Origin of the sequence: Streptomyces luteolus (genome assembly GCF_029968015.1) — a bacterium.
In the GTDB taxonomy this organism is placed as follows: Bacteria; Actinomycetota; Actinomycetes; order Streptomycetales; family Streptomycetaceae; genus Streptomyces; species Streptomyces luteolus.
In genome coordinates this window covers 1-115,343 of the sequence record NZ_JASCIS010000007.1, presented here as the reverse complement: position 1 = coordinate 115,343, position 115,343 = coordinate 1, and the positions used below count along the sequence as shown (strand labels likewise).

Here is a 115,343-nt window from a genome sequence, read left to right as displayed (position 1 = left end):
CAAGGACCTCGACCTGGCCGCGCGGGCCGAACGCCGGGTTGGTCCTGCGCAACGCGATCAGCCGACGGGTCAGGTGCAACAGCGAGCCCCGTTCGGCGAGTTGAGCCGCCACGGTCGGGCGTTGTGCATCCGGGTCCACCGGCAGGTAGAGGTCCTCGGGATCCCCGGCCGAGAAACCGGCGTTCGGCCCGTCGTCCCACTGCATCGGCGTACGTGACCCGGCCCGGTTGTACGTCTCACCCAGCGTGCTGCCCTCTTTGACCGGCAGGTCGGGCACGTACCGCATCCCGATCTCGTCGCCGTAGTAGATCGAGGGCACCGAGGGCCAGGTGAGCATGAAGACCATGGCGGGATCGAGCTGTGGCCCGCTGCGGGACCCGCAGGCAAGCCGTGGAAAGTCGTGGTTGGACGTCTGCAGGCAGACGTGTCCGATCCCGTCGATCGCGGGTGCGACCTTGTCCCACGCATCGAGGAACTCCGTGGCCGAACCGTTGCCCTGCTCGTCGAAATAGCAGGGACCTGCCTCCCATTCGGGTACTTGGACCCCGGCGGCGTTGTCGACGAGGGAGCGGTACGCGCGGCCCTTGAAGTGCAGGAAGAAATCCAGGTGGAAGCCGGCGGGGACGGCCGCGGCCGGTTCTCCCCACTCGGACACCAGCGCCGCGTCCGGGTAGCGGCGGTCCAGCCAGTCCCGCATCTCGCGCCACAGCTCACCGGTCCACGTGCCGTCCGTGTCGTCCTTGACCAGGGAGGAAGCCATGTCGACCCGGAAGCCGTCGGCGCCACGGTCGAGCCAGTACGCCATGACCTGCCGCAGGGCCTCGCGGTTGGCCCGCGGCCCGGGTGCCTTCGGCGGCTGCCGCCATGGCTCTGCGGGGTTCTCTCTGGCGTACCCGAAGTTCAAGGCGGGCTGCGAGACGAAGAAGTTGCGCAGATACGAGCCGTCGCGCTCGCCCGGTGAGGAGTGGAAGCCGTCCGGCTGTATCTCGCGGCTCGGTGTCCAGATGTAGCGATCGGCGTACTCGCCGTCGGTGCCGGCCGCCGACGCGGTGAACCAGGGATGCTGGTCGGACGTGTGGCCGGCGACCAGGTCGAGCAGCACGCGCATCCCGCGCCGGTGGGCGGCGTCGATGAGCGCGACCAGGTCGTCGTTGCCGCCGTACCGGGGCGCCACCTGCTGATAGTCCGCGACGTCGTAACCGGCGTCGAAGAACGGCGAGGTGAAGCAGGGATTGAGCCACAGCGCGGTCACACCGAGCCACTTGAGGTAGTCGAGCCGCTGGGTGATTCCCGCGAGGTCGCCGATGCCGTCACCGTTGCTGTCGGCGAAACTCTGCGGATAGATCTGGTACAGCACCGCGTCGGTGAGCCACTGGGGCGGCGGAGCCGGGCGCATAGTCATCTCCAGGTGTGTCCGGTCGGTCAGTTGTCGATGTGGAGGGTCGCGCGGCCGCTCGGCGGAACCTCGATCAGCACCGCTCCCGGCTGCGGCAGGTCCAGTTCGAGCACCACAGCACCGCTCTCGGAGGTCGCCTCCGCCTGGTGGGGCACCAGAGCGTCCGCGGCCCGCAGCTCCTCCCACTGCTCGTCGGTCGGCCAGTCGCCCACGCCGAGCCGCCCGGCGAGCACGGAGACGTCACCGTGTTCACGGTCCAGCCTGGTCACCGTGACAGCGGCGCCGCCGTCGGCACCGTCGAGCACCAGCCGGATCCGACGGTCCAGGCCGGCCCCGCCGCAGACCTTCGCCTGGTCAAGCGTGTGAGCCCAGACCAGGAACGCCAGCGAACCGTCGGCACGCCGGCTGGCCCAGCTGTCCACGAGCCCCCCTGCGCCGTCGCCGTCGGCAGCGACCGGGAGTTCGCGGTCCCCGAGACGGGACAGCAGACTCAGGGCGTGGTACCGGGCCTTGGCGATGCCGCCGACCGTGATCAGGCCGAAGCCGCCGTGCAGCAGCTTCGGTGGCCGGCCCAACTCCTCGAAGTGGTCGGATGCGACCCAGTACGAGAGCGCCTCCACGCGACCGGCGGCCGACCGCATGCCGTGCAGCAGGAACATCGCCGCGTAGGCGGAGTCGTTGACGGGGAGGAAGTGCCGGGGCGAGACACCCCACTCCGTCCACAGGATGTCCGCGTCCTCGCGGCCGTAGCGGGCCAGGGTCGGACCGAGGTCCAGGGGTGCGTTGCCGTAGGTGTGCGTGGAGACGAAGTCCAGCGGTGCATCCGATTCCGCGACATGGTCCAGGAGCTCGTCCACCCAGCCGGCGGCCGCCGACGAGGGTCCGCCGACCCGGAGCCGCTGGTCGACGTCCTTGACCGCGAAGGCCGTCACGTCGTAGAGATGCATCCACTCCTCTCGGGTGCCGGACCAGAACACCTCCAGGTTCGCCTCGTTCCACACCTCGAACATCCACGTGCGCACCTCGTCCAGGCCGTACCGGTCGACCAGGTGCTGCGTGAGCGCGCGTACGAGATCGCCCCACCGCTGCCAGTCCTTCGGCGGCGAGATGATCCCGGCGTACTCGAAGACCGTCCTGGCGGGATCGCGGGCCAGGTCGTGCGGCATGAAGCCGATCTCGACCACCGGTCGCAGCCCGATGGCGAGGATCGCGTCGTACACCGCGTCGACTCCGTCGAAGTCGTGGACCGGCCGGCCGTCCACCTCCCGGTAGACGCCGAGGTCGTCGTGGAGGATGGCGTGCGCGCGCACGGAGTCGACTCCGACCTCCTCGCTGACCCGTTGCAGTGCGGCGAGCAGTTCCGTGCCGATCGGCCTGCCGCCGGACGTGTCGGTGCACCGCAGTTGGCTCAGCCGTTCACTGCCGATCATCTGCGCCCACGGCTTGGCCAGTACGGCGCCGGCCGCGGCCGTGTCCACAGTCAGGGTGACGAGTGGCGTGACACCCCCCGGTGGGACCGAGGCCGCCTCGACCGCCGGGCCGAGCTTGCCTTGGGTGGTGACCTCCGGCACGGAGGCGACGGCGTAGAAGTACGTCCGGCCGGGCTCGCCGGTGGTGTCGACGTAGCAGCAGTCCGGTACCGCCAGGACGTCACCGCCGAGGTGGTCGACGGCCTTGAACGGCCCGTCCGATGTGTCCGCCCGGTGGACCAGGTACCCGACGGCCTGATCGACCGGCTCCCACCGCAGCGTCACATGGCCGACACCGGGATCGGCCACCAGACCGGTCGGCGGCGGCGGCAGCTGCGGCGGTTCGCTCCTGCGGCTGGTGTCGGAGCGGCGTGAGATCCGCGCCTCCCAGTCGGTACGGGCGTCCAGCTTCTGTTCGCTCATGGCACTTCCTCTTTCACGTGCTGACCCACCGCGGGCGGGGGGCAGGGACGGGCGGGCTCCGTCGCCGGGTCACAGCCCGGCGCGAGCCTGCAGGTGTGGTCGGTCGACGGCTGGTGGCGGGGCGCTACGCCAGGATCGACAAGCGCTCCTGGACGACGGGGAAGGCGAACTCCTCGCCACGGGCGTACTTCTCGAGCTCGTCGACGGCCAACTCGCCAAGGCGCCGCACCTCGTTGCCGAGCGAGCCGGCGATGTGCGGGGTGAGGACGACGTTGGGCAGGGTGAAGAGCGGCGAGTGAGACGGCAGGGGTTCGGGATCGGTGACGTCGAGCACCGCGCTGAGGCGTCCGGTCGCGAGCTCTTCGGTGAGCGCCTCGGTGTCGACCAGGGCGCCACGGGCGGTGTTGATCAGGGTGGCGCCGTCCCGCATCAGGGCGAGCCGCTCTGCGTTGATCAGGCGGTAGGTCTCCGGGACGTCCGGGGCATGGATGCTCACGACGTCGGACGAGCTGACCAGCTCGTCGAGACCGACCAGTCGCGCACCCAGTTCCTCCGCCTCGGCGGCGCTCAGAGTGGGGTCGGTGAGCAGCAGGTCCATGTCGTAGGAGCCGAGGAGTTCGAGCACCTTGCGTCCGACGTGCGAGGCGCCGACGACCCCGACCGTAATGCGGTAGTTGCCCAGGTCGGCATCCATGCCTGCCCAGAACTGCTCGCTGCCCTGGGCGCGGTAGGCCGCCTGCGCATGGAAGGCGCGCTTCCCGGCCAGTACGGCCATGGCGACGGTGTACTCCGCGACCGGCACCGCGTTGAGGGCCGCCGCGCTGGAGACGCGGATACCCCGCTGCCAACAGGCAGCGGTGGCAAGGTGCTTGACGGACCCGGCCGCGTGCACGATGGCCTTCAGCCTGGGCGCATCGGCCAGCACGGAGGCGTCGACGGAGGGAGCGCCCCAACAGGTCAGCAGGACCTCGGCCGACCGGAGGGCGGTGACCGCTTCCGGGGTGGAGAAGTCCCTGAGTACGAGGCCGAGATCGATCTCGGCCAGCTCGTCGAGGCGGCGCCGCAACGGCTCGTCGAAGAGCCTCGGCAGATGGACGGGGGACATGGCGAGAACGACCGACGGGCGGTGAGGTTCGGACATGGGCAGCACAGTAGCTCAGCTCGGTAAGCGCTTTCCAGGGGTTCGATGCCACCTCTCCGACGCGGTTCGACATCACCTCTCCGAAGCCCTCTCAGGGGTCGGCGCTCCCCTCCTCGGGCCCACGGAGGTTCACTCGTCGCCGCAGGCGGCCGCACCTGGTTGGTGGAGCGTCGGGACAGCTCGGGCAGGGGGTTGAGGAGCGCCTGCTCCTCAACCCCCTTGACGCAGGAACCCGCAGGAACCCGCCGGCAGCCGGCCCTCGCCCCGCGGTCAGCCGACCGGCACCTCGATGCGGACGACCTGACCGCACGCGGTCGGATCGTCCGGCCAACTGTGCAGCGTGCCACCGGGGTTCGCCGTGTCCCGCGGGTCGACGACCAGCGCCGCATCGCCCGTCCCGGTACGGCGCAGGAGGACCAGACCCGCCTCCGTACCGGCGAGTTCACAGGTGGACCAGGCGAGGGTGCCGCCCCCGTCGAGCCGCAGCTCCAGGGGGAGCATCCGGCCGGACCTCGCGGGCAGGTGGACAGAGGTGTCGCCCAGGAGCGGTTCGCCGTCGCGGCGCACGACCAGCGTCTGGTCGAACGGGCTGAGGTTCAGCAGGTGGAGCAGGCGCTGTCCTGCGGCATCCACCGTCGAGGTCACGACGGTGCCGGGTGCCGTCGCATCGTGCGTGTGGCGCGGCCGTACGCCGAGGCGCGCGAGCAGGGCGGTCCAGAAGTCCAGATGGCACGGGTAGTCGGCCGACAGCACCAGCACATGCCCCGTGCCGGGACGGACCTCGACGCCGACCGGTTCGCCGCTCGCGGCGTCGACCGCGAACACGTCGATGTCGGTGTCGCCGACGGCCGACAGGTGCTGCAGCGCTTCCGTGCGGACCTCCGCACGAGCCGGGGCCCATCCGGTCGCCCGAACGGACGGGAACGTATCGCGCGAGTGGTCGCTGCGCAGCCCCGCCCGCAGGCCGAGAGTGTCGGCGAGGATCGTGCAGGCGCTGCCGTCGATGTCTCGCTGCGGCAGGACTCCCGCCAGCAGGAGGCGGCCCCCTCGCAGCACCCAGGAGGCCAGCTTGCGCTGGACGTCCGCGGCGAGCGTCGTCGGACTGCCGAGCACGATCGCGCGATCGGTGTCCCACTCGGACTGAAGGTCGACGGCGGGAAAGGAGAACCCGCCGAGGAGCATGGCCCGGCCCGGGATGTCGCGTGACCCCGTCCCGCGGAACTGCTCCAGGTCGGCCACCACAGCGCGCCGTTCCTTGTCCTCGGGGTGGCAGTACTCGGTGAGGTAGTGGTCCGGTACGAAGGCGAGCGCGACGTCGTCGTACTCCTCGTCCATGTCGGCGAGCAGCGGGCCCGCGCCGCTGACGGCCGCGACGGTCTCCCGCAGTGCCGGATAGCTGGGATTCGGTTCGCCTTCCGGTCCGATCGGTGCGGTGAAGCCGTGGTACTCGCCGGTGAAGGCGATCCGGTCGTTGCCGTCGCCGACCGGCCGGTCAAGGGGTGGGTTGTGGCCGCCGGCGAACAGGTAGTAGTTGATCAGCCGGTTGCCCTGGGCCACGAAGAGGCGGGTCTTCAGCGCCAGCGCGGCCGGCGGCACCATGCGGCTGAGCTCCTCCCCGTAGTCACCCAGGCCCGCCTCGAACTCCACGGAGGTCAGCGGCTGGTCGTCGTCGTGGACGGCTGCCATGTAGGCGTTGCCGGTGTAGAGCTCCGCGACGTTCTCCACCGTCAGGTCACCGACATAGTGGTCCGAGCCCGACGTCATCTGCGGCTGGCCCCGGTAGCTGCGGTAGAGCTGGCTGATCCCGAGCGGGTAGGTGCGGCGGCGAGCCCGGCTCGGGCAGTGGATGTTGATCAGGAACGGGATGTCCTCGACTCCGTGCGACTCGGCCGTCTCGCGCAGGAAGGCGACGTACCGCGCGTAGCGGTCGCGCTGGTAGTCGGACATGTCGTGGTGCAGGGCGAGGGACCCGGGGCCGGACGGCGTGCGGACACCTGTGCGCCAGGCCACCGCGTCGGCGCGGTCCAGGCCGTAGCGGGCCACCGGGTCTTCGACGCCCAGGCTGTCGCGGGACCACGCGGCGAAGTCGTCCAGGACCACGTCCGTCAGGTCGGGGATGCCGGTGACGCACGCCAGCATGCCGATCTCGTTGTCGAGTTGGACCGCGGCGATCGGCCCGCCGCGTGTCACCAGGCGCGATGCGATCAGCGGCATGATCGCTCCGTACCACCGCTCCACCTCGGTCAGGAAGTCGGGCGCGAGGTAGTCCACGGAACGGGTCGGCACCGGCACGGAGTCCCAGCCGACCGGGTGTAGTGCCGGGTGCTCGTCGTGCACGCGATAGGGAATGCCCTCGTTCTTCATCTCGGCCATGACGAACGGGCCGGGCCGGGCGATCACCAGCAGCCCCCGCTCGGCTGCCAGGTCCAGGAATCCCGCCAGGTCCCGGTACTCGCTGGTCCGGCCGTCCAGGTCCACGGACCCGTCGGGCAGTTCGTGCACCAGCCACGGCATGTACGTGGCCACCGCGGTGCAGCCCGCCTCGGCCAGCCGGTCGAGGCGGTCCGCCCAGTCCTTGCGGTGCAGCCGGAAGTAGTGCACCTCCCCCGCGACCACCAGCTCGGGCTTTCCGTCCACCAAGAGCCTGCGCCTGCTCAGCCGGACACTGCGTACGTCAGTCATCGACTTGTCTCCACTGGTTGAAGCCTCGGGCGATGCCAAGGGTCTTGTCACCACTGCACTTCCTCACTTATGTTCCGGAAAGCGCTTTCCGACGCTACAGACGACGCTGTGGGCGGTCAACAGGCATGGGCGCACCGGAGCCTGTCGCCCCGTCAGCCCCGAACGCAAGGAGTCACCTGGATGCGACGTCATCACCTCCACCTGGGGGCCGCCATGGCGGTGGCGGTCACGCTCACCGCGGCAGGCTGTACCGGGACCTCCGGAACGGCCGGCAGCGGCCGCACGGCCGATGGGCTGATCGACTATCTCGACTACGGCGACTTCGGCGGCGGATCCGCTCCGCAGGCGAACTACAACCCGTACAACACCGCGACGGCCCTCGGTCCTACGCACTATGTCTTCGAGACCCTGGCGGTCTACAACACCACGACGTGCAAGGCACACCCCTGGCTGGCGGCGAAGTGGCAGTGGACCGATCCGAAGACACTCGTACTCGACATGCGTGAGGGTGTGAAGTGGAACGACGGTCGGCCCTTCTCCGCCAAGGACGTCGCCTTCAGCTACCAGCTGCTCAAGAAGCATCAGGCGCTGGACAGTTCAGGGGTCTGGCAGCACCTGTCCTCCGTCGAGGCGACGGACGCGGACACCGTGACGATGGATTTCGAGAAGCCGGGCCTGTCGGTCCTCGACCGGGTGCTCAAGGTACCGATCGTGCCGGAGCACATCTGGTCGAAGGTCAAGGACCCGGTGGCCTTCACGAACGCCAAGGACCCGGTCGGCACCGGACCGTTCGGCGTCAAGTCCTTCAACCCGCGTGAGCTCCGCATCGAGCGGAACCCCGACTACTGGCAGGCCGACAGGGTCCGGGTGAGGGAGATCCGCTTCCACAAGAACGACGGCGGCGGCACCGTGGACCAACTCAAGCTGAGCCGTGGCGAGTACGACAACAACGCGATCTTCGTTCCCGACATCAAGAAGTCCTTCGTCGATCGGGACCCGAAGCACAACCGCTACTGGTACCCGCCGGGCGGCTCGATCAGCGTCCAGATGAACCTCACCAAGGCACCCTTCGACGACCAGAAGTTCCGCAGGGCGCTGACCACGGCCTTCGACCGCGAGAAGGTCATCAACAAGGGGCAACTGGGCTATGTGCGGCAGGCCAGCCAGACCGGTCTGGTGGTGCCCGGCCAGGACAAGTGGCTCCCGGACGGGCTGAAGGACAAGGGGCGGATCGGGTACGACCGCTCAGCGGCCGCCGCGGCGTTGACCGCGGCCGGTTACCGCAAGGACAGTGAGGGACGCCGGCTCGGCAAGGACGGCAAGCCGCTCTCCTTCACCTTCATGGTGCCCAGCAACATGACCAGCTGGCTTCCCTCCGGCGAGATCGTCGTGGACGACCTCAAGGCCCTCGGCTTCGACGTCACGTTGGAGACGCCCACTCCGGAGGTGGGGAACAACGACCGCGACACCGGCCACTTCGACATGATGTTCGGCGCGCACGGCGGCACCTGCAACATGTTCCTCAACTTCTCCGACCCACTGAGCAGCAAGCAGACCGCGCCGATCGGCAAGCCGGCGCCGAGCAACTTCGTGCGCTGGAAGGACGGGGAGACGGACCGGCTGCTCGATGACCTCCAGTCGGCCCCCGATGTGGCGGCGCAGAAGAAGGCGATCGCCGGGCTCACGGAGGTGATGACGGAGAAGGTTCCCATGATCCCGCTCTGGTACGGCGCGAAGTGGTTCCAGTACCAGACCGACAAGGCGGTCGGCTGGCCGAACAACGAGAACCCGTACGCCGGACCGGGCGACCACATGCTCATCGTCACCCACCTCAAGCCGGCGGGAGGCTGATCCGTGCGGTACTTCCTGCGCCGCCTCGGCTTCTTCCTCGTCACTCTCTGGGCAGCGGTCACGCTCAACTTCCTGATCCCCCGGCTGCAGCCGGGGGATCCCGCCGAGGCCATCGTGTCCCGGCTCGCCGGACAGAGCCAGGCCGTCGACCCCGCCCAAGTGGAGGCGGTCCGGAAGATGCTCGGCACACCGGACGGCAATCTGCTCCAGCAGTACGGGGATTACCTGTCCGCCGTCGTGGCCGGCGATTTCGGCGTGTCCTACACGTACTTCCCGTACACCGTCACGCACATGATCGGGCAGGGCCTGCTGTGGACGGTGATCCTGGTCGGCGTCACCCAGGTGGTGTCGTTCGCCGTCGGCACCCTGCTCGGCGCGTGGGCGGCCTACCGGCGCAACAGCCGGGTGGACTCGGTCATCACCCTGGGTTCGACGTTCGTCGGCACCCTGCCGTTCTTCTGGCTCGCACTGCTGCTGATCTACGTCTTCGCGATCGGGCTCAAGTGGTTCCCGGAAGGCGGCGGTTACGGCGGCGGCAGCAATCCGGGCTGGAACTGGCTGTTCATCTCCGACGCCTTCCAGCACAGTGTGCTTCCCGCCATGGCGCTGCTGATCGTCGGCCCGATCGGCTCCATCATGGGAATGCGCAACAACATGGTGCAGACCCTGGGTGAGGACTACGCGCGGCTGGCCCGCGCGAAGGGTCTGAGCCGGCGGCGCATCGCGCTCACGTACGGCGCCCGCATCGCCATCCTGCCCAACGTGACCGGCTTCGCCATGGCCCTCGGCGGCCTTCTCGGGGGCACGCTGCTAGTGGAAACGATCTTCAACTATCCGGGCCTGGGCCGGATGATGCTGGAGGCCGTCTCCAGCCATGACTACCCGCTGATGCAGGCGCTGTTCCTGTACATCACCATCGGCACGCTGCTCGCGAACGTCCTCGCCGACATGCTGTACGGCGTCCTCGACCCGCGGGTCCGCAGGGAGGAGGCCGTATGACCATATTGCTGCCCACCAGTTCGGCCGGGGACACCGAGGGCACCGAGGTCCGCGTGATCGAGGCGGCCCGCATGTCCCGGGTGCCGGGCTGGCTCGTCATCCTGTGGCGCAACGGCAAGTGCCGGATCGGCCTGCTGATGCTGCTCGTGTTCGTACTGGTCGCGGTGACGGCGCCGCTGATCGCGCCGTACTCGCCGCGTGAAGACGCCTTCGCAGGGGCCCTCGGTCCCAGCGCGGACCACTGGCTGGGCACCACAGCCCGTGGCGAGGACGTGTTCTCCCAGCTCGTCCACGGCGCCCGGACCTCACTCGTGGTCGGGCTCGTCGCGGGCACCCTGTCCACCGCCATCGCACTGGCCGTCGGGCTGACCGCCGGCTACCTGCGCGGCATCGTCGACGAGGTGCTGTCGTTCTTCACCAACCTGGTCCTTGTGGTGCCGGTGCTGCCGCTTATGGTGACGCTCGCCGCATACGTTCCGGTGAAGGGCCTCGGCCTGATCGTCGTCGTCATCAGCATCACCGGCTGGGCCCATGGCGCGCGGATCAAGCGGTCCCAGATCATCACGCTGCGCACCCGCGACTACATTACGGCGGCCAAGTTCGCCGGCGACTCGACGGCCCGGATCATCGTCCGCGAGATCATGCCGAACATGACCTCGCTGATCGTGGTCGGCTTCATGGGCGCGTGCCTGGGAGCGATCGGCGGCGAGGCCGGGCTCGCGTTCCTCGGCCTCGGCGATCCGCAGACCGTCAGCTGGGGCACGATGCTGAACCAGGCCAACACGGGTGGGGCGATGCTCACCGGCCAGTGGGCCTGGCTGGTCGCACCGGGCGTGGCCTTCGCCTCCTTGATGACGGCACTGACGCTGGTCAACTTCGGGGTCGACGCGCTGAGCAACCCCCACCTGAGGGAGAACTGAGATGGCATTGCTCGAGGTACGCGACCTGTCCGTCACCTACAGCCCCCGCGACGCCGCCGCCGTCCGCGCTGTCGAGGGCGTCAGTCTCACCATCGACGACGGCGAGTTCGTCGGGCTGCTCGGCGAGTCCGGCTGCGGCAAGTCCACCCTCGGCAGTGCGGTGCTGCGGCTGCTTGAGAAGCCGGCGGCGGTGACCGGTGGATCAGTCGTCTTCGACGGAGTCGACATCACCGCAGCCGGGGAGGACGAGATCCGGCCGCTGCGCTGGGCGAAGATCTCCACTGTGTTCCAGAGCAGCATGAACTCGCTCAACCCGGTCATCACCGTGGAGGCACAGTTCGCGGACACGTTCGCTGCCCACCCCGGCTGCCTGCCGCCGGACGTGGATGCCCGTCAACGGGCCGTGGACCTGCTGGAGATGGTGGAACTGGACGCAGGCGTACTGCGCCGCTACCCGCACGAACTCTCCGGCGGGATGAAGCAGCGGGTGGCGTTGGCTCTGGCACTCGCGCTGTCCCCGCGCTTCGTCCTGCTCGACGAGCCGACCACCGGACTCGACGTGGTCGTGCAGCGCGCCATCCTGGACCGGCTGCGGGCGCTGCAGTCCGAGTTCGGCTTCGCCGTGCTGTTCATCAGCCACGACCTCGGCACGGTGATGGAGATGGCCGACCGGGTCATGGTGATGTACGCCGGGGAGATCGTGGAGGACCAGCCGGCCGAGGCGATGATGAGCCGTCAGCTGCACCCGTACACACAGGGGTTGCTCGGCTCGTACGCCGACCCTCGTGACGCGGAGCTCGGCGTCGACTACGTCCCCGGCCGACCGCCCAACCTGGCGGACCCGCCCGCCGGATGCCGGTTCGCGTCCCGCTGCCAGGTCGCCGTCGACGACTGCTCGACGGTCCACCCCGAGCTGCTGCCGGCAACCTCCGGCGCGGCGCGCTGCCTCCTGGTCGAGCGGGCCGGAGGCACACCGGTCGACGCGGAGCTGTCCGGGCGTTTCGTCGCTGCCCGCCCGGCGACACTCGACGAGAAGCCGGTCCTCGCCGTCCGCGACGTGGCCAAGCACTACCGCGTGCGGCGGCGCGGCGGCCACACGGTCAAGCAGGCTGTGGAAGGGGTCTCCTTCGAACTGCGCCCCGGCCGGGTCACCGCGTTGGTCGGACAGTCCGGCTCCGGCAAGACGACACTTGCGCGGCTGATCACCGGGATCGAGCAGCCGACTGCCGGGACGGTGAGCTTCACGCCCTCCGACGGGTCGGCCTTGGACGTCGGCCGACTGCGAGGCCGTCGGCTGCGCGCCTACCACCGTCACGCCCAACTGGTGTTCCAGGACCCCTTCGGGGCACTCAACCCCACTCGCACCCTGGCCTACGCACTGACCCGGCCGCTACGGAACCATCTGGGCCTGAGCCCCGGAGCGGCCCGGCAGCGGGCCGGGGAACTGCTGGAAACCGTCGGTCTGTCGCCCGCCGCCCAGTACCTGGACAAGCTGCCGCATCAGCTGTCCGGGGGGCAGCGGCAGCGCGTAGTGGTCGCACGTGCCCTGGCGCCCGAGCCGACGCTCCTGGTCGCCGACGAACCGATCTCGATGCTCGACGTGTCCATCCGCGCCGAGATCATCCAGCTTCTCGACGGCTTGGTGCGCGACCTGGGCATCGCCATGCTGTACATCACCCACGACCTGCTCAGCGCACGGCTGCTGGCCGACGAGGTACTCGTACTCAAGGAGGGCCGGGTCGTGGAGGAGGGCCCGACCCTGCAGGTGATCCGGCACGCCGAGCACGCGTACACGAAGTTGCTGCTCGACTCGATACCGAACCCTCGGACGGGATCGACCCGGCGGAACAGTCGGGCAGGTGGTACAGCAGGACTGCCTGCCGCTCCCGTGATCCGCGGATGAGGCTTGATTCCCGATCTCTCGGGAATTGCATCGGCCGGGCGCGAAGCCGCAGGTCGAGCTCACGCAGAAGGGCCGGCAGGCCAGGCTCGGCGATCGCCGATCCACGACCGTGGTCCGGACACCGGCCCGGCGGTGATCACCGGCCACCAAGGTCGCCCGGAACCCCGCGCCTCGGCACCGGCCTCTGACGCGACGGAAGATCGCTTGAGTAGTCATGATGCGCTCGCTCGGGTGCGGCAAGTGAGACAGGAAGCCCCGGACCTCGGCCCGCACAGGCTGCGTCGATTCAACTCCGTCACCTGGTGGTTCTCGCGCGCCCGACAGCTGCTCGGCCGACGGAGCCAGGCGGTCGGCTTCGGCGCGCAGTTGCGGTCGAGTTCGGTGTGGCGGCCTGATGGGGGCTGTGTCGGTACGACAGCCCGCGCGACACTTGCGTCGCCTACGTCCGGGAGGTGCGCCGACTCCTCGGACCCGAGGACGACGACGGTGCCGTCCGGTTGCCTGCGCTGCCGCACCCCGGCGTCGAGACCGGGCTCGGCGTGCTGCGCCCGGCGCTCGCGCGCGCCGCCGGTCAGGTCGCGGACGCCGCGATCAGCTGGATGACCCCGCATGGCTACGTCCAGGACACCCTGCTGCCCGCCATGGCCAAAGGCGCCGCCGAGGCGGGCCGCCCCGTGCCGCGCGTGGTCACCGTCGTGCACGCCGCCGTCGACCGCCCGCACCGCAACCCGTACCGGCTCGCCCACACGGCGGCCCGCGCTCACCTCGCCGGACCCCACTACTCCGACATGCTCCGCCGCGCCGGGCTGCGCGTGCACCACAGTCGCCCGAACCTCGGCGCCCGCACCCTCGTCAACGCCGGCGTCTTCCTCCACGGCACAGCCCAGGAGATCGCCGCCGGACTGGCCGAATACGGCCGTGCGGGCGTGGACGAAGTTGTCGTCAACGTCGCGGGCGTGTATTCCGACCATGGCCGAGAGGACGCCGTACGAGACCTCCGGGACATCCTGACGGCGTGCCGCGAGGCGGAGAGCTGATACACGATCGGGTGCGGCGACACGGGCGGACCGCAGGGGCCGCGCTCCGCCGCACGCAGGGAGGAGAGGCACCCCGGTGCCCGACGACATCGCCCGCTGGCTGACCGAGCGCCCCCGCCCCCTGGACACGCTGACCCCAGGTGCGCCCACCGACGACCTGAAGCCGCTGGGGGAGACGCTGCGCGGCGCCCGGATCGTCGGTCTCGGCGAATCCACCCACGGCACCGCCGAGTTCTTCCGGCTGAAGCACCGGATCGTGGAGTTCTTGGTACGCGAGGAGGGGTTCACCGTCCTCGCCATGGAGGCCGGCCAGTCCGCCGCCCTGGCCGTGGACCTATACGTCCGGCACGGCGTCGGTGGCCCCTGGATGATTGAGTCCGATGTTTGTGCCGGCCGCGACCATGGCGAAAGGCGCCCGTTGGCCTGAGTGTGACTTCTGGCTTGGACGCCCTTCTGGCGGGCACTGTACGTGTTCATCGATGACCATGTGGCCCCTCGTCGCCGGATCGGGCGACCCCCGGAACTGACGGACGCCGAACTCCTGTGCCTCGCAGTCGCACAGGTCCTGCTCGGCTTCCCCCTCCGCCCCGGCACTGGATCCGCTTCGCACATGCACGGCTGGGACATCTGTTCCGCTACCTGTCGCGGACGGTGCCGGTCCGGCGCCGAATCATGCGGGCCGGCCTGTTCGAGGGCCCGAAGTGAGGTCGCGACCTAACCGCGGGAGGTGGCGGCGTCCACCAGCCGGGCCAGTGGCTGGTATCCGGCATCAACAACGCGTAAAGACTGCCGGGTTCCGGCAATGCGGTGGGCGTATGAGGCGCGTCAAGATGGCTGTGGGCGGAAACGGGGGAGAGCCCGGGTGCCGGGTTCCCGAAGCGGATCCCGGCACCCGGACACGCTCCCGATGCAACCGAGTACACGGGGGAGGACGGGGCATGGGGGAACTTCTCGGTGCGGCCGTGGGTTTTCCGGGCGTCGTCTTCAGTTCCGCCCTGCTGGTCGTCGTCGCCTTCTGGTTGCTGGTGCTGTTCGGCGGTTTCGATGCTGACGGTTTCGACGGGGACGTCGACCTGGGCGCTCTGGGGCTCGGCGGCGTGCCCGTCACGGTCGCCGCGTCGCTGATGATCGTGGTCGGCTGGCTCACCGGCGTGACCGGGTCGGTGCTCGTCGCGCGGGCCGGACTGGGCGGCTTCGCCCAAATCGCCGCCGCTGCTGTGGTGTTGCTGCTGTCCCTCGCCGTCGCATGGTGCGCGGCCCGGGCCCTCGTGCGGCCGCTGGCCAAGCTGTTCCCCGACGAACCCGGCCCGTCCCGGCAGGACTTCGTCGGGTCCCTCTGCACCATCCGCACGGGGCGGGTGGACGCGGAGTTCGGCCAGGCCGAGGTAGCCGCACGGGACGGGTCCACCGCGATCGTCCAGGTTCGGCAGTACGGGTCCGACGCGCTGTCGGCCGACAGTACGGGTCTGCTGTACGCCTACGACGACGCCGGCGAGTTCTTCTGGGTGGCGGCCCATGACGCGGAGCTCGGTTCCGCGCCGCTGGATTGAGCCCCGCGTATCCGCAGGCCCTGAGCACGCACACCCGCTCCCATACGTCGCTTCACGGCTGCTCGCCGTCTCACCTTCTCACCGCTCCAAAGGACTTCACATGGATGCCATCACCCTGGGCATCGGCGTGTCCGTCGCCGTTGTCCTGCTTGTAGTCGTCGCCGTCCTGCTCGTGGTCACACGGCTCTTCCGCAAGGTCGAGCAGGGCAAGGCGCTGATCGTCTCCAAGATGCGCAAGGTCGATGTGACCTTCACCGGGCAGGTCGTCCTGCCCGTATTGCACAAGGCCGAGATCATGGACATCTCGGTGAAGACCATCGACATCGTCCGCACCGGCCGGGACGGGCTGATCTGCCGGGACAACATCCGCGCAGACATCCGCATCTCGTTCTTCGTACGGGTCAACAAGACCGTGGAGGACGTGATCCGGGTGGCCCAGGCCATCGGCACGGCCCGGGCGAGCGACCAGAACACGCTGCAGGAGCTGTTCAACGCCAAGTTCTCCGAGGCGCTCAAGACGGTCGGCAAGCAGATGGACTTCGCCGACCTCTACACCAAGCGCGACGAACTCCGGGACCGCATCATCCAGTTGATCGGCACCGACCTCAACGGCTACAGCCTGGAGGACGCGGCGATCGACTACCTGGAGCAGACGCCGCTGAGCCAGCTCGACCCGTCGAACATCCTGGACGCTCAGGGCATCCGGAAGATCACCGAGCTGACGGCCGTGGAGCACGTGCGCACCAACGAGTTCACGCGCCACGAGGAGAAGGAGATCACCCGGCAGAACGTCGACGCCCGCGAGGCGATTCTGGAGCTGGAGCGCCGGCAGGCGGACGCCGAGATCAAGCAGAAGCGCGAGGTCGACACCGTACGGGCGCGTGAGGAGGCTGAGACCGCGCGAGTGGTGGAGGAGGAGCGGCTGCGGGCGCAGGGAGCGTTCCTCGCGACCGAGGAGAAGCTCGGCGTGCAGCGCGAGAACCAGGCTCGCGAGGTTGCTGTCGCGCAGAAGAACCGCGAGCGCGTCATCGCCGTCGAGAGCGAGCGCATCGAGAAGGACCGCCTCCTCGAAGTCATCGCCCGCGACCGGGAGACCGAACTGACGCGGATCGCCGCCCAGAAGGAGGTCGAGGCGGAGAAGCGGGAGATCGCCGACGTCATCCGGGAGCGTGTGGCCGTGGACCGTACGGTCGCGGAGCAGGAGGAGTCGATTCTGAAGCTGCGGGCCGTGGAGGAGGCGGAGCGGCAGCGGCAGTCCGTGATCATCGCCGCCGAGGCGCAGGCGCAGGAGGGTCTGGTCAAGAGCATCAAGGCGGCGGAGGCCGCCGAGCAGGCCGCAACGCACCGTGCCGCGGAGGAACTCACCCTGGCCGAGGCCCGGTTGAAGGCGTCCGACCTGGACGCGCGGGCCAAGCTGCGGATGGCCGAAGGCGTCCAGGCAGAGTGCGCAGCCGAGGGCCTCGCGGCCGTGCAGGTCCGCGAGAAGGAGGCCGACGCGATCGAGAAGGCGGGCCGCGCCGAGGCGCAGGCCACCGAGGCGCGGATGCGCGCGGAGGCCGAGGGCGTCGAGGCCAAGCTGAAGGCGGAGGCCGCGGGCCTGACGGAGAAGGCGGCTGCGATGGCCGCGCTCGATGAGGCGTCCCGTACGCACGAGGAGTACCGGCTGCGTCTGGAAGCCGAGAAGGACATCCGGCTCGCCGGCATCGACGTGCAGCGGCAGGTCGCCGAGGCGCAGGCCACGGTGCTGGCCACCGGCCTGGAGAACGCCGACATCAGCATCGTCGGGGGCGAGTCCGTCTTCTTCGACCGGCTCGTGTCGTCGATCGCGCTCGGCAAGGGCGTCGACGCCTTCGTCCAGAACTCCGACACCGCCCAGACCCTCGCGGGACCGTGGCTGGACGGCACCGCGAGCTTCACCGACGACCTGGCCAAGATGCTCGGCTCGGTCTCCACGGCGGACGTGCAGAACCTCACGGTGTCCGCGCTGCTGATGAAGCTCATGAAGGGCGGTCAGTCCGGGCCCCTGCGTGAACTCCTGGACAAGGCAGGCCAGTTGGGTATCGCCGACATGCCGATCGTCGAGCTGAACGGCGCCCGCAAGAGCTCGCCCGCGGGCTGACCCGGACCGGCCGGGGTCGCTGCACGGGGGGCAGCGACCCCGGCCCCGTACGCCCTCCTGATCCCCCCGCAGATGTACGCGCCACTCGGCACCACACGGAAGGACGCCGGACACCATGGAGACCAGGAGCGGAACCACGGCCGGAACCGAGGCCGGGCCTGGACCCGAGGCCGGGCCCGAGGCCGGGACCGAGGCCGGGACCGGGCCTGGAGCCGAGGCCCGCATGGACGCGGGAACGTACGAACTGCTGCGCGCCCGGCTGGCCAGGGAAGCACGGCAGTTGGCCGACCGAGCCACCGCCCTCAACGAGCGCCGCGCCGCGGCCTTCGGCTCGAACGGCCTGACCCTCGCCGACACGAGGAGTCTGCGCACCGACCACCCGTGCACCCTGCGCGACGTCGTCGCCATCGGCGACGTCCTGCTCCTCGGCAGCGACCGCGCTCCCGGAGCGGAGTCGACGTCGAAGACCTCGGTCGCCGACGTCTTCGCCCTCCTCGACCGGGACCTGAACCGGCAGCCCGACGACGCCGTCCCCGGGCTCCTTGACGACCCCGTCTTCGCCCGCGAGTTCGACGCCCTGTTCCGCTACTACCGCCAGGCCCGACTGCTGCGGCTCCGGCACGTCGACGGCAAGCTGCTCGCCGTCTTCCAGACCGGCGAACGGGCCGAGGACATCCGGGTGCTGCGCTGGGCCCTCGCCGCCGACGGGCGCGCCGAGTTCCTGGACGCACGCGGCGACCGGGACCACGCCGCACCTCCGGCCCACGACTTCACGTGGACGGCCGCGACCCGCGACGACCATGTGCAGGGCCGGCACCCGCACGTATCCGTCGGCGGCGAGGTGTTCGTCTCGACGGTCGGCGGACAGCTCACCGTCAGGGTGGAGGACGACACCGAGACCGGCCGAGGTATCCACGCGGAGCCGGTGCAGGAGCCCCTGCAGTCCCTCGCGGACGCCGACGTGGAGCACGCGCGCGTGGGCCCGCTGATCCTGCTCCGCGTCCGCCCCTACAAGGAGACTGCCTGGCGGCACTTGGTTTTCCACACCCTGACCCAGGCCGTGGTCAGCCTGGACGGGATAGGGCAGGCGTGCCGACGGCTGCCAGAGGATCAGGGCATCGTCTTCCCCGGCGGCTACTGCCTTGCGAGCGGCGCGTACAAGACCTTCGACGGTACGGACACCGACGGCCTGGAGTTCGAGCGCACGGTGCGCTCGCCCAACGGCGAGGACGTCCTCTACGCCTTCCGCGCTCGCGAGGACGGCCGCAGCCTGCTCCTGCCGTACAACCTGATCCGCAAGGAGATCGCCAACCCGCTGCCCTGCCAGGGGTACGCGCTCCTCGACGACGGCACGCTGAGCGTGCTGCGGACCGGGGCCGTGGAGCCCGCGCGGGTGCACCCCGTGCAGATCTGGCGATCCCCGTTCGTCGCCGACACCCACGCCCATACCGCGGCCCGGCCGGCCGACGACGGCCCGCTGGCCCGCATCGGCAACGCCGACCTGGTGCGCGGCATCTCCGACTGCCTGTCCGTCGCCCGCGCCGTCACCGGGACCACGCCCACCACGGGCGTCTACGAAGCGCTGCTCGCGTCCTGCGTCCGCACGGCCGACTCCCACCACTGGCTGGGCGAGGACGAAGTCGGCGACCTGCGCACCCCGTTGGAAGCCGTGCGCGCCACCGCCGAGCAGGTCCTCGCCGAGTTCGCGACCGTCCAGGCCCTCACCCGGCAAGCCGCCGACGCACTGGAGGAGTCGGCCGCACGCATCACCGCCCTCGTACGGCGCATCCGCGGCGAGTCCCCGGGCGGGGCCGCCGAATGGGTCGACCGGCTCACCGAACTCCGCCTCGCCCAAGGGCAGTTGCTGACACTGAAGGACCTGCGGTACGCGGACACCGACCGCATCGACGCACTCGCCGCCGACCTCGCGGACGACCTCGCGTCGGCCGGGCGGCGCGCCGTCGCCTTCCTGCAGCGCCCCGACGCGTTCGCCGCCCACCACGCCGACGTGGCACAGCTGGCCGCCGACACGGAGGCGATCACCACCGTCGCCGAGGCCGAAGCCCTCTCCGACCGGCTGCGGCAGCTCACCGAGCGGCTGCAGACCGTCACCGAGGTCGTCGCGGGGCTCGACGTCGGCGATGCGACCGTCCGTACCGCCGTCCTGGAGCGGATCTCCGAGGTCCTCGCGGACGTGAACCGGGCCCGTGCCGGACTGGACGCGCGACGGCGTGAACTCACGGTGCACGAGGACCGGGCCGAATTCGCGGTGGAACTCGCCCTGCTCGGCCAGGCCGTCACGGGCGCGCTCGCCGCCGCGACCACGCCGGAGAGCTGCGACGAACAGCTGGCCCGTCTGCTGCTTCAACTGGAGAACCTGGAGGCCAGGTTCGCGGACTCGGACGCGTTCCTCGGCGAGATCGACACCCGACGCACCGAGGTGTACGAGGCTCTCGCCGCCCGCAAGCAGACCCTCGCCGACACTCGCGCCCGGCACGCCGAACGCCTCGCGACCTCCGCGGGCCGCGTCCTGGACACCGTCACCCGACGCCTCGCCGGCCTCGCCTCCGCCGACGAGATCAACACCTACTTCGCCTCCGACCCGATGGTCGGCAAGGTCCGCCGCACCGTCGACGAACTCCGTGAACTCGGCGAGCAGGCACGGGCTGAGGAGCTGGAGGCCCGCATCGGGGCGGCCCGCCAGGAGGCCGCCCGGTCCCTGCGCGACCGCACCGAGCTGTACGCCGACGGCGGTGACACGCTCCGGCTCGGCCGCCACCGGTTCGCCGTGAACACCCAGCCCCTCGACCTCACCGTCGTCCCGCACGGCGACGGCATGGCCTTCGCCCTGACGGGCACCGACTACCGCGCATCCATCACCGACCCGGCCTTCGCCGAGCTGCGCCCCTACTGGAACCAGACCCTGCCCTCCGAGAACCCGCAGGTCTACCGCGGAGAACACCTCGCCGCCCGCCTCCTGGACGAACATGGCGCCGAGGCACTGCTCGCCGTGGACGACCTGCCCGCCTTCGTGCGGGCGGCTGCCGAGACCGCGTACGACGAGGGGTACGAACGCGGTGTCCACGACCACGACGCGACGCTCGTCCTGCGCGCGCTGCTGCGCCTGCACGGTGACGCCGGACTGCTGCGGTACACCCCGCGCGCCCGAGCCGCGGCCCAGTTCCACTGGGCGCACGACACCACTCAGGAGCAGCGTGCGCTCTGGACCCGCCGTGCCGTGTCACTCGCGCGCGCCCGCGACACCTTCGGGCTCTCTCCCGCCATCGACGACTTCCGCGCCGAACTCACCGCCAGGATCGGAGACGAGGACGCCGCCGCGTACCTCTTCGACGAGCTCACCACCGGACCCGAAGGCTTCGTCACCTCGACGGCGGCCCGCACGCTCCTCGACAAGTTCCGTCACGCCACGGACAGTTCGGCGTATGAGGACGACCTGGACGCCGTCACCGACCGGCACGCCCGACGCCAGCTCGCCGAAGCCTGGCTGAGCTCCTACCTGACGGCCTCGGGGGAGAGCGGAGACCTGGACGAGGCGGTCGCCGTCGAACTCTGCCGCGACCTGCCGCGCTACGACAGCGCCGCACGGCTGACCGCGACAGTCGACGGGCTCCTCGGAGCCCACCCGCGCATCGAGGGCCGCGCCCTCACCGCACGCATCGACGAACTCCTCGACCGCACCCGACGGTTCCGCACCGCCACCGTCCCCGGCTTCCGCGCCTACCAGTCCCTCCGGACGGACCTCGCGGCCGCCGAACGGGCCCGGCTGCGCCTCGACGACTACCGCCCCAAGGTCATGACCACCTTCGTCCGCAACCGGCTCATCGACGAGGTCTACCTGCCCCTGATCGGCGACAGTCTCAGCAAGCAACTGGGGTCCACCGGCGGCCTGTTGCTCCTGGTCTCCCCGCCCGGCTACGGCAAGACGACCCTCATGGAGTACGTCGCCGACCGGCTCGGCATGATCCTGGTGAAGGTCAACGGCCCCTCCCTCGGGCACGACGTCACCTCGCTCGACCCGGCCGAGGCGCCGAACGCCACCGCCCGCCTGGAGATCGACAAGGTCAACTTCGCCCTGGAGGCGGGCAGCAACGTCCTGCTGTACCTCGACGACATCCAGCACACCTCGCCGGAACTCCTGCAGAAGTTCATCGCGCTCTGCGACGCCCAACGCCGCATGGAAGGCGTCTGGAACGGCGCCTCACGCACGTACGATCTGCGCGGCAAACGCTTCGCCGTCTGCATGGCAGGCAACCCCTACACCGAGTCCGGCGCCCGCTTCCGCATCCCCGACATGCTCGCCAACCGCGCCGACGTGTGGAACCTCGGCGAGGTCCTGACGGGCAGGGAGGACGCTTTCGCTTGCAGCTTCGTCGAGAACGCCCTGACCGCCAACCCCGTCCTCGCCCCGCTCGCCGGACGCGACCGCGCCGACCTGGACCTGCTGCTCCGCCTCGCCGATGGCGACCCCACGGCGCGCCGCGACCAGTTGGCCCACCCGTACGCGCACGCCGAGCTTGACCGCATCGTCGCCGTACTGCGTCACCTGCTCACCGCACGGGCGACGGTCCTCGCGGTCAACGCCGCCTACATCGCCTCGGCGGCACAGTCCGACGAGTCCCGGACCGAACCGCCCTTCCGGCTCCAGGGCTCGTACCGCGACATGAACAAGATCGCGGCACGTATCGACCCGGTGATGAACGACGCCGAGCTCGCCGCCCTCATCGACGACCACTACGCGGGCGAAGCCCAGACCCTGACCACCGGCGCAGAGGGCAACCTGCTCAAGCTCGCCGAGCTCCGCTCCACGCTCAGCCCGCAGGGAGCGGCACGCTGGGCCGAGATCAAGGCGGCCCATGTCCGCGCGGCCCGTCTCGGCGGCCGTGGCGACGATCCGGTCACCCACGCGGTGGCCGCCCTCGACCTGGTGGCCGACCGGCTCGCCGCCGTAGAGTCGGCCATCAGCCGCGCCACCGATCCGCGCAACGTCCTGGCCAACCCGTCGGGGCGGCACGCCAAGGGGGCGTGTTGACTGGCGCGGCGGCACACAGGCGGTGCACGGACGGCAAGCGCGGGGGCCTCAGGTGACGAAGCAGAACACTCAGGAGCAGCCCCTCGACGGGTACTCCGGGCTCGTGTCCGAAGTCGCCCGCACCGGGCGTCGGCTGACTCGCGACGAAGTGGACTCCCGCCGCGCGGTGGGAGAGGCCGCCGCCGCGGCAGGGCAGAGCCTGCGCTCCGCCATCCGCGACCACGTCGTGGGGATGCGCGCCGCATGGCCGCGTACGGAGGCGTGGGACTCGGCGGACCGGGCGCTGGCGGCGGTGGAACAGGTCATCGACGCGCTGGCCGAGGGCTACGAACGGGCCCAGCGCCTTGCCGTGCGTGAGGAGGAGTCCTTCCGCCGTGAGTTCATCGACGACCTGCTCCATGGCCGCAGCTCGCTCGGCCGGCTCGCCGAGCGGGCCGAGCGATTCGGCCTCCGCCTGGCCCGCGGACACGCGGTCGCCGTCGCCCAGGGCAGCCGGGCGTACAGCGAGGCCGACCCGGTGGCCCGTCGGGTGGACGAGGCCATGCACGGACGGTTCGGAGAACGCAGCATCCTGCTGACGACCAAGGAAGGCCGCCTCATCTGCATCGCGCCGGGCGACGACAAGGACGTGCTGGTTCACTTCGCCAAGCAGGCACACGCCGCAACCGACGGCGGGCAGGTGGCCATCGGCCGCCAGCACGCGGGCGCGGGAGGCGTCGTGCAGTCCTATGAGGAGGCGCTGAGCACCCTCGATCTGGCCGCCCGCATGGGCCTCGACGCACCGGTCCTGCACTCCGCGGACCAGCTGGTCTACCCCGTGCTCACCCGTGACCGCCAGGCCATGGCCGACCTGGTGACCAGCACCCTGGGACCGCTGCGCGAAGCGCGCGGCGGAGCGGGGCCGCTCCTGGACACGTTGACGGCGTACTTCGACGCCGGCTGCGTGGCGGCCCAGGCGGCGCGCAGCCTCTCGCTGAGCGTGCGCGCGCTGACCTACCGCCTGGAGCGCATCCACCACCTCACCGGAACCAACCCCACCGACCCACTGCACCGCTACACCCTGCAGACCGCGGTCATCGGCGCCCGCCTCCTGGACTGGCCGAGGAGCGAATTGTGAGGGGGACGTGTGACGGCCATCGTGCCGAGATCGGCGGTGCTGAGCGTGTGTGCGCCGGGTCAGGAAGAGTGCCGGCGTGACGTGCTGTCGATGACCGTAGGGTCTGCCCCCGTGCTGCTCATCCTGCGGGACGTGTTCCACACGCTGTGGCATCCGACCCGGCACGGTGGGCCCAGCAGGATGGTGATGATGTCCCTGTGGCGGCTGTCTCTTGTGCCTTGACGGCTTCCACTGGCGCGGCCGACCCAGCGCGCGGCGGACAGCCCCTGTTGCGCTCGGGTTGCAGCTCGGTGTTCCGCTGGATCGGCTGATCACCGTGGGGGTGCTGACCTGCGACTTCTTTCACCTGTTTCTGTTCCACATGTTTCGCGATGACGCATCACTTGGAGTGCGTGGCGATTCTGGAGCCGACCAAAAGAGCTGTCTGACCTCTGATTCTGCGGAGGTCACGCAGGATGAAGGGTTCGTAGGCTCGATCATCCGAGGGGGCGGCGACGCTCCGTGGAGACCTCGTTCTCGACTCGTAGCGCGTCTCCGGGACCGGGGCTGATGCCCAGGGCCGCACGGCGGTGAGGGACACGAGACCCCTCTTCTTCGATGTCAGGAACCGGAGCCAGGGCTTTCCGTGTCCAGTTCCAGGTCCACGCTGTACAGCGGTCGGTCCTCGATCCCCAGGGCGCGCATCAGTTCGTGGGTCGGAATCCGGTACTTGCGCCCGACCCGGAGGACGGGGCAAGGGAACTCGTCCCTGCGGATCAGTCGGTACGCCGTCGTCGAGCCGATTCCGAGCGCTCGGGCCGCCGTCCGCAGGTCCACTGCGACGGGCAGGTCGAACATCTCGGTGAAACTGAGTCGGCCGTCCGCTGAGTCCTTCATGCTCGCCTCCCCGCAGGGCGGGGCGGCCGGGTGCCCGCGCGTCTCCCGGACCGTCGCCTCTTCCGGGGTTGTGGTGTGTCGAACGGCCCTTCGTGCCGTCGTCGGTGCCGGACGGTCGACCCGCACGTCCAGGCCCTCACGGCGTCCGCTTTCCCGTCGGACGCGGCGAGCGCGTGCTCCTGGGCGATGCGCTCGACCTGCGTGGAGGGGAGCTCCCGCAGGCGCTCGCGGGCGTAGCGCCACGCCCTGGTGCGCGCCGCCTGGAGGCGGTGGAGAAGGCCCCAGGGAAAGCCGCAGCGCTGCGCTGGGATGCGTGTCTCACTGTCCCGTCAGCCTCCGGGGGAGTCCCGGATTGTCCGCGCGCCGACCGCGACAGCGACGCCTGTGACCGTCCTTCCGAACCGGAATCGGGGACGCGACCGGAGATCGCAGATATCATTACGGGTCGGAATGACCGCTCAACTCCCTTGCCTGCACAGGGATTTGATGGAGTGACAGAGAGGTTGCCGCGTGTATCTGAGCGTCCCTTTCGAGGACGGTGAGATCTTCGTCGTCGAGTTGAGCGAAGAGCAGGGGTCAGGGGTGATCCGGGCGAGTCGCGGCGACGAGCTCTTCGAGGCGTCCGCCGATACGTTCGAGTCGGGCATGGCAAGGGTGCGGCGGGTGGCCGCGACCATGTTGGAGCGGCTGGCGGATATGCCACGCAGCCCTGATCATGTCCGCGCGGAGTTCGGGCTGCGCGTCACAGCGGAGGCCGGCCTCGTCGTGGCGAAGGGGTCGGGAGACGCGCACATCAAGCTGGAGTTGGAGTGGAGCCGCCCCGAGGGCGGCAGGTGACATCGGCGGGCGAGGCCGACTCGGCCTGGCAACGCGGAACGGCCCGGGTGCTGCTCGACGGCAGGCCGGTAGGGGTCGCCTTCCTGATCCCCGACCGGCTGCTGCTCACGTGTGCCCATGTCGTCGCCTCAACCGCGGGCCTCCCGGAGGACGAACCGCTGCCGGACCTCCTGCCGGTCACCCTCGACTTCCCCCTGCTGCCCGGGCGTCCCGAGGTCGCAGCCCGCGTGCACTTCAGCGTGCCCGTGGCCGGTGACAGCAGCGGGGACGTCGCGGTCCTGCAGCTGAGCGGCGAGCCCCCACCGGGTGCCGAACCCCTGCGGATCGTGGAGGCGGAGGACCTGGCAGGGCACCGCTGGCGGGCGTTCGGTTTCCCGAAGTATCAGGGCAGAGGCGGCAGCAAGGACGCCGGCATCTGGACCCGCGGCGTCGTCGAGGGCCGCGAGGGCACCGGCTGGTGGCAGCTGACCTGCGACGAGGACGTCCCGTTTCCGCTGGCGGGAGGCTTCAGCGGGGCGCCGGTGTGGGACGAGACGTACGGCGGCGTCATCGGCGTCGTCGTCGCAGTCGAGGGGGACCAGCGGCGCAGGACCGGCTACGCACTCACCGTGGACTCCCTCACCCGGGAGTGGCCCCACCTGCGCAGACGGCTGCTGGCGGACAGCCCGTACCGCGAACTGCTGCCGTTCACGGAACACGACCTCTCCGTCTTCCACGGCCGTACGAACGAGACGCAGCAGCTGATCGAGCTGTTCGAGCAGCAACAAGTACCCGTCCTGACCGTCCTCGGGCCGTCCGGCGCCGGCAAGTCGTCTCTGGTCGGCGCCGGCCTCATCGGAAACCTCGACAGCGATCGATACCTGATCGCCCGCTTGCCCATCGGCCTGCGCCTCACCGCCGAGGAGTTGCTGGCCTGGGCCCTCGCCTCGGCGGGAGACGCGGACACCATGCAGACGGGCTGGCACGACCGCTGGTCGGAGCTTGCCCGGCAACTCACCGACGAGCAGGGCATCCGTACCGCCGTGGAGCGGACCCTGGCCCGCCAGGGCGGACAGTCGCGGCTGGTGCTGGTGGCCGACCAGTTCGAAACACTGCTCGCGGACGCGCCCGACACCGCCCTCCGGTTGGACGCCATGCTCGGGGTGCTGACCGCCCGCCGTACGGACGGCAGTCGTCCCGCTCAGGCCGTGGTCGTGGCCAGGATCGACTTCCTCCAGCAGATCGAGCAGCTTCCGCACCTTCGTACGGCATGGGACACGAGCCCCGTGGTGGTGCAACCCATGACGCGTGCGCAGCTGCGCGAGGTGATCACCGGTCCACTGGAGGGGCGTGCCGGGGTCCGGTTCGCCGATGGCCTGGTCGAACAGCTGCTGCGGGACACGCCACCGGGTCCGGCCGCGCTCCCCATGCTGGAGTACGCCCTGAGCCGACTCTGGGAGCGACAGGAACGCGGGTGGCTGACCAGCACCGCGTACCAGGAGATCGGTGGCGTGGAGGGCGCGCTGGCGGGAGAGGCGGAGCGGCGGCTGTGGGCCTGGGCCGACGCGACCGAGCAGCGGAGGCTGGAGCGGATCTTCATCCAGCTCGTGCGCCCCGGCGAACAGCTGGACGCCGGGGAGCCCGGCCCGGACACGCGGCGCGTCGCCGCTCGCGCCCAATTCGACGCGGACGACTGGGCGTTGATCCACCGACTGGCTGGCACGCGCCTGGTCGTGGTGACGCGCCGTCCGACGGAGCGGGACACCGCCGAACTCGCGCACCAGGCAATCGTGGAGAAATGGCCGCGTCTGCAACGCTGGGTCGAGGAGAACCGGGAATTCCGCGGCTGGCAGGAGGGGCTGCGCCGTTCCCTGCGCACCTGGCAGGAACAGGGAAGGCCGCGCAAACCGGCCCTCGGCCGGGAGCAGATCACGGAGGCGCGGCGGTGGATCCGCACCCGCGGCACCGAAATACCCGCTGACGAAGCCGAGTTCGTGTCCGCCAGTGCGCAGGTCCGGCGTCGGCGGCAGCTGGCTCTCGTCGGCCTCGGCCTGCTCACCGCGATCGTCCTCATCGCGGCCGCCCTCGTCGCTCTCGACGCCCGCAGCCGCGGGAGCGAGCAGCAGGCCCTGGCCGCCACGCGAAGCCTGACGGATCAGAGTCGGCAGCAGGCCATCACCGATCCCGCCCTGGCGGCCCGCCTCGCCCTGGCCGCACACGCCATCACGCCGACCCCGCAAGCCCGGGCCCGCCTCGTGGCCGCCGCTTCCTCACCTCAGCGGGGCGTCCTCACGGGACACGGCGCAGAGGTGCGGTCGGTCTCCTTCAGCCCGGACGGCGAGACCCCCGCGACCAGTGGAAGGGACGGCACCGCCCGCCTGTGGGACATGGCCGGGAGCCGTCGCGCGACCGCGCTCGACGGCCACGGCGATCAGGTGCAGTCGGCGGCGTTCAGCCCCGACGGCAGAACTCTCGTCACCAGCCACGACGGTGGGAAGGTACGGCTGTGGGACGCCCGAAAGCGAAAGCCGACCGCCGTCCTGGAAGGCGCTGGGGGGCCGGTGGCCGTGAGCCCGGACGGAACCACGATCGTCACCGGCGGCCCGCAGGGCACGGCCGTGCTCTGGGACGCCCGCACCCACCGGAAGACCGGCGAACTCCGGCTCCACCGCGACGAGAAGAACGTTGCACTCCACGATGTCGCCCTCAGCCCGGATGGCACGACCCTCGCCGTCACGGTCTACGGCGCCGGTGTCGACAAGAGCGACCAATCCGAGGTGCAACTCTGGGACGTACGGAAGAAGCGCCGTACGGCCACGCTGAAGGGGCACACCGGCCAGGTCAATTCGCTGGCCTTCAGCCCGGACGGGGCCACGCTGGCCACGGGGGCAAGCGACGCCACGACCCGTCTGTGGGACATGCGGACGAAGCGCTCGGCGGACCCGCTCACCGGACAGCGTGGCACCGTGTTCGCCCTGGCGTTCAGTCCGGACGGCCGGACCCTGGCGACTGCGGGCGACGCCCGGACCGTGTGGCTGTGGGACGCACAGGCGCGGGTGGCCCTGACCGTGCTCAACGGCCACACCGAACTCGTGAGCGCACTCGCGTTCAGCCCACGGGGAACGACCCTGGCCAGCGGAGCCAAGGACGGCACGGTCCGGCTGTGGGACATGCGGGCAGGCCGGCCGCGCGGCGTGATCGAGCGGCCCGCGGGGTCGGAACCCCGTGCCAAGGCGACGGTACCGCCGGTCGACTACCGGCCGGACGGGAAGGTCCTGGCGGTCGGTGACAACTACGGTGGCGTGCGGCTGTACGACGTCCGCACCCGGGCCCTGCTGGTCCGCCTGACCGGACTCGACGGCATGGTGAGCTCGGTGCGGTTCAGCCCGGACGGCCGGACCATCGCCGCGAGCAGCAACGAGAGTCCGAAGGTCCTGCTGTGGGACGCGCGGAGCCACCGTCGCCTCGCCACCCTCGACCGCCACACCAGACCGGTGTACGCCGTCCGCTTCAGCCCCGACGGCAAGACCCTCGCCACCAGCAGTTACATCGACGACACCACCCGGTTGTGGAACGTACGGACCCACGAGCACCTGGCCTCCCTCGACGGCGGGTCGAGCTGGGCGGACTTCAGCCCGGACGGCCGGACGCTCGTGACCGGCAGCTTCCAGTCCTCGGACGTACGGCTGTGGGACGCGCGAACCCACCGCCGTCTCGGCACCATCGACGCGGTCAGCAAGACGGTCAGCTCCGTGGCCTTCAGCCCGGACGGGAGCACGCTGGCCACGGCCGGCTGGGACGGCGAGTTGAGGCTGTGGGACGTGCAACGCCGCCGCCTTACCGCCGAAATCGCGGGCCACACCGACTTCGCGCAGTCGGTGACCTTCTCACCGGATGGCAAGACCCTTGCCAGCAGCGGCCGGGACGCCACGGCGCGACTGTGGGACGTGCGCAGCCACCGCCGCATCGCCACCCTCACCGGTCACACCGGTCCCGTCTGGTCGGCTGTCGTCAGCCCGGACGGCAAGACCTTGGCAACGACCAGCGACGACCGCACCGTCCGGCTGTGGGACATGGAGACTCACCAGCAGCTGGCCATGCTCACCGGCCACACCACCGTCGTGCACGCGGCAGTCTTCTCGCCAGACGGCAACTCCCTTGCCACCAACGGCAGCGACCAGACCGTCAGACTGTGGGACACCAGCGCCTTCAACGATCTCCCCACGCTGGTCGACCGGGTGTGCGCGATCGCGGGCCGCTCGCTGACGGAACAGGAATGGCGACGCTACGTTTCCGAGGGGGTCGCGTACCGCCGGATCTGTTCCTGAGCCGTTCGTCTCGTACGTCAGTGGTCGGCGGCGTACGAGACGAAGGCGGCCCATTGCTGGGCGTCGAAGGCGAGTTGGGGGCCCTGTATGTGCTTCGAGTCGCGTACGTGAATGGTTCTGGGGGCGAAGGCGACCTCCACACACTCGGGGCCGTCATTCGTGCTGTAGCTGCTCTTGAACCACTCCAGCGCGGAACCGTTCCCCGTAGAGGGGTTGGTGATCATGTCTCTCCCAGCACTCTCTCGATAAAGGCCAGCGACTCACGGGGTGCGAGGGCCTGGGCCCGGATGATGCCATAGCGGATCTCGTGGATCTGGACCTCCTTGGGGTGCGAGATCAGCCGACTGGTGAGCTGAACCTCGTTGTGCCCCACGGTGTCCCCTTTCTTGAGCCGGAGCAGTTGGAGTGACCCCGCAAGGCCGGCATGGTCCTCGCGATCCATCGGCATCACCTGGATCTCCACGTTCCGCCGCCGACCGATCTCCAATAACCGTTCGAGCTGTTCCCGCATCACCATTCTGCCCCCTAGCGGTCGGCGCAGCGTCGCCTCCTCCTGGACGAAGCTGAAGACCGGGGCGGGCTGTCGGTCGAAGATCTCCTGGCGTGCCAAGCGTGCGGCGACGAGACGCTCAACCTCGTCCTCGGCGAAGGGAGGACGCCGCATCCCGTACAACGCCCGCGCGTACTCCGGCGTCTGAAGCAGGCCGTGAACGACAGAGTTGGCGTAGGCACACAGCTCAACCGCCTCCCCCTCCAACTTCGCCAGATCCCGCACCTTCTTCGGATACCGAGCCTGCTCCACATCCCTCGTCAGCCCGACCAGCAGCCCACCGGCATCCAACACCCGATCCGCCGCCTCCAGGAACGTCGCACTCGGCGCGCGCCGCCCCCGCTCGACTGAGGACACCTGCTCCTCGCTGTACCCGATGGCCGTCCCCAACTCGGCCTGTGTGTAGCCCTTTCGCTCCCGGCAGGTCTTGATGACCCTGCCCACCATGCGCAGTACCGCCGCCGACTCCTCGTCGTCGGCGCCGCACGGCTCCATCCCGTCGCCGCCCCGCGAACCCTGCCCCGTCACGCTCACGCCCGGACACCTCCCTGCGCCTGTCGCCCGTACCCAACTCCCCTTTGACGTACGGCGTAACGCCACGCCGCCCGGACAGCCCCGGACAGCGCCCGGACAGTGACGCCACGTACCGTTGTCGTCACTGGTCAGCGTAGAGTCGGCCGACCACGCTGAGTGACATGAACGCCGATATTGACCACGCGGACGCGAGCCACCCCGAGTCCGCCCAACTCGCCACCCCTGCACATCAGTTCGTCATCCTGCTCTCCGCCACCCCGAGGGGCGCGCGTCTCGCCCGGCGTCTCGCGGCCGGGCAACTCCACAGCTGGGGTTGGCCCTACGAGACAGAGGCCAATCACACGGCGACACTCCTCGTGGCCGAACTCGCCGCGAACGCCGCCGTGCACGGACGGGTGCGGGGCCGTGACTTCCGTCTGCGCCTCACCGCCTCCCCGGGGGATCCCGTCCTCCGTATCGAGGTCACGGACGCCCGCCCCGACCGCCGCCCGCCTGCTCCCGGCACGCTCCCGCCGCCGTTCCCCGACCTGGAATCCGGCCGAGGTCTGCTGCTGGTCGAGGCCCTGTCCACCGGCTGGGGAACGAGCGGAGACACCTACACCAAGACCGTGTGGTGCGAAGTCGCCCTGGCCTGACTGTCAGTGGTCTCTGCGAGGCTGCTCTGCATGACGCGGACCGTATTCGTGAACCTCGCCTATGTGTGGGGCCAGTTGACCCTCTTCGAGGGGCTTTGGATCGTCCTGCTCTGGCAGACCCGCTCCCGTGTGCTGGGCAAGGCGGTCTATTGGATACCCGGAGCGCGGCGGATCCGACGTGGTGCGTGTGAGAGGCGGGTCGGCGTGCTGCTCGATGAACTGAAGAGCCGGGGCGTACCGGAGGAGGAAACGCCGGACAAGGACCAACTCGTGGACCGGTGGCACCGTATCGTCCTCGGCCGGTGCGTCTCCCAGCCTCTCCTGGCGGCGCCGTTCCTCCTCGTGATGCTCTCCTTCTCGTGGTCCATGGTGCTCGCCGGGAGTGACGTCATGCCCTTGTGGATGGTCGCCGGCATCGGCGGCTTCGGTGCCGTCTCCATCGCACTCCTCGCCGCCGACGAACGCGCTGTCGCCGTCTCCGACCCAGCCGGGGTCGTCACGGTGGAGGCCATCCACTGCCTGGAGACGCTGCTCGTACCAGCCCGGCGCCGTTCCCAGGACTCTGCTCTGCACGCCCATGGCAGGCTGTTCGGTCGTCTCCGCAACGCCCTGCGCGTGCAGGCCCGGCATGGTCCCCGCACGATGTCGGCCGGCGCGCGTCAGCGGGCACACGGGACGACGGAACGGCTGATCGCGGTGCTCGGGGACGCGGATCGGCGCTACCTGTTCAGTGAGGGCGCCGAGCGCGACACCGCCGAACGTGATCTCTCCAGGCTTATCGCCTCGATACTGGCCCACAGCTGTCCTCCACGAGCGCAGCGGACCAGCCTGCTGATGGTTGACCTCGCACTCCTGCCGGACACGGCGGAATCAGATGCGGCGGACAGCGCACCCGAGCCGTTTCGCAACTGGCTGCTCGCGGGCGCGGGCAAGCTGGCAGTTGCCGTGAGCCTGCTTGCCGGCGCAGCCCTCTTCCCCGGTGGCGGACCGCCCTCGGCCCTGCTGGCTGCCGCGGGCCTGGCTGGCGTCGCCCTGGTGTACGCGCCACTCCGGGACGCCCTGCAACGGGCGAGACCGCTCCTCGTCGGAGGCCCGCCCGCGGAGCACGGGGGAGCGGAGGCAGCCGCCGAAGAGCCGCAGACGCCGCCGGCACGGCCCGTCCACTGCTCCCACTGCTTCGACCACTCACCGGTCACCGCGGGATCACGGCCGGTTGCGTGAGAAGCCAGGACCGACAGACGCCCGGCAGGACACGAGGGCGAGGGCGACGAGAAGCTTGGCCGCGCTTGAGGACAGCAGCCAGGGGCGCACACGGGACCGGCGGTCGGTGTACAAGCGGTACCAGGAGGCGACGGAGACGGCCTCCGACGGCCAGCTCACCGACGTCGAGCGGGAGGACGCCGAAGAGGGCGTCGACCGGATCACCTCCCCCGTCGACCCCGAGCACATCGACATCGAGACGCGTACGACCACGATCGACCTGCGGACCGGCTCCGGCGTGGTCAGCGTAGGACGATCTCGCGTTTGAGGATCTTGCCGGTCGCGCCCTTGGGCAGGGCTTCTGCGATCTGGACGACGCGCGGGTACTTGTATGGGGCCACGCGTTCCCTGACGAAGTCCCGGATGTGGTCCGGGGTGGCCTGGGTGCCGGTGCGGAGCACGACTACCGCCGTGATCTCCTCGCCGAGCGTCGCGTGCGGCACGCCTACGACGGCCGCCTCGCTCACCGCCGGGTGTTCGTACAGGACCTCCTCGATCTCCCGTGGGTAGACGTTGTAGCCGCCGCGGATGATCAGGTCTTTCTTGCGGTCGACGATGAAGAAGTACCCGTCCTCGTCGACGCGCGCCAGGTCGCCGCTGTGAAACCAGCCGGCTCGGACGGCCTCCGCTGTGGCCTCCTGCCGGTTCCAGTAGCCCTTCATGACGTTCTCGCCGCGGATGACCATCTCGCCGACCTCGCCCGGTGCGGTCGGGGTGCCGTCCTCCGTGACGAGGCGGACGTCGACGCCGCGGACGGGGACCCCGATGGAGCCGGGCTTCCGGGGCCGGTCCGGTGGGTTGAACACCGCGACGGGCGAGGTCTCCGAGAGGCCGTAGCCCTCAAGCACGGTGACGCCGAAGGCGCGCTCGAACTCGTGCAGTACCTCCACGGGCAGCGAGGCGCCGCCGGAGACGGCCGTACGAAGCCGCGTCAGATCGGCCTCCGGGTCCACCCCGGCACGGACCAGCGCCGTGTACATGGTGGGGACGCCGAGGAACACGGTCACCCGGTCGCGGTGCAGGATGCGCAGGGCCTCGGCGGGATCGAAGCGGGGCAGCAGGGTGAGCGTGGCGCCCGCGGTGACGGCGGCGTTCAGGGCGCAGGTCTGCCCGAACGCGTGGAACAGCGGGAGTGCGCCGAGCAGGACGTCGTCGGGCCCGATGCGGATCAGCGTTTCCGCCGTCGTCGCAGCGTTGCTCACCAGGTTGCGGTGGGTCAGTTCGGCGCCCTTCGGGGTGCCCGTGGTTCCCGAGGTGTAGAGGATCACGGCGGTGTCTTCCGGCGCTTGCTCGACGCGTGCGGTCATCGGCGGCGTCTCCCGCAGTGCGGCGGGCCACTCCTCCGCGTCCGCGATCAGACACACCGCACCGGCCTCGGCCGCCGCGGGAGCCGCCTCGGGTTCCACCGCGGGCGCCGCCACCACGACCCGCGCCCCGGAGTCCCGGAGCACGAAGGCCATCTCGCGGGCCTTCAGCAACGGATTCATCGGTACGACGACGGCGCCGGCGCGGAGAATCCCGTAGTACGCGACGGGGAAGGTCGCGACGTTGGGCAGGGCGAGCGCGACCCGGTCGCCGGGCCGGACCCCCTGCTTCCACAGCAGCGAGGCCAACCGGGCACTCGCGTCGGCGAGTTGGGTGTACGTGAGGGTGGTCCCGTCCTGGCGTACGGCGATCCGGTGGCCGTGGGTGGCGGCAGACGCCGCCAGAACTGCCGCTAGGTCGGTCATTCGGCTTCCGTACGTGCGGTACAGCCGGTCCGCGAGGTCGGGGCGCTGGGCCAGCACTCCGTTGTACGTGACACGGGCACGCCGAGATGCAGGCCGAGCCCCCAGAACAAGGTGCTCACCGCCTCCGGGCCGTGGGCAAGGGGAAGTCGCGGTGGCCGCATCCGCAGGGCATGTGGTCCGGTCCAGGCTGAGGGGCTGGTGAGAAGGTGTCGCAGCATCGCGGTGTGTCCTCTCGCTCGCGAACGGTTCACACGCTAGGCGAGTGCTCGACGTATCTCTTGACTGCACGGGACATGTGACTTATCAGTTGGGGACACAGTCAGGGAGTGCGCCCATGAAGCCCCTCGTCCGTAATGCCAGCCTGAGCGGCTATGTGGAGCTGAGCCGGTCCCTGGGCATCGACCCGCGTGCCCTCATGAAGCGGGTCGGCCTGGATCCCGTCGGGCTCACGGTGCAGGACCGGTGGATCTCCGGCGCGGCTGTCGTACGGCTGCTCGAACTCTCGGCGGCGGCCGCGCACCGGGAGGACTTCGGGCTCCTGCTCGCCGAGCGCAGGCGCTTCTCCAACCTCGGCCCGATCAGCCTGGTTCTCCGCGAGGAGACCGACGTGCGCAGCGCGATCGCGTTCCTGGTGCGCTACGAGCACATGTACAACGAGATGCTGCACAACCGGCTCACCGAGGCGGACGGCCTGGCGACGCTCAAGGTCGGCTTCTCACCGACCGAGCCGATGTCCGTCCGCCAGGCGATGGAACTCGCCGTGGGCGCCTTCCACCAGGTGCTGCGGGAGTTCCTGGGCGCCCGGTGGCAGCCGCTCTCCGTGTGCTTCACCCATCCCGCGCCCACGGATCCGTCCTCGCACCGGCGGTTCTTCGGGCCCGTGGTGGAGTTCGACCAGGAGTTCAACGGCATCGTCTTCTACAGCAGCGACCTGGACGTACCCAACGCCATGTCCGACCCGCTGCTGCGGACGTACGCGCGGCAGTACTTCGAGTCCATCGCGGTGGCCAGGGACACCTCCGAGCCGGACCGGGTACGGGAGTTGATCGGCGCCCTGCTGCCGACCGGACGGTGCTCCGTCGAGCAGGTCGCGGCCAGCCTCGGCGTCGACCGCCGCACCGTCCACCGGCACCTGGCGGCGTCCGGCGAGACGTTCTCCTCGCTTCTGAACGCGACCCGTGAGGAGCTGGCGCGGCAACTCGTGGCGAACCCGCGCCGTTCCCTGACGGATATCTCCGGACTCCTGGGCTTCTCGGCGCCGAGCGCCTTCTCCCGCTGGTTCCGCGAACGCTTCGGGTGCAGCGCGCGGGACTGGCGCACCCGGCAGGTTACGGAGCAGTACGCGGTGGAGCGGGACGCCGAGGAGCGGGGAGCCGTGGAGCGGGGCGCCACGCAGGGTGATCCTCGGTAGCGACCGGCGACCGGCGACCGGCGACCGGCGACCGGCGACCGGCGACCGGCGCCCGGCCACCACCCGGGCGGGTGTGTCCCCAATAGGTAATTCTCCTGTCCCCTGAGGTGCAGCGCGCCCCTGAAGCGCGGCCTAACGTGGCATTACCGACGGGGCAACGACCGGGGAGACACCCCCTGACCGCCCTGCACATCGCAGCGTCGCGCGACCACCGCCGCGACCGCCAACTCCCCTTCTTTTCCGCTTCTTTCCGCAAGCCGGTCCGCTGTCCAGGAGTGGACGACCGGTGAGCGTTCACCGTCGACAAAGGAGAACGGCCATGCACTTCCTCGACGACTCCCTCTACCCGGAGAACCAGGAGAAGCTGGTCATCCAGGCAGCGCCGTACGGACCGGAATGGCTGCCCGGAGACGCCGACGACCTTCCCGTCACCATGGACGAGCACGTCCAGGCAGCCGTCGACTGCTACGACGCCGGCGCCACCGTGCTGCACATCCACGTGCGTGAGCTGGACGGACACGGCTCCAAGCGCATGTCCATGTTCAACGAGCTGATGGCCCGGCTGCGCGAAGCCGTTCCCGACATGGTCCTGCAGATCGGCGGCTCCATCTCGTTCGCCCCCGAGGACGAGGGCGCGGACGCCAAGTGGCTCAGCTACGACACCCGGCACATGCTGGCCGAGATCGCCCCACGCCCCGACCAGGTGACCATCGCCATCGGCACCAGCCAGATGAACATCGTGGAGCTCTTCGACGACGAGGACATCGAGGGCACCTCCATCGCGAAGCCCGCCATGCACCAGGCGTACCGCGACATGGTCGTCGAAGCGGGGCCGGAGTTCTACCTCGAACACCTCAAGCGGCTCCGCGCGAACGACATCCAGCCGCACTTCCAACTCGCCCACCTGGCACAGCTGGAGACCGTCGAGCGGATGATCCGCCGGGGGATCTACAGCGGGCCGCTCGTGCTCAACTACGTGGCCATCGGCGGCGGCTTCGCCGGACGGCACCCCGCCGACCTGGTGGAGTTCATCCGCCGCGTCCCGGACGGCGCGGTCCTCACCATCGAGGCGTCCATGCGCGCGGTGGCCCCGATGAACACCGTCGGCATCGCCCTCGGCGCGCACGTCCGCGTCGGCAACGAGGACAACCTGTGGCGCCGCAAGGGCGAGCGCATGTCCTCCGTGCAGCAGGTCGAGCAGATGGTGCAGATCGCCGAGGCCGTGGGACGTGACATCGCGTCGGGCCCCGAAGCGCGGGAGATCTACAAGATCGGCGAGTGGTACGCGGACACCGACGCGACCCTGGCCCACCTCGGCATGGTGCCCAACCGCCGCCCTGGCCGCCGCGGCTCCATGCTGCGCGACGTCACGTCCTGACCCACGTCCTGACCCGCGTCATCCCGTACATCCAGCAAATCCCGTACAGCCCGTACAGCCCGTACGACTCCTTCGTACGCCTCACACACCCGGAACCGAGCAGACGGAGCTGAGCCGTGGCACATGCCATTCGATTCGAGGAGACCGGTAAACCCGAGGTCATGCGGTGGCAGGAGGTCGCGGTCGGGGAACCGGGGCCCGGCGAGGTGCGCGTCCGGCACGTCGCCGTCGGACTGAACTTCGCCGACACCTACTTCCGCACCGGCCTGTACCCCGTGCCCCTGCCGAACGGGCTCGGTGTCGAGGGGGCCGGAGTGGTCGAGGCGGTGGGCGAGGGAGTCACGCACGTCGGCGCGGGCGACCGCGTGACCTACACGGGCAGCCCCCTCGGCGCGTACAGCACCGAGCGCGTCATGCCTGCGGATTCGCTGATCAAGCTGCCCGACGCGATCAGCTGTGAGACCGCGGCCGCCATGACGATGCGCGGACTCACCGCCGCGTACCTGCTGCGCCGCATCCACCCGCTGGAGCGCGGCGACACGGTGCTGCTGCACGCGGCCGCCGGCGGCGTGGGCCTCATCTTCGCGCAGTGGGCGAGGCTGCTCGGCATCACCGTCATCGGCACCGTCTCCAGCGAGGAGAAGGCCGCGATCGCCGAGGCCCACGGCTGCGCGCACACCATCCTGTACCGGCACGAGGACGTGGCCCGGCGGGTCCGTGAACTGACCGACGGCAAGGGCGTCCCCGTCGTCTTCGACAGCATCGGCAAGGACACCGTCGCCGCGTCGATGGCCTCGCTGCGGCGCCGCGGCCTGTTGGTCTGCTTCGGCACCGCGTCCGGAGTGCCGCCCCTGGACGCCATGCAACTCGCCGTGCACGGCTCCCTGTTCGCGACCCGCCCCGCGCTCGCCGACTACATCGCCGACCCGGCCGAGCGGGACTCCCTGGCCGCGGAGCTGTTCCAGCACGTCGCCTCGGGCCGCATCGACATCCGGATCAACCAACGGTACGAGCTTCCGGACGCGGTGACCGCCCACCACGACCTGGAGGCGGGCCGCACGACCGGGTCCTCCGTCTTCACCCTCTGAGTACCTCTGAGTACCTCTGAGTACCTCCGAGCAACACGTCAGGAGCGACGACCCATGACCAAGACCGCCTGGACGAAGGAGCCCGCGCCCGCCCTGGTGCGCCCGAGCGCCCTGCGTCCGTCCCTCACCGCCGAGCCGCTGACCTGCACCATCGGCGCCGAACTCCGAGGCGTGCAGCTGGGTGACGCCGCCCGCGACGACGATCTGTTCACCGCGATCGAGCTACTGCTCCTGCGGTACAAGGTCCTGTTCCTGCGCGACCAGGACCTCAGCCGCGCCGAACACGTCGCCTTCGCGTCGCGCTTCGGCGCCCTGGAGGACCACCCCGTGGCCGGCAGCGACCCCGAGCACCCGGGCCTCGTCCGGATCTACAAGGACCTCGACAGCGAGCCGGAGCACTACGAGAACTCCCTGCACTGCGACGGGACCTGGCGCACCAACCCCTCCATGGGCGCCGTCCTGCGCTGCGTCGAGACTCCGGCCGTCGGCGGTGACACGATCTGGATCAACATGGCCGAGGCCCACCGCCGCCTCCCGGACCACGTCAAGGACCAGATCGCGGACCTCCGCGCCCGGCACAGCATCGAGTCGAGCTTCGGTGCCGTACTCCCGGCCGAGGAGCGCCGCGCGCTTGCCGCCAAGTACCCCGACGCCGAGCACCCCGTGGTCCGCACCCACCCGGTGACCGGCGAGCAGATCCTCTTCGTCAACAGCTTCACCACGCACTTCGTCAACTACCACCGACCCGAGCGCGTGCGCTTCGGACAGGACTACGCGCCCGGCGCGAGCAACCTCCTCGACTACCTGCGCAGCCAGGCCGCGGTCCCCGAGTACCAGGTCCGCTGGCGCTGGACGAAGAACAGCGTGGCCATCTGGGACAACCGCTCCACGCAGCACTACGCCGTCCAGGACTACTGGCCCGCCGTCCGCAGGATGGAGCGCGCGGGAATCGTCGGAGACCGGCCCTTCTGAGCAGCAGACGTCCGTGACCAGAGAGGTGGCACCCATGGGAACGCCTACGGCCGACGCGGCCGCACCGGAGACCTCCCGCACCCGCCCGGCCGTACCGCGCGGCTACCCGTGGCTGGTCTTCGCCCTGAGTTTCGGTCTCCTGCTCTCCGACTACATGTCGCGGCAGGTCCTCAATGCGGTCTTCCCGATGCTGAAGGCCGAATGGCTGCTCTCCGACGCCCAGTTGGGCTCGCTCAGCGGCATCGTCGCCCTGATGGTGGGCCTGCTCACCTTCCCCCTCTCCCTCGTCGCGGACCGCTGGGGCCGGGTACGCAGCCTCGTCGCCGCCGCGGTGGTGTGGAGCCTGGCCACGCTGGGCTGCGCGATCTCCGCGAGTTACGGCGAGATGTTCCTGGGACGCTTCATGGTCGGCGTGGGCGAGGCCGCGTACGGCAGTGTCGGGATCGCGGTGGTGCTCAGCGTGTTCCCGGTGCGGCTGCGCGCCACGCTCTCCGGAGCGTTCATCGCGGGCGGCTCCTTCGGGTCGGTGCTCGGCGTCGCCGTCGGCGGCGCCATCGCCCAGGCGCACGGCTGGCGTTGGGCCTTCGGCGCGATGGGCTTCCTCGGACTCGCCCTGGCCGCGGTGTACGCAGTACTGATCACGGAGCGCAGGCTCGCCGCTGCCGCCCGGGTGCACGCGCCGGGTACGGGGCCCTCGGAGCGGGCCGCGCTGCGCACCCTGCTGCCGCGCCTGTTCTCCTCGGTCTCCGTGGCCTGCGCCTACGTCGGCAGCGGACTGCAGATGTTCATCGCCATGGCGCTGCTCGCCTGGACCCCGAGCTTCTTCCACCGCTACTACGGGCTTGAGACAGCCGACGCAGGCATCGCCGCCGGTGCGCTCGCGATGCTCGGCGGCACGGGGATGATCCTGGGCGGCATCGTGGCCGACCGCCTCAGCCGGAACGCCGCGGTCCGCAAGTGGACCGTGGCGGTCACCTGCAGCCTCGCCTCTTTCGTCCTGCTGATGACCGGCTTCCATCTGCCGACGGGACCGGCACAGGTGGTGCTCATCGCCCTGGGCAGCCTCGTCGCCAGCGGCACGGCGGGCCCCGCCGCCGCCATGGTGGCGAACCTGACCCCGCCGGCCGTCGCGGCCACCGCCATGGCCACCCTCACCCTGGCCAACAGCCTGCTCGGCCTTGCACCAGGGCCCGCCGTCACCGGCATGCTCGCCGACCGCACCGGACTGCTCGGCGCCCTGCAAGTCATTCCCTGGGTCGCCGTGCTGAGCGGCGCCGCCTTCGCCCTCGGCAAGGCCACCTACCCAAGAGACCTGCGCCGCCTGGGACTTCTGCCAGACACGGCGCTCGTACCACCGGAGCCACGCACATGAGCCCCACGCACATGAACCCCACGCACATGAACCCCACGCACATGAACCCCACGCACATGAACCACACCCAAACGAACCCCACCGAACCCCCGACCGTCGTGATCGTCCCAGGGCTGCGCGACCACGTGCCGCACCACTGGCAGACCCTGCTCGCCGAACGACTCGACGCCGTCCGGCTGCTGCCGCCGCTGCGGACGGGACGGCTGAACCGCGACGCGCAGGTCGCCGCCCTGGAGCGCACCCTTGCGCAGATCTCCGGCCCCGTCGTCCTGGTCGCGCACAGCGCCGGAGTCGTCACCGTCGTCCACTGGGCACAGCAGCACCACCACACCGTCCGGGGCGCCCTGCTCGCCACACCACCGGACTTCGCCGCCCCTCTCGGGGAGGGCCACCCGTCCCCGGACGACCTGAGCGAGAACGGCTGGACGCCCGTCCCGATGAAGCCGCTGCCCTTCCCCAGCATCGTGGCGGCCAGCACGGACGACCCCCTGGCCGCGTACGACCGCGTCGCGGAGATGGCCGGCGCGTGGGGCAGCCGCCTCGTGAGCCTGGGCCCGGTAGGACACCTCAACCCGGCCTCCGGGTACGGGGAATGGCCGCGCGCCGAGCAGTTCGTACGGGAGCTGAGCTGAGCCGGTCCTTCGAAAACGTACCGACCCCTGGAGGTCCGTTGAACACCGATCCGAACCTGCTGTGGTCCCCGACCGATCCGAACCTGCTGTGGGCCCCGACCGCCGCGCGGGCCGAGCAGTCCGACGTCGCCGCCTTCCTGCGCATGCTCGACCGGACCCGAGGGCTCCGGTTCGCCGACTACGCCGAGCTCTGGCGGTGGAGCACGACCGAGCCGAACGCGTTCTGGGCGGCGGTGTGGGAGTACTACGGCCTTGATGCCGTCAGCGCCTACGACACTGTCCTGGACGATCCGCGCATGCCGGGCGCGCGCTGGTTCCCCGGCGCCCGGATCAATTTCGCCGAGCGGTGCCTGGCCCGGACGCCCGATGAGCGCACAGCCCTGATCGAGGTGTCCGAGAGCGGCCCTCCGGTGGAGACGTCGTGGCGGCAGCTGAGGCGCGATGTCGGAGCCCTGGCCGCGTCCTTGCGCGCCATGGGTGTGCAGCCGGGCGACTGCGTGGCGGGCTTTCTCCCCAACACGGCGGAAGCGGTGGTCGCACTGCTCGCCGCCGCGGCGGTCGGTGCGGTGTGGACGGTCTGTTCCCCCGAGTTCGGTACGGCGGGGGTGACGGCCCGGCTGCGGCAGGCCGAGCCGAAGGTGCTGGTGGCCGCCGACGGCTACCGCTACGCGGGCAAGGAGTTCGACCGGCGCTCCGCGGTCGCCGAGATCCTGGACGAACTGCCCACCGTCCGGCACCTGATCGCCGTGGACCACCTCACCGGCTCCTGGGCCGGGACCGGGACGGGATCCGGCGGGCCCGGCCGCGCAGGGGTGGCGTGGCACTCCTGGTCCGACGCCGTGGCCGACGAGGCGGAACTCCGCTTCGCCGACGTCCCGTTCGACCACCCCCTGTGGATCCTCTGGTCATCGGGCACCACCGGTCCGCCCAAGGGCATGGTGCAGGGCCACGGCGGCATCGTCGTGGAACTGCTCAAGGCCCTCGGACTCGGCGCCGACGTACGGCCCGACGACCGCTGCCTCTTCCACACGTCCACCGCCTGGATGCTGTGGAACTTCATGGTCGGCTGCCTGCTGCACGGCGCCACCCTCGTCCTGTACGACGGCAGCCCCACCCATCCCGACGTCAACGGTGTCTGGCGGGTGGCGGAAGTCAGCCGCGCCACGATGGTCGGGGTCGGCGCCTCCTATCTCACGGCCGGTGAGAGCGCGGACGCCCACCCGGCCTCCGCGTACGACCTGAGCGGGGTGCGTTCCGTGCTGCAGACCGGTTCGTCCCTTCCCGACAGCACCTGGCGGTGGGTGTACGACCGGGTAGCCGACGATGTGTGGCTGCAGTCGATCTGCGGGGGCACGGACGTGTGCTCCGTACTCGCCGGGGGTTCGGCACTGCTGCCGGTACGGGTCGGACGCATCCAGTGCCCCGCGCTCGGAGTCGCCCTGGCGGCGTGGGACAGGGACGGGCGTCCGGTCGAGGACCGGCAGGGCGAACTGGTCGTGACCGCGCCGCTGCCGTCGATGCCCTTGTACTTCCTCGGTGACCCGGACGGCGAGCGGTACCGGTCGAGCTACTTCGACACGTATCCCGGCGTGTGGCGCCACGGGGACTGGATCTCGGTGGCGGACGACCTGTCCGTGGTGGTGGCCGGGCGCTCGGACGCGACCCTCAACCGCTTGGGCGTCCGCATGGGTTCGGCGGAACTGTACGCCGTGGTCGAGGCGCTGCCGGAGATCGCCGACAGCCTGGTCGTCGGCGTGGAGTCGCCGGACGGCACGTACAGCATGCCGCTCTTCGTGGTGCCGGCCTCCGGTGCGGATGTCGACGATCGGCTGAAGGCCCGAGTCGCCGGGGCGATCAAGCAGCGGCTCTCGCCCCGGCACGTCCCGGACGCCATCGTGCCGGTGGCCGCCGTGCCGAGAACCCTGACCGGCAAGAAGCTGGAGGTCCCGGTCAAACGCATCCTCCAGGGCGCACCCGTGGCCGAGGTGCGTGCCGAGGGGACGATCTCGCACCCGGAGATGCTGGCGTGGTTCGCCGACTTCGCCGCCGGGACGGGGAGTCCGGAGCCGGGGAGCCCGGAGCCGGGGAGTCCGGAGTCGGGGAGTCCGGAGTCGGGGTGACGTCGCGCCGTGCGGGGGGCCGGGGCGGGGTGACCTGGTAGGCCGGGCTGCCTGAAGGTCGCGCACCCGCTGCGGTGCCGGGGTCGGCCGAGGCGTGCGCGTGGATCAGGGTGTGCCCCCCGGCGTATCCGCGCGCCCCCCGCGCCCCGGTGTGAACTGTTTGTTCCGGATCGGCAGTTGGGCAGGCTTGACGGTGGCGGTACGACCACACCGACCACACATCCCGAACGGCGAGGTGGCACTGATGCCCGACACGAGTCCGGAACCGATCGCGACCTTCTGCGGCAAATGCGACTGCGGCTGCCCGCAGTTGTTCGTCGACGTCGACGCGCCCGCGGACAAGCGCGTGCGTATCACCGACGACTTCGGTCAGCAGGTGCAGATGAGCGAGGAGCAGTTCGCCGACCTGGTGGCCCAGGCCAAGGGCGGCGAACTCGACCGCCTGGTCGCGGCTTCCGCCTGAGGCGGGGGCTTCGGCGGCCCGCCTCCGTAGCGGGAGGCGGGCCGCCGGTGTCCGAACGCGGCCCACAGCTCAGTCGCCCTCCACCACCCCTCGAACCGCCCGGCAGGCCGCCGGGATCGGCCCGATCACCGGGATCGGGAAGCGGTCGCGGAGGGCTTCGGCGGCCTCGCCCAAGGGGCCGCCGCCGATGATGACCGCCTCGGCGCCGTCCTGCGCGCGGCAGGCCTCGACCGCCTCGGCCAGGCGCTCCGTCAACTCTTCGGGGGAAGCCGACAGTTGGTGCGGATCGCCTGCGGTGAGGCGGATCCCGCTGTACTGCCCGGACCAGCCGAGGTGGGCGACGCGGGCGGCGATCGCGGCGGTCAGGCCCGGGGTGGTCGTGGCGATGCCGAAGCGGCGGCCCGCCGACGCGGCCTCCGCCATGGCCGCCTCGGCGATGCCCACGACGGGCAAGGAGGTGCGGGAGGTGCGGGAGGTGCGGGAGGTGCGGGAGGTGCGGGACCGCAGTTCCTCGACGCCGGGGTCGCCGAACGCGCTCACCACGAACGCCCCGATGCGGGGCCCGTCCGGCCCGGCGAGGGCCCGCTGTGCGGCTCGTACGACCTGGGGTTCCGCGGCACGCAGGGCGTCCTCGTCCACCAGCATGGCGGGGCCCTCGGCGGCGGTGAGTCCGAGCACCTCGTAGCCGTCATCGGGGCGCAGGGTGCGGCGGGCGATCGTCGCCATCATCTCGGTCGTGGCCTGCGAGGTGTTGGGGTTGATCAGGGCTACGGCTGTCGTGGTCACTTGGTGGTCGACTCCGGTGCGTCGTCGAGGGGAGGCTGGTCCTCCGGCGTCAGTCCGTCGGCGGCACCGCGACTCGGCGCCCGGGCCCGGCGCCAGGGTAGCGCCGGAGCCGTAAGGCGCTCACCCCCGCAGCGACGACCAGCGGCGCGGTCGGTGGCCGCAGCGCGGGGACGGCGGGGGCATGGTGAGGAGGCGGCGGACCTGTTCGCCGGCCTCCACCGCGTTGCGGGCCGTGGCCGGGAAGAGGAGGCGGAGGTCGCAGTGGCCCTCGCGGTACTCGCAGCGCAACGTGAGGCCGTGGCGGTCGACGGCGAGCGGCAGGGTCCGCTGGACGCCGTACGGAAGGCTGCTGCCGCTGCGCAGCAGGAGGTCGGTGACCATGTCGTCGTGGGCGTCCGCGAGATGGGTCAGCATCGCCGCCTCCTCGACGGCGAGCGGGTCGGCCTGCGCGAGGGCGTACTCGTCCAGGCCCACCTCGTAAGTGCCGGTCGCCGTGCGGAGGGTGACGCGGGCGAGGTCGAGGCGGAGCGCTTCGCTGTCGCCGGCCGGGGCGAGCCAGCCGGAGATGGTGACGCGGGCCCGGACGCGGTCGCGGAGTGCCGTCGGGGCGATGTCCGTGAACTCCAGGAGCGCGGCGAGGCTGCCGCGCGGTGCGGTGGCGACCTGGGCCACGAGCGGGGTGTCGGCCTGGGGGTGGAGGGTGATCTGCCCGTTGCGGCCGACGGAGTGCATGCCGATGAGGTCGTAGTCCTGACCGTGGGTGGTGAGGGACAGGGAGACCGCCTGGGCCAGGAGGGAGCGCACACGCTCCGCGGCGGTCTGCTCGGGCAGGTCGAGTTCTGCGGCGGCGCTCAAGGGGACTCCTTGCGGGCGGTGGCGGGTTGGCGTGCTGAGGCGGAAGGGCCTCGCTCCCCAGTTGAATGAGGTAAGGCTAACCTAACTTTCTCTGGTTGGTTTCGTCCAGGCGCTGTTGGTCCTGGAAGGACCTGTGGGGCGAGGGGTGGTTCCTGCGGGCGGCCTGGCGTGCCCCTCGGGCGGAATGGCGGAATGGCGGAATGGCGGAATGGCGGAGGGGCGGAGTGGCGAAGTGGCGGAGTCGTGGAGCCCCCGTGTGGCACCGCGCCGGAAGGTTCGGCGCCACACCCGCGGGCGGCTTCGTCGATCGACTCACGCCTGCCGGCCGCGGATCTTCCGGCCTGCTTCGGTGGCCGGGTAGAGGATCGCGTCGGCCACACGCCCGCCGGAGTCCTTCACGCCCCCGCTGAAGTTGAGGCGGCCGGTGGTGCCGGTCTTGGCGGCGATGCCATCCCAGAACGCGGCCTCGCGCTCCCAGCGGATATCGGCGAGGAGGGTGCGCAGGTCGTCTGCGTGCAGGCCGTTCAAGGAGTCCGCCCACGGCGTCGTCTGGTGCACGGCTACGCCGAGGCCCGCGATCACTGCCGGTGCTGTGATGGCGCTGCGGGATGTGAAGCTCTCGAAGTGCTCGGCGATCAGCCCGGCGAGGAGCGGGACGATCGTGCGCTCGACGAGTTCCCTTCCGGTGCCCGCCGGCAGGTCCTCCTCGTGAATGGTCGCCGAGGACAGGTTCAGTCCGGAGCGGCCGTACACCGCAGCGACGACCAGGGCGCGCAGCGCGGAGAGCGTGACGACCTCTGGGTCCGTCTTTCCGACCTGGCGCTTGCTCGCGTTGACCAGCTTGCTGAACGGCATGATCTTCCCGTCGATCTCCACCTTCACGGTCTCGGCGACGCGGTGGGCGAGGCGGGTGGCCAGGTCGCGCTGGTCCATGGACATGGAGAGGTTCTTGGAGACGTCGACGCCGAGCACGTTGCGGTCGTGGAACACCTGGCGGGCGTCTGCGGAGGAGAGGCCCACGTACATCTCGAACGGGACGCGGACGGCTGCGAGCTGCTCATAGCCGAGACCGAACTTCTCGGGGTGGTCGAAGAGGTCGTGCCAGGCGGTGAGCTGGGTCTCGCCGTCCACTGCGACGACGGTTGCGCCGGGGGCGATCGTGATGTTGCGGAGCCCGGTGCCGGGGACGAGCTCGTCGCTGACTGCGGCGACATCGTCGGCGTGCCAGAACGTGATGGGCGGGAGCGACCAGGCGTCGCCGAACTCGCCGTTGATGCCTCCGGCGATGTACTCGGCGTACGACGTGGCGTTCTTCCCCTTGCCTGTCGACTTCAGGGTGCGCTGCACCTGGGCGCGGATCTCTGCGTGCTGACGGATGTGGCCCGATGCCGCCTTGAGGCTCTTCTGATCCTCCTCTCGGCGGGGCGACGGAACGATCTGGAGCAGGGCGGGGAGTGAGACCGTCCCGAGCACTGCGTTGTCGCGGAACGGCATGACGGTGATTCGGGTTCCTTCGACGACCGTGGTCGGCATGGTGAGGCGCATGAGGGGCTCCTTTGCGGAAGGTGTGCGTGGCCGCATTCGCTGACTGCAAGCACTGCCGAGTAAACAGATAAGTGAAAGCACTGTCAAACGTCTTGACGGGTTTGACGGCAGGGGTAGTCTGTTAGCAGTTCATCCTCGAGGTGTTAGGACTCCACGCCATGCCCAAGCAGCAGTCCGTGCATGGCCCTTCATCAGGGGCGTCCGCGCAGGTCACGGCTGCCGAGATCTCTCGCATCGCGGGGGTCACGCGCGCAACGGTCAGCAACTGGCGCCGCCGTCACGCCGACTTCCCCGAGCCCGACGGGGGTACTGAAAGCAGTCCGTTGTACGACCTCCGGGCCGTACAGGAGTGGCTGAGCAAACGTGGGCAGAGCTCGGCCGGGGCGCCGGTCGAGGAGTTGCGCACGGCTTTGCGGCTGCGCCCGGCGGGAATGGCGGCGCGACTCTTCCCACTGGTACCGGCTCTGGCGCTCGACGGTGCAGACGGGGAGCCGGAACTCGGTTCGTTGCCGGAGGAAGAACTGCTCGTAGCGGCCCGCGAGGCCGTCGACCGCCTCCCTGCCGCTGTCTCGAACCTCGGCCCCATCAATGCGTACGAGGCGGCGGACGCCGCTGCCGTGCGTGCGCTGGACCGCTGTGTCCGTGAGGTGGGTGCGCAGGCGGCCCTCGACGTCCTGGCCGAGCGGGAGTTGGAGGAGAGTGCCGCGACCGGCACGTACCGGACTCCGGGCGGGCTGGCCTCACTGATGGCCCGCATGCTCCCGGCCGACACGCACTCGGTGCTCGATCCCGCCTGCGGTGGCGGCGGTCTCCTCGCCGCCGCCGCGCAAGAGGGGGTGAGCACGCTCTACGGGCAGGACGTACTGCCTGTTCAGGCGCAGCGGGCCGCGGTGCGGCTGTTGCTTCCTGCGGGCGATGCGCGGTCCGGAGGTATGCGGCGCGGGAAAGGGGCGAAGAATCCGGCGGTGGTGGAGTCGGTGCGCATCGAAGCAGGTGACAGTCTGAGGGAGGATGCGTTCCCCGGCCTGATGGCGGACGCTGTCCTGTGCAACCCGCCTTTCGGTGATCGTGACTGGGGCCAGGAAGAGTTGGCGTACGACCCTCGATGGGCGTACGGCGTACCGCCACGGTCGGAGTCCGAACTCGCCTGGGTGCAACATGCGTTGGCACACGTCGAGCCGGGCGGCTATGCGGTGCTGCTACTGCCGCCCGCGCTCGCCTTCCGCTCTTCGGGCCGCCGAATCCGCACCGAGCTCGCCCGCAGCGGAGCCCTGCGCGCCGTGGTTTCTCTTCCTGCGCGTGCCGCCCAGCCCTTCCATGTCGGGCTGAACATCTGGGTGCTGCAGCGGCCTGAGCCGGGTGGCCCGGAGCGTACGTCGGTCCTCTTCGTCAGCGGAGAGGCTGAGCCGCGAGCGGGCGGGGGAGCGTCTGGTGCTCAGGGCGTACGTGGCAGCGGACGCGCCACCCAACCCTCCATCGAATGGGCGGACTTGACGAGGCGAGTCCTCGCCTCGTGGACGGCCTTCCTCGCGGATCCGGACGCGTTCACCGATGAACCGGGTGTCGCGCGCGCGGTGCCGGTCGTCGACCTTCTCGGTGACGTCGTCGACTTCAGCTCGGCACGACACGTCCGGGCGACCGCCGCCGATGTCTCCCCTCGGGCTTTGAAGCGCCGCGTGACGGAGTTGCGCGGGAAGCTGGCCGAGCAGGTGGGCGCGCTGAGCGCAGCCTCCGAATCCGAGGCGGGCGAGTGGCAGCCGGCCGACGCGGTGGACGGGGCAGCGCGGGAGGGCTGGCGTACGGCCACCGTCTCGGACCTGGCACGCGGTGGAGCGCTCACGCTCCTGAGGGGAGCGATGCCGGCGTCGCGTGACACGGAGAGAAGCCCAACGGGCAGGCAGGACAAGGACAATGACGCTGCTACGGGGGCGGGCGCCGATGGCCGCGTCCTGACCGTCGGCGACCTGTCTGCCGGGACTGCACCCTCAGGCGTGTCCACCCGCATTCGTACGGACACCGCGCATCGGATCGCCGCAGGTGACGTCGTCCTGCGCAGCGCTGCACCTCAAGGCACACCGTGCGTGATGGCCAGGGTCGTGGGCGAAGAGGACGCCGGGGCCTGGCTCGGCCCGCACCTGCACATCCTGCGTCCCGACCCGGCGCGGCTCGACCCCCGGTTCCTCGCCGGCTTCGTGGCGGCGGACGACAACATCGCCGTCGCGTCCACGGGGACCGCCGGACTGACGCACGTCAACCCCGGGCGCCTCCGGATTCCGCTGCTGCCGCTCGCCCAACAGCAGCGGTACGGGGAGGCGTTCCGCCGGGTCGGCGAGCTGCGCGCCGCGGCGCGTGCGACGGCCGTGACGGGTGAGGAAATGGCTGCGGCGCTGGTCCTCGGCCTGACGTCCGGAGGGCTCGTACCGCCTGACGGCCCCTGACCGCACTGTGACCGGAACTGACGATCCGTGCCTTCGGCGCACCCACATCGACCACACTGAACTCCATCCGCCCGAAATGGGTGGGAAGCCCTTGGAAGGAAACCGGGGAAGTCCTGTGAACAGCAACAAGCACACGGAGTTGGCGAACCATGCCTGGTCCGTCGCCGACCTCTTGCGCGGTGACTACAAGCAGTCCGACTACGGCAAGGTGATCCTGCCGTTCACGGTGCTGCGCCGCTTGGAGTGCGTCCTGGAGCCGACGCGCGAGAAGGTCACGGAGGTCGCGGAGAAGTACAAGGACGCAGAGGACTTCAACCCGGACGCCTTCCTGCGCCGCGCCTCGGGCCACTCCTTCTACAACCGGTCCGGCCTCACTCTGAAGAAGATCGCCGGTGACCCGAAGAACGCGGCCAAGAACCTTCAGGTGTACGTGGGTGCCTTCTCGGAGAACGCCCGCGAGGTCCTGGAGAAGTACGAGTTCGCCCAGCAGATCAAGCGGCTCGACAGCTCGGACCTGCTGTACAAGGTCATCGGCAAGTTCACGGACCTGGACCTGCACCCGGACAACGTGCCCAACCACAACATGGGCTACATCTTCGAGGAGCTGATCCGCCGCTTCGCCGAGCAGTCGAACGAGACGGCCGGTGAGCACTTCACGCCGCGCGAGGTCATCAAGCTCATGGTGAACCTCCTGATCGCCCCGGACGGCGACGCGCTCACCCTGCCGGGCACGGTCCGCACGGTCATGGACCCGGCCTGCGGCACGGGCGGCATGCTGTCGGCCGCGGAGGAGCACATCCGCGAGCTGAACCCGGACGCCGAAGTCGAGGTGTACGGGCAGGAGTTGAACCCCGAGTCGTGGGCGATCTGCCGGTCCGACCTGATGATCAAGGAGCAGGACCCCGACCACATCGCGTTCGGCAACTCCTTCTCCGACCCGGCGTTCTCGCGCAAGAACTTCGACTACCTCCTGGCCAACCCGCCGTTCGGTGTGGAGTGGAAGAAGGTCAAGGACGAGGTCGAGTACGAGCACAAGAACCTCGGCGACGCGGGCCGCTTCGCCGCGGGCCTGCCGCGTATCAACGACGGTTCGCTGCTGTTCCTGCAGCACATGATCTCGATGATGAAGCCGGTCGACGCGAACGGCGGGGGCGGTTCGCGGATCGCCATCGTCTTCAACGGCTCGCCGCTGTTCACGGGTGCGGCCGGCTCGGGTGAGTCGGAGATCCGCAGGTGGATTCTTGAGAACGACTGGCTGGAGGCAATCGTCGCGCTCCCCGACCAGCTCTTCTACAACACGGGTATCTCCACGTACTTCTGGATCCTCACCAACCGGAAGTCTCCGGACCACAAGGGCAAGGTCGTGCTGCTCGACGCGCGCGACCAGTGGGTCAAGATGCGGAAGTCGCTCGGCGACAAGCGGAAGTGGCTGGGCGACGGGACGGGCGGTACACCGAATCACATCGGTGAGGTGACCCGGTTGTACGGGGAGGCGCTGGACGCGGCTGCCGATGAGCGGCACCCGCTGCACGCGAAGGTCAAGGTTTTCGACAACGAGGCGTTCGGCTACCAACGCATCACGGTGGAACGGCCGTTGAAGCTCCGCTTCGAGGTGACGGACGAGACGCTGGCGGCGTTGGCTGCGGCGAAGCCGGTGCAGAAGCTGGAGCGAGCGGAGGAGTTCGTGGCGGCGGTGCGGTCGCTGACCGGGTCGTCGTGGGGTACGAAGTCCGAGGCGTTCGTGGCGCTCAAGGACGCGGTGGTCGGGGCGGGTTTGCTGTGGCCGACTGGCGCCCCCTTCGCGAAGGCCCTGCGGGAGGCTGTCGGGGTCCGGGACCCGGAGGGTGAGGTGCAGCGCGTCAAGGGCGGCGAGGCTGAGCCGGACTCGGAGCTTCGGGACTACGAGAACGTTCCGTTGGGGGAGGACGTCGAGGAGTACCTGAAGCGGGAGGTCCACCCGCATGTGCCGGATGCGTGGATCGACCACAGCAAGACGAAGGTTGGGTACGAGATTCCGTTTACGCGGCACTTCTATGTTTATGAGCCGCCGCGGCCGTTGTCGGAGATTGATGCGGAGCTTCAGGCTCTGGAGGCGGAGATTCAGGGGTTGTTGGGGGAGGTGGCGGAATGAGGCGTTCGGTTAAATTGAAGTACTGCCTACGCTCGTCGGACTCTGGTACGTGGGGAGATGAGGCAGACGGTGTGGACGCAGTTCCCGTTCTGCGCTCTACGGAAATTAGCCTCGATGGCTCTGTGGACTCACGCGAACCAGCTCTGCGTTCTTTGAGTCGCCGAGAGGAGGCGCGAACTCGTCTACATGAGGGAGACATTCTTGTTGTGCGTTCCAGCGGGAGTGATCTCCATCTGGGTAAGTCGGGATATGTTGATGGCGCCGCATCTGGTATGTCGTTCTCGAACTTCCTTCAGCGATTGCGTGTCGAAGGCACGCACTCTCCGCGCTTCGTTTGGTACTTCCTCAATAGTTCTGATGCCAAGCAGCAAATCCGTAAGCTCAGCTCTACGACCACAGGTCTGCAGAACCTGAGCGCAGCTCTAATCGCAGAGCTGCAGATCGCTACTCCTTCTCCGGGAGAACAGCGCCGCATTGCCGACTTCCTCGACGCCGCTACCGCCCGCATAGACGAGCTCACCGCTCTTCGGCGCCGCCAGGCTGTACTTCTCCGAGAGCGAGCAGATAGGAAGTTGGCGGGCTTGTTCTCCGACACCGCGGGCCGTCGACAGTTCCGCCTACGCCACCTCATGCGTTCCAACCCATGTTATGGCGTTCTGGTTCCCCGATTTAGCCATGAGGGAGTCCCACTCATCCGCGTTAGCGATCTCGGTCGTCTTCGTCAGGAACTCGACAGGCTTCCTAAGATCGAAACGCGGCAGGCCGTCGAATATCGACGCACCAGGGTCTCCTCCGGCGATCTGCTTATTACCGTGGTCGGCGCCACAATCGGGCGATGTGATGTGGCTTCGGAAGAGGTGGATGGGTTCAATGTGAGTCGGGCCATCGCCCGAGTGCAATTGATCCCTGAACTCTCACCCCACATGATGGCCGCTTGGGTCCGGGGCAGGCAATTCCGAGTCCAGGCGGAACTCGTGACGAGTGGAGCTGCCGCTCAGCCTGCCCTGAACATGTCCGATTTGGCGCATTTCACAATCTGGCTCCCTGAAACGGCCACGGAATGGGCGGACCTGGCTCGGGAAGTCAGCGAGCATGAGGATGTCACGAATAGGTTGCTTGGCGTTGTGGACGCACAACTGTCGTTGCTAGCCGAACGCCGCCAAGCCCTAATCACAGCCGCCGTAACCGGCCAATTCGAGGTCTCAACCGCCAGCGGTCGCAACGTAGTGGACGGAGTCGCCTCATGAGCGTGCACGACGAGAACGCCTTCGGTGACGCCATAGTCGCCGCCGTCACCGAACGCGGATGGCGCGAGGCCAACCCCGAGGATTACCGCGCTGACATCGGCCTCGACACCCACGAACTCTTCACCTTCATCGAGCGCACCCAGCCCGAAGAGTGGTACGAGCTCGCCGGCATCTATGGCACCCAAGAAGACGCCCAGCGCGGCTTCGCCCAGAGGCTCGACAAGGCCATCGCCGACGACGGCCTGCTCAACGTCCTCCGTAACGGCGTCAAGGACCGAGGCGTCCGCCTCCGCGTCGCCTACTTCAAGCCCAACCTCGTCCCCGACGACTCCGTCCTCGACAACTACCGCGCCAACCGCCTCACCGTCGTCCGCGAACTCCCCTACGCCACCAAGCAGTTGGACTGGGGCCACCGCCTCGACCTTGCCCTCTTCCTCAACGGCATCCCCGTAGCCACCGCTGAGCTGAAGAATGCGCACACACACCAGACGGTCGAGCACGCCAAGGAGCAGTACCGCTCCGACCGTGACCCCACCGAGCTGATCTTCACCAAGCGCGTCATCGCGAACTTCGCCGTCGACCAGGACCTGGTCTTCGTAGCAACCCAGCTCCGCGGCAAGAACACCCGGTTCCTGCCGTTCAACACCGGATCCAACGGACCCGGCCAGCCCGGCGGTGCCGGAAACCCCGAGCCCACTACCTTCGGCACCTACGCCACCAGTTACCTCTGGGAACAGGTCTGGGAGCGCGAGAACTGGCTGGATCTGCTCCAGCGCTTCGCGCACCAGCAGAAGCACAAGACTCCCGGCGGCGGCACCAGCAAGTCCACGATCTTCCCCCGCTACCACCAGTGGGACGTCGTCAAGAAGCTCACCACCCACGCCGCCACCCACGGCTCGGGCGAGAACTATCTCGTCATGGCCTCGGCCGGATCAGGCAAGTCGAACACCATCGGCTGGCTTGCGCACCGCCTGTCGGACCTGCACGCCGACACCGACCCCCGCAAGCTCGACCAGGACGCCCTGACCGCAGGCCGTATCGCGCCCGGCGAGCCGGTCTTCGACAAGACCATCGTCATCACGGACCGCCGCAACCTGGACGCCCAACTCCGGGAAACCGTCGGTAGTTTCTCGCAGACGGACGGCTTGGTCGTGAAGATCGACGAGAAGCACGGGGCGAAGAGCGAACAGCTCGCCCGTGCCCTCTCCCGGGACACCGGCAAGATCGTCACGGTCACCCTGCACTCGTTCCCGGCGCTGCTCGACTACCTCAAGCGCAACCCGACCGAGCTCAAGGGAAGCCGCTTCGCGATCATCATTGACGAGGCGCACTCGTCCCAGTCCGGCGACGCCGCGACCGATGTCCGGGCGGCCCTGCGGGACTTGGGCCTCGACTCGGACTCCGATGACGCGGGCGCGACCACCACCCCGGTCGACAAGAAGCTGAAGCGGAAGGCCCTGGAGCGCTCCCGCGCCACCAACCTCTCCTACTTCGCCTTCACCGCCACCCCGAAGTCCAAGACCCTCGAACTCTTCGGTGAGGAGGGCGTGGAGAACGGCAAGGAAGTCTTCCGGCCCTTCCACACGTACTCCATGCGCCAGGCCATCGAGGAAGGGTTCATCCTCGACCCGCTGCGCAACTACGTCACGTACAACACGTACTGGAAGCTCGTGAACCAGAACCCGGACGAGGTGGAGGTCGATCCCTCCAAGGCCAATGGTCTGCTCGCCCGGTTCGCACTCACCCACGAGCACACCGTCTCCCAGCATGCCCAGGTGATCGTCGAGCACTTCCTCGCGCACACCCGTGGCCGACTCGGCGGGCGCGCCAAGTCCATGGTCGTGACCGCGTCAAGGCAATCGGCCGCGCAGATGGCACGCGCCATCAAGAGCTACATCAAGGATCGCGACTACGACACCAAGTACCCGGACCTGGGTGTCCTGGTCGCCTTCTCCGGTTCGCTCACCATCGACGACGAGGAGACCACCGAGACGAAGGAGAACGGCGGCCTCGCCGAGAGTGCCCTGCCGAAGGCGTTCGCGTACGTCCGTGCCGACGACAAGGCCGTGAAGGCCGGCGGCAAGGGGCAGCCCGAGTACAAGATCCTGGTCGTGGCGGAGAAGTACCAGACCGGCTTCGACCAGCCGCTCCTCACCACGATGTACGTGAACAAGGTGCTGACCGGCATCTCCGCGGTACAGACCCTGTCCCGGCTCAACCGCACCGCCGAGCGCAAGTCCCAGGCCGACCTCGCCGTCCTGGACTTCGTCAACGAGGCCGAGGACATCCAGGACGCCTTCCGCCCGTACTTCGAAGAGGCACACACGCTGCCTTCTGACCCCAACCTCCTCTACACCGCCCAGAGTCGGGTCATGTCGGCCCCGGTCATCTCGGAATCGGAGATGGACGAGTTCGTCGCGGCCTACTTCACGGCGAAGGACAAGGCGGGCGGCTCGCAGGCCAAGTGGGAGAAGTTGCACGCCGAGCTCTATCGGCTGCTGTCCCCTGCCGTGACGCGTTTCGCCGAGCTCCTTGAGGACGAGGACGACGAGGAGCGCATTGAGGTAGCCGAGGACTTCCGTGCGGATCTTCACGACTACGTTCGCAAGTACGGGTTCCTCGCGCAGATCGTGCCGTATCAGGACCCGGAGTTGGAGCGGCTGCACCTCTACGGGCGGTACTTGCTCAACCGCCTGCCGCGTCGTGCCGACGGTGGCGTCGACATAGGCGAGATCGACCTGAGTCACCTGCGCGTGGAGAAGACCGGCGAGCACGACGTGTCCCTCAACCCCGAGGGCGCGGCCGAACTCAAGGGCTTCGGCGATGGGTCGGGCGGTGCCAAGGACGCCGAGAAGTCACTGCTGTCCGAGCTCATCGACAAGTTCAACGCGAAGTTCGGCACCGAGTTCACGGAGGAGGACATCCTCCCCGCCTTCAACGCCGCCAAGAACGACCCGAAGGTCCGTGCCGCGGCCATCGTCAACGACGAGGAGAACTTCGGCGTCGTCTTCAACAAGGCGTTCAACGGCTACATGATGGATCACGTCTCCACCGTCGACAGCCTCGGCAAGCGATACTTCGCCGCTGACCAGAGCTTCAAGTCCAACCTCGACCGCAGCGCGCGCCGTGCTGCTTGGCGCATGATCCGGCGGGAGACGGGGCTGGACGAGGAGGAGTGAGGTTGCGCGTGGGCCCGCGTACACCAGGGTGGTGTACGCGGGCCCGCGGTGCGTTCGTTACGCCGGTGCCTCGGTGGCCAGGGTGACGAATTCGGCCCAGGCGTCTCGGCCGACGGTGAGCGTGGGGCCGAGCGCTCTCTTGGAGTCTCTGATGTGCACGGTGCCGACAGTGGTGGCCACCTCGACGCATTCGCCGCCTTCGGCCCCGCTGTAACTGCTCTTGCGCCAGGTGAGTTCCGATGCAGCGGACGGGAACGGTTCGGCGTTCATAGCTCTCCCAGCAACTTCTCGATGAAATCTGTGGTCTCGCGTGGCGTGAGGGCCTGAGATCGGATGATCCCATAACGCGCAGCCACGGAACGGACCTCGTTGCGGTCGGTGAGCAGGATGCTGCGGCCCTGCACCTCCAGATACGCGAACTGGTCGCCGTTCTTGCGGGTGATCAGGGTGAACGGCCCGTCCACGCCCGCGTTGTCCTCGCGATCGGTCGGCATGGCCTGGATCTCGACGTTGCGCTTGTGGCTGACCAGAAGGATCTGCTCAAGCACTCCGCGCATCACGGCCCTGCCTCCGAAAGGGCGTCGGAGTACTGCTTCCTCGACAACGAAGCTCATGAGTGGTGCGGGCCACCTACTGAAGATGTCCTGGCGACTGATGCGAGCGGTGACTCGCTGTTCGATCGTGTCCTCGTCCAACAGCGGGCGACGCATCGCGAGGAGCGCCCTTGTGTATTCCTCGGTCTGCAGCAGCCCGGGCACGGCTTGCACCGCGTACAAGAACAATTCGTCTGCCTCGGCCTCCAGTCGCGCCGCGTCCCGGAAGAACGCCGGATACTGAGCCCGCCCCACCTCCTCCTTCATCGCGGTCAACACGCCCCGCGCATCCAGAACTTCATCCGCCCGATCGATGAACCCCGGCGGCGGAATCCTCCGCCCCTGCTCGAACGACGCCACCGACGGGGCCGCGTACCCCACGCGCCTCCCGAACTCCGTGCGGTCCAGGCCCGCCCTCAACCGCAGCGCCTTCAACTGCCGCCCGAACGCCACCACCACACCCGAGCCGGGGTCATCCTCAGGGCGCTCTCCCAACTCCGCGCCCTGTTCCTCGTGCTCCATCGCGCCCGCCCTTCCCGCCGCGTACAACGCGCACCGTCCCCGCGTACAGAGCCGTCGTGACAGCGCGCCACCCATGGTCACGCTACGCCACCGAGCTGCACCGTGGAGCCATGACGAACAACCCCACGATGGAATACCGCCCCTCCCAACTCGGACACCCAGAAGCCCAGTTCGAGATGCGGTTCACCTCCACCCCGCGCGGCGCCCGCCTCGCCCGCCGCCTCTGCGGGGAGCGACTGAATGCCTGGGGCATTCCGTACGGCACCGACGAGCACGACACCCTCACCCTGCTCGTGGCCGAACTCGCCGCGAACGCAGCGCTCCACGGTCGCGTTCCCGGCCGGGACTTCCGACTCCGGCTTGCCGCCCACGCCAACGCCGTACGGATCGAAGTCACCGACACACGAGGCGATCAACTGCCGGAACCTGCAAGCGGCGCCACGGGTCTGCTCGCAACCCGCGGACGTGGTCTTCTCCTCGTCGCCGCCCTCGCCACCCGCTGGGGCTGGCATCCGCGCACGTGCGGAGGCCCCGGCAAGACCGTCTGGGCAGAGTACGACCGGCCACGAACCGGGACGGTCGAGGCCGCTTTTCAGCCGTAAGGACCGCGCCCCGCTCGCCCTCCTGGACGGAAGATCGTCCCAGAGGTGAAACTTGTCCCCGACCAGGTCGAGTCGGCTGCCACCGCCATCGGGCAAGCGAGCCGAAGCGGCAAGTAGTACGCCACGGGGGCAAGCAAGGTGTCACAGCAGAGGATCGGCGACCGCTACGAACTCGTGGAGGAGCTCAGCCACGGCGGCATGGGGGACGTGTGGCGCGGCTATGACGCCGTGCTCGACCGGCCCGTCGCCGTGAAGCTGGTCCGGCAGCAGTCCGTCACCTCGCCGGAACTCGCCGAGGAGTTCGCCAAACGGTTCCGGCGCGAGGCCCGCATCACCGCCCGCATTCAGCACTCCGGTGTGCCGCAGGTGTACGACGCGGTGCTCGACGACTCCCTGGAGCGGCTGTTCCTCGTCATGGAACTGGTCGACGGCGTGCCGCTGTCCGCCTACCTCCGGAACGGTCGACCGTTGCCCGTGGCCTGGGCGGCAGCAGTGGTCGCCCAGGTGGCCACGGTGCTGTCGTACGCCCACGATGTGCCTGCCATCCACCGCGACCTGAAGCCGGGGAACATCCTGGTGGCGCGGGACGGGACGGTGAAGGTTCTCGACTTCGGCATCGCAGCGATCCTCCGTACGGATGTCACGAAACTGACGGCCACCGGGACGCCCATCGGCACCTACCAGTACATGGCGCCCGAGCAGGTCCGCGGCGGCCGGATCACCCCGCAGACCGATCTGTACGCCCTCGGCTGCGTGCTGCACGAACTCCTCAGCGGGCGGCTCCTGTTCACTGCCGACAGCGAGTACGCGATTATGTTCCAGCACGTCAATGCCGCGCCCCAGCCGCTGCGCGAGCTGCGGGCGGACGTGCCGCCCCCGTTGGAGGAGCTCGTCCTTCACCTGCTGCGCAAAGCACCGGAGGCGCGGCCCGCCGATGTTCAGGAGGTATACGAGCGGCTGCGCCCGTATCTGCCGCCGCCGGGATCAGAGCCCGCACCGAACGAAGCCGGGCCGGATGGTGTGCCCGATCCGACCGGGCTGTTCCGCAATCCGTACGCGCCCCGGTCTCGCGCGCGGGCGGAGCAGCGGCCCCCTGCCGGGGAAGGCCAACCGGCTGCGCAGCCCGTCCCCGCTCCGGTACCCGGCGCGCTTCGCGAGGAGATCAAGGAGGCTTACGCGCACGCGGACGCCCTCCTCGACGAGGAGAGGTTCGCGCAGGCAGCCGAGGTGCTCGGCGGCGTCGTCGAGCGGGCAGCACGCGCCCTCGGCCCTGAGAGTCGACAGGTCCTGGAACTGCGTACCCATCGCGCCGCTATCCAACTGCTCGGCGGGGACTACCGGTCGGCGCTGCCCGAGTTCGACTCGCTGGCCGATGCCTATGGGCGGACTGCCGGCCCCGGCAGCGAACAGGCCCGCGCCTGCCGAGCTCAGGCTGCGCGCTGCCGTGCGGAGCTGGGTCAGGTCACCGAGGCGCTCGCGGCCCTCGAAGACCTCTTGGCCCTGGTCCGGTCCGTGGACGGCGATGTCAGCGAGGAAGCCGTCGAACTCCGCCGCGACATCGGGATGTTGCTGCTCGCGCAGGGCCGGACGATCGAATCCCGGCACATCCTGGAACCCCTGTACGACGACCTCTGCGTCGTCTTCGGACCGGACGACGAACTGACCGTGGAGATCGCGGAGGCGCTCGCCCTGATCCGCCTCGGCCTTGATGCCTCCTCTCCGTAGGGCCAGAACGACCCGGCATCGCTCGTGAAACGATCGGCCGTGGGGCGGGCCGTTCATGCGTACGTCACCGCTGACGGCCCAGGAAGGAAGCAATGCCATGACCACCACGCGCGCCGCAGGCGGAACTCAGGACGTGACCTTGCAGGTCCGCCAAGTCAAGCAGTCGCAGACCCGCGAGACACTCTTTTCAGGCCTCAACCCAGTGCCTACCTGCTGTGGAATGCAGTCCGAATCCTGCGGGAGGTGCGCCGCACCCTGCATGTTCTGCGTCCAAGCTATGAAGGCCGAGGTGCAGCACTGACCGAGCACGGCTTGTACCTGCTCACACATCTGGTGTTCCGGAGCCTCGACACCGAGCCGATCGATGAGCCGGACCCGAAGCAGGAGTGGGCGGCCGCGGCGGTGGCGGAGGTGCCTCAGCTGGTCAGGGCCTTGTTGCCAGAGGTCGTTGCAGCGATCGATGAGCTCTTCACCGATCGCTCGCGAATCCAGGCCGTGTGCGCGGATGTTGTCCGTTGCCGAGCGCTGGTCGACTACGTGCTCTCGCCGACCGCGGACCGCTCTGGCGAGAAGTTGGAGCAGGACAAGTATCGCCGCAGGCCGATGCAGCGAAAAACGCGCCGTCCCAATGCCGTCCATGTCCTCGTCGACAAAGGAGTGCTGGAGGAGGGCGCTCCGCTCACTCTCACCATGGCCTATCCGCTCGAAGCCGAAGCGCTCCGTGACTGGCTCTCAGAGAATCAGAAGCGTTCACTCGCCACTTGGGTCAACCATCGCAGCAAGCCGATCCTCTGGGCTGCGGACGGCAAGCAGTATTCCCCCTCCGGTTTGATCACCCACATGTGGGAGCTCGCCGAGTGGGAGCGGCGACCGGTTGCCAATCAAGGCACCGCTCGATGGGTGACCGCAGCTGGTGAAACTCTCGCTGACCTTGCTTGGCGGGTTCTGGGCGAACTCGAAGAGAGTGTGGAGGACGACGTTTCGACCGGGCCCTCGAGCGGCTGACCATCGTGAGGGGGCGCAGCCGCTGCGCCACCTGTTCCGCGCGAAGGCCTCGGGCTGGCGCCGATGCGCAGGGCGGCGGGATGGTTTTCGGGGCGGGGCATGGCGGCTCCTGGTTCTGCTGCGATGACTCGACGCGTGAGCAACTCACCTTCAGCGCAAGGCGCTTGACGGTACGGCGGAGTCGCCCCGCCCGGGCCGCACGAACGCCGAGGCGGCTGGGTCCCTACCCCCCGACGGATCCCCCGCCCCCGGCGCGTCCAGCGGCGTGAGCCCCGTCGCTCACACCCGTCCGTACACCGACAGGTCCCGCAGATGGGCCGTGGCGCCGCCGAAGGCCCACGGCGTCCATGTCGATGCACGCCCACGCTCGCCGTCGTCAGCGCTGTCTGGGCCTGCTGTGGTGGCGCGTCGGTCGTGACGGGCCGTACGGGCACGAGCGGGGGCGGCGCGCGGTGGGCTGTCCGTCAGCCACGCCTGGCGGCCCGTGTATCTGCGCGCCCAGCTCGACCTGCTGGCGGGCGGCGTCGCCACCGCGATCAGCGTCATCTCGGCCTTCGGGCTCGTGCTCCTGCTGGCCGTCACGCTGCTGATGGACGGGCTCAAGTCCAGTGGTGTGAAGAGCCGTTGGTCATGGGCGCGGCGCAGGGCATCGCCGTGTGCGTGGCCGGGTGCGGGATGGCCGCGTTCCCGTTCGTGGAGGCGGCGGCGTCGCGGCTCGTGCTGGTCGCGCTCGCCTTCGCCGGTGGCGGGGTGGCGATCCCGCTGCACTGCATGACCGCCGCCGAGGTCGTACCCGCAGCACAGCGCGGCGCGGTCTTCGGTGTCGTCGCGGCCGCAGGTACGCTACCCGGCCTCGTCGCGCCGTTCCTGACGTGCCATCTGATCGACGCGGGCACCACGGCCGAGGCGGGCTGCCGGACGGCCTTCCTCGTCGCGTCCGTCGTGATGATCCTCTGCGGCCTGATCGCCCTGGCCCGTATCCGGCCGGAGCCGGACGCGGGTCCGCCTCGGCGTCGGCGACCTGGCGAAGCAGGCGGCACGCTGAAATCCCGTACGGCCGGTGGTGCCCGACTCGCCCTGGAATACTGGCAGTTGACCACGGGCGGACGGAACGGTCGGCCCGGGCGCGGCAGAGGGGCGTGAGCATCGGTGACCGTAGCGGCGGCGGAGACGGGCGACGGCGTGGGTGTGCGGGGTGGCGGGCGGCACGCCGTCGTCGTCGGCGGGAGTCTGGCGGGGCTGCTCGCGGCGCGGGTGCTCGTCGAGCACGCCGAGCGCGTGACCGTCGTCGAGCGGGACCGCTTCGCCGCCGAGGCCGGACCACGGCCAGGGGTCCCGCAGGGCCGGCACACGCACGTCCTGCTCGACGGCGGCCAGCGCGCCCTGGACGCGGTGCTGCCCGGTTTCATGGACGAGCTGCGGGCCGCGGGCTCACCGCGCGTCGGCATGCCGGACGACGTGGTGCAGTTCCAGCGTGGCCGCTGGTTCCGGCGCACCCCGGCGTCGACCTATCTGCACACCGGTACGCGACCCCAGCTCGAACACCTCCTACGGCAGCGGGTGTTGGCGCATCCGGCGATCGAGGTGGTCGAGGGCGCCGAGGCCGTCGGGCTCCTGGGGGACGCCGCGCGCGTGCGCGGGGTGGTGCTGCGGGAGCGCGGGGACGGGGCGCGGGACGAGCGGCCGCTCGCCGCCGATCTGGTCGTGGACGCCTCCGGGCGCGGCACGAGGGCCGCGCGGTGGCTCGCCCGGATCGGGGCCGACGCCCCGCCCGAGGAGACCATCGAGACCGGCCTCGCCTACGCCTCCCGCGTCTACCGCGACCGCGGCGGCCGGCTCGGCGGGCAGGCCCTCGGCTTCAACATCGTCGCCGACCCCACCCAGACGTACGGCTGTGTCGTCCTGCCCCTGGAGGACGGCACCTGCATCGTCACGTTCTCCGGCCTGCGCGGCGACGAACCGCCCACGGGCGACGAGGAGTTCGCCGCCTTCGCGAAGCGGCTTCCGCACCCGGTCGTGCACCAGTGGCTGCGCGCCGCCGAACCGCTCACCCCCGCGTACGGCTTCCGGCAGACCGCGAACGTCCGGCGCCGCTACGACCTGCCGGGCCGCCGCCCCGCCGGATTCCTCGCCACGGGCGACGCGCTGTGCACGTTCAACCCGATCTACGGCCAGGGCATGGCCGTCGCCGCGCGCAACGCCGTCGCCCTGCGCGACGCGCTCGCCGACAGCCGCCGCACCCCGACCACGCGCCGTGTCCAGGCCGCGATCCTCGCCTCGTCCGGACAGGCCTGGGACATCTCGGCGGGATCCGACAAGAAGATGCCGGGCGCCACCGGCAACGCGGTGGGCTCCAGCGCTCTCGAACGGCCCGTCGCCTGGTATCTGGGGCGCGTCCTGGAGCGGTACGCCAGCGACCCGGTCGTCGGCGACGCCTTCCGCTCCGTGCTGACCCTCACCGCCCCGCTCACCTCGCTCTTCGCTCCGCGAGTGGCCGGGCGAGTGCTGTTCGGAGCGGTCGGGGCCGCGCTAGTGGAACCGCCGAGGGAACGGGAGGGCGCGGCACCCGTGTCGCAGTTGGGCCGAACGGGTGAGTTGGCGTAAGAATTGGCCGGTACAGACGACGAGTGCGAGCCCGGACGGGGTGTGGGGCAGTGAACAGCTACCGGCGCGACGCCACTGATGAACAGTGGGAGGGGCTCGCCCAGGTCGTGCCGCTGCGCAGCGGCGACGAGTGGCCGTCCTGGCCGGGCCACCGGGCCATGGCGGAGGCCGGGTACGACAGCCGGCGCCAGTTCGTCGTGCACCGGGTGAACGTCTTCGCGGACGCCCGTGAGGTGGCCGAGACCCTGATGGCCGAGATCCCGGTGCTGCTCGACCTGTCCGGCGCGGAGAGCGAAGTCGCCAAGCGCGTACTGGACTTCAGCAGCGGCGTCGTCATGGGCCTCGGCAGCGGCATGCACCGGGTCGACCGGAACGTCTTCCTGCTCACTCCGCCCGGCACCGAGGTCCAGGGCCTCGTGGAGGACGGGGCGACGGCGCCCCGCGGCTGATGTCGGACCCGGGTGGTACACCTGGGGCGTGACCGACCTGGACGTGAAGCAATTGCAGCGCCGCCTCGCGGAGTTCGCCTCGGCGCGCGACTGGCAGCAGTACCACACCCCGAAGAACCTGGTCTCGGCGCTCAGCGTGGAGGCGGCCGAACTGGTCGAGATCTTCCAGTGGTTGACGCCCGAGCAGTCCGCCTCGGTGATGGACGACCCCGAGTCGGCCCACCGGGTGACCGACGAGGTCGCCGACGTACTGGCGTATCTGCTGCAGCTCTGCGAGGTGCTCGGGATCGACGCGTTGGCCGCTCTGGCTGGGAAGATCGAGCGCAACGAGCAGCGCTTTCCGGTGGGTTCGGCCGAACCGAAGATCCCTCGTCGTCACTCTGCGGAGTGATCGACAGGGTCCGATTCGAGTTTCTGTCCAGAGATTTCCGTATTCCCCTGGTCTTTTGGTCTGATTACCTTCACTCTGGGTAGTGGAGTGGAAGAGTGCGACTGAGACTGACCGGCCGAACTGCCCCGAGCGGTTCGGCAGTTGGGCGGTCGCACCACGGCGAACGGGGACGGCAGATGGACGCGGTGGAACTCATCAGGGAGTGCAGAGGCGCTCTCGCGCGCGGACACGACGCGGCGTCCGTGCTGACGGAGGCCTGGCAGGCCGAGGCCCTCGCCCAGGCGACGGGCAGCCGCCTCGCGGTGGGCGGCCCGCCCGCGCTGCGCGGCGAGGCCCTGGCCCTGAGCGAAGTGAGCGGCCGCGGCTGCGGAGTCCTCGCCGCCGCCCACCCCGGCACGGCGGCGATCCGCGCGGCCCTCCTCACCGAGATCCGCGACCCGAGGGCTACCCTCGTCGGCCTCGGCGGACTCCTCGGCGAGGTGGGCATCGCGCTGGTCGGCGTCTCCTGCTCGGCCGAGGGCGAAGTCCACTACTGGACCTGCGTGGAGGCCATCGACGCCGCGGACGAGTCCCGCGACCGCGTCCTGGAGATGCTGCGTCGCTTGGCGCTCAGCGAGGAACGCGGCGAGGGGGCCTGGGCGCCTCCCTAGGCCCCCGGACCGGCCCCCGGACCCCCTGATGCGTCGTTCGGCTGCGGCGCCGTCGTGGCTGGTCGCGCCCCGCGGCGGAGCCGCCAATGTCACAGTCCCGCGCCCCTAAAAGATGCGCAGTTCCCCGCGCCCCTATCAATCAGCCCCTCCGGCGTTTGAGATGGGGGTCCCCCCTGCTCGAGCGAAGCCGAGAGCTTGGGGGAGGGGGTCCGGGGGCTGGCCCCCGAAGCGCAGCAGGCTTTCGGGAAGGGGCGGGGAGGGGAAAACTCAGTCCACCTCCGCCTCCACCGGCTTGGGAATCAGGAACGACGTCGCGAACGCCGCCGCGAGGAGCGCGACACCGGCGATCATGCCCGCCGTATAGCCCGCCGCCGAGGTCGGATCGTCCGGCTTGGCCGCCGTCTGGACCGCGTACAGGACGGCGAAGCTGAGGCCCGCGCCCAGGTTGAACGCGCCCGCGTTCAGGCCCGGCAGGAAGCCCGGGTTCTCGCGCGGGGAGAGCACGATGCCGAGGCCGTTGAGGACGATGTTGCCGATGCCCGCGTACGTGACGCCGATGAGGACCGACGAGGCGAGCAGCAGCGCCCGCGAGTCGCCCTGCAGCGTGACGATCATCAGGCCCACCATCGCGGCGGCGCCGACCAGGCCGATGCGCAGGATCCGCCCGTAGCCGAAGGACGCCGCGAGACGCCCGGCGATCGGGCCCATGGCGAGGCCCGCGAGGGCGTACGGAGTGAGCGTCCACCAGGCCGAGGCCTCGGCGGTCATGCCGAATCCGGCCTCGGCGTCCTGCGCGAAGGCGGGGATCAGGCCGTTCATCACCGCGAACACACCGGTCATGGTGAGCACGGTCGTGAGCAGCAGCGCCCACGTGGAGCGGCGGCGCAGATGCCGGGTGGCGACCAGCGGGTGCGGGCTGCGGTTCTCCGTACGCCAGAACAGCGCGAAGGCGAGCGCGGAGAGCACGAAGAGACCGGCGACGAGGACCCAGTCGGCGGCCGCCAGCTTGCCCGCCTCGTTGAGCGCGATCAGGGCCGCGCCGACCGACACGACGAGCAGCGCCACTCCGGGCCAGTCCATCCGCGGCACGTCGACGTCGGCGCGCGAGGCCACCGACTCCGGGGTGAGCGTGGCGACGAGGAGCGCGGCGAGGGCGGCGACGACGGCCATCACCCAGAACACCGACTGGAAGCCGAAGTGGTCGGCGAGCCAGCCGCCCGCGATCGAGTCGACGCCCGCGATCCCGCCGTTGACGGCCGTGATGACGCCGAGCAGCAGCCCGTACCGCTTCGGGTCGTGGACCTCGTTTCGCAGCATGATCAGGCAGAGCGGCACGGTCGGCCCGGAGATGCCCTGGACGACCCGGCCGGTGAACAGCGTCGGCACATTCGTCGCGAGGGCCGCGATCACACAGCCGACGACCATCAGGGCCATCATCCCGGTGAGCACCTTGCGGCGGCCGACGAGGTCGCCGAGGCGCGGCAGGAACAGCGAGAACAGCGCGGCCGAGGTGAAGAACGCCGTCTGCGTCAGGCCGACTTCGGCGGACGTCGCGCCGAGCGATTCCTCCACGTTCTTCAGGGCGGGGCTGAGCATGCTCGCGTTCAGCTGGAACGCGAAGCAGGCCGCGAGCAGCGCGGTGACGAGGACGACGATCCGGGTGCCGCGCCCGCCGCCCGTACCCGCCGCAGCGGTTGCCGAGGAGGCGGCGCTCATACGGTCACCTCGCCGATCCGCTCCAGGGCGTCCACGACCAGGTTCCAGAACCGCTGGTGGTCGAGGTCCACGGCGACCTGCGTACGGCAGTCGGCGGGCGCCGGGGCGCGGAAGTCCGCCACGGTCATGCCCAGCGTGAGGGTGCCGGTCAGCTCGATGTCCACGGGCGCCTTGCGGACCGTCATCACCCGCGGGTCGATGACGTACGCGACCGCGCACGGGTCGTGCACCGGCGGGTGCGCGAAGCCCTGCGCCTCCAGGTACATGGCGCCGAAGAAGTCCAGGAGTTCGTTCACGAACTTCGCGGGCCCCGTGCCGACCTTCGCGATCCGCTCGACCACCTCGGGGGTGGCCAGGGCCTGGTGGGTGAGGTCGAGGCCGACCATCGTGACGGGCCAGCGCTCGTTGAAGACGATGTGCGCCGCCTCCGGGTCGATCTTGATGTTGAACTCGGCGACCGGGCTCCAGTTGCCCTGGTGGTAGCCGCCGCCCATCAGGACGACCTCGCGGACCCGCTCGGCGATGCGCGGCTCCTTGCGTACGGCGAGGGCGATGTTGGTGAGTCCGGCGGTCGGTACGAGGGTGATCTCGCCGGGCTCGTGGCTCATCACGGTGTCGATGATGAGGTCGACGGCGTGCCGCTCGTCGAGCTCCAGGGCGGGCTCCGGCATGACGGGGCCGTCGATGCCGGACTCGCCGTGGATGTCCGGCGCCGTCTCGACCTCGCGCACCAGCGGACGGGGGCAGCCGGCGGCGAAGGGGACGCCGGTGATGTTCGCGATGCGGGCCACCGAGAGGGCGTTGCGGGTGACCTTCTCCAGGGTCTGGTTGCCGACGACGGTGGTGACGGCGACGAGCTCGACGTCCGGGTTGCCGTGCGCGAGCAGCATGGCGATGGCGTCGTCGTGCCCGGGGTCGCAGTCGAGAATGATCTTTCGGGGCATCGCGGAACCTCTTTGTCCAGCTGAACCGCCGCTCGCGGGCGACGGTGGGAAAACGTTCTCCCGAGAGGATGAGCAGGCGCCCGAATTATGTCAATGGCAGCCTGGGGAGGCCCGTCGAGATGATCAGCTAACGGGCACGTCAGAGGAGCCGAAGAGGCAGTGGTCGTTGGGGGCGGCTGCTGATAACGTTTTCCGAAACTCTGGCGGAGCGAGGCGGGCCGGAGGGGGCTCGGTCGGCCGATCGGCGGGCCGGGACGCAGGGGTGAAGCGGATGAAGAGGCAGGAGCCGGGCGTGACCGATGCAACGCTGCGCGACGTGGCCCGTGCCTCGGGCTGCTCCGTCGCAACCGTCTCCCGCGTCCTGGCCGGCACCCGCCCCGTCGGCGCCGAGACCGCCGCGCGCGTCCGCGCCGCCGCCGCGCAGCTCGGCTACCGCCCCAACCACGCCGCCCGCGCGCTCCGCAGCCGCGCCACCGGCACCGTCGGCCTGGTCCTGCCGCAGATCACCAACCCCTTCTACCCCACCCTCGTCCGCGCGTTGACGCACGCCCTGCACGCCGACGGCCGCGCCGTCCTCCTCGCCGACTGCGACGACGACCCCGAGGCCGAGGCCGAGCACATCGCCGACCTGCTCGCCCGCCGCGTCGACGCCCTCCTCGTCATCCCGGCCCACGAGCGGCGCAGCCGCGAGGCGGTGGCCGCGGCGGCGGCGCGCGTCCCGCTCGTCCTGATGGACCGCGGCTGCGGTACGGGCGTCGCGGACTCGGTCGCCGTCGACAACGCCACGGGCATGGCCCTCGTCCTCGACCACCTCGCCGCGGTCGGCCGCCGCCGCGTCTGCTTCATCGGCGCCGCCGGCACGGCCTCCGCGGCCGCCGAGCGACGCCTCGCGTACGAGTCCGGGGCCGCCGCCCTCGACCCGGGCGCGCCGGACCGGGTGCTCCTCGGCGACTTCTCCGCGGAGTGGGGCCGGGCGGCGGTCGACGAGCTGTGGGAGAGCGGGCCGCGGGACGGCGAGCCCGGGCCCGAGGGCGAACCCGGCCGATGCGCGCCGAGCGGGGGCGGGCTCCCCGACGCGCTGGTGTGCGCCAACGACCTGATCGCCATCGGCGCCCTGCAGCGGCTCCAGCAGCGCGGCGTGGACGTGCCGGGACAGGTCGCGGTCACCGGCTTCGACGACATCCCGATGGCCACCCTGTCCGCGCCCGGCATCACCACGGTCCGCCAGCCGGTGTCCGAACTCGCCGCGGAGGCCGCCCGGTTGCTCCGCCGCCCCCCGCAGGACGGCACCCGCCCGCACCGCACGATACGGCTCGCGCCGGACCTCGTCGTACGGGAATCCAGCGCGGCGCGGCGGCAGAGTGGGCACAGTGCCAGGAACGAGCAGGACATGACCGCACAGCAGGACGTGACCGCACAGCAGGACATGACCGCACAGCAGGACTTGACCGCAAAGGTGGAGGAAGCGCAGTGATCGCCGTCGTCGGAAGTCTCAACCTGGATCTCATCGTCCCGGTGCCGCACCACCCCGTCCCCGGGGAGACCGTCCTCGGCGGCGACATCGTGCAGCACCCCGGCGGCAAGGGCGCCAACCAGGCCGTGGCCGCGGCCCGCCTCGGCGGCGACGTCGCGTTCGTCGGGCGCGTGGGCGACGACGACGCGGCCGACGTCCTTGTGGGCGCGGCCCGCGCGCAGGGTGTGGACACCACCCACATCCTGCGGACGGAGAGTGTGCCCACCGGCCGTGCGCTCATCGCCGTGAACCCGGACGGCGAGAACTCCATCATCGTGAGCCCCGGCGCCAACTCCCGCCTGACGGCCGCCGATTGCGAGAAGGCCGCGAGCCCGCTCGCCGCCGCCAAGGTCACCGTCCTCCAGCAGGAGGTGCCGGACGCGGCCAACCACGCCGCGGCGCGCCTCGCGGGCGGCCTCGTCCTCTACAACCCGGCCCCCGCGGTCGAGGGCGCCGTACCGCCCTCGAAGGTGGACCTGCTCGTACCGAACCGCACCGAACTCGCCGCGCTCACCGACACCCCGGAGGCCCGGACCGTCGACGAGATCATCGCCGCGGCAAGGAAGTTGACCGGCGCGGGCGCGGTGGTCGTCACCCTCGGCGGCGACGGCGTGCTGCTCCTCGAAGGTACGTCGAGCCTGCACATCCCCGCGTTCCGCGTGACCCCGACCGACACGACCGGAGCGGGCGATTCCTTCTGCGGCGCCCTGGCCGTCGCGCTCGCGGAGGACCGTACGTTGGAGCAGGCGGCGCGCTGGGCGTGCGCGGCGGCGGCGATCAGCACGACCCGCACCGGGGCACAGCCGTCCGCGCCGTCACGCGACGAGGTGGAGGAGTTCCTCACGGCCCGGAGCTGAGGCGCGGGCGGACGGACCCAGGGCCCGTCTCCCCGGTTTTCGCGGGCCCGCGACGCCTGGCACGCTCTCCCTGCTCCGGGGCTCGGCACGCTCCCTCGGCCTCCGGGGCGCGCGCCGACGCACCGTCCCCCAACCTTCGGCCGCTTCCCCAGCCTTCGGCCGGGAGGTGCCATCCCGGAGCAGGGAGGTACCCCGAGTCGAGCAGAGCCGAGTCGAGCGGAGCCGGGCCCGGTTGAGCAGAGCCGAGTCGAGCGGAGCCCGGTCGGGCCGAGGCGGCTCGGTGGGGGATGCAGGATGCAGGATGGACTCCATGGATCTGCGCATCTTCACCGAGCCCCAGCAGGGGGCCACCTACGACACGCTGCTGACCGTCGCGAAGGCCACCGAGGACCTGGGCTTCGACGCCTTCTTCCGGTCCGACCACTATCTGCGGATGGGATCGAGCGACGGCCTGCCCGGCCCGACCGACGCCTGGATCACCCTGGCCGGTCTCGCCCGTGAGACCCGCCGGATCCGGCTCGGCACCCTGATGACGGCCGGTACGTTCCGGCTGCCCGGCGTGCTCGCCATCCAGGTCGCGCAGATCGACCAGATGTCCGGCGGCCGTGTCGAACTGGGCCTGGGCGCGGGCTGGTTCGAGGAGGAGCACACCGCGTACGGCATTCCGTTCCCGAAGGAGAAGTTCGCCCGCCTCGAGGAGCAGCTGGCGATCGTCACGGGCCTGTGGGGTACGAAGGTCGGCGAGACCTTCGACTTCGACGGCAGGCACTACCGCCTCGCCGACTCGCCCGCCCTTCCCAAGCCCGTCCAGCGGAAGATCCCGGTGCTGATCGGCGGCCACGGCGCGACCCGCACACCGCGTCTCGCCGCGCGGTACGCGGACGAGTTCAACATCCCGTTCGCGTCGATCGAGGACAGCGAGCGCCAGTTCGGCCGGGTGCGTGCGGCCGCCGAGCAGTTCGGCCGGGCGCCCGACGCGCTGGTGTACTCCAACGCCCTGGTCGTCTGCGTCGGCAAGGACGAGGCGGAGGTGGCCCGGCGTGCCCAGGCCATCGGCCGCGATGTGACCGAGCTGCGCGCCAACGGCCTGGCCGGTTCGCCCGCCGAGGTCGTCGACAAGCTCGGCCGGTACGCGGAGATCGGCTCGCGCCGCGTGTACCTGCAGATTCTCGACCTGGACGATCTGGAGCACCTGGAGCTCATCTCGTCGCAGGTGCAGTCCCAGCTGTCCTGAACGCGGGGCCGGGGCGACGGCCCCGGAGGAGCCCGGCTGATCCCCGGCTGATCCCCGGCTGATCCCCGGCTGATCCCTCTCGCCCCCGTTCGCTAGGGTGTCGCGCCGTACGAGCCCGGCGGCGCGCGGGGCGAGGGGGACCGGGCATGCCCGGTGGACGCAGGGGGACACGTGAACAAGGTGCGCAGCGGCAGTGCCGCGGCCTGGATACACGCGCTGGCGAGCCTCGCTGTCGGGGCGGCGGCGCTCCTGACGCTCGGCGTGAACTGGTTCGACGCGACCACCGCGGGCGTCGTCGCCATCGCCGTGGCCCTGGTCGGCCTGGTCCGCGAGGCGCAGCACGGAGACCGCGCCCGGCGCCGCCACGTACACCTCGCGGGCCTGCTCCTGGGCCTGGCCGCGGCCTGCGTCGGCCAACTGGCGCCGGGAATCCTCGGGTTGCTCACCCTCTGAGCCGTACCTGGCCCACCTCATCCGTACGATCGCGACTTCTCCGTACGATCGCGCGCCGCGTCCCGGGTCCCTAGGATTCGAGTGTGGTTGAGATCTCCGATGAACTGATCAGGCTGGAACGCTTCGCGGAGGAAGAGCGGGCGAAGCTCGCGGGCCTCTCCGGCGAGGCGTACGACGCACAGCGGGAGCGATGGCGCCAGGCCTCGGTGGACGTGCAGTCCGCGATCGCCCGGCACGCGGAGGCGACGGGCCGGAGCCGGGAAGCCGTCGAGGAGGACGTGCTGAAGGCGGCCCGCCGGGCGGACGAGGACCCGGCGGAGTAACCGGCTCAGGTTTCTTCCGTACGGACGGGCAGCAGGAGCGGTCGCTTCGCCGTGCGGCCGCCGCCGGACGAGCGGCCGGTGAGGCGGCGGCGCAGCCATGGCCCGAGGAAACCGGCGGCCCAGCGCAGCTCGTCGGCGAGGGTTCGCCAGGCCCCCGCCGGGCCGCTGCCGCGTCCGGCGGGGGCCTGGTCCGGTAGGGGGCGCGTCCAGCTGTCGTCGCTGTCCGGCAGGCCGAGGGCGTGCGCGAGGGCGGACGCTATGCGCAGATGGCCGAGCGGGCTCGCGTGCAGCCGGTCGGGGCTCCACAGGCGCGGGTCCATGACCACCGGATGCCGGTGCGTCTCGGCGACGACGACCCCGTGCCGCCGCGCCGCCCGGCGGACCCGGTCGTTGAGCCCGGCGATCCGCGGGCTCAGCGGACGCGCGAGCGGGGTGAGCCGCGCCGGGTCGGGGAACGTCACGGTGACGACGCGGGCGCCCTGCGCGGTGAGCGCGGCGAACATCGCCTCCAGGTGACCGGCCACGGCATCGGCGTCGAACGACGGCCGCAGCACGTCGTTCACCCCGGCGACCACGGTGGCCAGATCGGGCCGCAGGGCGAGCGCGGCGTCCAGCTGTTCCGCGCGCACCTGCCCGGCGAGCCGGCCGCGCACCGCGAGATTGGCGTACGTCAACTCCGGGCTGTGGAGCACCAGTTGATCGGCGAGGCGGTCGGCGAAGCCGCGCAGCCCCGAGGTGTCGTCGCCGTCGCCGAGCCCTTCGGTCTGGCTGTCGCCGAGAGCCACGTAGCGGGCGTATGTGCGGTGCCCTGCGGGGTGGGCGGGGCTCCGGTCAGGCATCGGCGGCCGCCTGGCGGTCGCGCAGGACGGTGATCGCGCGCTCGCACCAGTCGAGGTTGCCCCGCTCGAAGGCGAGGCCGCGCAGGCAGGTCAGATACGGGCCGATCGGCCGGCCGTGGCGCAGGAACTCCGCCTCGGCGCGCTCGCCGCGCATGGTCCGCAGGAGGCGCTCGAAGAGGTCGACCTTGTCCTGCGCGAAGCCGATGCGGTCGGTGAGCTGGGCGATCAGGGTGTCGGTGTCGACGCGGTCGGCGGCCTGCACCTTGACCATCAGATCGTCGCGCAGGACGGACGGCTTGGCGGTGGCGGCCGTGAACTTCTCCAGCTCGGCGAGGCCGGTGCCGGTGACGGTGAACATCCGCTTGTTGGGGCGGCCGTCCTGGACCACTTCGCGGCCGGAGATCAGGCCGCCCTGTTCGAGCCGGGCCAATTCGGCGTAGAGCTGCTGCGGCTTCGCGTACCAGAAGTTGGCCACGCCCAGGTCGAAGGCCTTGGCCAGCTGGTACCCGCTCCGCTCCTCGTCGAGCAGCGCGGCGAGAACGGCGTGGCGCAGCGTCATGGGTCGACTCCTCGGGCCTGTCGGGGCGATCGGTTCCTGCGGTCTGGTCAGCGACGCATACCCATGATACTCAAGAAACTGACTAGTCAGGTTCATGAGTATGTGGCGATGAGGAGCGAGCAATGGCAACGACAGACCGCTTCCAGAAAGCTGTGGAGAACGGTGAACTCGGCGCCCTGGACGAGCTGTTCACCGATGACATCCGTCTCTACAGCCCGGTGAAGTTCACGCCCTTCGAGGGCAAGGCGATGGTCCTCGGCCTCTTCGGGGTCCTGCTGCGCACCTTCGAGGAGTTCCGCTACGTCGGCCGGTACGCGGGCACGGCCGAGACCAGCGCGGACGGCCGTGCGTGTCCGTCGACTGTGCTGGTCTTCCGGGCCCTCGTGAACGGCCGGGAGATCCACGGCATCGACCTGCTGCACTTCGACCCCGAGGGGCGGATCAAGGAGTTCACGGTGATGGTCCGGCCGCAGTCCGCCGTACACGCACTGGGGGAAGCGGTGTTGGCGGGCCTGGTGGCGGACGGCCTGGTCCCGGATCCGGGAGCGTGAGGCCGGTCCGTAAGGCGGTTCGTACGTCCTGAGTGGCGGGCGGCCAGGCACCGGAAAAGACTGGACGCCGGGACCGCCACTCGCCGACCCCGGCCACCCCGTACGTACGTACGTCAGGACGTAAGGACCACGACATGGGCTTCCTCAACCGCAAGGACCTCGGCCTGCTCGCCATCCGCCTCGGCACGGGCGGTGTGCTCGTCGCGCACGGCACGCAGAAGCTGTTCGGCTGGTTCGGCGGTGGCGGGATCGACGGTACGGCGCGGGGGATGGAGGCGATGGGCTTCCGCCCCGCCCGGCCGAGCGCGGTCGCCGCGGGACTGGGTGAGGCGGGCGGCGGGGCGCTGCTCGCCCTCGGCGCGGCCACGCCGGCGGCGGGTGCGGCGGCCGCGGGGGCCATGGCGGGCGCGGTCGCGGTGCACAGCCGGGCCGGTTTCTTCGCCATGCAGGGCGGCTACGAGTACCCGGCCTACCTGGGCTTCGTCGCCGCGGGCCTCGGCCTGTCGGGCCCCGGCCGCTACTCCTTCGACCACGTCACCCGGCACCGCCTCGACCAGCCCGTCACCCTCGCCCTCGCCTTCGCGGCGAGCGCCGTCGCGGCGGCCGTGGTCGTGGGCCGCAGGGAGCGAGCGATGGCCGGGCAGGAGGAGGCCGAGTAGGCGCGCCGCGCCCCGGGCCGTACGGTGACGGCCATGGGTGAGGACGGAGAGCGGCAGCTCGGCGACGTACAGCGGACGCACTGGCAGCAGACGTACGGGGCGCACCCCGGGATGTACGGCGAGGAGCCCTCCGCCCCGGCGCGGCACGCGGCGGCGGTGTTCCGCGCGGCGGGCGCGGAGCGCGTACTGGAACTGGGCGCGGGACACGGCCGCGACAGCCTCGCGTTCGCCCGTGCGGGATTCGCCGTACGGGCCACGGACTTCAGCCCCGCCGGCCTCGACCAGCTGCGCGAGGCGGCGGGCGCGGCGGGGCTCGCGGAGCGGGTGGCGACGGCCGTGCACGACGTACGCGAGCCGCTGCCGCTGCCGGACGCGTCCGTGGACGCGGTGTTCGCGCACATGCTGCTGTGCATGGCGCTGTCGACGGAGGAGATCCGCGCGGCCGTCGCGGAGATCCGCCGCGTGCTGCGGCCGGGCGGCGTCCTCGTCTACACCGTGCGCCACACGGGCGACGCCCACTACGGCACGGGCACACCCCACGGCGACGACATCTGGGAACACGGCGGCTTCGCCGTCCACTTCTTCCCCCGCGCGCTGGTCGACGCCCTGGCGGAGGGCTGGACCCTGACCGAGGTCCACCCCTTCGAGGAGGGCGAACTCCCCCGCAGGCTGTGGCGGGTCACGCAGTCGGTGCCCGGGCCCGAGTAGCTGAACCCGCGACCTACACCCCCGCCTCATAGCAACTCCGCGAGACATAACTGCTGATCTCCTCCTTGCGCAGCGCGCACAGGTCCCCCTTCAGCTTCCGCGCCCGTACGACATGCGGGTCGTCGCCCGGTGCCAGGGCGAGGAGGTCGATGACGTGCAGGGCCTCCTGGACGCGGCCCGTGTCGCGGAGGCGGGTCGCCGTGTCGAGGACCGCCTGCCGCAGCCAGCGCAACGCGGCCGCGGTCGAGGTCAGTTGACGGGCCGCGCCCTCCCGGGTCGCCGCCCCCTCTCCGAGGCCGCGGTACTTCCCCCTGGTCGGCGACCTCACGCAGGTTCAAAGCCGTCGAGGAGGCAACGGGTCGCCCCATCAGGACCTAGCCAGGGGACGCCCCCGCTTTAGCGGGGTGGGGAATGGCTTCTCTGGGCTGCTCTGGCCTCAACTGGGTGCGCGGATTTGCGCTGTTCACCGTTACCGCCTTTCTGCCGCACTAGACTTATCGCGTGTGTATAGTGATCACGTGACTGTGGCCAGGAAGGTTCGCCGGTTCTCCGGCGGCGTGTATGACCTCGGGCTCCACGTGGTGTGGTGTCCGAAGTACCGCCGTCCGGTTCTCGGCGGCCGGGTCGCGGAACGCCTGGACGAACTGATCCGGCAGAAGGCGGAGGAACGCGGCTGGGAGATCATCACCCTTGAGGTGATGTCCGACCGCGTCCACCTCTTCGTCAAGCACGACCCGAAGTCGTCGGCCTCGTACGTGGCGAACCAGTTCAAGGGCTTCACTTCCCACGTGCTGCGGGCGGAGTTCCCGCACTTGAAGTCGCGGATGCCCACGCTGTGGTCGTCGTCGTACTTCGCGGCATCGGCCGGTGCGGTATCGGCGGCGACGGTCGAGAAGTACATCAACACCCAGTGGGAACGTCCGTTGAAGAAGGGGGACGGCTCGTGATCCGCGCGTACAAGTTCCTCCTGCGTCCCACGGCCCGTCAGACGGCCGCGCTGGGCGAGATGCTGCGGGATCACTGCTCGCTGTACAACGGCGCCCTCCAGGAACGCCGGGATGCCTACCGGCACAGCGCGAAGACGAGCATCAAGTACGGCGACCAGTCCGCGCAGCTCAAGGAGATCCGGGCGTTCGACCCCGAGCGTCAGGGACGCTGGTCGTTCTCCTCCCAGCAGGCCACCCTTCGCCGCCTGCACAAGGCATTCGCCGCGTTCTTCCGCCGCGTGAAGGGCGGGCAGACTCCGGGCTACCCGCGCTTCAAGGGCGTCGGGCACTTCGACACCGTCACCTTCCCCAAGGACGGTGACGGCTGCCGCTGGGACAGTACGCCCCACGACCCGCAGACCCGCGTCCGCCTCCAAGGCGTCGGGCACATCCGCGTGCACCAGCACCGGCCTGTGCGCGGCCGGGTCAAGACGATCAGTGTGAAGCGTGAGGGAAACCGCTGGTACGTTGTCCTGTCCTGCGACGAGGTGCCCGTCGAGCAGCTGCCGGACACGGGCGCGGTGGTCGGCATCGACATGGGCGTCACCCACTTCCTGACCACCTCCGACGGCGAGCACATCGCCAACCCCCGCTTCCTCGAAGCAGTGGCCGACGAACTCGCCGAAGCGCAGCGGCACCTCGCCACGTTCCCCAAGCGCACCAGGCGGCGCACCAAAAGCACACCGAGCCGCTACCCGCCGGGTGGCGAAGCTGTACGCGAAGATCCGCCGCAAGCGTCTGGACCACGCGCACAAGACCGCGCTCACCCTCGTGCGCGACCACGACATCATCGCCCACGAGCGGCTCAACACCGCGGGCATGACCAAGAACCCCGACCCCAAGCCCGACCCCGAACAGCCCGGCAGCTTCCTGCCGAACGGCGCCGCCGCCAAGACCGGACTCAACCGCAGCATCCTCGACGCGGGTTGGGGGGTGTTCCTCGCGATCCTCACCAACAAGGCTGAAAGCGCTGGTCGGACCGTCATCGCCGTGGACCCCCGCAACACCTCCCGCACGTGCCCGTCCTGCGGGCACGCCGCGAAGGAGAACCGCGCCACCCAAGCGAAGTTCCGGTGCACGGCGTGCGGGTTCGCGGCGAACGCGGACCATGTCGGCGCGACGAACGTCCTCAACAGGGCCGGGCTGGCCCTCTGCGCGGCGGCCTAGCCACCGACACAGGAAGCCCGCGCGTTCACGCGCGGGTGGAGTCACCGTAGGTTCCGGCGCGCGGGCGCGGTCGGGCGCGCCCGGCCGTGCGCACCGTCGGCGCGCTCAGGCGCGATGCACGACCTCCCCGCCCGTCATCGTCAGCGCGATCGGCCCCTCGGCCAGTTCGTCGGCGGGCGCGTCCACCGGGTCGACGGTGAACGCCGTCAGGTCCGCCCGGTATCCCGGCGCGATCCGGCCCGAGACGTCCTGTTCGCCGGCCGCGAGCGCGGCGTGCGAGGTGTACCCCTCCAGGGCCATCAGACCCGTCAGCGCCTGCCCGGCAAGGACCGGGGAGACCTCCGGGCGCCCGGGAAGCCTGCGCAGCCGTGCCGTGGCGAGCACCTCGCGCGGGTCGTAGTGCGCGATCGGCCAGTCCGAGCCGAGGGCCAGGGTCGCCCCGGCGTCCCGCAGGTCGCGGCAGCGCCAGGCCCGCCCGGCCCGCTCCTCGCCGACCCGCTTCGACCACTCGTCGGTGTGGTCGGCGCGGGTGTACGCGGTGTGCGTGGGCTGCATCGAGGCGGCCACGCCGAGCCGCGCGAACCGCTCCAGCTGTCCGGTGGGCACGGTCTCGATGTGCTCGATCCGGTGCAGCGACCTCTCCTGAGGGCACGTCAACTGCTCGACAGTGTCCAGGACATGGCGTACGGCGGCGTCCCCGATGGCGTGCGTGGCGGTGCGCACCCCGGCCCGTGCGAGGTGGTGCACGGCGGCGGTGTACGCGGCCGGGTCCGGCCAGAACGCCTCCGTGCCCTGGCCGTGGCAGTCGGCGTGCTCCAGCCAGGCCGTGCCGCCCTCGACCGTTCCGTCCATGAAGAACTTCACGCCCCCGACCCGCCAGTGCCGACCCCGTTCACGCTGCAGCGCGACGAGGTGGTCCAGGCCCGCCGTGTCCGTGCCCGGCATGCACCACGGCGCGATCCGCAGCCGCACCGGCAGGGCCCCGGCCTCCGCCTCGCAGCCCGCGAGCAGGTCGAGCACGCCGACGCCCTGGAGGTCCATGACGTGCGCCCCGGTGAGTCCGGTCGCGGCCATGTCGCGCAGCAGCTTCAGCAGCCGGGACCGGCGTACGGAGGCGTCCTCGGACGGCAGGACCGGCTGCATGAGGTCCATCGCGGCCGGTTCGATCAGATGCCCGGTGGGCCGCCGGTCCGCGTCGCACACCACCCGCGCGCGCTGCGCGAACTCGCGCGGCCCGTCGATCCCGGCGGCCTGGAGGGCCGGGCCGCTGGCGAGCGCCGAGTGGCCGTCGTACAGGCGCAGGAAGGCCGGTACGCCGCCGAGCGCCGGGTCGATCAGGTCGTGGTGGACGGCGCGGCCGCCGAAGGTGTTGTGGTCCAGGCCGTAGCCGGTGACCCACGTGCCGGGTGCGGCCGCGCGGGCGGCGTCGGCGAGCGCGGCGCGCAGCTCGTCCAGGTCGCGGCAGCCCGACAGGTCGAGGCCGGTGGCCATCTCCAGGCCGAGGACGGGGTGGCTGTGCCCGTCGACGAGCCCGGGGGTGAGCGTGGCGCCGCCCAGGTCGACGACCTCGGTGTGCGCGCCGCGCCAGTCCCGGACGTCCGCCTCCTCCCCGACGGCGACGATCCGGCCGTCCTTGACCGCGACGGCCGTGGCCGAGGGGCGCTCGGGGTCGAGGGTGCGGATACGGGCGCCGGTCAGGACGGTGTCGGCGACGGCGGACAGCGGGCGCGGGGTCGGGTGGGACACGGAGGCGGTTCCTTGCGTGGTGAGGGGGCTGGTGGTTCGGGTCGTACGAGGAATTCGGGTCGTACGAGGAAGGGGTGCGGCCCGTCAGTCCTCCGGCTCGGCCGCGAAGCGCGCGTACACCTCGGGGCGCGTCCGGCGGATCCGCAGGGCGACGGCGACGCCGAGGGCGAAGGCGGCCGGGACGGTGAGGACGAGCAGGGCGTTGGTGGTGAACGGGGCCGCCGTCATCAGGTCGATCTTCGTGATCACCAGCCACAGCGCGCCCACCATCAGCGCGGTCGCGGCGACCGGCACGACCGCGGTGCGCCAGCGGCCCTCCTCGTGCCGGACCCGGCGGAAGAAGCAGAACACGGCGACGGCGGTGACGGCCTGCAGCGCCAACAGGCCGATCATTCCCGGGGTGTTCATCCACAGCAGGAGCTGCTGGTACGGGTCGGCGTCGGCGAGCACGAAGCCCGCGACGATCACCAGGGCGAGGACGCTCTGCGCGAGCCCGGCGACGTACGGGGAGCGGTGGCGGGGGTGGACCCGGCCGAGCGCGGGCGGCAGCACGCCTTCCTCGGCGAGGGAGAGCGCGTACCGGTTGATCGCGTTGTGGAAGGCCAGTTGCGAGGCGATGATGCTGGTCACGATGAAGACGTGCATGAGCGCGGCCGCCCAGTCGCCGACGTACTGCGAGGTGGCGGTGAAGAACAGGCCGAGCGGGTCGTCGGCGACGGCCTTCAGGACCTGGGAGCTGCCGAAGGCCTGGATGACGATCCACACGCTGAACGCGTAGAACAGGCCGAGGAATCCGACGGCGATGAAGGTGGCGCGCGGGATGGTGCGGCCGGGGTCGCGGGCCTCGCGCCGGTAGATGGCGGTCGACTCGAAGCCGGTGAACGCGGCGAAGGCGAAGGCGAGCACGGCGCCGGTGCCGGGCACGAGGACGTTGGACGGCGCGAACGAGTCCAGGGCGAGGCCCTCGGCGCCGCCGTCCAGGAGCACCCCGCCGGCGAGCAGGACGAGGATGCCGGTCTCCGCGAGCAGCAGGACGCCGAGGACCTTCGCGCCGAACTCGATGCTGCGGTAGCCGAGGAACCAGATCACGCCCACGCCCGCGAACGCGATCACCGGCCACGGCACGTCCACACCCCACAGCGCCTTCAGCGCGTCCTGGGTGCCGGTGGCGAGCAGCCCGTACACACCGATCTGCATGCCGTTGTACGCGAGCAGGGCGAGCGTGGCCGCGCCGAAACCGGCCGGGCGGCCGAGGCCGCGGGTGATGAACGCGTAGAAGCCGCCGCCGTGCCGCACATGCCGGGTCATGGTCGTGAAGCCGACGGCGAAGAGGGCGAGCGTGGCACCCGCGATGAGATAGCCGACGGGCGCGCCGAGGCCGCCGACGCCGATGGCGAGCGGGGCGACCCCGGCCATCACGGTCAGCGGCGCGGCGGCCGAGACGACGAAGAACGCGATGTCGGCGACGCCGAGGCGGGCCCGGCGCAGGCCGGGGGAGTGCTGCTGCGATTCGGGTGCGGTTGCGGCGGTGCGCTGCGGCACGACGCCTTCGGGTGCCCCCTTGCGGGGTGCGGACTCTACGTCCATGGCGCGCGGCCCTTCGTCGGGAGTCGGGATCCGGGATCCGGGATCCGGGATCCGGGATCCGGGAGTCGGGATTCGGGATCCGGGATTCGGGATCCGGGATTCGGGATCCGGGATTCGGGATTCGCGGAGCGGGCGGCGGGCCGTGAGCGTGCGGAGGGGTGGGACGCCGGAGGAACCGCCGAAACCTAAACCGTTTCGGTTTAGGCAATGTAGAGGGCGCCCGTACGATTCGGGAAGACCTCGCGACAGGAGAAACCACATGGGGCGGCCCCGGAAGGCCCTGCTCGACCGGGCGCGCATCGGCGCGACGGCCCTCCAACTCGTCGACGAGAAGGGCGACTTCACCGTCCCCGAGGTCGCCCGCAGGCTCGGCGTGCAGACCGCGTCGGTGTATCACCACGTGGACGGCCGGGCCGGAGTCGTCGAGCTGGTCCGCGAGCGCGTGGTCGAGAGCCTCGACCCCGCCACCCTCGACCTCCACCCCTGGGACGCCGCCCTTGAGGCCTGGGCCCGCTCCTACCGTGCCGCCTTCGCCGCCCACCCCCGGGCGATCTCCCTCCTGATGACTTCCCCGGTGCGCGTGCCCCGCGTCATCGCGCAGTACGAGCGGGTCGCCGGGCTCCTCACGGACGCGGGCTTCGCCCGGGACGAGGTCATGCCGGTCATCACGGGCCTCGACAACCTCGTCCTCGGCTCTGCCCTGGACATGTCGGCGCCCGAGGTGATGTGGGTCGTCGAGGACGAGTCGGCGGCCCCGCGCCTGGCCGCCGCCCAGAAGGTCACGGGCCCGGCCCGCGCCGACCGCGCCTTCGACCTGACGCTCGCGGGGTTCCTGGCGCACTGCCGGGGGCTCGCGGGCTCCGATCCCGGACCCGAAAACCCCTGACCCTCGCGGCGACCCTCCGGGTACCTTGAGGGCGTTCGCAGCTGTGTTCGCACCCCGCGCGCGCAGCTCAGGCCCTGTTTCGAGGCGTACCCACCGTGTTCCTGACGATCAGCACCACCGGCACCCACGACCGCCCCGCCACCGACCTCGGGTTCCTTCTGCACAAGCATCCCGAGAAGGCGCAGGCGTTCTCCACCTCCCACGGCCGCGCGCACGTCTTCTACCCGGAGGCGAGCGCGGAGCGCTGCACGGCGGCGCTGCTCCTGGAGGTGGACCCGGTGGCGCTGGTACGGCGCGGCAAGGGCAAGGGGCGGGGCGGCGCGGCGGACGCGGCCCTCGCGCAGTACGTCAACGACCGGCCGTACGCCGCCTCCTCGCTGCTCGCCGTCGCCCTCAGCGCCGTCTTCAAGAGCGCCCTCAACGGGAGCTGCGCGGCCCGGCCCGAGCTGGTCGGCCGCCCGCTGCCGCTGCGGATCGAGGTGCCGGTGCTGCCCGCGCGCGGCGGCGCCGAGCTCGTGGAGAAGCTCTTCGGCCCGCTCGGCTGGACCGTCACCGCCGAACCGGTCGCCCTCGACACCCGGTTCCCCGAGTGGGGCGACTCGCGGTACGTACGGCTCGTACTGGAAGGCGAGGCCCCACTCGCCGAAGCCCTGCGGCAGTTGTACGTCCTGCTGCCCGTGCTCGACGACACCAAGCACTACTGGGTCGCGCCCGACGAGGTCGACAAGCTGCTGCGCGCCGGTGAGGGCTGGCTCGCCGAGCACCCCCGGCAGCAGTTGATCGTCAACCGCTATCTCGCGGGCCGCCGCTCACTCACCCGCGAGGCGAACGAACGGCTCGAACTGGTCCGGCTCGCCGACGCCGACGACGTGGACGTCGAGGAGCTCGACAACGCCGTCGACGAGAACGCCGACACCGAGGAGAAGCCCGTGCCTCTGGCTGTGCAGCGGCGCGAGGCGATCCGCACCGCCCTGCGCGCGTCCGGGGCGCACCGTGTGCTCGACCTCGGCTGCGGCCAGGGCCAGTTGGTACAGGCGCTCCTCGGGGACGTGACGTTCACCGAGGTCGTCGGCGTCGACGTGTCGATGCGGGCGCTCACCGTCGCGTCCCGCCGCCTCAAGCTGGAGCGCATGGGCGAGCGGCGGGCCGAGCGCGTCACGCTCCTCCAGGGCTCGCTCGCGTACACCGACAAGCGGCTCAAGGGGTACGACGCGGCCGTGCTCAGCGAGGTGATCGAGCACGTCGACCTGGACCGGCTGCCCGCCGTCGAGTACGCCGTGTTCGGCTCCGCGCGGCCCGCCGTCGTGCTCGTGACCACGCCGAACGTCGAGTACAACGTCCGCTGGGAGACCCTGCCCGCCGGGCACACCCGGCACGGCGACCACCGCTTCGAGTGGAACCGCGAGGAGTTCCGCGGCTGGGCGCGGGCCGTCGCCGAACGGCACGGCTACGACGTGGAGTTCACGCCGGTCGGGCCCGACGACCCGGAGGTCGGACCGCCCACGCAGATGGCCGTCTTCACGCTGCGTACGCACACGGACAGCAGCACCACGAACCCGAAGGGAGCGAAGGCCGCATGAGCACCAGCCCCGAGAACGCAGCCGCGCCCCGCGAACTGCCCGTCACCGACCTGGCCCTCGTCGTCCTCGTCGGCGCCTCCGGGTCCGGCAAGTCATCCTTCGCGCGCAAGCACTTCAAGCCCACCGAGGTGATCTCCAGCGACTTCTGCCGCGGCCTGGTCTCCGACGACGAGAACGACCAGAGCGCCAGCCGCGACGCCTTCGACGTCCTGCACTACATCGCGGGCAAGCGGCTCGCCGCGGGCCGGCTCACCGTCGTCGACGCCACCAACGTGCAGCAGGACAGCCGCAAGCAGCTCGTCCAGCTGGCCCGGCAGCACGACGTCCTGCCCATCGCGATCGTCCTCGACGTCCCTGAGGAGGTGTGCGCCCGGCGCAACGCCGGGCGCGCCGACCGGGCCGACATGCCGCGCCGCGTCATCGAGCGCCACACCCGCGAGCTCCGGCGCTCCCTGCGGCACCTGGAGCGCGAGGGCTTCCGCAAGGTGCACGTGCTGCGCGGCGTCGACGAGGTCGAGCGGGCCGTGATCCGCCTGGAGAAGCGGTACAACGACCTCAGCCACCTCACCGGCCCCTTCGACATCATCGGCGACATCCACGGCTGCCGCTCCGAGCTCGACACCCTGCTCGGCAAGCTCGGCTATGTGGACGGCGCACACCCCGAGGGACGTAGGGCCGTGTTCGTCGGCGACCTCGTGGACCGCGGCCCGGACAGCCCCGGTGTGCTGCGGCGCGTCATGTCGATGGTGCGGTCCGGCAACGCGCTGTGCGTGCCCGGCAACCACGAGAACAAGTTCGGCCGCTACCTCAAGGGCCGGGGCGTCCAGCACACCCACGGACTGGCCGAGACCATCGCGCAGATGGACGGCGAGAGCGAGGAATTCCGCACGGAGGTAAGGGAGTTCATCGACGGGCTCGTCAGCCACTACGTCCTCGACGAGGGCAAGCTCGTCGTCTGCCACGCGGGCCTGCCCGAGAAGTACCACGGCCGCACGTCAGGACGCGTCCGCTCGCACGCCCTGTACGGCGACACCACCGGCGAGACCGACGAGTTCGGCCTGCCCGTGCGCTACCCGTGGGCCGAGGAGTACCGCGGCCGCGCGGCAGTGGTGTACGGCCACACCCCGGTGCCCAACGCGACCTGGCTGAACAACACCATCTGCCTGGACACCGGTGCGGTCTTCGGCGGCAAGATGACCGCGCTGCGCTGGCCGGAGCGCGAACTCGTCGACGTACCGGCCGAGCAGGTCTGGTACGAACCGGCCAAGCCGCTCGCCACCGAGGCGCCCGGCGGCCACGAGGGACGCCCGCTGGACCTCGCCGACGTGCACGGCCGCCGCAGCGTGGAGACCAGGACCGTCGGCCGGGTCACGGTGCGCGAGGAGAACGCGGCGGCGGCCCTGGAGGTCATGAGCCGCTTCGCGGTCGACCCGCGGCTCCTTCCGTACCTGCCGCCGACGATGGCGCCCACGGCGACCTCGCAGGCCGAGGGCTACTTGGAGCACCCGGCCGAGGCGTTCGCGCAGTACGCGGCGGACGGCGTGGAGCGCGTCGTGTGCGAGGAGAAGCACATGGGCTCGCGGGCCGTGGCCCTGGTGTGCCGGGACGAGGAGGTGGCGCGGGAGCGGTTCGGCACCGAGGGCGTCACCGGCTCCCTCTGCACCCGCACCGGCCGGCCGTTCTTCTCCGACCGGGCGGTCACCGAGGAGATCCTGCGCCGGGTCCGCGCCGCCGTCGACGAGGCCGGACTCTGGGCCGAACTCGACACTCAGTGGCTGCTGTTGGACGCCGAGCTGCTGCCCTGGTCGCTCAAGGCGGGCGGGCTGCTCCGCAGCCAGTACGCGGCGGTGGGCGCCGCCTCCGGTGCCGTGTTCCCGGCGGCGCTCGCCGCGCTCGAAGCGGCCACGGCGCGCGGCGTCGACACCGGTGACCTGGTGGAACGGCAGCGCGCACGGGCCACGGACGCCGAGGCGTTCACCGAGGCCTACCGCCGCTACTGCTGGAGCACGGAGGGCCTGGACGGGGTGCGCCTCGCCCCGTTCCAGATCCTCGCCGCGCAGAGCCGCAGCCTCGCGGGCCTCGGCCACGACGAGCAGCTGGCGCTCCTCGACCGCATGGTGGAGCACGACGGCAGCGGCCTGCTGCAGACCACCCGGCGCCTCTACGTGGACACCGGCGACCCGGCGTCCGTGCGGGCGGGCGTCGACTGGTGGCTGGAGATGACCGGACGCGGCGGCGAGGGCATGGTCGTCAAGCCGGTCCGCGCGCTCGCCCGCGACGGCAAGGGGCACCTCGTCCAGCCCGGCATCAAGTGCCGCGGCCGCGAGTACCTGCGGATCATCTACGGCCCCGAGTACACCCGGCCGGACAACCTGCAGCGGCTGCGCAACCGCTCCCTCGGCCACAAGCGGTCCCTGGCGATCCGCGAGTACGGGCTCGGCCTGGAGGCGCTTGACCGGCTCGCGGAGGGCGAGCCGCTGTGGCGCGTGCACGAGGCGGTCTTCGCGGTCCTCGCGCTCGAATCGGAGCCGGTGGACCCGCGGTTGTAGCGGTCGGGCGAGGGTTCTGGCCGGGCCGCGTCCCGGACTCGTTCACTCGTTCGGGTGTGCCCGGAGGGGATGGGAACCCCTCCGGGCACGTGCCGCGTTGTGAGGGCAGATCGACGGATCGGAGAGGGGGGAGGGGCAGACGTGGACCGGCAGTATCCGCGAGTGACGGCACATCGCCGCCCGCTCGCCGCAGCGTTGTCCGCTCTCCTCGCGGCGGTCGCCTTCCTGCTTCTGCCGTCGTCCACGGCGGCGGCGGAGGTCCAGGCCCAACGCGGGGCCGGTGCAGCCCAGTTCGCACACGGCTCGGCCGGGGTGCAGTTCGGCCACGGCGGCAAGGGCGGCGCGCAGCTTGCGTACGGCCACATCGGCTCGCACCCGGAGACGACACCCCCGCCCCCGTTCCTCACCCCGCGTGCCGGTGAGGCGGCAGGGCACCGGGCGCACGGCGGCCCGGACGGACGGGTCGGCCGGGACGGGCCGCCGGCCTGCCAGGACCTCGCCGTGCCGCGGCCGCGCGGGCCGCCGAGCGGGCCGGAGATACGTCAAGTGCCGGTCGACGCCTGACCGTTGCTCGCCGTGGAGGCGGGTGCGGGTCCGGGCCGCGGTTCCGGCTGCCCGTACCCGCCCATCGATCCCCTCCCCGGGAGAACCATGTCTCGCGCGCCCCTGTGGCGAGCGGTCGTCGCGCTCTGCGTGATCGCCGCCTCGCTCTTCTTCGCCCTCACCCAGTCCGCCCGCCTGGGCCTCGACCTGCGCGGCGGCACCCAGATCGTCCTCCAGACCGAGGACTCGCCCACGACCCGGGCCGACGCCGAGTCGACGCAGCGCGCCCTCGAAGTACTGCGCCAGCGCGTCGACGCCCTCGGGGTCTCCGAGCCGAGCCTGACCCGCTCCGGCGACGACCGCATCATCGTCGAACTGCCCGGCGTCCAGGACCCGCGCGAGGCCGCCGAGGTCATCGGCCGCACCGCGCAGCTCACCGTGCACCCGGTGGAAGGAGTCACCGGCAAGAAGCCGCAGGCCGACAGCGGGAAGCAGGACGCGGGCGCGGCCCGCACGCTGCCCGACCCCGACCAGAAGGGCGCGTATCTGAAACTCGGTGAGGCGGCGCTCACCGGTGACGGGGTGCGGGACGCGGAGGCCGTGCTCGATCAGCAGAACATGGCCGGCTGGGTGGTGAACCTCAAGTTCCGCAAGGCGGCCGGGGAGGACTGGGCCCGCGTCACCGGCGAGGCGGCCTGCGCGCCGCAGGGCGACCCGAAGCGGCGGGTCGCCATCGTCCTCGACGGGCGGGTCATCTCCGCGCCGAGTGTGAACCCGGACGTGGCCTGCCGCGTCGGCATCACCGGCGGCAACACCCAGATCACCGGCGGCTTCCAGCAGCCCGAGGCCGAGGAGCTGGCCGCCCTCGTCAAGGGCGGCGCCCTGCCGGTGCCCGTGGAGGTCGTCGAGCAGCGCACCGTCGGCCCCACCCTCGGCGCCGACGCCATCGCCGCGAGCGCCCAGGCCGCGATCATCGGCCTGGCCCTCACCGGCCTGTTCATCATTGTGGTCTACCGCCTCCTCGGCTTCCTCGCCACCCTCGCCCTCGCGCTGTACGGACTCATCTCGTACGCGGCGCTCGTCGCCCTCGGCGCGACGCTGACGCTGCCCGGGCTCGCCGGGTTCGTCCTCGCCGTCGGCATGGCCGTGGACGCCAACGTCCTGGTGTTCGAGCGGGCCCGCGAGGAATACCTGGGCGCCCGGACGAAGAGCGCGGCGGGCCGCCTCGACAAGCCGCTGACCAACGGCTTCGCCAAGGCATGGAGCGCGGTCGTCGACTCCAATGTGACGACCCTGCTCGCCGCCGGGCTGCTGTTCTTCTTCGCCGTCGGCCCGGTCAAGGGCTTCGGCGTCACCCTCTCCATCGGCGTCATCGCCTCGATGGTCTCCGCGCTCGTCATCACCCGCGTCCTCGCCGAGTTCGCGGTCTCACGGGGCTTCGTGCGCAAGCGGCCCGCGCTCACCGGGATCACGTCTACGGGCCGGGTGCGGTCCTGGCTCGCCCGGCGGGACCCGCGCCTGGTGCACCACCGGCGCCGCTGGCTCGGCGCCAGCGCCCTGCTCGTCGCCGTCGCGATCGGCGGCATCGCGCTGCGCGGCCTCGACTTCGGCGTGGAGTTCACCGGCGGCCGTCTCGTCGAGTACAGCACCAGCAGACCCGTTGCCGTGGACACCGCCCGCGAGGCCGTCGCGGACGCCGGGTTCCCACGCGCCGTGGTCCAGGAGTCGGGCGAGGGCGACATCTCGGTACGTACGGAACGCCTCAGCAATGACGAGCAGCACACCATCAAGGAGGCCCTGGAGCGGCCCGGTGGCCAAGTGACCGTGGAACGGGACGAGTTGATCGGTCCGAGCCTCGGCGACGAGCTGCGGCAGAAGGCCCTGATCGCGCTCGGCGTGGCGGTCGCGGCCCAACTCCTCTATCTCAGCGTCCGGTTCCGCTGGACGTTCGCAGCGGCCGCGGTCGCGGCGATGGTGCATGACGTGCTGCTCGTCGTGGGCCTGTTCGCCTGGCTGGGCAAGCCCGTGGACAGCGTGTTCCTCGCGGCCCTGCTCACCGTGATCGGCTACTCCGTCAACGACACGGTGGTGGTCTTCGACCGGGTACGCGAGGGCCGCCGCCGCGATCCGCGCACGAACCTGGTCGACGTCGCCAACACGGCCGTCGTGCAGACGCTGCCGCGCACCGTGAACACCGGCATGGGCGCCCTGTTCGTCCTGGCCGCGCTGGCCGTGCTCGGCGGGGACTCGCTCGCGGACTTCTCCGTCGCGCTGATCGCGGGAGTCCTCGTCGGCATGGCGTCGACGATCGGTACGGCGGTGCCGCTGGCGGTGAGTCTGGAGCAGCGCTGGCCCACCGAGACCAGGCCGTCGAAGCGCCCCCGCGGTGACGGCCCAAGGGGTGGCCCCCTGGGAGACCGCCGCGGCGACTCGGGGGCGGTGGTCTGACGCCCGCCACAGCTTCGGGGCTCCGCCCCGGTCCCCGGGCCGCAGCCTCGGGGCTCCGCCCCGGTCCCCCGGGCCGCAGCCTCGGGGCTCCGCCCCGGGCCCCGACTTCGCGGCCGTCGTTCGGCTTGCCCGCCGTCGTGGCTGGTCGCGCAGTTCCCCGCGCCCCTGAAGGGGCACGTGATTCAGCCCCTCCGGCGTTTGAGATGGGGGTCCCCCCTGCTCGAGCGAAGCCGAGAGCTTGGGGGAGGGGGTCCGGGGGCTGGCCCCCGATGCGGGGTCCAGGGGCGGCAGCCCCGGGCGGGGGCGCGGGGGCGCAGCACCCGGAGCCGTCCGCTGAGGACTTTCGGGAAGGGGCGGGGAGGGGAGAAGAACGCCTCCACCCACCCGGCCCGCGCCGTCGCGCGGATCAACCCGGCGCGGACGGGTGAAGCGGGCAGCGGCGGGCCAGGATAGGCGCATGGGATTCCATGTCGACTCCGAGACCGGCCGGCTGCGCCGCGTCATCCTGCACCGGCCGGATCTGGAGCTGAAGCGCCTCACCCCGAGCAACAAGGACGCCCTGCTCTTCGACGATGTGTTGTGGGTGCGCCGGGCCCGGCAGGAGCACGACGGCTTCGCGGACGTGCTGCGTGAACGCGGCGTCGAGGTGCACCTCTTCGGCGATCTGCTGCGCGAGACGCTTGAGGTGCCGGCCGCCAAGTCCCTCGTACTGGACCGGGTCTTCGAGGAGAAGGAGTACGGGCCGCTGGCCACGGACCCGCTGCGGGCGGCCTTCGAGGCCATGGCGCTGCCCGATCTGGAGGAGGCGCTGATCGGCGGGATGACGAAGCGGGAGTTCCTGGAGCGCAACGCGGAGCCGACCTCGGTGCGGTTCCACGCCATGGACCTGGACGACTTCCTCCTCAAGCCGCTGCCCAACCACCTCTTCACCCGCGACACCTCGGCGTGGATCTACGACGGGGTGTCGATCAACGCGATGCGCTGGCCGGCGCGGCAGCGCGAGACCGTGCACTTCGAGGCGATCTACCGGCACCACCCGCTGTTCACGAGCCCCGAGGCAGGCGCCTTCCACCACTGGTCCGAGGGGCAGAGCGACTACCCGTCGACGATCGAGGGCGGGGACGTCCTGGTCATCGGGCGGGGCGCGGTGCTGATCGGGATGAGTGAGCGGACCACGCCGCAGGCCGTGGAGATGCTGGCGCACAAGCTGTTCGCGGCGGGCAGCGCCACCACGATCGTCGCCCTCGACATGCCGAAGCGCCGGGCGTTCATGCACCTGGACACGGTGATGACGATGGTCGACGGCGACACGTTCACGCAGTACGCCGGGCTCGGCATGCTCCGCTCGTACACCATCGAACCGGGCGACGGGGACCGGGAGTTGAAGGTCACCGACCATCCGCCGGAGCACATGCACCACGCCATCGCGGCCGCCCTCGGCCTGGACGGCATCCGGGTCCTCACGGCCGTGCAGGACGTGCACGCCGCCGAGCGGGAGCAGTGGGACGACGGCTGCAACGTGCTCGCGGTCGAGCCGGGCGTGGTCGTGGCGTACGAACGGAACGCGACGACCAACACGCATCTCCGCAAGGAGGGCATCGAGGTCATCGAGATCCGGGGCAGCGAGCTGGGCCGGGGGAGGGGCGGCCCGCGCTGCATGAGCTGCCCGGTGGAGCGGGAGGCGGTCTAGGGGGCGTCTCCCTCTGAGACCACAGGCCGCCTGTATAAAAATGTTGATGGTCGTATAGACTTCCAGCGTTCCGAGATCAGAGTTCCGTCCCCGTCCCGTCAGGAGCGCTCATGGCCCCCGTACTCACCGGCCGCCCCTTCCTCAAGGAGCTGGACTTCACCGCCGAGGAGTTCCGTGCCCTGGTCGGCCTCGCGGCGGAGCTGAAGGCGGCCAAGGAGGCCGGGACCGAGGAGCAGCGGCTCAAGGGTAAGAACATCGCGCTGATCTTCGAGAAGACCTCCACGCGGACGCGCTGCGCCTTCGAGGTCGCCGCCGCAGACCAGGGCGCCTCCACCACGTATCTCGACCCCTCCGGCTCGCAGATCGGGCACAAGGAGTCCGTGAAGGACACCGCGCGGGTCCTCGGCCGGATGTTCGACGGCATCGAGTACCGCGGTGACCGGCAGGCGGCCGTCGAGGAGCTCGCCGAGTTCTCCGGCGTCCCGGTGTGGAACGGCCTCACCGACGACTGGCACCCGACGCAGATGCTCGCCGACGTCCTCACGATGACCGAGCACAGCGGCAAGCCGATCGACCAGTTGGTCTTCGCCTACCTCGGCGACGCCCGCTTCAACATGGGCAACTCGTACCTGATCACCGGCGCCCTGCTGGGCATGGACGTACGGATCGTCGCGCCCGAGGCGTACTGGCAGGCCGCGGAGATCGTCACGCGGGCGAAGGCGCTCGCCGAGGTCAGCGGCGCCACGGTCACGCTGACCGAGGACGTCGCGGAGGGCGTGCGCGGGGCGGACTTCGTCGCCACCGACGTGTGGGTCTCCATGGGGGAGCCGAAGGACGTCTGGGACGAGCGGATCAAGGCGCTCGGTCCGTACGCGGTCACAATGGACGTGCTGCGCGCCACCGGCAACGCGGACGTGAAGTTCCTGCACTGCCTCCCGGCCTTCCACGACCTGGGTACGAAGGTCGGCCAGGACATCTACGAGAGTCACGGCCTCAGCGCCCTGGAGGTCACCGACGAGGTCTTCGAGTCGGAGCACTCGGTCGTCTTCGACGAGGCGGAGAACCGGCTGCACACGATCAAGGCCGTGATGGTCGCGACGCTGGTCTGACGCGCACGGGGTGCGTACGGGTGCGTACGGGGGCGTACGGGGTACGTACAGGGGCGCGCACGGGGGCGCGTCGCTCAGTGGCCCCGGCCGCCTGCCCCGAGCGTGAACCACACCGCCTTGCCCGAGGTCGTCGTGCGGTGGCCGCAGTCCTGGCTCAGGGCGCGGATCAGGAGCAGGCCGCGGCCGTGCTCCTGCCACGGGTCCGGCTCCTCGAGCGGCGCGGCGCGGTCCAGGTTGCCGGGTGGGCGCGGGTCCGAGTCGTGGACCTCGACCTGGCAGCCGGTCGGCAGCAGCTCCACGACCAGCTCGATCGGGCGCAGCCCCACCGTGTGCTCGACGGCGTTGGCGACCAGCTCGGCCGTGAGGAGCTCGGCGGTGTCGCAGTCGGCGGGGTCGTCCAGCTCGTGCAGGGCGGTACGGACCAGAGCGCGGGCCACGGGTACGGCCGCCGTGGTGTGCGGAAGCGATATCCGCCACGAGGGGGCGGGCGGGGCGAGTGGCTGGTGCAAGGCGGTTCCGTTCGTGCTGCAGGCAGGCGGGTCGTCCTGCTTTCAACCGTATGAATGGTAAGCGGACACCTGTAGAGGCGTTGTGCGGGGCTCCGCAGGTCCGGAGCCCCGCAGGCCAAGGGACTTTCAGCAGCGGCCTATCGCGCACTCGTGACGACAGTCACGTATGAGTGATAACTTCGGTGCAGGCTTGCAAGGCTCCCGACCGACGACGACGGCCGACGGTTGACCGGCGACGGTGACCCACGACGGCCGAAGGAGGCCGCGCACGATGAGTCCCTTCACCGGATCCGCAGCACGCACCCCCGAGTGGCAGCACATCCGCCTCACCACGGACGACAGCGGCGTCGCCACCATCACCCTGGCCCGCCCCGACAGACTCAACGCGCTCACCTTCGGCGCCTACGCCGACCTGCGCGATCTGCTCGCCGAACTCTCCCGGGAGAAGTCCGTGCGCGCCCTCGTGCTCGCCGGTCAGGGGCGCGGCTTCTGCTCCGGCGGTGACGTCGACGAGATCATCGGCGCCACCCTCGCCATGGACACCTCCCAGCTCCTCGACTTCAACCGCATGACCGGCCAGGTCGTCCGCGCCCTGCGCGAGTGCCCCTTCCCGGTGGTCGCCTCCCTGCACGGGGTCGCCGCCGGAGCCGGGGCCGTGCTCGCGCTCGCCTCCGACTTCCGCATCGCCGACCCCACGGCCCGCTTCGCGTTCCTCTTCACCCGCGTCGGCCTCTCCGGCGGCGACATGGGCGCCGCGTATCTGCTGCCCCGCGTCGTCGGTCTCGGCCACGCCACGCGCCTCCTCATGCTCGGCGACACCGTGCGCGCCGCCGAGGCCGAACGCATCGGCCTCATCAGCGAGTTGACCGAGGAGGGCCACGTCGACGCACGCGCCCAGGAACTCGCCCACCACCTCGCCGAAGGCCCCGCCCTCGCGTACGCGCAGACCAAGGCGCTGCTCACCGCCGAGCTCGACATGCCGCTCGCCGCCGCCGTCGAGATGGACGCGGCCACCCAGGCGCATCTGATGAACGGCGCGGACTACGCCGAGTTCCACGCGGCGTTCACCGCGAAGCGCGCCCCCAAGTGGCAGGGGCGCTGACCATGGCGGCTCTGCGTGTCGCCGTCATCGGTGGCGGACCCGGCGGGCTCTACGCGGCGGCGTTGCTCAAACGCCTCGACCCGGCCCGCGAGATCACCCTGTGGGAGCGGAACGCGCCCGACGACACCTTCGGCTTCGGCGTCGTCCTCTCCGACGAGACCCTCGGCGGCATCGAACACGCCGACCCGGCCGTCTACGCCGCGCTGCAGGCCGAGTTCGTCCGCTGGGACGACATCGACATCGTGCACCGGGGCAGGCACCACACCTCCGGCGGCCACGGCTTCGCCGCACTCGGCCGCCGCCGCCTCCTCCAACTCCTGCACGCCCGCTGCCGCGAACTCGGCGTCGAGCTCCGCTTCTCCACCGAGGCCCCGCCCGCGGAAACCCTGAGCAGCGCGTACGACCTGGTCATCGCCGCCGACGGCGTGCACAGCGCGACCCGTACGGCACACGCCGAGGTGTTCCGCCCGCGGATCGAGGAGCACCGCTGCCGGTACATCTGGCTGGCCGCCGACTTCGCCTTCGACGCCTTCCGCTTCGAGATCGCCGAGACCGAGCACGGCGTGATGCAGCTGCACGGGTACCCGTACGAGCCGGAATCCTCCACCGTCATCGTCGAGATGCGCGAAGAGGTCTGGCGGGCCGCCGGATTCGAGGGGCTCGGGGAGGCGGAGTCCGTCGAACGGTGCGCGAAGTTCTTCGCCGACGCCCTCGAAGGCCGCCCCCTGCGCTCCAACAACTCCACCTGGACCACCTTCCGTACGGTCGTCAACGAGCGCTGGTCGTACGGCAATCGCGTGCTCATCGGGGACGCGGCCCACACCGCGCACTTCTCCATCGGCTCCGGCACCAAGCTCGCCGTCGAGGACGCGCTCGCCCTCGCCGCCTGCGTCGAGGAACAGCCCACGCTGCCCGAGGCCCTCGCCGCGTACGAGGCCGAGCGGCGCCCCGTGGTCGCCTCCACGCAGCGCGCTGCCCGCGCGAGCCTGGAGTGGTTCGAGGAGATCGGCCGGTACGTCGAGCAGCCGCCGCGGCAGTTCGCCTTCAACCTGCTGACCCGCAGCCGCCGGGTCACGCACGACAACCTGCGGCTGCGCGACCCGGAGTTCACGCGCAAGGTGGAGGACGAGTTCGGCTGCCCGCCCGGAACGCCGCCCATGTTCACGCCGCTGCGGCTGCGCGAGCTGGAGCTGCGCAACCGCGTCGTCGTCTCGCCGATGGACATGTACTCCGCCGTGGACGGCGTGCCCGGCGACTTCCACCTCGTCCACCTCGGCGCCCGCGCACTCGGCGGCGCCGGACTCGTCATGACCGAGATGGTGTGCGTCAGCCCCGAGGGACGGATCACGCCGGGCTGCGCCGGACTGTGGAACGCCGAACAGGCCGACGCCTGGCGCCGGATCACCGACTTCGCGCACGACCGGGCGCCCGGCACCGCCATCGGCCTGCAGCTCGGCCACAGCGGCCGCAAGGGCTCCACCAAACTGATGTGGGAGGGCATCGACGACCCCCTCGACGAGGGCAACTGGCCCCTGGTCGCCCCGTCCCCGCTCCCGTACCGCCCGGGCGTCAACCAGGTCCCGCGCGAGCTGACCACCGCCGAACTGCCCCTGATCCGCGAGGAGTTCACGCAGGCGGCCCGGTACGCGGCGGAGGCGGGCTTCGATCTCCTCGAACTCCACTGCGCCCACGGCTACCTGCTCTCCGGCTTCCTCTCCCCGCTCACCAACCGGCGCACCGACGCCTACGGCGGCTCCCTGGAGAACCGGCTGCGCTTCCCCCTCGAAGTCTTCGACGCCGTAAGGGAGGTGTGGCCGGACGAGCGGCCCATGACCGTCCGGATCTCCGCCACCGACTGGGCCGAGGGCGGCACCACCGCCGAGGACGCCGTGGCGGTCGCCCGCGCCTTCGCCGCCCACGGCGCCGACGCGGTGGACGTCTCGACCGGCCAGGTCGTCGCCGACGAGCAGCCCGCGTACGGCCGCTCGTACCAGACCCCGTACGCCGACCGGATCCGCGGCGAGGCCGGTATCCCGGTGATCGCGGTCGGGGCGATCTCGTCCTGGGACGACGTCAACTCCCTGATCCTGGCGGGCCGTACGGACCTGTGCGCCCTCGCCCGGCCGCACCTCTACGACCCGCACTGGACCCTGCACGCCGCCGCCGAACAGGGCTACACGGGGCCGGGCGTCCAGTGGCCGGCGCAGTACCGCGCGGGCAGCCGCCGCCCCCAGACCGGCCGCACGGACGGTCCGAAGCCACGGCTCACCCTGGACTGAACGCGGCGGCCGAACCCCCCTGACTGCCCTCGCCGCCAGGCGCGTTACAGTCGTCTGGCTATTTTGCAATGAGCACAACAATCATGGGGGAACAGTCGTATGCGTACGAACACCACCGCCCGGGCGATCGCGGCGGCGGCCGTCCTGACGCTCGCTCTGACCGCGTGCAACAACGACGAGGACCCGATGGGCGCGCCCACCACCCCGTCGAACGAGTCCTCCGAGTCCACCACCGGCGAGGGCACGACGGGCGGCGCGGGCGGTGCCGGTGACGCGGGCGCCGCCGAGGACGAGGGGCTCGCCCAGGCGATGGACCCGAGCGAGTCCGCCGAGGCGACGTTCGAGGACGACGGCGAGTCGACGAAGCTGGAGATCAAGCCGGAGAAGACCGTCAAGGGCTCCTGGGACGACTTCAAGGGCTTCGACCTGAAGGGCGTCGAGACCGAGGGCATGGTCCCGTACTACGTCACGATGTCCTTCACCTCGAAGGGCGGCGCCGAGCCGTGGATCCCGACCTGGGGCAACGAGGACGACGCGCTCGTCGGCCCCAACCAGCCGGCCCAGGGCATCAACATGCTCGACGACTTCGCCAAGTGCCCCGGCGTGGACCCGGACGTCCCGTCCGGCAAGTTCAAGAAGGGCACCACCGACCGGCCCTGCGACATCTTCGTCGCGCCCGAGGGCAAGCCGCTGTACGTGCGCTGGGGCGGCGACATCGAGGGCCAGAAGCCGCTGGTGTGGAAGGTCGCCGGCTGACCCCGCCGTGACCGGAGGCCCGCGCCGCACCCCGCCCTGACCGGAGGCCCGCGCCGCACCCCGCCCTGACCGGAGGCCCGCGCCGCACCCCGCGCGGGCCTCAACTCCCCGCGTTGTCCGGCGCGTTGCAGAACGCGGCCCCGGCCTCCCGCAGCCGCGCGTCCAGGGCCGCGAAGACCCGCGCCGACCGCTCGCCCGGCCAGTGGGGCGGCAACAGCGGCGCGGGCAGGCCCGGATCGACGTACGGCAGGTGGCGCCAGGTGTCCAGGGCCAGGAGATAGTCGCGGTACGCCGCCTCCGGCGGGGTGTCGTCGCGCGACTGCCAGGCGTGCAGGACCGGCTCGTGCGCCGCGAGGAACCGCTCGTGCCGCTCGGCGAGGGCGGCGAGGTCCCACCAGCGCGCCACCGCGTCGGCCGTCGCGGCGAACCCGAGGTGGTCGCCGCGGAACAGGTCGACGTACGCGGAGAGTTGGAGCCGCTCCAGGGTGTGCCGGGTCTCCTCGTAGAGCCTGGCGGGGGCGATCCACACGCCGGGCGCGGCGGTGCCGAAGCCGAGGCCGGTGAGCCGGGAGCGCAGCACATGCCGCTTCTGCCGCTCCGACTCCGGTACGGAGAACACCGCTAGCACCCAGCCGTCGCCGCCCCGCGGCTGCTCGCGCGGGTAGATCCGCCGGTCGCCGTCGTCCAGGAGCTGGCGCGCGTCCGCGGACAGGGCGTACCCGGCGGCGCCGTCGGCCGTGCGCTGCGGTTCGAGGAGGCCGCGCCGCTTGAGCCGGGACACCGAGGAGCGCACGGACGGCGCGTCGACGCCGACCGCGCCGAGCAGCCGGATGAGTTCGGCCACCGGTACGGGACCGGGCGTGCGACGGCCGTACGCGCCGTAGTACGTGACGATCAGGGACCGCGGAGTGTGCAGCTCTGCCACGTGATCACTCTAGAACCCTGCGTCCCGGCCGCGATCAGGGCGTCCGCAGGCGGAAGCGCTGCAGCTTCCCGGTGGGCGTGCGCGGCAGCGCGTCCGGGAAGACGATCTCGCGCGGGCATTTGTACGGCACCAGCTCGGCCTTCACGAAGTCCCGCAGCAGCGCGACGGTCGCCTCCGTGCGCGGCACCCCGTCCCGCAGCACCACATGGGCGACGACGCTCTGCCCGCGCAGCTCGTCCGGCCGGCCCACCACCGCCGCCTCCACGACGTCCGGGTGCCGAAGGAGCGCGTCCTCCACCTCGGGGCCCGCGATGTTGTACCCGGCCGAGATGATCATGTCGTCCGCGCGGGCCACGTACCGGAAGTAGCCGTCCGGCTCGCGGACGTACGTGTCCCCGGTGAGGTTCCAGCCGTCGCGTACGTACTCCCGCTGGCGCGGGTCGGCGAGATAGCGGCAGCCGACCGGGCCGCGCACCGCGAGCAGACCGGGCTCGCCGTCCGGCACGGGCTTCCCCTGCCCGTCGACGATCCGCGCCTGCCAGCCCGGCACGGGCAGACCGGTGCGGCCGGGGCGGATCGCGTCGTCGGCGGCGGAGATGAAGATGTGCAGCAGCTCCGTGGCGCCGATGCCGTTGATGATGCGCAGACCGGTCCGCTCCCGCCACGCGTCCCAGGTGGCCTCGGGCAGGTTCTCGCCCGCCGAGACGCAGCGCCGCAGCGAGGAGAGGTCGTAGTGGTCGACCTCGTCGAGGATCGCGCGGTACGCGGTCGGCGCCGTGAACAGGACCGACACCCGGTGCTCGGCGATCGCGGGCAACAGCTGCTTGGGGCCCGCCTGTTCGAGCAGCAGCGTCGAGGCGCCGACCCGCATCGGGAAGATCACCAGACCGCCGAGCCCGAACGTGAAGCCGAGCGGCGGGCTGCCCGCGAAGACGTCGTCCGGGGTGGGCCGCAGGACGTGCGCCGAGAAGGTGTCGGCGATCGCGAGGACGTCCCGGTGGAAGTGCATACAGCCCTTGGGCCGGCCGGTCGTCCCGCTGGTGAACGCGATCAGGGCCACGTCGTCCGCGGCAGTGTCCACGGCGGTGAACCCGCCATCCTGCCGGGCCGCCCTCTGCACGAGGTCGTCCGGGCCCTCACCACCGAACGGCGTGATCCGCAACCCGGGGACCTCCGCCCTGGCCAGGTCCTCGACGTGCCGCGCGTCGCACAGCGCGTGCTCGACCCGGGCGATCTCGCAGACCGTGGCCAGCTCGGCGGCCCGCTGCTGCGCGAGCACGGTGACGGCGACCGCGCCCGCCTTCAGGACGGCCAGCCAGCAGGCCGCGAGCCAGGGCGTGGTCGGCCCGCGCAGGAGCACGCGGTTGCCGGGCCGCACACCGAGCTCGCCGGTGAGCACCCGCGCGATGCGGTCCACCCGGTCCTGGAGCTCGCCGTACGACCAGACCGTGCCGGTGGGGGTGCGGAACGCGGGGCGGTCCGCACCGAGGCGGTCCGCCGTGCGGTCCAGGAGTTCGGTCGCGCTGTTCAGTCGCTCCGGGTACTGCAGCTCGGGCAGTCCGAAGTCCAGGTGCGGCCACTGGTCGTGCGGGGGAAGGTGGTCGCGGGGGAAGGTGTCGGCGTGGGCCGAGGTTGTCAGCTCCATCGTGCGCCCCTCAGAAGTGCCGAGGACGGTGGTGGCGTCGCCCATCGAGCGTATCGTGTTGGTGACGACAGTCAACGCATCGCGATAACTCCGCCGCAAGGAGGCGTGTCGGTGTCAGAATTCGCGCTCGATCCGAAGGAACTCCAGTGGTGTGCCGAGCTGCGCGCCCTGGCCGCCGAGCGCCTGCGGCCGTTGGCCGAGGACGGGGAGCCGGGCCGCATCAACCGCCCGCTGGTCCGGGCCCTTGGCGAACTCGGCCTGCTGGAACGGCTGTTCAGCTCCGGCTCGCTCGAACTGTGCCTGATGCGCGAGTCCCTCGCGTACGGCTGTACGGAGGCCGAGACCGCGCTCGCGCTGCAGGGCCTGGGCGCACACCCCGTGCACGCGCACGGCTCGCCCGCCCAGCGCGCCCGCTGGTTGCCGCAGGTCAGAGAGGGGAGCGCGGTCGCCGCCTTCGCGCTGAGCGAGCCGGACGCGGGCTCCGACGCGGCGGCCCTCGCGCTCGCCGCGGAACGGGACCCTGGGTCGGGGTCGGGGTCGGGGTCGGGGTCGGGGTCGGGGTCCGGGTCCGGGGCCGGGGCCGGAGGCGGGTCCAGGTCCGGGTCCGGGGGCGGGGAGGGGGACGGCTGGCGGCTCACCGGCGAGAAGTGCTGGATCTCCAACGCCCCCGAGGCCGACTTCTACACCGTCTTCGCCCGCACCACGCCGGGCGCGGGCGCCCGAGGCGTCTCGGCCTTCCTCGTCCCCGCGGACCGCCCCGGCCTCACCGGCACCCCGCTCGACATGATCTCCCCGCACCCCATCGGCACCCTCACCTTCGACGGCGTGCGGGTGAGCCGCGACGACCTGATCGGCGAGGTCGACCGCGGTTTCCGCGTCGCGATGGGCACGCTCAACCTGTTCCGGCCGAGCGTCGGCGCGTTCGCGGTCGGGATGGCGCAGGCGGCGCTCGACGCGACCGTCTCTCACACGTCCCAACGCCGGGCGTTCGGCGGCACGTTGAAGGACCTGCAGTCGGTGGCCCACCAGGTCGCCGAACTCGCCACCCGCACCGAGGCGGCCCGCCTCCTCGTGTACGCGGCCGCCGCGGCGTACGACCGCGGTGATCCCGACGTGCCCCGACGTGCCGCGATGGCGAAACTCCTCGCCACCGAGACCGCACAGCAGGTCGTCGACGCGGCCGTCCAACTCCACGGCGCCCGCGCCCTGCAGCGCGGCCATCTGCTCGAACACCTCTACCGTGAGGTCCGCGCCCCGCGCATCTACGAGGGCGCCACGGAGGTCCAGCGCACCATCATCGCCAAGGAGCTGTACGCGCAGCTCGCCGAGGAGGCCGCCGAGTGAGCCCGGAACGCGTCAACCCCGCCGAACTCTCCCCGCCCACCGGCTTCTCGCACGCCGTCACCGCCACCGGTTCCCGGCTCGTCTTCCTCGCGGGCCAGACGGCCCTCGACCCCGACGGCAAGCCCGTCCCCGGCACGCTCCCGGAGCAGTTCGAGCGCGCCCTCGGCAACCTGCTGACGGCCCTCCACGCGGCGGGCGGCACGCCCTCCCACCTCGCCCGCGTCACGGTCTACGCCACGGACGTCGCGGACTACCGCGCCCACGCTCCCGAACTCGGCCGCATCTGGCGGAGGTTGGCGGGCCGCGAGTATCCCGCGATGGCGGTCATCGGGGCGGTGCGGTTGTGGGACGAGGAGTGTTTGGTTGAGCTGGACGGGGTGGCGGTGCTGGAGTAGGGCGCGGGGGCTTTGTTTCCCCTACCCGCCCCTTCCCGAAAGTCCTGCCGGACGGGCCTCCTCAAACGCCGGAGGGGCTGAAAAATCAGCCCCTCCGGCGTTTGAGATGGGGGTCCCCCCTGCTCGAGCGAAGCCGAGAGCTTGGGGGAGGGGGTCCGGGGGCTGGCCCCCGTGCCGACGGCAGTCTTTCGGGAAGGGGCGGGTTAGGGGACAGAAGGAGCGGGGCCGGGGGCGGCAGCCCCAGGTACCCCGCCCCGCCCCGGACGGCGGTGCGGACCCGTCACCCCGTAGTGCGCAACGTCAACCCATACGCCTGCAGCAACGGATTGATCGGCTGGTGGAACGTCGTGCCGCCCGAGCGGCAGTTGCCCGAGCCGCCCGACGTCACCCCCTGCGCCTGGCTGCCCGAGATGTACGAGCCGCCGGAGTCACCCGGCTCGGCACACACCGAGGTGCGCGTCACCCCGCTGATCGTTCCCTCGGGGTACGTGACGCTCGTGTTGTGCTGCTGGATCGTGCCGCAGTGCCAGCCCGTGGTCGAGCCCGAACGGCAGATGGACGCGCCGACCGGCTGCTGCGTCGACCCGGTCACCCGGACGTTCGCGCCGCCCTGCCCCTTCACGTAAGGCGTCGCGGTCCACTGCGAGTTGGTCGCCACCCATGCCATGTCCCGGCCGGGGAACGTGGACGCCTGGAACGTGCCCTGCGCGACCTGGTTGTAGCCGCTGGTGGTCGTCCCCGGCCGGCCGCAGTGCCCCGCCGTGGCGAAGCCCTGCTGATCGCCCTTGGTGACCGGGAACCCGACCGAGCAGCGCCCGCTGCCGTTCATGTAGTACGCGTCGCCGCCCCGCAGGTCGTACAGCGCGCGCGGCCGCTGCGTGGTCGAGTCGATCCGCGCCATCGAGGGCCGCACCTCCGCCGCGGCCAGGAACTTCTCGGCTGCCTCGGCCCGAACGGCCTGGACGACAACGGAGTTGGAGCGTACGTCCACGTACCAGACGGGCGCGTCCCGTGTGTCGCTCGCGCGGGCCGCCTTGTCGAGCCTGGCCTTCGCGGCGTCCAGGTCGGCCAGCGCGTGCCGCACGACCTCGGCCCGTGCGCCCTGCGCGGTGATGGCCCGCACGTCGGCGGGGTCGGTGGTCGCCACGGTCAGGCGCGCGGAGTCGGCGCCGGACACCCAGGCGCCCGCGAAGTCGCCGCCGAGGGCGGACCGCAGCCGGCCCGAAACGGCCCCCGCCTCGGCCTCGTTGACGAGCCGGTCCTCGGCCTGCGCGCGGGTCAGGCCGAGGTCGCGGCTCATCGCGTCGAGTACGGCGGGGGAGGTGCGGTCGACGTTCTGGGTGTCGGCCGCGGAGGGCGCGGCGGATACCGGATCGGGCTGAGCGGTGGCCGGACCGGCGAGGGCGAGCGCGCCGACCGTGACGAGGGCGGCACACGCGGCCAGGGCATGTCTGCGGAGCAGGAGCATGGGGACTCTCCTCGGAATCGGTGGGGGACGTGCCGAAACCTAGGAGCCCCGACAGAGCGCCGGGAGCTGTCAGTTGACCCTCTGCCCGGTGTTATGCCCCCGGTCCCGGCCGTCCGGGCGGGTCAGCCAGGCCGTGTAGCTGTCGCTGCGCGCGGCGGCGGTCGCGTGCGCGGCGCAGGTCTGCGTGAACACCGACGAAGCCGGCTGCGCGGGCTGCGCCGCCGGGTGCCAGCCCAGCAGATGCCGCCAGGTGAGCGGCGACCCGGTGAGCGGCCGCGTGACCATCCCGGGCGTGGTCGGGAACGTCGCCCGGCACAGCCCCACCGCCCGGCCGACCTGCACCAGATGCACGCAGGACGCGGTGTCCGTCTCGTACACCCCGGCGGGTGTGAAGCCCGCGCGGGCGCAGGCGGCGGCGAAGCAGTCGGCGAAGCAGCCGTCGCCCGGTACGTCCGTCCAGTCCTCGGCGGCCAGATCGGCCAGCTCGACCTCGCTCCGGCCGGCCAGCGGATGGCTGTCGGCGAGCATCACGAACACCGGGTCGACGGCCACCTCCCGCCACACCAACGTCCCGCCACCGGGCGGCGGCGCGACCCCGCAGGCCCCGATCAGCGCGAAGTCGAGCCGCCCCGCCACCACGTACTCGGCGATCTCGCGCTCCGACCAGGACGTACGCGTCGACACCCGCTGCCCCGGCGCCGAGTCCGCGAGCCGGTCCACGAGCCCGCCGAGCAACGGCCCGTGCGTACCGCCGATGGTCAGCTCGCCCCGTCGGTCCCAGGTCCGCGCGAACCGCACGGCCTCCTGCTGCAGCTCGCTCACCGCGGGCAGCACGATCCGCGCCCGCGCGAGCACCAGCTCCCCGAGCGCGGTCGCCCGCACGCCCTGCCGCCCGCGCTCGAACAGCGGCCCGCCGAGGGCCCGTTCGATGCGTTTCAGCTGCGTACTGAGCGCGGGCTGGGCGAGCCCGAGAGCGGTGGCCGCCCGGGTGAGGCTGCCCGCGTCGGCGATGGCCCGGATCGTCTTGAGGTGACGCAACTCAAGCTCCATGAGGGGAGCTTGAGGGCTGCGCCCGGGTCTGGGCAAGAGTCTGGTCCAGACCTACGAAGGAAGCCGGGGGTGCGCACGGCTCCCGCATCCGAACTCCTGACTCTGGCAGCGGAAGCATGCGTGAGGGGCGGGGAGCACACCCGGCGCTAAGACCTCCGCTCCTGGGCCGCCCGCTCCGCTCTGGAGATCCCATGCCTGGCCAACGCCGAGACAACCCGCGCCCTGAGGGATCGCCCCCCACTTCGGCCCGTTGGCCGTGCAGGTGTGGGTGGCTGCGGCAGGCGCCTGCTGACCACTTGCTGACTTGTCTGACGGTGCGTCAGCGTCAGATCACCTGTCTGGGGGTGGCAGGGTGATGCTCAGGTTGTTCTGTCGACGTCGGCGGCCTTGCTGCTGGCGTCGGACGGGACCTGGCTGTGTGGGACGTTGATGTTTCGTCAGTGGGGCGGTTGATTGATTCCGGCGGGGCATAGGTGTGCCAGCTGGGTTCAGGTGGCGAGGGTGCGATCGAGGGCGTTTCTGGCTCGTGTGAGGGATGCGGGCATGAGGTGTCGGTAGGCGCGGTAGGTGGTTTCGGTGTTGCGTTGGCCGAGCCATCCTGCCGGTGGAGTAGTCGACGATCTGGCGTTGCCAGGCGCGCCGGTTCTCGGCGTATTCGGCGAAGGTCATCCGCACCGTCCGCTACCAGGATCAGACAGGTCGGCAACGCGGGGAAAGCGGATTGGAGTGCATGCCGGGGTGTCGTCCGTACCAGCGAGCGTGCGGCCCTCCGAGGCTTGTGCGGGCTCGTGCGCCGGGCGTGTCTGGTTGGCCGTCGACTCTGCGTGCGCCCCTTCCGGCCCTGCACGCGCGCTTCCGTCTCGAAATGCCCCCTGCGCGCGCCCAATCAGGCACCGGATCCGGGCTCGTCGTCGTTCGAGAAAGCGCGGCGTCGAGAATGCTGTCCGCGCGTCGGTCCGCTAGAGCGCTGCCAGTTCGTTGGTGAGGTCGTCGAGTCCGAGGGGCCCCTGGGACAGTGCTGCCATGTGCCAGGTCTTGATGTCGAATCGGCCGCCGTGCCGGGTGTGTGCATGGTGGGCCGCCGCCCGGCCGCTCAGCCAGGCCCGTTCGCCGAGTTCGTAGCCGATGGCCTGGCCGGGGTTGCTCTGGTAGCGCAGGAGTTCGGCGTCGATGAACGAGCGGGGGCGGGCGCAGTTGCGCCGCAGGAATGCTCCCGCCGCTTGGGGGGTCCACCGTTCTCCGGACCGGGGGGGCGGCGTCGTCGGGTATGGGCAGGCTCAGGTGGATGCCGATGTCGATGATGACGCGGACGGTGCGCAGCATCTGGGCCTGGAGGTAGCCGAGGCGGTAGTCGGGGCGGGTCAGGAAGCCGAGTTCGTCCATGAGACGTTCGGCGTACAGGGCCCATCCTTCGACGTTGGCGTTGACGACACCGGTGGAGGATTGGAAGCGGGTGAGCCGGTCCGTGCCGACGTGGGTCCACTGCGCGACTTGTAGGTGGTGGCCGGGCACACCGCACAGGAGCCTGTCCTGCCATGACCAACCTGTCCTTCGCTTCCGCAACAGAACTCACCGCCCTCATACGGCGCCGCGAGCTGTCGCCCGAAGAGCTCATGCGCCACACCCTGGACCGGATCGAAACCGCCGACACCGAGCTCAACTCCGTCGTCGCCCTGGACGCCGAACGGGCACTCACCGAAGCCGCCTCCCTCACCGCACGGATCGCCCGCGGCGAAGACACCGGCCCTCTCGCCGGCCTGCCCGTCCTCGTCAAGGACCTCGAAGACGCGGAAGGCTTCCCCACCAGCCGAGGCACCAGCGCCTACCGCGACAGCCTTCCGGCCACCCATGACAGCATTCACGTCGCCCGACTGCGCGCCGCCGGCGCCTTGATCATCGGCAAACGAACCTGCCCCCGATCGGCGCCGGCGTACACACCGCCAACGACGCCTTCGGCATCACCCGCAACCCATGGAACCTGGAACGGACACCAGGCGGTTCCAGCGGCGGCGCCGCAGCAGCCGTGGCAGCCGGGCTCATTGCGCTCGGCACCGCCGGAGACGGCGGCGGCTCCACCCGCATTCCCGCGGCACTGTGCGGAATCGTCGGCCTCAAGCCGAGCCGGGGCCGTATCCCTCAAGGCCCCTCCCGCCAGCCGTGCTGGCCGCAGCACGCATGCCTCACCGGCATGGCCCGCACCGTCCACGACACCGCACTGCATCTCGACGTCGCCGCCGGCTACCACCCGGCCGACCCGAACTCACTGCCCGCACCGACAACCCCGTACATGGACAGCCTCGACAAGCCTCTGCCCGTGCTGCGCGTGGGAGTCCTGCGCACCCTCGGCATATCCTCCCCCCGGCCCGAGATGCTGCATGCCCTGGAGCGAGCGGCCGACCTCCTGCGAGACCACGGCCACGACGTCCAGGACGACGAGTTGGGATTGCCCGGGGCCGCAGACTTCCCCGCACCCTTCCTGCTGCGCCAGAAAGTCCTGGCCTGCAACCGACTCCTCGGCGTCCTCGACGACTTCACCGCCCGACGCGGCGACTTCGAACCGTGGTTCGCCGACGTACTCGATACAGGCCGCACCCTCACGCTCAACGACTTCGCCGCCTACTGGACGCACCGGGGGCAGCTCGACCAGTGGACGGCCGAGCTCTTCGAACGGTACGACCTGCTGCTCATGCCGACCGTACCCACCACCGCATGGCCCGCGGAGGGCCCGGATGTGGCGGCGGTGCATGAGGGGACCCTTCCGATCGCGTACACCTCCGTCTTCAACGACACCGGCCACCCAGCGATCAGCATCCCCGCCGGCCTGGGCCCCAGCGGACTGCCCTGCGCCGTGCAACTCATCGCTCCACACCACCGCGAGGACCGCGCACTCGGCGCCGCCCAGGTGATCGAGGCCGCCCTGGGCACGCTGCGCCCGTCAGCCTTCGCCAGTCCCGCCTGATTCCCCAGTCCTCACGTCGGTCTTGTGCCACGCATACGGACAGATCGATCATGTCCAGCACGCCGCCCGCTCCCACCGCGCCGAAGGGGGAGCCTCACCACGAGTTGGGCCACGGGTGACAGGACCGTGCCCGCGCAGGCGCCGGTCACGGGCCGTCCAGGGCGGCGAAGCGAGCGTCACGTCGTCAGCGCCGAGGCTCCTCAGTGGCGGGCTCCTCGGCAAGCAGTTTCGCTGCCACGGCGGAGTCGGTGACCAGTGACGTGATCACTCCACCGCGCAGGGCCGCCCGTACGGCGTCGGTCTTGGCTTCGCCGCCCGCCACCGCGATCACTTCCGGGATGCGTACGAGGTCGGCGTAGGGGATTGCCATGGTGCGTTCGGTGAGGGTCGAGCGGACCGGGCGGCCGTCGGCGTCGAGGGGGATCGAGCAGATCTCGCAGACGGTGTCGAGGCTGTCGAGTTCGGCGCGTTCGCTCTCGGTGAGGACGCGGTGGACCTGGGATCCGGTCGGGTCCCAGGCGCCGACGGCGACGGCCGCGACCGTGATGGTGCGCCAGCGGGAGACGGCGGCCTGGATGCCCTGCTGGCGCTGCATGACGCGCAGGGCCTCGGGGTCGGAGGCCACCAGCGGCGCGTAGATGGGGTGGTGTGGGCCGCCGGAGACCGAGGTCAGGCGGCGGACCAGGTCCACGGAGCTGGCGTGGATCGCTCCGGCGATGCCGGTCATCTGCACGATCCGGCAGGGCGGCAGGCCGTTCACCCGTTGGGCCATGGCGTCGAGCGTGCGGCCCCAGGCGACGCCGAGCACGTCGTCCTCCGTCACGATCTCCGTCAGCAGGTCGGCGGCCGCGCGGCCGAGGGCGGCGCGCAGCGCGGGCACGTCGTCGAAGGGGCCGGACGCCACCAGGGCGTGCTTGAGCCGGAAGTGCGTACGCAGCCGCTCGGACAGCTCGGTGTCCATCGCGGCGCCGCCGTTGATCTCGACCCGGACGATGCCCTCGGTGCGGCACGCCTCCAGGATGCGGGCCACCTTGTACCGCGAGAGGCCGTGGAAGTCGGCGATCTCGACCTTCGTCATGCCCTCCACGTAGTACTGCCGCGCGATCGCCGTCGCCTGGACGAGCTCTGCCGGACCCATATGGCCTCCTCTGGCTTCCTCTGGCTTCGTCTGGCTTCGTCTGGCTTCCACCGTGTAATGCGATCACCAGCCTACCGCCACCTCGCGCCCATATGGGCGGGGGTTTTGACGTATGGGCAACGCGAGCATTTCATGTCGGTGAAACACGGCCGGGCCGAGCGCCCTCAGGGCCGTCCTCGAAGTGGAGGAGGAGAAGTGGACACTGTTGAACGGCATGCGAGCCGGGAATCACACAGTTCCGCAGTCATCACCAGCACCCCGACGGGCCCGCCGCCCGCGAACAGCGCGCGCTTCATGCTGTTCGTGGTCGCCATCGCGGCGCTCGGCGGACTGCTCTTCGGGTACGACACCGGGATCATCTCGTCGGCGCTGCTCGACGTCAGCGCCGAGTTCGGGCTCGGCACGTTCGGCAAACAGTTGGTGACCAGCGCGATCCTGGTCGGCGGCATCGTCGGCGCGCTCGGCAGCGGGCCGATCTCCGACCGGTTCGGACGCAGGCGCACGGTCCTCGCGGTGGCGATCCTCTTCGTGGTCGGCGCGATCGGCACCGCCGTCGCGCCCGACGCCGCCTCGCTCGTCATCACGCGGTTCGTGCTCGGCCTCGCCGTCGGCGCGGTCACGCAGATCCTGCCCGTATACATCGCCGAGGTCGCACCGGCCGAGCGCCGCGGTTCCCTCGTGGTGCTGTTCCAACTGATGATCGCGGGCGGCCAGTTGGTCTCCTATCTGGTCGGCTACGGCATCCAGGGGCACTGGCGGTGGATGTTCGCGCTCGCCGTCATACCGGGTGTCGTGCTCTTCGCCGGAATGCTCAGACTTCCCGAGAGCCCGCGCTGGCTCGTATCCCAGGGGCGCCAGGACGAGGCGCGCGGCGTTCTTGCCCGGATCCGCGGGGACCACGCCACCGCCGCCCGGGAAGTCACCGAGATCGAGTCGGTGCACCAGGAGGCGGGCGGCAGCTGGGCCGACCTGCGTCAGCGCTGGGTGCGCCCCGCGCTTACCGCCGCCGTCGGCATCTCGGTCCTGTGTCAGCTGACCGGCATCAACGCGGTGATCTACTACGCGCCGACCATCCTCACCGACTCCGGCTTCGGCAAGTCCGCCTCGATCCTCGCCACCATCGGGGTCGGCGTGGTGCTCGTCGCGATGACCGTCGTCGGCACCTTCATGGTCGACCGGGTCGGACGCCGACGGCTCCTGCTGCTGTTCATCCCCGCCTCGGTCGTCGCGCTCGTCGTCCTCGGCGCCGCCTTCATCGGGGGAGACCCCACGGGCGGAGAGCGCTGGGTGGTCGTGGCGGCCATGCTCGCGTACATCGCCTTCAACGGCGGCAGCCTCTCCGTGGTCATCTGGCTGCTGAACTCGGAGGTCATCCCGCTCGCCGTACGCGGCAAGGGCACCGGACTCGCCTCCGTGTCCATGTGGACGTCCGACCTCCTGGTCAGCCTCACCGCCCTCTCCCTGATCGGCGCGATCGGCGCCTCGGGCACCTTCTGGCTGTACGGGGCCGTCTCCGTGTTCGCGTTCTTCTTCGTCCTGCGCTGCGTCCCGGAGACCAAGGGGCGCACTCTGGAAGAGATCGAGAACTCGCTGCACGACGGCACCTTCCAGCCGCGCGCCGCCCGCCGGACCGTCGGTCAGTAACCGATCTACGTAGCAAAGGAGTTCTCCCCGTGCCTGTAGTCGTCGGGGTCGACAGCTCGACCCAGTCGTGCAAGGTCGAACTGCGCGATCTGGACAGCGGACGGCTGCTGGGCAGCGGCTCGGCGCCGCACCCGCCCGCGTTCGCGCCCCGCAGCGAGCAGCATCCGTCGAAGTGGTGGAGCGCGTTCGAGCACGCCCTGGACGCGGCGGTGACGCACGCCGCCGTCGACAGGACGGACATCGCCGCGATCTCCGTCGCCGCGCAGTGCCACGGCCTGGTGCCGCTTGACGTCGACGGCGAGGTGATCCGCCCGGCCAAGCTCTGGAACGACACCACGAGCGCGCCCCAGCTCGACCGGCTGCGCGCGCGGATCGGCGCGGACTCCTGGGTGAAGGCGGTCGGCTCGCTGCCGACGTCCGCGTTCACGCTGAGCAAGCTCGCCTGGTTCGCCGAGCACGAGCCGGAGAACTTCGCCCGCCTCGCCCGCATCTGCCTGCCGCACGACTGGCTGACGCTGCGCCTGTCCGGCCGGCACGTCACCGACCGCTCCGAGGCATCCGGTACGGGCTACTGGAGCGCCGCGGAACACCGGTATCTGGACGAGTACCTCGCACTCGTCGACCCGGTACGCGACTGGTCCTCGACGCTGCCCGAGGTGCTCGGCCCGGACGAGCCGGCCGGTGGCATCACGCCGCAGGCCGTGAGCGCCCTCGGTCTGCGTCCGGACGTCGTCATCGGTCCGGGCGGTGGTGACCAGCACGCGGCCGGGCTCGGGCTCGCGGTCGAGCCCGGCGACGTCGTCTACACCATCGCCACCTCGGGCGTCGTCTTCACCACCTCCCTGGACCCGGTCTTCGACACCTCCGGGCTCGTCGACGGCGTCGCCGACTGCGCCGGTGGCTACCTGCCGCTGGTGTCCACGCTCAACGCCGCCCGCGTCACCGACTGGGCTGCCGGAATCCTCGGCGTCGACCACAAGGAACTGGGCCGCCTCGCGCTCACGGCGGACCCGCTGCGCTGCCCGGTGCTCGCGGCGTTCCTCGACGGCGAACGCAAACCGAACCGCCCCACCGCCAGCGGCATGCTCGCCGGGATCACCTCCGCCACCACCCGCGAGGAGATCGCCCGAGCCGCGCACGACGGCGTCGTACTCGGCCTGCTGCGCGGCGAGGCGAACATGAACGCCGCAGGCATCGCCACCTCAGGGAAGGTCCTGATCACCGGCGGCGGCGCACGCTCGGCGGCGTACCGGCAGATCCTCGCCGATCTGACGGGCCGCGAGGTGGTCATCGCCGACCCCGCGGACGCCGACGAGGCGACCGCCCGCGGCGCCGCCATCCAGTCCGCGGCCGTACTCACCGGCACCGGCGTACGCGAGCTCCGCCAGGCATGGGCGCCGCGCACCGAAACCGTCGCGACGCCTCGCCCCGGTACCGCCGACCTGCGCGAACAGCTCCTCGACCGGTATCTGACCGTCGCCGACTGGACCGGCTTCGACGGGCAGGCGCAACGATGACCGGCCTGTCTGCCTGCACGGCCACCTGTCCGTTCAACACGGAACTGGCCGACCGGGTACGGAACAGCCCCGGCGCCGCCCTGGCCGGGAGCCTGTACGCGGTCCCGCCCCAACACCGCCCGGCCGCCGCCCAGTTGCTCGCCGACCAGCAGCACTGGGTGCACGCCGACGTCTTCGCAGACCGGCGCACCGGAGTCGGCGTCGACCAGATCCGCGACCTCGCCGACGCCGGGACCGGCCCCGTCGACGTCCACCTGCTGACAGCGGGCGCCCTGGACGCGCTGGACGCCGTCAGCCGCCCCGGGATCGCCCGCATCACGTTCCCGTACGAGGGCGTGCCGGACGCCCCGGCCGTGGCCGAGACCATCCGCGCGAGCGCCGTCAGCCCCTGGCTCGCCCTCGCCCCGGACACGTCCCTTGAGTCGTGCGCCGACGTCCTGCCGTACGTCGACGGGCTGCTCGTGATGCTCATCGAGCCCGGCACCCGCGGCAGTTCGGACCCGGCACTGCTCGGCAAGGTCCGCCAGGCCGCGCCCACCACCCCGGTCGGAGTCGACGGCGGCGTCGGCGAGGACAACCTCGACCGCGTGCTCGCCGCCGGCGCGACCTACATCGTCATCGGACGGCGCCTCTTCGACCTCACCACGCCATCCCGCAAGGAGGACACCCCATGAGCACGACCATCGGCAGCGCGGTCACCGGAAGCACGGTCACCGGAAGCGCGGACATCCCCCGCACCATGCGCGCCTCCGTCCTGGTCGCCAAGGGCCGGATCCGCGTCGAGGAACGGCCGGTGCCGGTCCCCGCCGACGACGAAGTCCTCATCCAGGTGGCGTCCGTCGGCGTCTGCGGCTCGGACGTGCACTACTACCGCGAAGGCCGGATCGGTGACTTCGTCGTAGACGCGCCCCTCGTCCTCGGCCACGAGGTCTCGGGCCGCGTCGTCGCCGTCGGAGCGGCCGTGCCCGACACCCGGATCGGCGAGCGCGTCGCGATCGAACCGCAGCGCCCCTGCCGCGTCTGCGCCCAGTGCGCGGCGGGCCGCTACAACCTCTGCCCGCACATGGAGTTCTACGCGACCCCGCCGGTCGACGGCGCGTTCCAGGAGTACGTGACCATCCAGGCGCCGTTCGCCCACCCCGTGCCGGACACGCTCACCGACGACGTCGCCGCGCTCCTCGAACCCCTCTCGGTCGGCATCTGGGCCAGCCGCAAGGCCGAAGTCGCCCCCGGATCACGGGTGTTGATCGCAGGAGCTGGACCGATCGGCGTCATCGCCGCCCAGTCCGCGAAGGCGTTCGGCGCGAGTGAGGTGATCGTCTCCGACCCGGTGGCCGAGCGGCGCGCGATGGCCGAGCGGTACGGCGCGACGAGCACGCTCGACCCGATGACCGACTCCGTAGCCGACCTCGGCGTGGACGCCTTCATCGACTGCTCCGGCGCCACCCCGGCCGTCCGGTCCGGCATCACGGCGGTACGCGGCGCGGGCACCGTCGTACTCGTGGGCATGGGCGCCGACGACGTGCCCCTGCCCATCCCGGTGATCCAGAACCGCGAACTCAAGGTGACCGGCGTCTTCCGCTACACCGACACCTGGCCCGTCGCCGCTCAGCTGGCCGCGGCCGGGCAGGTCGACCTGGGCTCGCTCGTCACCGGCCGCTTCGACCTCGACCACGCCGAGGACGCGCTCAACGCCGACCTCACCCCAGGCTCCCTCAAGACGGTTGTGTACCTGTGAACGAATCCACCATGAACACCTCCACCAGTTGGTTCACGGTGCGGGACGAGATCTCCGGCGCACTGTCGGAGGTCTCCGATGCCCAAATGGCCCGCGCCGCAGCCATGTTCACCGTCCAGGGGCGCCGCTGGTTCTGCTCCGGGCAGGGCCGCTCGGGGCTCGTCGCGCAGATGTCCGCGATGCGCCTGATGCACGCAGGCTTCGAGGCACACGCCGTCGGGGAGGCCACCGCGCCGTCGATCGGCGAGGGCGATGGGCTGATCATGATCTCCGGATCCGGCGAGACGCCCGTGACCCTCCACCTCGCCCACCTGGCCCGCGCCTCGGGGGCGCACCTGCTCGCCGTGACGACCCGCGGCGACAGCTCTCTCGCCGGCCTCGCGAACGCCGTGATCGAGGTGCCGACGGCCGGGTCGAACCAGTTCGGCGGCTCGCTGTTCGAGCAGAGCGCACTGCTGCTGCTCGACGCGCTGATCCTCGACATCACGGCCGCGACCCCCGGCGTCCACGGCGCGATGCAGGCACGGCACACCAACCTGCAGTAGGCGGGGCCCATTTCACGTCCCGCGCTGTCGCCCTGCGGGGCCGTACGCAATCGCCGGACGGTTCGAATCGAGGCGTCCGGCGATCGAGTACGTACGCCCCGGTCCTTACGAGCGCACTGCGCCCGCCCGCCGCCCGAGATCGGCCAGGGCAGGGGACACCTCGTCGAGCAAGGCCGGGCCTGCGAGCCGGTCCGGAAGATGAGCGACGAGGGCGAGTGCGGATTCGCCTATGGAGAAGCCGAGTTCGGCCTCGGGGAACATCGGTATAGCCGTTGGCGCCGCCGGGATGCCTTGGCCGCCGTCGAGGGGCTGGCAGCGGGCGAGGAGCTGGTGGTGGACGGCCGGGGTGGTGCTGACGCGCAGGGTGTATCCCTGGCCGCGCCCTTACGGTGACGCCCTGGTCGAGTACGGCTCGTTCGGCGGGATCCAGCTCGGCGGCGCGGAGGAAGTCGGCGACCTTGCCTGGCATGTTGAGGGTGACCGGCAGCTCCGGGGCAGGGACGTCTTCCTGACCGTCGGTGATGTGCTAACGCGGCACCGGGCACATCCTCGACGTGCTCGATGTCCTCCACCGCGACCGCCTCGCCCTGCACATCCACGACGCCGCGTTCTCCGCGATGGACCTAACGAGGCGGAACATCTCGGAGATGTGCACGATGTCGCCCGGGCGCGCGCGTAGTTCAGCAGCTCGCGGAACTTCGGGCGCTGGAGGGGGTGGAGGCGGCTGGAGCTTCCCGGGTCCTCCTCGAAGACGACCGGGTCCTCGACCCCGGCTGCGTCCAGGACGAGGTTCTGCCGGGCGGTCGACCGATCGAGCCGTCATACCTTGCTGCGGCATCCGGCGAGGAGGAGGGCGACCATGTCCTTGGCGTCGGCCTGGCCGTAGTCGGGGCCGGTGATGCAGATGTTTCCGATGGCGCGCAGGAGCGTGTAGGCGGCGACACCGGGGCGCAGTTCCTCGGTGGCGGCGCAGGCGTCCAGCAGGGACGCGCAGGCCGGGACCAGGGTGTCGAGCATGAGGGCGTGGAGGTTCTCCAGTCCTGGGTCACCGGACCCCAGCGCCGCGCTGAGGCCGTGCTTGGTCACCAGGAAGTCCACGAACGCGTCCGTCCACAGGGCCAGAGCGGTGAACGGCGAGGCGGATTCCTCAAGAAGCCGGGGCGCGAGAGCGGTGCAGGCGTCGATCTGGTGCCGGTAGACGGCAGTGACGAGATCCGCGCGGGTCGGGAAGTTGCGGTAGACCGTGCCGACACCGACGCCGGCGCGTTCGGCGATGTCGCGGACGGGCGCCTGGATGCCCCGGTCCACGAAGACTGCCGCAGCGGCCTCCAGCACACCACTGCGGGTGCGCTGAGCCTGTGCTTGGCGTACCCCGACCGACTCCGGCACGGATGCCTCCCATTGCTCGCGGAACAACGTTCCGCTAATTTGGCGGAACAGCGCTCCGCCAAATTATGGCATCCCGGTACTCATAGAAAGTGCAGGACCCTCATGTCCTCGTCCCACTCGCTCAGCCAGCAGATCGTCTCGGTCAAGCCCATCGTTGTTCCCTCGCCCGGGCGCGGCATTGACCTTCAGGTAAAGGTCACCGCACCCCGGTCGGGCCGGAACCTGCCTGTGATCGTTTTCTCCCACGGGAACGCGTGGTCACTGGACGGGTACGAGCCCCTCGTCGACCGGTGGGCCGCCGCCGGATTCGCCGTGGTGCAGCCCACCCACCTGGACTCCCGGCGCAACGCCATCGCCTGGGACGACCCCCGCTTCGCCACCATCTGGCGCGTACGGATCACCGACCTGCACGCAGTCCTCGACCACCTCCCAGAGATCCTGGCCCAGGCAGGCCTGGAGACCCGCGCCGACCGTGAGCGCACTGCCGTGGTCGGCCACTCCTGGGGCGCCCAGACCGCAGGCGCCCTCCTCGGTGCGCGCGTGCTGGACGCCGAGGGTGTCGCGGGCCAGGACTTCTCCCACCCCGCGGTTTCGGCCGGCGCGCTGATCGGGGCGACGGGGACCGGCGACACCCTCACCCCGTTCGCCGCCGAGAACCTTCCGTTCATGAAGCCGGACTTCTCCACCATGACCACCCCGGCCCTGGTCGTCGCGGGCGGCAAGGACGACTCGCAGCTCTCCACCCGCGGGCCGGAGTGGTTCACCGACGCCTACCACCTCAGCCCGGCGCCCAAGAGCCTGCTCAGCATCACCGAGGCCGAGCACACCATGGGCGGAATCGTCGGCGAGAAGGTCGCCGAGACCACCGACGAGGACCCCGCCCGTGTCGCCCGCACAGCCGATACGATCTCCGCCTACCTCCGCGCAGCCCTCCACCTCGACGACGCCAAGTGGACCGCCCTCAACAGCACCGCCGAAAGCAGCGACGGTACGTGGAGCCTCACCAGCAAGTGAGCTCAGCCTGAAGCCTGACCGCCGGGGCGCACTCGGCGGTCAGCAGCGAGCGGGGCGGAGTTCGGCACCGAGGCGGCGCCGACGCGCACATTGGGCCGCTTCCCGGTGCGAGCCGGGCCCCGTACCACTGGTGCGACTGGTCCTGCTCTCGTGCGTGCTGCTGTCTGGGTCGCCGAGCAGTACGACTGTCTGGGCCGCCGAGCAGTACGACGCCAACGCTGTCCCGCCCTGCGGCCGCCGCCTCGGCCAGGGGCTCGCTAGGAGTGTCCGTATCAGCTCCCTGGTGGGCGTACCGGGCGGGCAGGGCACGTGCGGATTCCTCGGGCAGGTGACGCGCAGGAAGGCGAGGCCCCCGCCCTGTCGGACAGCGGATGCACCGGTCCCGTACGCGGGGTGAGCAGCAGCGGATGCTGTCCCATCCGTACCTCGACGCAGACGCTCTGGAATCCGGGCGCGCGCACCACGGAGACGGTGTGCCCGGCGAGGGCGGCCGTCTGCGCGAGAGCCGGAACGTGCGGTCGATCAGCGGACCGTTGCCCGGCAACTCCGCGACCCTTGGGCCCGGTTGAAGCTGTCCGTCGGCGCCGCGGCCGAACAGGTTCTCTGCTTAGACCGTGTCCTACATGGTCAGTTTGAGGAGCCGTTTGTAGCAGCAGAGCGCGGCTGCCAGTCCGAGGAAGGCCAGGTAGTTGCCCGGTTTCCGTTCGTAGCGGTGGTTGAGTCTGCGGTAGCCGG

At 70.8% G+C, this 115,343-nt stretch carries 91 protein-coding genes and 5 pseudogenes (1 of these 96 running past the window's edge); 65 read left to right on the top strand and 31 right to left on the bottom strand.

Annotated features, from left to right (window positions below):
• The 4 genes from QIT00_RS09160 to QIT00_RS09145 all read right to left on the bottom strand — a co-directional run.
• Positions 1-1,402, bottom strand: the 5' portion of a protein-coding gene (locus tag QIT00_RS09160; RefSeq protein ID WP_282534643.1) for an alpha-amylase family glycosyl hydrolase. 212 nt of this gene lie to the left of the window's left edge; only the first 1,402 of its 1,614 coding nucleotides appear in the window; the start codon lies at positions 1,400-1,402; the stop codon falls past the left edge of the window.
• 20 nt (positions 1,403-1,422) lie between these two features.
• Positions 1,423-3,288, bottom strand: a complete 1,866-nt coding sequence (locus tag QIT00_RS09155; RefSeq protein WP_282534642.1) for a GH39 family glycosyl hydrolase — start codon at positions 3,286-3,288, stop codon at positions 1,423-1,425.
• Positions 3,289-3,412: 124 nt separating this feature from the next.
• A complete protein-coding gene (locus QIT00_RS09150) occupies positions 3,413-4,429 on the bottom strand; it encodes a hydroxyacid dehydrogenase (RefSeq protein ID WP_282534641.1) in 1,017 nt (338 codons plus the stop codon).
• 270 nt (positions 4,430-4,699) lie between these two features.
• On the bottom strand, positions 4,700-7,111 hold the full coding sequence (locus tag QIT00_RS09145; protein ID WP_282534640.1) for a beta-galactosidase: 2,412 nt from the start codon (positions 7,109-7,111) through the stop codon (positions 4,700-4,702).
• A gap of 180 nt (positions 7,112-7,291) precedes the next feature.
• Between QIT00_RS09145 and QIT00_RS09140 the strand changes: the two genes are divergently transcribed.
• The 11 genes and pseudogenes from QIT00_RS09140 (at position 7,292) to QIT00_RS09095 (ending at position 23,657) form a co-directional block, all read left to right on the top strand.
• Positions 7,292-8,962: an ABC transporter substrate-binding protein gene (locus tag QIT00_RS09140; protein ID WP_282534639.1), complete on the top strand. Its 1,671-nt coding sequence runs from the start codon at positions 7,292-7,294 to the stop codon at positions 8,960-8,962.
• A gap of 3 nt (positions 8,963-8,965) precedes the next feature.
• Positions 8,966-9,961 (top strand): ABC transporter permease, encoded by a 996-nt coding sequence (locus QIT00_RS09135; protein ID WP_282534638.1) that lies wholly within the window; start codon positions 8,966-8,968, stop codon positions 9,959-9,961.
• Positions 9,958-10,881 (top strand): ABC transporter permease, encoded by a 924-nt coding sequence (locus tag QIT00_RS09130; RefSeq protein ID WP_282534637.1) that lies wholly within the window; start codon positions 9,958-9,960, stop codon positions 10,879-10,881. Before QIT00_RS09135 ends, QIT00_RS09130 begins: the two co-directional genes overlap by 4 nt.
• 1 nt (position 10,882) lies before the next feature.
• Positions 10,883-12,784, top strand: coding sequence for an ABC transporter ATP-binding protein (locus QIT00_RS09125; RefSeq protein ID WP_282534636.1), 1,902 nt, complete (start codon positions 10,883-10,885; stop codon positions 12,782-12,784).
• A gap of 401 nt (positions 12,785-13,185) precedes the next feature.
• Positions 13,186-13,821 (top strand): LLM class flavin-dependent oxidoreductase, encoded by a 636-nt coding sequence (locus QIT00_RS09120; RefSeq protein WP_282534741.1) that lies wholly within the window; start codon positions 13,186-13,188, stop codon positions 13,819-13,821.
• A gap of 76 nt (positions 13,822-13,897) precedes the next feature.
• Positions 13,898-14,248: a TraB/GumN family protein gene (locus tag QIT00_RS09115; protein ID WP_282534635.1), complete on the top strand. Its 351-nt coding sequence runs from the start codon at positions 13,898-13,900 to the stop codon at positions 14,246-14,248.
• Positions 14,249-14,250: 2 nt separating this feature from the next.
• Positions 14,251-14,505 (top strand): annotated as a pseudogene (locus QIT00_RS39145) (IS982 family transposase); the annotation flags it as partial.
• Positions 14,506-14,759: 254 nt separating this feature from the next.
• Positions 14,760-15,371, top strand: coding sequence for a hypothetical protein (locus tag QIT00_RS09110; RefSeq protein ID WP_282534634.1), 612 nt, complete (start codon positions 14,760-14,762; stop codon positions 15,369-15,371).
• A 100-nt stretch (positions 15,372-15,471) separates the two neighbouring features.
• Positions 15,472-17,490, top strand: a complete 2,019-nt coding sequence (locus QIT00_RS09105) for an SPFH domain-containing protein (protein ID WP_282534633.1) — start codon at positions 15,472-15,474, stop codon at positions 17,488-17,490.
• Positions 17,491-17,605: 115 nt separating this feature from the next.
• The gene (locus QIT00_RS09100; RefSeq protein ID WP_408909744.1) at positions 17,606-22,540 is read left to right on the top strand and encodes a DNA repair ATPase; all 4,935 of its coding nucleotides are present in this window, start codon (positions 17,606-17,608) and stop codon (positions 22,538-22,540) included.
• A 52-nt stretch (positions 22,541-22,592) separates the two neighbouring features.
• Positions 22,593-23,657, top strand: coding sequence for a PucR family transcriptional regulator (locus QIT00_RS09095; RefSeq protein WP_282534632.1), 1,065 nt, complete (start codon positions 22,593-22,595; stop codon positions 23,655-23,657).
• Positions 23,658-24,257: 600 nt separating this feature from the next.
• On the opposite strand, the gene QIT00_RS09085 is transcribed toward QIT00_RS09095, so the two are convergent.
• A complete protein-coding gene (locus QIT00_RS09085) occupies positions 24,258-24,533 on the bottom strand; it encodes a helix-turn-helix domain-containing protein (RefSeq protein ID WP_282534631.1) in 276 nt (91 codons plus the stop codon).
• A 510-nt stretch (positions 24,534-25,043) separates the two neighbouring features.
• Between QIT00_RS09085 and QIT00_RS09080 the strand changes: the two genes are divergently transcribed.
• Both QIT00_RS09080 and QIT00_RS09075 read left to right on the top strand, forming a co-directional pair.
• A complete protein-coding gene (locus QIT00_RS09080) occupies positions 25,044-25,370 on the top strand; it encodes a CU044_2847 family protein (protein WP_282534630.1) in 327 nt (108 codons plus the stop codon).
• Entirely contained in the window at positions 25,343-29,677 is a 4,335-nt protein-coding gene (locus QIT00_RS09075) for an nSTAND1 domain-containing NTPase (protein ID WP_282534629.1), read from the top strand. Before QIT00_RS09080 ends, QIT00_RS09075 begins: the two co-directional genes overlap by 28 nt.
• A 17-nt stretch (positions 29,678-29,694) precedes the next feature.
• Here the strand turns inward: QIT00_RS09075 and QIT00_RS09070 are convergent, their stop codons facing one another.
• Together QIT00_RS09070 and QIT00_RS09065 are read right to left on the bottom strand one after the other, a co-directional pair.
• Positions 29,695-29,901, bottom strand: coding sequence for a DUF397 domain-containing protein (locus QIT00_RS09070; protein ID WP_282534628.1), 207 nt, complete (start codon positions 29,899-29,901; stop codon positions 29,695-29,697).
• The gene (locus QIT00_RS09065; RefSeq protein WP_282534739.1) at positions 29,898-30,722 is read right to left on the bottom strand and encodes a helix-turn-helix domain-containing protein; all 825 of its coding nucleotides are present in this window, start codon (positions 30,720-30,722) and stop codon (positions 29,898-29,900) included. Before QIT00_RS09065 ends, QIT00_RS09070 begins: the two co-directional genes overlap by 4 nt.
• 200 nt (positions 30,723-30,922) lie before the next feature.
• Between QIT00_RS09065 and QIT00_RS09060 the strand changes: the two genes are divergently transcribed.
• From QIT00_RS09060 to QIT00_RS09050, 3 genes are read left to right on the top strand one after another with little or no spacing between them, the layout of a single operon-like run.
• Positions 30,923-31,396, top strand: a complete 474-nt coding sequence (locus QIT00_RS09060; protein WP_282534627.1) for an ATP-binding protein — start codon at positions 30,923-30,925, stop codon at positions 31,394-31,396.
• Positions 31,397-31,426: 30 nt separating this feature from the next.
• Complete coding sequence (locus QIT00_RS09055) at positions 31,427-32,617, top strand: hypothetical protein (RefSeq protein ID WP_282534626.1); 1,191 nt, start codon at positions 31,427-31,429, stop codon at positions 32,615-32,617.
• Positions 32,618-32,672: 55 nt separating this feature from the next.
• On the top strand, positions 32,673-32,924 hold the full coding sequence (locus QIT00_RS09050) for a hypothetical protein (protein WP_282534625.1): 252 nt from the start codon (positions 32,673-32,675) through the stop codon (positions 32,922-32,924).
• On the opposite strand, the gene QIT00_RS09045 is transcribed toward QIT00_RS09050, so the two are convergent.
• Positions 32,899-34,386: a long-chain-fatty-acid--CoA ligase gene (locus tag QIT00_RS09045; RefSeq protein ID WP_282534624.1), complete on the bottom strand. Its 1,488-nt coding sequence runs from the start codon at positions 34,384-34,386 to the stop codon at positions 32,899-32,901. The genes QIT00_RS09050 and QIT00_RS09045 overlap by 26 nt on opposite strands.
• Before the next feature lie 334 nt (positions 34,387-34,720).
• Here QIT00_RS09045 and QIT00_RS09040 point away from each other — a divergent pair, with 334 nt between their 5' ends.
• The 8 genes from QIT00_RS09040 to QIT00_RS09005 all read left to right on the top strand — a co-directional run bounded on the left by QIT00_RS09040 (position 34,721) and on the right by QIT00_RS09005 (position 43,822).
• Entirely contained in the window at positions 34,721-35,797 is a 1,077-nt protein-coding gene (locus QIT00_RS09040; RefSeq protein WP_282534623.1) for an AraC family transcriptional regulator, read from the top strand.
• Between the two features lie 319 nt (positions 35,798-36,116).
• Positions 36,117-37,175 carry a BKACE family enzyme gene (locus tag QIT00_RS09035; protein WP_282534622.1) on the top strand — a complete coding sequence of 353 codons (1,059 nt, stop codon included), beginning with the start codon at positions 36,117-36,119 and terminating at the stop codon, positions 37,173-37,175.
• Between the two features lie 116 nt (positions 37,176-37,291).
• Positions 37,292-38,263 (top strand): quinone oxidoreductase family protein, encoded by a 972-nt coding sequence (locus QIT00_RS09030; protein ID WP_282534621.1) that lies wholly within the window; start codon positions 37,292-37,294, stop codon positions 38,261-38,263.
• 54 nt (positions 38,264-38,317) lie between these two features.
• Positions 38,318-39,235: a TauD/TfdA dioxygenase family protein gene (locus tag QIT00_RS09025; protein ID WP_282534620.1), complete on the top strand. Its 918-nt coding sequence runs from the start codon at positions 38,318-38,320 to the stop codon at positions 39,233-39,235.
• A 34-nt stretch (positions 39,236-39,269) separates the two neighbouring features.
• Positions 39,270-40,607, top strand: coding sequence for an MFS transporter (locus tag QIT00_RS09020; RefSeq protein ID WP_282534619.1), 1,338 nt, complete (start codon positions 39,270-39,272; stop codon positions 40,605-40,607).
• Positions 40,604-41,239 (top strand): RBBP9/YdeN family alpha/beta hydrolase, encoded by a 636-nt coding sequence (locus tag QIT00_RS09015; RefSeq protein ID WP_282534618.1) that lies wholly within the window; start codon positions 40,604-40,606, stop codon positions 41,237-41,239. Before QIT00_RS09020 ends, QIT00_RS09015 begins: the two co-directional genes overlap by 4 nt.
• Entirely contained in the window at positions 41,200-43,359 is a 2,160-nt protein-coding gene (locus tag QIT00_RS09010; RefSeq protein ID WP_408909743.1) for an acetoacetate--CoA ligase, read from the top strand. The genes QIT00_RS09015 and QIT00_RS09010 overlap by 40 nt, the downstream gene beginning before the upstream one ends.
• A gap of 244 nt (positions 43,360-43,603) precedes the next feature.
• Positions 43,604-43,822, top strand: coding sequence for a hypothetical protein (locus QIT00_RS09005; RefSeq protein WP_282534616.1), 219 nt, complete (start codon positions 43,604-43,606; stop codon positions 43,820-43,822).
• Positions 43,823-43,891: 69 nt separating this feature from the next.
• Here QIT00_RS09005 and QIT00_RS09000 read toward each other — a convergent pair whose 3' ends face one another.
• The 3 genes from QIT00_RS09000 to QIT00_RS08990 all read right to left on the bottom strand — a co-directional run bounded on the left by QIT00_RS09000 (position 43,892) and on the right by QIT00_RS08990 (position 47,008).
• Positions 43,892-44,608, bottom strand: a complete 717-nt coding sequence (locus tag QIT00_RS09000) for an aspartate/glutamate racemase family protein (protein ID WP_282534615.1) — start codon at positions 44,606-44,608, stop codon at positions 43,892-43,894.
• Between the two features lie 120 nt (positions 44,609-44,728).
• A complete protein-coding gene (locus QIT00_RS08995) occupies positions 44,729-45,463 on the bottom strand; it encodes a DUF2470 domain-containing protein (protein WP_282534614.1) in 735 nt (244 codons plus the stop codon).
• 312 nt (positions 45,464-45,775) lie between these two features.
• Positions 45,776-47,008: a DNA sulfur modification protein DndB gene (locus QIT00_RS08990; RefSeq protein ID WP_282534613.1), complete on the bottom strand. Its 1,233-nt coding sequence runs from the start codon at positions 47,006-47,008 to the stop codon at positions 45,776-45,778.
• A 158-nt stretch (positions 47,009-47,166) separates the two neighbouring features.
• Between QIT00_RS08990 and QIT00_RS08985 the strand changes: the two genes are divergently transcribed.
• The 4 genes from QIT00_RS08985 to QIT00_RS08970 all read left to right on the top strand — a co-directional run bounded on the left by QIT00_RS08985 (position 47,167) and on the right by QIT00_RS08970 (position 56,003).
• On the top strand, positions 47,167-49,446 hold the full coding sequence (locus QIT00_RS08985) for an N-6 DNA methylase (protein ID WP_282534612.1): 2,280 nt from the start codon (positions 47,167-47,169) through the stop codon (positions 49,444-49,446).
• 115 nt (positions 49,447-49,561) lie between these two features.
• Positions 49,562-51,577, top strand: coding sequence for an N-6 DNA methylase (locus tag QIT00_RS08980; RefSeq protein WP_282534611.1), 2,016 nt, complete (start codon positions 49,562-49,564; stop codon positions 51,575-51,577).
• Positions 51,574-52,824 carry a restriction endonuclease subunit S gene (locus QIT00_RS08975; RefSeq protein ID WP_282534610.1) on the top strand — a complete coding sequence of 417 codons (1,251 nt, stop codon included), beginning with the start codon at positions 51,574-51,576 and terminating at the stop codon, positions 52,822-52,824. Before QIT00_RS08980 ends, QIT00_RS08975 begins: the two co-directional genes overlap by 4 nt.
• Positions 52,821-56,003: a type I restriction endonuclease subunit R gene (locus tag QIT00_RS08970; RefSeq protein WP_282534609.1), complete on the top strand. Its 3,183-nt coding sequence runs from the start codon at positions 52,821-52,823 to the stop codon at positions 56,001-56,003. The genes QIT00_RS08975 and QIT00_RS08970 overlap by 4 nt, the downstream gene beginning before the upstream one ends.
• A gap of 57 nt (positions 56,004-56,060) precedes the next feature.
• Here the strand turns inward: QIT00_RS08970 and QIT00_RS08965 are convergent, their stop codons facing one another.
• Both QIT00_RS08965 and QIT00_RS08960 read right to left on the bottom strand, forming a co-directional pair.
• Positions 56,061-56,273 carry a DUF397 domain-containing protein gene (locus tag QIT00_RS08965; RefSeq protein ID WP_282534608.1) on the bottom strand — a complete coding sequence of 71 codons (213 nt, stop codon included), beginning with the start codon at positions 56,271-56,273 and terminating at the stop codon, positions 56,061-56,063.
• A complete protein-coding gene (locus QIT00_RS08960) occupies positions 56,270-57,118 on the bottom strand; it encodes a helix-turn-helix domain-containing protein (protein ID WP_282534607.1) in 849 nt (282 codons plus the stop codon). Before QIT00_RS08960 ends, QIT00_RS08965 begins: the two co-directional genes overlap by 4 nt.
• 110 nt (positions 57,119-57,228) lie before the next feature.
• On the opposite strand from QIT00_RS08960, the gene QIT00_RS08955 reads away from it, so the two are divergent.
• The 3 genes from QIT00_RS08955 (at position 57,229) to QIT00_RS08945 (ending at position 60,450) form a co-directional block, all read left to right on the top strand.
• Positions 57,229-57,720, top strand: coding sequence for an ATP-binding protein (locus QIT00_RS08955; protein WP_282534606.1), 492 nt, complete (start codon positions 57,229-57,231; stop codon positions 57,718-57,720).
• 138 nt (positions 57,721-57,858) lie between these two features.
• Positions 57,859-59,445, top strand: coding sequence for a serine/threonine-protein kinase (locus QIT00_RS08950; protein ID WP_282534605.1), 1,587 nt, complete (start codon positions 57,859-57,861; stop codon positions 59,443-59,445).
• Between the two features lie 243 nt (positions 59,446-59,688).
• Entirely contained in the window at positions 59,689-60,450 is a 762-nt protein-coding gene (locus QIT00_RS08945) for a hypothetical protein (protein WP_282534604.1), read from the top strand.
• 279 nt (positions 60,451-60,729) lie between these two features.
• Here QIT00_RS08945 and QIT00_RS08940 read toward each other — a convergent pair whose 3' ends face one another.
• A complete protein-coding gene (locus QIT00_RS08940) occupies positions 60,730-61,032 on the bottom strand; it encodes a hypothetical protein (RefSeq protein ID WP_282534603.1) in 303 nt (100 codons plus the stop codon).
• A gap of 48 nt (positions 61,033-61,080) precedes the next feature.
• Between QIT00_RS08940 and QIT00_RS08935 the strand changes: the two genes are divergently transcribed.
• From QIT00_RS08935 to QIT00_RS08915, 5 genes are all read left to right on the top strand, one after another.
• The gene (locus tag QIT00_RS08935) at positions 61,081-61,593 is read left to right on the top strand and encodes an MFS transporter (protein ID WP_282534602.1); all 513 of its coding nucleotides are present in this window, start codon (positions 61,081-61,083) and stop codon (positions 61,591-61,593) included.
• 39 nt (positions 61,594-61,632) lie between these two features.
• Complete coding sequence (locus QIT00_RS08930) at positions 61,633-63,054, top strand: FAD-dependent oxidoreductase (RefSeq protein WP_408909746.1); 1,422 nt, start codon at positions 61,633-61,635, stop codon at positions 63,052-63,054.
• Positions 63,055-63,104: 50 nt separating this feature from the next.
• Complete coding sequence (locus QIT00_RS08925) at positions 63,105-63,503, top strand: cell division protein SepF (protein ID WP_282534601.1); 399 nt, start codon at positions 63,105-63,107, stop codon at positions 63,501-63,503.
• Between the two features lie 28 nt (positions 63,504-63,531).
• Positions 63,532-63,894: a nucleotide pyrophosphohydrolase gene (locus QIT00_RS08920; RefSeq protein ID WP_282534600.1), complete on the top strand. Its 363-nt coding sequence runs from the start codon at positions 63,532-63,534 to the stop codon at positions 63,892-63,894.
• A gap of 176 nt (positions 63,895-64,070) precedes the next feature.
• Positions 64,071-64,544, top strand: a complete 474-nt coding sequence (locus QIT00_RS08915; protein ID WP_282534599.1) for a DUF6099 family protein — start codon at positions 64,071-64,073, stop codon at positions 64,542-64,544.
• A gap of 267 nt (positions 64,545-64,811) precedes the next feature.
• On the opposite strand, the gene uriT is transcribed toward QIT00_RS08915, so the two are convergent.
• Together uriT and uriH are read right to left on the bottom strand one after the other, a co-directional pair.
• Positions 64,812-66,260: a uridine transporter UriT gene (uriT, locus tag QIT00_RS08910; RefSeq protein WP_282534598.1), complete on the bottom strand. Its 1,449-nt coding sequence runs from the start codon at positions 66,258-66,260 to the stop codon at positions 64,812-64,814.
• Positions 66,257-67,204 (bottom strand): uridine-preferring nucleoside hydrolase UriH, encoded by a 948-nt coding sequence (uriH, locus tag QIT00_RS08905; protein WP_282534597.1) that lies wholly within the window; start codon positions 67,202-67,204, stop codon positions 66,257-66,259. Before uriH ends, uriT begins: the two co-directional genes overlap by 4 nt.
• Before the next feature lie 292 nt (positions 67,205-67,496).
• Here uriH and QIT00_RS08900 point away from each other — a divergent pair, with 292 nt between their 5' ends.
• From QIT00_RS08900 to QIT00_RS08880, 5 genes are all read left to right on the top strand, one after another.
• The gene (locus QIT00_RS08900) at positions 67,497-68,678 is read left to right on the top strand and encodes a LacI family DNA-binding transcriptional regulator (protein WP_282534596.1); all 1,182 of its coding nucleotides are present in this window, start codon (positions 67,497-67,499) and stop codon (positions 68,676-68,678) included.
• A complete protein-coding gene (gene rbsK / locus QIT00_RS08895) occupies positions 68,675-69,574 on the top strand; it encodes a ribokinase (RefSeq protein ID WP_282534595.1) in 900 nt (299 codons plus the stop codon). Before QIT00_RS08900 ends, rbsK begins: the two co-directional genes overlap by 4 nt.
• A 310-nt stretch (positions 69,575-69,884) precedes the next feature.
• Positions 69,885-70,808 carry an LLM class F420-dependent oxidoreductase gene (locus QIT00_RS08890; protein ID WP_282534594.1) on the top strand — a complete coding sequence of 308 codons (924 nt, stop codon included), beginning with the start codon at positions 69,885-69,887 and terminating at the stop codon, positions 70,806-70,808.
• A 171-nt stretch (positions 70,809-70,979) separates the two neighbouring features.
• Positions 70,980-71,261, top strand: a complete 282-nt coding sequence (locus tag QIT00_RS08885) for a hypothetical protein (protein ID WP_282534593.1) — start codon at positions 70,980-70,982, stop codon at positions 71,259-71,261.
• An 83-nt stretch (positions 71,262-71,344) separates the two neighbouring features.
• Positions 71,345-71,584, top strand: coding sequence for a hypothetical protein (locus QIT00_RS08880; RefSeq protein ID WP_282534592.1), 240 nt, complete (start codon positions 71,345-71,347; stop codon positions 71,582-71,584).
• A gap of 5 nt (positions 71,585-71,589) precedes the next feature.
• On the opposite strand, the gene QIT00_RS08875 is transcribed toward QIT00_RS08880, so the two are convergent.
• Together QIT00_RS08875 and QIT00_RS08870 are read right to left on the bottom strand one after the other, a co-directional pair.
• Positions 71,590-72,423 (bottom strand): SGNH/GDSL hydrolase family protein, encoded by an 834-nt coding sequence (locus QIT00_RS08875; RefSeq protein ID WP_282534591.1) that lies wholly within the window; start codon positions 72,421-72,423, stop codon positions 71,590-71,592.
• Positions 72,416-72,982 carry a PadR family transcriptional regulator gene (locus tag QIT00_RS08870; protein ID WP_282534590.1) on the bottom strand — a complete coding sequence of 189 codons (567 nt, stop codon included), beginning with the start codon at positions 72,980-72,982 and terminating at the stop codon, positions 72,416-72,418. The genes QIT00_RS08875 and QIT00_RS08870 overlap by 8 nt, the downstream gene beginning before the upstream one ends.
• Before the next feature lie 122 nt (positions 72,983-73,104).
• Between QIT00_RS08870 and QIT00_RS08865 the strand changes: the two genes are divergently transcribed.
• The 3 genes from QIT00_RS08865 (at position 73,105) to QIT00_RS08855 (ending at position 74,900) form a co-directional block, all read left to right on the top strand.
• Positions 73,105-73,533: a nuclear transport factor 2 family protein gene (locus QIT00_RS08865; RefSeq protein WP_282534589.1), complete on the top strand. Its 429-nt coding sequence runs from the start codon at positions 73,105-73,107 to the stop codon at positions 73,531-73,533.
• 134 nt (positions 73,534-73,667) lie between these two features.
• Positions 73,668-74,192 carry a DoxX family protein gene (locus QIT00_RS08860; protein ID WP_282534588.1) on the top strand — a complete coding sequence of 175 codons (525 nt, stop codon included), beginning with the start codon at positions 73,668-73,670 and terminating at the stop codon, positions 74,190-74,192.
• 33 nt (positions 74,193-74,225) lie between these two features.
• The gene (locus tag QIT00_RS08855) at positions 74,226-74,900 is read left to right on the top strand and encodes a class I SAM-dependent methyltransferase (RefSeq protein WP_282534587.1); all 675 of its coding nucleotides are present in this window, start codon (positions 74,226-74,228) and stop codon (positions 74,898-74,900) included.
• Positions 74,901-74,913: 13 nt separating this feature from the next.
• On the opposite strand, the gene QIT00_RS08850 is transcribed toward QIT00_RS08855, so the two are convergent.
• Positions 74,914-75,228, bottom strand: a complete 315-nt coding sequence (locus QIT00_RS08850) for a hypothetical protein (RefSeq protein ID WP_282534586.1) — start codon at positions 75,226-75,228, stop codon at positions 74,914-74,916.
• 196 nt (positions 75,229-75,424) lie between these two features.
• On the opposite strand from QIT00_RS08850, the gene tnpA reads away from it, so the two are divergent.
• Positions 75,425-75,847 carry an IS200/IS605 family transposase gene (gene tnpA / locus QIT00_RS08845; RefSeq protein ID WP_282534737.1) on the top strand — a complete coding sequence of 141 codons (423 nt, stop codon included), beginning with the start codon at positions 75,425-75,427 and terminating at the stop codon, positions 75,845-75,847.
• Positions 75,844-77,053: pseudogene (locus QIT00_RS08840) on the top strand (RNA-guided endonuclease InsQ/TnpB family protein). The gene tnpA and the pseudogene QIT00_RS08840 overlap by 4 nt, the downstream one beginning before the upstream one ends.
• A 105-nt stretch (positions 77,054-77,158) precedes the next feature.
• On the opposite strand, the gene QIT00_RS08835 reads toward QIT00_RS08840, so the two are convergent.
• On the bottom strand, positions 77,159-78,775 hold the full coding sequence (locus QIT00_RS08835; RefSeq protein WP_282534736.1) for an amidohydrolase: 1,617 nt from the start codon (positions 78,773-78,775) through the stop codon (positions 77,159-77,161).
• Between the two features lie 108 nt (positions 78,776-78,883).
• Positions 78,884-80,386, bottom strand: a complete 1,503-nt coding sequence (locus tag QIT00_RS08830; protein ID WP_282534585.1) for an APC family permease — start codon at positions 80,384-80,386, stop codon at positions 78,884-78,886.
• 259 nt (positions 80,387-80,645) lie between these two features.
• Between QIT00_RS08830 and QIT00_RS08825 the strand changes: the two genes are divergently transcribed.
• From QIT00_RS08825 to argF, 7 genes are all read left to right on the top strand, one after another.
• Complete coding sequence (locus tag QIT00_RS08825) at positions 80,646-81,272, top strand: TetR/AcrR family transcriptional regulator (RefSeq protein WP_282534584.1); 627 nt, start codon at positions 80,646-80,648, stop codon at positions 81,270-81,272.
• A 95-nt stretch (positions 81,273-81,367) separates the two neighbouring features.
• On the top strand, positions 81,368-82,852 hold the full coding sequence (locus QIT00_RS08820) for a 3' terminal RNA ribose 2'-O-methyltransferase Hen1 (protein WP_282534583.1): 1,485 nt from the start codon (positions 81,368-81,370) through the stop codon (positions 82,850-82,852).
• On the top strand, positions 82,849-85,401 hold the full coding sequence (locus QIT00_RS08815) for a polynucleotide kinase-phosphatase (protein ID WP_282534582.1): 2,553 nt from the start codon (positions 82,849-82,851) through the stop codon (positions 85,399-85,401). Before QIT00_RS08820 ends, QIT00_RS08815 begins: the two co-directional genes overlap by 4 nt.
• 162 nt (positions 85,402-85,563) lie before the next feature.
• Positions 85,564-85,965: a hypothetical protein gene (locus tag QIT00_RS08810; RefSeq protein WP_282534581.1), complete on the top strand. Its 402-nt coding sequence runs from the start codon at positions 85,564-85,566 to the stop codon at positions 85,963-85,965.
• Positions 85,966-86,052: 87 nt separating this feature from the next.
• The gene (gene secD, locus QIT00_RS08805) at positions 86,053-88,392 is read left to right on the top strand and encodes a protein translocase subunit SecD (protein ID WP_282534580.1); all 2,340 of its coding nucleotides are present in this window, start codon (positions 86,053-86,055) and stop codon (positions 88,390-88,392) included.
• A gap of 457 nt (positions 88,393-88,849) precedes the next feature.
• A complete protein-coding gene (locus tag QIT00_RS08800; protein WP_282534579.1) occupies positions 88,850-90,082 on the top strand; it encodes an arginine deiminase in 1,233 nt (410 codons plus the stop codon).
• A gap of 110 nt (positions 90,083-90,192) precedes the next feature.
• Positions 90,193-91,191, top strand: coding sequence for an ornithine carbamoyltransferase (gene argF / locus QIT00_RS08795; protein WP_282534578.1), 999 nt, complete (start codon positions 90,193-90,195; stop codon positions 91,189-91,191).
• 74 nt (positions 91,192-91,265) lie between these two features.
• Here the strand turns inward: argF and QIT00_RS08790 are convergent, their stop codons facing one another.
• Positions 91,266-91,700 (bottom strand): ATP-binding protein, encoded by a 435-nt coding sequence (locus QIT00_RS08790; RefSeq protein ID WP_282534577.1) that lies wholly within the window; start codon positions 91,698-91,700, stop codon positions 91,266-91,268.
• Between the two features lie 271 nt (positions 91,701-91,971).
• Here QIT00_RS08790 and QIT00_RS08785 point away from each other — a divergent pair, with 271 nt between their 5' ends.
• From QIT00_RS08785 to QIT00_RS08775, 3 genes are all read left to right on the top strand, one after another.
• A complete protein-coding gene (locus tag QIT00_RS08785; protein ID WP_282534576.1) occupies positions 91,972-92,802 on the top strand; it encodes an enoyl-CoA hydratase family protein in 831 nt (276 codons plus the stop codon).
• A 2-nt stretch (positions 92,803-92,804) separates the two neighbouring features.
• Positions 92,805-95,081 (top strand): bifunctional salicylyl-CoA 5-hydroxylase/oxidoreductase, encoded by a 2,277-nt coding sequence (locus QIT00_RS08780; RefSeq protein WP_282534575.1) that lies wholly within the window; start codon positions 92,805-92,807, stop codon positions 95,079-95,081.
• Positions 95,082-95,180: 99 nt separating this feature from the next.
• Complete coding sequence (locus QIT00_RS08775; protein WP_282534574.1) at positions 95,181-95,837, top strand: hypothetical protein; 657 nt, start codon at positions 95,181-95,183, stop codon at positions 95,835-95,837.
• A 100-nt stretch (positions 95,838-95,937) separates the two neighbouring features.
• On the opposite strand, the gene QIT00_RS08770 is transcribed toward QIT00_RS08775, so the two are convergent.
• Both QIT00_RS08770 and QIT00_RS08765 read right to left on the bottom strand, forming a co-directional pair.
• The gene (locus QIT00_RS08770; RefSeq protein WP_282534573.1) at positions 95,938-96,762 is read right to left on the bottom strand and encodes a PaaX family transcriptional regulator; all 825 of its coding nucleotides are present in this window, start codon (positions 96,760-96,762) and stop codon (positions 95,938-95,940) included.
• 34 nt (positions 96,763-96,796) lie between these two features.
• Positions 96,797-98,407 (bottom strand): AMP-binding protein, encoded by a 1,611-nt coding sequence (locus QIT00_RS08765; RefSeq protein WP_282534735.1) that lies wholly within the window; start codon positions 98,405-98,407, stop codon positions 96,797-96,799.
• A gap of 111 nt (positions 98,408-98,518) precedes the next feature.
• Here QIT00_RS08765 and QIT00_RS08760 point away from each other — a divergent pair, with 111 nt between their 5' ends.
• Both QIT00_RS08760 and QIT00_RS08755 read left to right on the top strand, forming a co-directional pair.
• The gene (locus QIT00_RS08760; RefSeq protein WP_282534572.1) at positions 98,519-99,751 is read left to right on the top strand and encodes an acyl-CoA dehydrogenase family protein; all 1,233 of its coding nucleotides are present in this window, start codon (positions 98,519-98,521) and stop codon (positions 99,749-99,751) included.
• Entirely contained in the window at positions 99,748-100,146 is a 399-nt protein-coding gene (locus QIT00_RS08755) for a RidA family protein (RefSeq protein ID WP_282534571.1), read from the top strand. The genes QIT00_RS08760 and QIT00_RS08755 overlap by 4 nt, the downstream gene beginning before the upstream one ends.
• A gap of 280 nt (positions 100,147-100,426) precedes the next feature.
• Here QIT00_RS08755 and QIT00_RS08750 read toward each other — a convergent pair whose 3' ends face one another.
• From QIT00_RS08750 to QIT00_RS08740, 3 genes and pseudogenes are all read right to left on the bottom strand, one after another.
• Positions 100,427-101,608, bottom strand: coding sequence for a S1 family peptidase (locus tag QIT00_RS08750; RefSeq protein WP_282534734.1), 1,182 nt, complete (start codon positions 101,606-101,608; stop codon positions 100,427-100,429).
• 75 nt (positions 101,609-101,683) lie between these two features.
• The gene (locus tag QIT00_RS08745; protein ID WP_282534570.1) at positions 101,684-102,664 is read right to left on the bottom strand and encodes a LysR family transcriptional regulator; all 981 of its coding nucleotides are present in this window, start codon (positions 102,662-102,664) and stop codon (positions 101,684-101,686) included.
• Positions 102,665-103,623: 959 nt separating this feature from the next.
• Positions 103,624-104,179, bottom strand: a pseudogene (locus QIT00_RS08740) (DUF885 family protein); the annotation flags it as partial.
• 20 nt (positions 104,180-104,199) lie between these two features.
• Between QIT00_RS08740 and QIT00_RS08735 the strand changes: the two are divergent.
• Positions 104,200-105,623 (top strand): annotated as a pseudogene (locus QIT00_RS08735) (amidase).
• A gap of 184 nt (positions 105,624-105,807) precedes the next feature.
• Here the strand turns inward: QIT00_RS08735 and QIT00_RS08730 are convergent.
• Complete coding sequence (locus QIT00_RS08730; protein WP_282534569.1) at positions 105,808-106,761, bottom strand: sugar-binding transcriptional regulator; 954 nt, start codon at positions 106,759-106,761, stop codon at positions 105,808-105,810.
• 195 nt (positions 106,762-106,956) lie between these two features.
• On the opposite strand from QIT00_RS08730, the gene QIT00_RS08725 reads away from it, so the two are divergent.
• Genes QIT00_RS08725 through QIT00_RS08705 form a run of 5 tightly spaced genes read left to right on the top strand, consistent with a single transcriptional unit; the run spans position 106,957 to position 112,205 of the window.
• Entirely contained in the window at positions 106,957-108,405 is a 1,449-nt protein-coding gene (locus QIT00_RS08725) for a sugar porter family MFS transporter (RefSeq protein ID WP_282534568.1), read from the top strand.
• Positions 108,406-108,434: 29 nt separating this feature from the next.
• Positions 108,435-109,922 (top strand): xylulokinase, encoded by a 1,488-nt coding sequence (xylB, locus tag QIT00_RS08720; protein WP_282534567.1) that lies wholly within the window; start codon positions 108,435-108,437, stop codon positions 109,920-109,922.
• Positions 109,919-110,596 (top strand): beta/alpha barrel domain-containing protein, encoded by a 678-nt coding sequence (locus tag QIT00_RS08715; protein ID WP_282534566.1) that lies wholly within the window; start codon positions 109,919-109,921, stop codon positions 110,594-110,596. Before xylB ends, QIT00_RS08715 begins: the two co-directional genes overlap by 4 nt.
• Positions 110,593-111,660 carry an NAD(P)-dependent alcohol dehydrogenase gene (locus QIT00_RS08710; RefSeq protein WP_282534565.1) on the top strand — a complete coding sequence of 356 codons (1,068 nt, stop codon included), beginning with the start codon at positions 110,593-110,595 and terminating at the stop codon, positions 111,658-111,660. Before QIT00_RS08715 ends, QIT00_RS08710 begins: the two co-directional genes overlap by 4 nt.
• Before the next feature lie 11 nt (positions 111,661-111,671).
• On the top strand, positions 111,672-112,205 hold the full coding sequence (locus QIT00_RS08705; protein WP_282534564.1) for an SIS domain-containing protein: 534 nt from the start codon (positions 111,672-111,674) through the stop codon (positions 112,203-112,205).
• Between the two features lie 105 nt (positions 112,206-112,310).
• On the opposite strand, the gene QIT00_RS08700 is transcribed toward QIT00_RS08705, so the two are convergent.
• The gene (locus tag QIT00_RS08700; protein WP_282534563.1) at positions 112,311-112,466 is read right to left on the bottom strand and encodes a hypothetical protein; all 156 of its coding nucleotides are present in this window, start codon (positions 112,464-112,466) and stop codon (positions 112,311-112,313) included.
• Between the two features lie 558 nt (positions 112,467-113,024).
• Positions 113,025-113,594 (bottom strand): TetR/AcrR family transcriptional regulator, encoded by a 570-nt coding sequence (locus QIT00_RS08690; protein ID WP_282534562.1) that lies wholly within the window; start codon positions 113,592-113,594, stop codon positions 113,025-113,027.
• A 102-nt stretch (positions 113,595-113,696) separates the two neighbouring features.
• Between QIT00_RS08690 and QIT00_RS08685 the strand changes: the two genes are divergently transcribed.
• Positions 113,697-114,608 carry an alpha/beta hydrolase family protein gene (locus QIT00_RS08685; RefSeq protein WP_282534561.1) on the top strand — a complete coding sequence of 304 codons (912 nt, stop codon included), beginning with the start codon at positions 113,697-113,699 and terminating at the stop codon, positions 114,606-114,608.
• Between the two features lie 619 nt (positions 114,609-115,227).
• Here the strand turns inward: QIT00_RS08685 and QIT00_RS08680 are convergent.
• Positions 115,228-115,343, bottom strand: a pseudogene (locus tag QIT00_RS08680) (IS5/IS1182 family transposase); the annotation flags it as partial.

Bases quoted from the DNA above. Each gene is read 5' to 3' on its own strand.
- QIT00_RS09040 (WP_282534623.1), top strand. From the start codon at position 34,721: ATGAAGCCCCTCGTCCGTAATGCCAGCCTGAGCGGCTATGTGGAGCTG.
- QIT00_RS08815 (WP_282534582.1), top strand. From the start codon at position 82,849: ATGAGCACCAGCCCCGAGAACGCAGCCGCGCCCCGCGAACTGCCCGTC.
- QIT00_RS09070 (WP_282534628.1), bottom strand. From the start codon at position 29,901: ATGATCACCAACCCCTCTACGGGGAACGGTTCCGCGCTGGAGTGGTTC.
- QIT00_RS08700 (WP_282534563.1), bottom strand. From the start codon at position 112,466: ATGTTCCCCGAGGCCGAACTCGGCTTCTCCATAGGCGAATCCGCACTC.
- QIT00_RS08710 (WP_282534565.1), top strand. From the start codon at position 110,593: ATGAGCACGACCATCGGCAGCGCGGTCACCGGAAGCACGGTCACCGGA.
- QIT00_RS09045 (WP_282534624.1), bottom strand. From the start codon at position 34,386: ATGACCGACCTAGCGGCAGTTCTGGCGGCGTCTGCCGCCACCCACGGC.
- QIT00_RS08890 (WP_282534594.1), top strand. From the start codon at position 69,885: ATGGATCTGCGCATCTTCACCGAGCCCCAGCAGGGGGCCACCTACGAC.
- QIT00_RS08855 (WP_282534587.1), top strand. From the start codon at position 74,226: ATGGGTGAGGACGGAGAGCGGCAGCTCGGCGACGTACAGCGGACGCAC.
- QIT00_RS08970 (WP_282534609.1), top strand. From the start codon at position 52,821: ATGAGCGTGCACGACGAGAACGCCTTCGGTGACGCCATAGTCGCCGCC.
- QIT00_RS08830 (WP_282534585.1), bottom strand. From the start codon at position 80,386: ATGGACGTAGAGTCCGCACCCCGCAAGGGGGCACCCGAAGGCGTCGTG.
- QIT00_RS09155 (WP_282534642.1), bottom strand. From the start codon at position 3,288: ATGAGCGAACAGAAGCTGGACGCCCGTACCGACTGGGAGGCGCGGATC.
- QIT00_RS08745 (WP_282534570.1), bottom strand. From the start codon at position 102,664: ATGGAGCTTGAGTTGCGTCACCTCAAGACGATCCGGGCCATCGCCGAC.
- uriT (WP_282534598.1), bottom strand. From the start codon at position 66,260: ATGAGCGCCGCCTCCTCGGCAACCGCTGCGGCGGGTACGGGCGGCGGG.
- QIT00_RS09140 (WP_282534639.1), top strand. From the start codon at position 7,292: ATGCGACGTCATCACCTCCACCTGGGGGCCGCCATGGCGGTGGCGGTC.
- QIT00_RS08965 (WP_282534608.1), bottom strand. From the start codon at position 56,273: ATGAACGCCGAACCGTTCCCGTCCGCTGCATCGGAACTCACCTGGCGC.
- QIT00_RS09145 (WP_282534640.1), bottom strand. From the start codon at position 7,111: ATGACTGACGTACGCAGTGTCCGGCTGAGCAGGCGCAGGCTCTTGGTG.
- QIT00_RS08915 (WP_282534599.1), top strand. From the start codon at position 64,071: ATGGACGCGGTGGAACTCATCAGGGAGTGCAGAGGCGCTCTCGCGCGC.
- QIT00_RS09110 (WP_282534634.1), top strand. From the start codon at position 14,760: ATGGGGGAACTTCTCGGTGCGGCCGTGGGTTTTCCGGGCGTCGTCTTC.
- QIT00_RS08935 (WP_282534602.1), top strand. From the start codon at position 61,081: ATGGGCGCGGCGCAGGGCATCGCCGTGTGCGTGGCCGGGTGCGGGATG.
- QIT00_RS08765 (WP_282534735.1), bottom strand. From the start codon at position 98,407: ATGGAGCTGACAACCTCGGCCCACGCCGACACCTTCCCCCGCGACCAC.
- QIT00_RS08875 (WP_282534591.1), bottom strand. From the start codon at position 72,423: ATGCCTGACCGGAGCCCCGCCCACCCCGCAGGGCACCGCACATACGCC.
- QIT00_RS09085 (WP_282534631.1), bottom strand. From the start codon at position 24,533: ATGAAGGACTCAGCGGACGGCCGACTCAGTTTCACCGAGATGTTCGAC.
- QIT00_RS08785 (WP_282534576.1), top strand. From the start codon at position 91,972: ATGAGTCCCTTCACCGGATCCGCAGCACGCACCCCCGAGTGGCAGCAC.
- QIT00_RS08960 (WP_282534607.1), bottom strand. From the start codon at position 57,118: ATGGAGCACGAGGAACAGGGCGCGGAGTTGGGAGAGCGCCCTGAGGAT.
- QIT00_RS08705 (WP_282534564.1), top strand. From the start codon at position 111,672: ATGAACACCTCCACCAGTTGGTTCACGGTGCGGGACGAGATCTCCGGC.
- uriH (WP_282534597.1), bottom strand. From the start codon at position 67,204: ATGCCCCGAAAGATCATTCTCGACTGCGACCCCGGGCACGACGACGCC.
- argF (WP_282534578.1), top strand. From the start codon at position 90,193: ATGGCCCCCGTACTCACCGGCCGCCCCTTCCTCAAGGAGCTGGACTTC.
- QIT00_RS09150 (WP_282534641.1), bottom strand. From the start codon at position 4,429: ATGTCCGAACCTCACCGCCCGTCGGTCGTTCTCGCCATGTCCCCCGTC.
- QIT00_RS08955 (WP_282534606.1), top strand. From the start codon at position 57,229: ATGACGAACAACCCCACGATGGAATACCGCCCCTCCCAACTCGGACAC.
- QIT00_RS08775 (WP_282534574.1), top strand. From the start codon at position 95,181: ATGCGTACGAACACCACCGCCCGGGCGATCGCGGCGGCGGCCGTCCTG.
- QIT00_RS09020 (WP_282534619.1), top strand. From the start codon at position 39,270: ATGGGAACGCCTACGGCCGACGCGGCCGCACCGGAGACCTCCCGCACC.
- QIT00_RS09035 (WP_282534622.1), top strand. From the start codon at position 36,117: ATGCACTTCCTCGACGACTCCCTCTACCCGGAGAACCAGGAGAAGCTG.
- QIT00_RS08825 (WP_282534584.1), top strand. From the start codon at position 80,646: ATGGGGCGGCCCCGGAAGGCCCTGCTCGACCGGGCGCGCATCGGCGCG.
- QIT00_RS08870 (WP_282534590.1), bottom strand. From the start codon at position 72,982: ATGACGCTGCGCCACGCCGTTCTCGCCGCGCTGCTCGACGAGGAGCGG.
- QIT00_RS08860 (WP_282534588.1), top strand. From the start codon at position 73,668: ATGGGCTTCCTCAACCGCAAGGACCTCGGCCTGCTCGCCATCCGCCTC.
- QIT00_RS09010 (WP_408909743.1), top strand. From the start codon at position 41,200: ATGGCCGCGCGCCGAGCAGTTCGTACGGGAGCTGAGCTGAGCCGGTCC.
- QIT00_RS08730 (WP_282534569.1), bottom strand. From the start codon at position 106,761: ATGGGTCCGGCAGAGCTCGTCCAGGCGACGGCGATCGCGCGGCAGTAC.
- QIT00_RS08975 (WP_282534610.1), top strand. From the start codon at position 51,574: ATGAGGCGTTCGGTTAAATTGAAGTACTGCCTACGCTCGTCGGACTCT.
- QIT00_RS08685 (WP_282534561.1), top strand. From the start codon at position 113,697: ATGTCCTCGTCCCACTCGCTCAGCCAGCAGATCGTCTCGGTCAAGCCC.
- QIT00_RS09005 (WP_282534616.1), top strand. From the start codon at position 43,604: ATGCCCGACACGAGTCCGGAACCGATCGCGACCTTCTGCGGCAAATGC.
- QIT00_RS09105 (WP_282534633.1), top strand. From the start codon at position 15,472: ATGGATGCCATCACCCTGGGCATCGGCGTGTCCGTCGCCGTTGTCCTG.
- QIT00_RS09060 (WP_282534627.1), top strand. From the start codon at position 30,923: ATGAACGCCGATATTGACCACGCGGACGCGAGCCACCCCGAGTCCGCC.
- QIT00_RS09130 (WP_282534637.1), top strand. From the start codon at position 9,958: ATGACCATATTGCTGCCCACCAGTTCGGCCGGGGACACCGAGGGCACC.
- QIT00_RS08865 (WP_282534589.1), top strand. From the start codon at position 73,105: ATGGCAACGACAGACCGCTTCCAGAAAGCTGTGGAGAACGGTGAACTC.
- QIT00_RS08990 (WP_282534613.1), bottom strand. From the start codon at position 47,008: ATGCGCCTCACCATGCCGACCACGGTCGTCGAAGGAACCCGAATCACC.
- QIT00_RS08780 (WP_282534575.1), top strand. From the start codon at position 92,805: ATGGCGGCTCTGCGTGTCGCCGTCATCGGTGGCGGACCCGGCGGGCTC.
- QIT00_RS08715 (WP_282534566.1), top strand. From the start codon at position 109,919: ATGACCGGCCTGTCTGCCTGCACGGCCACCTGTCCGTTCAACACGGAA.
- QIT00_RS09025 (WP_282534620.1), top strand. From the start codon at position 38,318: ATGACCAAGACCGCCTGGACGAAGGAGCCCGCGCCCGCCCTGGTGCGC.
- QIT00_RS09065 (WP_282534739.1), bottom strand. From the start codon at position 30,722: ATGGAGCCGTGCGGCGCCGACGACGAGGAGTCGGCGGCGGTACTGCGC.
- QIT00_RS09015 (WP_282534618.1), top strand. From the start codon at position 40,604: ATGAGCCCCACGCACATGAACCCCACGCACATGAACCCCACGCACATG.
- QIT00_RS09100 (WP_408909744.1), top strand. From the start codon at position 17,606: ATGGAGACCAGGAGCGGAACCACGGCCGGAACCGAGGCCGGGCCTGGA.
- secD (WP_282534580.1), top strand. From the start codon at position 86,053: ATGTCTCGCGCGCCCCTGTGGCGAGCGGTCGTCGCGCTCTGCGTGATC.
- QIT00_RS09125 (WP_282534636.1), top strand. From the start codon at position 10,883: ATGGCATTGCTCGAGGTACGCGACCTGTCCGTCACCTACAGCCCCCGC.
- QIT00_RS09055 (WP_282534626.1), top strand. From the start codon at position 31,427: ATGACGCGGACCGTATTCGTGAACCTCGCCTATGTGTGGGGCCAGTTG.
- QIT00_RS08800 (WP_282534579.1), top strand. From the start codon at position 88,850: ATGGGATTCCATGTCGACTCCGAGACCGGCCGGCTGCGCCGCGTCATC.
- QIT00_RS08985 (WP_282534612.1), top strand. From the start codon at position 47,167: ATGCCCAAGCAGCAGTCCGTGCATGGCCCTTCATCAGGGGCGTCCGCG.